This window comes from uncultured Parabacteroides sp. (genome assembly GCF_905196875.1).
Classification (GTDB): Bacteria; Bacteroidota; Bacteroidia; order Bacteroidales; family Tannerellaceae; genus Parabacteroides.
Genome location: NZ_CAJJWO010000013.1, coordinates 1 through 88,536, shown reverse-complemented (window position 1 = coordinate 88,536; position 88,536 = coordinate 1). Strand labels below are relative to the sequence as shown.

The 88,536-nt window shown below is 42.8% G+C and carries 52 protein-coding genes; 39 read left to right on the top strand and 13 right to left on the bottom strand.

Going from position 1 to position 88,536, the window contains the following annotated elements:
- The first annotated feature begins 264 nt into the window (after positions 1-264).
- The 6 genes from QZ076_RS07045 (at position 265) to QZ076_RS07020 (ending at position 9,607) form a co-directional block, all read left to right on the top strand.
- Complete coding sequence (locus QZ076_RS07045) at positions 265-837, top strand: sigma-70 family RNA polymerase sigma factor (protein WP_293711732.1); 573 nt, start codon at positions 265-267, stop codon at positions 835-837.
- Positions 838-921: 84 nt separating this feature from the next.
- On the top strand, positions 922-1,935 hold the full coding sequence (locus tag QZ076_RS07040) for a FecR domain-containing protein (RefSeq protein WP_293711729.1): 1,014 nt from the start codon (positions 922-924) through the stop codon (positions 1,933-1,935).
- Positions 1,936-2,092: 157 nt separating this feature from the next.
- Positions 2,093-5,461, top strand: coding sequence for a TonB-dependent receptor (locus QZ076_RS07035; protein ID WP_293711726.1), 3,369 nt, complete (start codon positions 2,093-2,095; stop codon positions 5,459-5,461).
- 24 nt (positions 5,462-5,485) lie between these two features.
- Positions 5,486-7,021: a RagB/SusD family nutrient uptake outer membrane protein gene (locus QZ076_RS07030; RefSeq protein WP_293711723.1), complete on the top strand. Its 1,536-nt coding sequence runs from the start codon at positions 5,486-5,488 to the stop codon at positions 7,019-7,021.
- A gap of 167 nt (positions 7,022-7,188) precedes the next feature.
- Positions 7,189-8,997 carry a DUF6259 domain-containing protein gene (locus tag QZ076_RS07025; protein WP_293711721.1) on the top strand — a complete coding sequence of 603 codons (1,809 nt, stop codon included), beginning with the start codon at positions 7,189-7,191 and terminating at the stop codon, positions 8,995-8,997.
- Between the two features lie 82 nt (positions 8,998-9,079).
- Entirely contained in the window at positions 9,080-9,607 is a 528-nt protein-coding gene (locus QZ076_RS07020) for a 3'-5' exonuclease (RefSeq protein ID WP_293711718.1), read from the top strand.
- Between the two features lie 146 nt (positions 9,608-9,753).
- On the opposite strand, the gene QZ076_RS07015 is transcribed toward QZ076_RS07020, so the two are convergent.
- Both QZ076_RS07015 and nhaC read right to left on the bottom strand, forming a co-directional pair.
- Positions 9,754-10,944, bottom strand: a complete 1,191-nt coding sequence (locus QZ076_RS07015) for a dicarboxylate/amino acid:cation symporter (RefSeq protein ID WP_293711715.1) — start codon at positions 10,942-10,944, stop codon at positions 9,754-9,756.
- The gene (gene nhaC, locus QZ076_RS07010) at positions 10,913-12,379 is read right to left on the bottom strand and encodes a Na+/H+ antiporter NhaC (RefSeq protein ID WP_293711712.1); all 1,467 of its coding nucleotides are present in this window, start codon (positions 12,377-12,379) and stop codon (positions 10,913-10,915) included. Before nhaC ends, QZ076_RS07015 begins: the two co-directional genes overlap by 32 nt.
- A gap of 226 nt (positions 12,380-12,605) precedes the next feature.
- Here nhaC and QZ076_RS07005 point away from each other — a divergent pair, with 226 nt between their 5' ends.
- The 8 genes from QZ076_RS07005 (at position 12,606) to QZ076_RS06970 (ending at position 32,068) form a co-directional block, all read left to right on the top strand.
- On the top strand, positions 12,606-13,604 hold the full coding sequence (locus tag QZ076_RS07005) for a FecR family protein (protein WP_293711709.1): 999 nt from the start codon (positions 12,606-12,608) through the stop codon (positions 13,602-13,604).
- Between the two features lie 122 nt (positions 13,605-13,726).
- The gene (locus tag QZ076_RS07000; protein ID WP_293711706.1) at positions 13,727-17,152 is read left to right on the top strand and encodes a TonB-dependent receptor; all 3,426 of its coding nucleotides are present in this window, start codon (positions 13,727-13,729) and stop codon (positions 17,150-17,152) included.
- Positions 17,153-17,166: 14 nt separating this feature from the next.
- Entirely contained in the window at positions 17,167-18,783 is a 1,617-nt protein-coding gene (locus tag QZ076_RS06995; RefSeq protein ID WP_293711703.1) for a RagB/SusD family nutrient uptake outer membrane protein, read from the top strand.
- A gap of 364 nt (positions 18,784-19,147) precedes the next feature.
- Positions 19,148-19,708 carry an RNA polymerase sigma-70 factor gene (locus QZ076_RS06990; protein WP_293711700.1) on the top strand — a complete coding sequence of 187 codons (561 nt, stop codon included), beginning with the start codon at positions 19,148-19,150 and terminating at the stop codon, positions 19,706-19,708.
- Positions 19,709-19,886: 178 nt separating this feature from the next.
- Positions 19,887-22,772: a hypothetical protein gene (locus QZ076_RS06985; RefSeq protein WP_293711697.1), complete on the top strand. Its 2,886-nt coding sequence runs from the start codon at positions 19,887-19,889 to the stop codon at positions 22,770-22,772.
- A gap of 6 nt (positions 22,773-22,778) precedes the next feature.
- Positions 22,779-26,240 carry an SUMF1/EgtB/PvdO family nonheme iron enzyme gene (locus QZ076_RS06980; RefSeq protein ID WP_293711694.1) on the top strand — a complete coding sequence of 1,154 codons (3,462 nt, stop codon included), beginning with the start codon at positions 22,779-22,781 and terminating at the stop codon, positions 26,238-26,240.
- 588 nt (positions 26,241-26,828) lie between these two features.
- Positions 26,829-30,002, top strand: coding sequence for a TonB-dependent receptor (locus tag QZ076_RS06975; RefSeq protein WP_293711735.1), 3,174 nt, complete (start codon positions 26,829-26,831; stop codon positions 30,000-30,002).
- A gap of 14 nt (positions 30,003-30,016) precedes the next feature.
- The gene (locus tag QZ076_RS06970) at positions 30,017-32,068 is read left to right on the top strand and encodes a RagB/SusD family nutrient uptake outer membrane protein (RefSeq protein WP_293711691.1); all 2,052 of its coding nucleotides are present in this window, start codon (positions 30,017-30,019) and stop codon (positions 32,066-32,068) included.
- 145 nt (positions 32,069-32,213) lie between these two features.
- Here the strand turns inward: QZ076_RS06970 and QZ076_RS06965 are convergent, their stop codons facing one another.
- From QZ076_RS06965 to QZ076_RS06945, 5 genes are all read right to left on the bottom strand, one after another.
- The gene (locus QZ076_RS06965; RefSeq protein ID WP_293711688.1) at positions 32,214-32,915 is read right to left on the bottom strand and encodes an NAD-dependent deacylase; all 702 of its coding nucleotides are present in this window, start codon (positions 32,913-32,915) and stop codon (positions 32,214-32,216) included.
- A gap of 175 nt (positions 32,916-33,090) precedes the next feature.
- Entirely contained in the window at positions 33,091-37,536 is a 4,446-nt protein-coding gene (locus QZ076_RS06960; protein ID WP_293711685.1) for a hypothetical protein, read from the bottom strand.
- A 35-nt stretch (positions 37,537-37,571) separates the two neighbouring features.
- The gene (locus QZ076_RS06955; RefSeq protein ID WP_293711682.1) at positions 37,572-38,405 is read right to left on the bottom strand and encodes a DUF6261 family protein; all 834 of its coding nucleotides are present in this window, start codon (positions 38,403-38,405) and stop codon (positions 37,572-37,574) included.
- A 12-nt stretch (positions 38,406-38,417) separates the two neighbouring features.
- A complete protein-coding gene (locus QZ076_RS06950) occupies positions 38,418-39,257 on the bottom strand; it encodes a hypothetical protein (protein WP_293711679.1) in 840 nt (279 codons plus the stop codon).
- A 115-nt stretch (positions 39,258-39,372) separates the two neighbouring features.
- On the bottom strand, positions 39,373-41,373 hold the full coding sequence (locus QZ076_RS06945) for a hypothetical protein (RefSeq protein ID WP_293711676.1): 2,001 nt from the start codon (positions 41,371-41,373) through the stop codon (positions 39,373-39,375).
- 482 nt (positions 41,374-41,855) lie between these two features.
- On the opposite strand from QZ076_RS06945, the gene QZ076_RS06940 reads away from it, so the two are divergent.
- The 5 genes from QZ076_RS06940 to QZ076_RS06920 all read left to right on the top strand — a co-directional run bounded on the left by QZ076_RS06940 (position 41,856) and on the right by QZ076_RS06920 (position 45,641).
- On the top strand, positions 41,856-42,314 hold the full coding sequence (locus QZ076_RS06940) for a DUF417 family protein (protein WP_293711673.1): 459 nt from the start codon (positions 41,856-41,858) through the stop codon (positions 42,312-42,314).
- A gap of 5 nt (positions 42,315-42,319) precedes the next feature.
- Entirely contained in the window at positions 42,320-43,402 is a 1,083-nt protein-coding gene (gene msrB, locus QZ076_RS06935) for a peptide-methionine (R)-S-oxide reductase MsrB (RefSeq protein WP_293711670.1), read from the top strand.
- 52 nt (positions 43,403-43,454) lie between these two features.
- A complete protein-coding gene (locus tag QZ076_RS06930; RefSeq protein ID WP_293711667.1) occupies positions 43,455-44,690 on the top strand; it encodes a spondin domain-containing protein in 1,236 nt (411 codons plus the stop codon).
- Positions 44,691-44,770: 80 nt separating this feature from the next.
- On the top strand, positions 44,771-45,355 hold the full coding sequence (locus QZ076_RS06925; protein WP_293711664.1) for a sigma-70 family RNA polymerase sigma factor: 585 nt from the start codon (positions 44,771-44,773) through the stop codon (positions 45,353-45,355).
- Positions 45,356-45,362: 7 nt separating this feature from the next.
- Entirely contained in the window at positions 45,363-45,641 is a 279-nt protein-coding gene (locus QZ076_RS06920; protein WP_293711662.1) for a hypothetical protein, read from the top strand.
- A gap of 35 nt (positions 45,642-45,676) precedes the next feature.
- Here the strand turns inward: QZ076_RS06920 and QZ076_RS06915 are convergent, their stop codons facing one another.
- The 3 genes from QZ076_RS06915 to QZ076_RS06905 form a co-directional block, all read right to left on the bottom strand.
- Positions 45,677-46,957: a serpin family protein gene (locus tag QZ076_RS06915; protein WP_293711659.1), complete on the bottom strand. Its 1,281-nt coding sequence runs from the start codon at positions 46,955-46,957 to the stop codon at positions 45,677-45,679.
- Between the two features lie 126 nt (positions 46,958-47,083).
- Entirely contained in the window at positions 47,084-48,553 is a 1,470-nt protein-coding gene (locus QZ076_RS06910) for a glycoside hydrolase family 125 protein (protein WP_293711656.1), read from the bottom strand.
- Positions 48,554-48,579: 26 nt separating this feature from the next.
- Entirely contained in the window at positions 48,580-49,764 is a 1,185-nt protein-coding gene (locus QZ076_RS06905; RefSeq protein ID WP_293711653.1) for a glycoside hydrolase family 76 protein, read from the bottom strand.
- A gap of 352 nt (positions 49,765-50,116) precedes the next feature.
- On the opposite strand from QZ076_RS06905, the gene QZ076_RS06900 reads away from it, so the two are divergent.
- The 9 genes from QZ076_RS06900 to QZ076_RS06860 all read left to right on the top strand — a co-directional run bounded on the left by QZ076_RS06900 (position 50,117) and on the right by QZ076_RS06860 (position 60,942).
- The gene (locus QZ076_RS06900) at positions 50,117-54,019 is read left to right on the top strand and encodes a DUF6383 domain-containing protein (protein WP_293711650.1); all 3,903 of its coding nucleotides are present in this window, start codon (positions 50,117-50,119) and stop codon (positions 54,017-54,019) included.
- Positions 54,020-54,484: 465 nt separating this feature from the next.
- Positions 54,485-55,129 (top strand): DUF1062 domain-containing protein, encoded by a 645-nt coding sequence (locus tag QZ076_RS06895; RefSeq protein ID WP_365324878.1) that lies wholly within the window; start codon positions 54,485-54,487, stop codon positions 55,127-55,129.
- Positions 55,130-55,246: 117 nt separating this feature from the next.
- The gene (locus QZ076_RS06890; RefSeq protein ID WP_293711644.1) at positions 55,247-55,834 is read left to right on the top strand and encodes an FKBP-type peptidyl-prolyl cis-trans isomerase; all 588 of its coding nucleotides are present in this window, start codon (positions 55,247-55,249) and stop codon (positions 55,832-55,834) included.
- A 13-nt stretch (positions 55,835-55,847) separates the two neighbouring features.
- A complete protein-coding gene (locus QZ076_RS06885; RefSeq protein ID WP_293711641.1) occupies positions 55,848-56,564 on the top strand; it encodes an FKBP-type peptidyl-prolyl cis-trans isomerase in 717 nt (238 codons plus the stop codon).
- Positions 56,565-56,734: 170 nt separating this feature from the next.
- Positions 56,735-57,202 carry an Lrp/AsnC ligand binding domain-containing protein gene (locus QZ076_RS06880; RefSeq protein ID WP_028728227.1) on the top strand — a complete coding sequence of 156 codons (468 nt, stop codon included), beginning with the start codon at positions 56,735-56,737 and terminating at the stop codon, positions 57,200-57,202.
- A gap of 109 nt (positions 57,203-57,311) precedes the next feature.
- Positions 57,312-58,688, top strand: a complete 1,377-nt coding sequence (locus tag QZ076_RS06875; RefSeq protein WP_293711638.1) for a S8 family serine peptidase — start codon at positions 57,312-57,314, stop codon at positions 58,686-58,688.
- Positions 58,669-60,012 carry an exodeoxyribonuclease VII large subunit gene (gene xseA, locus QZ076_RS06870; protein ID WP_293711635.1) on the top strand — a complete coding sequence of 448 codons (1,344 nt, stop codon included), beginning with the start codon at positions 58,669-58,671 and terminating at the stop codon, positions 60,010-60,012. Before QZ076_RS06875 ends, xseA begins: the two co-directional genes overlap by 20 nt.
- Before the next feature lie 13 nt (positions 60,013-60,025).
- Positions 60,026-60,223 (top strand): exodeoxyribonuclease VII small subunit, encoded by a 198-nt coding sequence (xseB, locus tag QZ076_RS06865; protein WP_046145623.1) that lies wholly within the window; start codon positions 60,026-60,028, stop codon positions 60,221-60,223.
- Positions 60,223-60,942 (top strand): 2-C-methyl-D-erythritol 4-phosphate cytidylyltransferase, encoded by a 720-nt coding sequence (locus QZ076_RS06860; protein ID WP_293711632.1) that lies wholly within the window; start codon positions 60,223-60,225, stop codon positions 60,940-60,942. The genes xseB and QZ076_RS06860 overlap by 1 nt, the downstream gene beginning before the upstream one ends.
- 2 nt (positions 60,943-60,944) lie before the next feature.
- Here the strand turns inward: QZ076_RS06860 and QZ076_RS06855 are convergent, their stop codons facing one another.
- Entirely contained in the window at positions 60,945-61,529 is a 585-nt protein-coding gene (locus tag QZ076_RS06855) for an RNA polymerase sigma-70 factor (RefSeq protein WP_195372395.1), read from the bottom strand.
- Between the two features lie 94 nt (positions 61,530-61,623).
- Between QZ076_RS06855 and QZ076_RS06850 the strand changes: the two genes are divergently transcribed.
- The 5 genes from QZ076_RS06850 (at position 61,624) to QZ076_RS06830 (ending at position 72,666) form a co-directional block, all read left to right on the top strand.
- The gene (locus tag QZ076_RS06850) at positions 61,624-62,544 is read left to right on the top strand and encodes a FecR family protein (RefSeq protein ID WP_293711630.1); all 921 of its coding nucleotides are present in this window, start codon (positions 61,624-61,626) and stop codon (positions 62,542-62,544) included.
- Between the two features lie 233 nt (positions 62,545-62,777).
- Positions 62,778-66,140: a TonB-dependent receptor gene (locus QZ076_RS06845; RefSeq protein WP_293711628.1), complete on the top strand. Its 3,363-nt coding sequence runs from the start codon at positions 62,778-62,780 to the stop codon at positions 66,138-66,140.
- 22 nt (positions 66,141-66,162) lie between these two features.
- The gene (locus tag QZ076_RS06840; protein ID WP_293711626.1) at positions 66,163-67,719 is read left to right on the top strand and encodes a RagB/SusD family nutrient uptake outer membrane protein; all 1,557 of its coding nucleotides are present in this window, start codon (positions 66,163-66,165) and stop codon (positions 67,717-67,719) included.
- Positions 67,720-67,807: 88 nt separating this feature from the next.
- The gene (locus QZ076_RS06835; protein ID WP_293711624.1) at positions 67,808-70,114 is read left to right on the top strand and encodes a glycoside hydrolase family 3 N-terminal domain-containing protein; all 2,307 of its coding nucleotides are present in this window, start codon (positions 67,808-67,810) and stop codon (positions 70,112-70,114) included.
- Between the two features lie 17 nt (positions 70,115-70,131).
- Positions 70,132-72,666: an alpha-L-arabinofuranosidase C-terminal domain-containing protein gene (locus tag QZ076_RS06830; RefSeq protein ID WP_293711622.1), complete on the top strand. Its 2,535-nt coding sequence runs from the start codon at positions 70,132-70,134 to the stop codon at positions 72,664-72,666.
- 114 nt (positions 72,667-72,780) lie between these two features.
- Here QZ076_RS06830 and QZ076_RS06825 read toward each other — a convergent pair whose 3' ends face one another.
- Together QZ076_RS06825 and QZ076_RS06820 are read right to left on the bottom strand one after the other, a co-directional pair.
- Positions 72,781-74,859 carry a hypothetical protein gene (locus QZ076_RS06825; RefSeq protein WP_293711619.1) on the bottom strand — a complete coding sequence of 693 codons (2,079 nt, stop codon included), beginning with the start codon at positions 74,857-74,859 and terminating at the stop codon, positions 72,781-72,783.
- 130 nt (positions 74,860-74,989) lie between these two features.
- On the bottom strand, positions 74,990-76,081 hold the full coding sequence (locus tag QZ076_RS06820; protein ID WP_293711616.1) for a LacI family DNA-binding transcriptional regulator: 1,092 nt from the start codon (positions 76,079-76,081) through the stop codon (positions 74,990-74,992).
- A 515-nt stretch (positions 76,082-76,596) separates the two neighbouring features.
- Here QZ076_RS06820 and QZ076_RS06815 point away from each other — a divergent pair.
- From QZ076_RS06815 to QZ076_RS06790, 6 genes are all read left to right on the top strand, one after another.
- Positions 76,597-78,078, top strand: a complete 1,482-nt coding sequence (locus QZ076_RS06815) for a hypothetical protein (protein ID WP_293711613.1) — start codon at positions 76,597-76,599, stop codon at positions 78,076-78,078.
- A 339-nt stretch (positions 78,079-78,417) separates the two neighbouring features.
- Positions 78,418-81,618, top strand: coding sequence for a TonB-dependent receptor (locus tag QZ076_RS06810; protein ID WP_293711610.1), 3,201 nt, complete (start codon positions 78,418-78,420; stop codon positions 81,616-81,618).
- A gap of 26 nt (positions 81,619-81,644) precedes the next feature.
- On the top strand, positions 81,645-83,363 hold the full coding sequence (locus QZ076_RS06805; protein ID WP_293711607.1) for a RagB/SusD family nutrient uptake outer membrane protein: 1,719 nt from the start codon (positions 81,645-81,647) through the stop codon (positions 83,361-83,363).
- 129 nt (positions 83,364-83,492) lie between these two features.
- Positions 83,493-85,667, top strand: a complete 2,175-nt coding sequence (locus QZ076_RS06800; RefSeq protein ID WP_293711604.1) for a GH32 C-terminal domain-containing protein — start codon at positions 83,493-83,495, stop codon at positions 85,665-85,667.
- Positions 85,668-85,680: 13 nt separating this feature from the next.
- The gene (locus QZ076_RS06795; RefSeq protein WP_293711601.1) at positions 85,681-87,213 is read left to right on the top strand and encodes a glycoside hydrolase family 32 protein; all 1,533 of its coding nucleotides are present in this window, start codon (positions 85,681-85,683) and stop codon (positions 87,211-87,213) included.
- 9 nt (positions 87,214-87,222) lie between these two features.
- Entirely contained in the window at positions 87,223-88,386 is a 1,164-nt protein-coding gene (locus QZ076_RS06790) for an MFS transporter (protein WP_293711599.1), read from the top strand.
- Positions 88,387-88,536 lie beyond the last annotated feature (150 nt).

Below are 88,536 nucleotides of genomic sequence, written 5' to 3'. Positions count from 1 at the left end.
TAAAGGATATGGTAGCCCGGTACGAAGAATGGGAGAAAGACTATATGGTCGTTCCCCGACCAAAGTAATACCTTGCGTTTTTCAATATATGTAAATTTAGAAAGACTCCCGGTTGTTTTAGGAAGCATGTGTTCCTGCTAGCCGGGAGTTTTCCGGTTTGTATAAAAAAGGTATAATCTTATCGAGAATGAAATAAATCGGTTTGCAGATGAATAACATTTTTTATTTTCTATATTTGTGACTTGAAAAAGGAAACAGGAAAGCATGTTGGAGGAGAGACGATTATTGAAAGAGTTAACCGAAGGATCAGAGTTAAGTTTTAATACTCTGTATAATCTTTGGGCTTCCAGGCTTTATTGTTTTGCGTTTTCTTATTTGAAATCAGACAGTGCAGCGAAAGATGTGGTACAGGAAACGTTTGTGAAAATTTGGACGAATCGAGCCGGTATAAATCCGGATACATCATTCAAGGCCTATTTGTTTACTATCTCCTATCATTTTTTATTGAAAGAACTTCGTCGTCAATTGAATCATCCGCAAATGGAACATTATCTGGACTTTAAAAAAGATATTATTTCGACAGATGATATAGAAGCGAAATATGATTTTGATCTTTTTTTGAAAGAATTGGAAATCGCCAAACTAAAATTGACGCCCCGGCAAAGAGAAATATTCGTTTTGAATAAGGAATATGGTCTATCTATTGCAGAAATAGCCTCTCGGCTATCTATAACAGAGCAAGTTGTACGCAACCAACTTTCTGCAGCTTTGAAACTTCTACGTAGTGAGCTATCGAATAATTCTTATCTGTTTATACTATTTACGATCTGTTTTTAAAAGATGTTTTATAGCATATAAAAAAGGATGTTATAAATTCAGTGTTTAGAGATATAACCCATAAACAAACGAAATCCTTGCTTTATGGGTACATCAATAAATAGAAAACTGAAAGACTGGTTTGCGAAATATCAGGTTGAACAAATCAGCCGGGAGGAGTTTCGTGAACTGAGACAAGAGGTTAATAACTATACTGATGAGGAACTTTTTCCTGTTTTATTGGACAGTTGGAACAATTCAAAGTATAATAAAACTTTATCACCGGAGGATGCGCAAGATATATTACTTCGTATTCGTAGGGATATAGCAACATCTCCGGCCTCGGTAAAGAAAATAAGAACGTTTAATTTGAGACAGATCGCTGCGACCGTCGCATTGTTTGTTCTGGGTAGTTTATCTCTATATTTATATATAGATAACCGGAATATAACCCTGTTGGCTGACCGGATAATGGAGGTAAAAGTAGGAAAAGGGGAACGAGTCTCAATCACTTTACCGGATGGGACAGCCGTAAAACTTAATTCTGAATCGCTGCTTTCTTATAAGCAAGATTTTGGTAAAAAAGACCGACGGGTCTCTCTCTCTGGTGAGGGGTATTTTGAAGTCCGAAAAGATACACAAAAGAAGTTTGTAGTCAATACTGAGTTCATGGAGGTTGAGGTCACGGGAACATCATTTAATGTATATGCCTATTCTGATAAAGAAATGATGGAAATGGCATTGGTACAGGGGAGTGTAATCGTATCTTCGGTTCATCCTCCTTTTGAAAAAATAAATGTCGTTCCTAATGAGAAAGTTATTTATGATAAGAAAACTGGGAAGATGAAAAAAATTACATCCTCGAATATACTGGAAACAGCTTGGGTTAGTAAAGAGTTGGTGTTCAGATCCGAGCCTCTGGAGGAAGTATTGAAAAGGGTAGGACGTAAATATGGAGTATTCTTTGATATAGCAGATTCTTCTTTTATAAAAGAGACTTACACTGGTGTGTTTGATAAAGAAGAAATAGAAGACGTGATGAATATCTTGAGAATTCATTATGAGTTTGATTATAGGATAAAAGGTGATGAAATTCAAATTTTTGCGAATCGGAAATAAATTATTAATCTTAAAAATGACAATGATGGTAACATGAAAGAAAAAAAATATCCGGAAAGCGGGCAGGCTCTCCGGATAGATCGTCGAATTCAGTTCGAAAAGCTATGCGACAACATAGCAGTATAAATAACTAAAAGTCAACTTTAAATTTTTTATTATGAATGTAATTCAAAACTTGTTTAAGTTAAAGTGTAAAAGTACAAAATTTTGTAGAATCAATCTGTTTATTCTACTATGTTTTATCTTTTTAACTTCAATATCTGCTTATGCACAAACGGGGGACGTTAATTTGGAACTCAAAAATGTGACATTAGCACGTTTTCTTCAGGAAATAGAAAAGCAGTCAACTTATCGTTTTTCTTATAAAGATACAGATCTGGCGGAAAAAGAGCCTGTGACCGTTTCTGCGAAGAATCAATCTATTAAAAATTTGTTGACTGATATTTTAACTAAGCGTAATTTAGAATATCGGGTTTCTGGTAATAAAATTTTGGTGACGATATCCTCTGTACAGTCACAAAAATCAAATGTAAAAAGAAAGATTAGCGGAGTTGTTATAGATGAAAAAGGAGAACCTGTTATTGGTGCTAACGTTTCGGAAAAAGGAACAACCAATGGTACTATAACAGATATAGAAGGGCAATTTTCTTTAGAAGTAGGCGACAATAGTAATTTACTTGTATCTTATATAGGCTATAATAGCCAGGATTTGTCTGTGAGAGGAAAAGAAGTATTGAATGTTACATTAAAGGAAGATTCTCAAAAATTGGATGAGGTTGTTGTTGTTGGTTATGGCACTCAGAAAAAAGTTAATTTGACTGGGTCTGTAGCGAGTGTCAATGTCGAAGAAAAGCTACAGGGACGACCGATCTCTAATATTTCGAGTGGTCTTTCTGGATTAGTAGCCGGTTTGGATGTCAGACAATCTTCCGGGCAACCAGGAAAAGATGATGCTAGCATCAATATTCGTGGGGTAGGAACTTTGAATAACTCTTCTCCCATGATCTTGATTGATGGAATTATTGGTAGTTTAAATGATGTAAATCCGAGTGATATAGAATCTGTTTCTGTATTGAAAGATGCATCTTCGGCTTCTATATATGGTTCCCGTGCGGCAAATGGTGTTATACTTATTACTACAAAAAAAGGGAATAGAGGACGAATTAAAGTTTCGTACAGCGGTCTGTTTTCAAGGCAAGAGGCTACAAATCTATTCGATGTAGTCAGTGATTATCCGACAACGGCCAGATTGACAAATGAGGGGTACAATAATGTATCTCCAGGAAGTATACCTGTTATTCCTGAATCTACAATTGAAGAGTGGGAAGTTCATCGGAATGATCCGATCTTGTATCCGAATACAAATTGGCTGAAAGCTATTTATAATCCTACTTGGCGAAAAGAAAATAATGTGTCTATCAGTGGAGGTAGCGATGCTTTCCTGTTCAATGTCGGACTGGGTTTTTTGAATAATGAGGGTATTTTAAAAGGTACCGGTTATGATCGTTATAATATCAAAGTTAATCTTGAATCGCAAATAAATAAATGGATCAAAGTCGGTTTAAATTCTAATATCCAATATAATGTATTGCGTGAAGCGTATGAAAGCGGTTATATTATGGCCTGTTTATCAAATTCTTCCCCCAGCACTTTACCTGTTCATCCGGATGGAAGATTTGGAGCAACAATGGCTCAGGGAGAGGATAATCAGGGTAATAATATGTTGGCATTCAATGACGGACGTTCCATAAAAACGGATGGTAGTAAATATATGGGTAAAATTTATATTATATATGAACCGATAAAAAATCTTGTTTTTGAAGGGAATTATGCATTGAATAATAACGCGGCTTTTACTAAAACGCAATTGCATTATACTCCAATGTGGAATTTTCAGACAGAATCAATTATTAGAAGTCCTTTCCCTGAGAATATACTTAATCAGATTACCAGTAAAGATCTGTGGCAATCGTTTTATGCTTCCGCTAAATATGATTTTACTTTAGGAGATAAACATAATTTTAAAGTGTTGACAGGCTTTAATACTGAAAAGTTTCGCCAAGATTATTCTTTGATTGGAAAAGGTGGAATGCCTGACTTTGACGAATTTCAGATTAATTTATCAACATCTTCTCCTTGGGCGAACGGTTGGGCGGAAGAATGGTCTTTGGTTTCTTGGTTTGCCCGTTTGAATTATGATTATATGGGTAAGTATCTGTTGGAAGTTAATGTGCGAAGTGATGGCTCTTCCCGATTTTCAGAAGATTATCGCTGGGGAACGTTTCCGTCTTTTTCTTTGGGCTGGAGAATCTCTGAAGAAAACTTCTTGAAAGATAATGTTAGTTTTATTGATAACCTGAAATTTCGCGTATCTTATGGCGCTTTGGGTAATAATAATATAGGTAATAACTATACATTTGCCAATGTTTATGCAATGGGAAATGGAGAGTCTTATGTCTTTGGACAGAATTTGGCTCAGGGGGCGGCTCCCTCCGGTGTCCCTAACAAATCTATTACATGGGAGAAAACAAAAATTACAAACTTAGGTATTGATTTTGGTTTTCTGAAAGATTTTGATGTAACATTTGATGTTTTTAAACGTAATACGGAAGGAATTTTGATAACTGCTCCTCTTCCCGGAGTGTTAGGTGGACTAGGAGCTCCTTATCAGAATCTGGCAAATGTGAAGAATAAAGGTTGGGAGTTATCATTGAATTATAATAAGAATATAAACCGTAAAGTTTCAGTGGGAGCAAACTTTAATATATCTCATGTTTCGAATGTTGTTTCTAAATATAGAGGTGGGGAACCCATTATCGGCGATAATACAATTATTGGTGATGGTTATGAATATGGAGCTTATTACGGTTTTGTCTGTGATGGTATATTTCGAACTCAAGTTGATATAGATAATCATGCTAAACAGAAATATGGGAACGAATTGGGAGACTTGATTTATCGTGATTTGGATAATAATGGAATAGTAGATGAAGATGACCGTACAGTAATAGGAAAGTCGACTCCGGATTATGTTTTGGGTTTGAATCTAACTGCTACTTATCGGAATTTTGATTTTTCAGCCTTATTTCAGTCTTTGTTAGGATATCAAGTATGGGGACAAGATTATTGGGATAATCCAAATGTCGGAAGAGGCCGTTCTTATCGGAGTAAATGGTTGGGACGTTGGACTCCTGAGAATATAAATGCTGAATTACCTCGTCTGACTGCAGATTACCAAGGAAATACAATAGCTTCTGATTTCTGGTTGCAAAATGCAAACTATGTGCGGTTGAAGAATGTACAGGTTGGATATACATTCCCTAAATATGCTTTGTTTCAGAAATGGGGTGTTGAACATTTGCGTTTGTTTGTGAGTGGAGAAAATTTGTTGACTTTTACAAAATATGATGGGTTGGACCCTGAAACAGCATCAACAAGTGCTCAACGTTATGATACGGAAGTCCGTATGGCTAACAACCATCCTAATGTAAGGCAATTTACTTTTGGTTTGAACCTGGTATTTTAATTAATTTGCTTAATAGAGAAAGTTATGAAAAAGATATTATTGTTTTTATCACTATTAGCAGGGTTATTTGTTTCCTGTGATGATTATCTGACTAAATACCCTTTGAATTATGTTGACGAATCGAATTTTTGGAAAACTAAGGAACATGCAATTCAGGGGGTAACGGCTGTATATGCTTCTTTACAATCTGTATATGGAAATTATGTATTGAATGATATGTATACTCCAATAGCGGATGAAACCTCCAACGGGGATATGAATCTTGGTCTTCACACAGCCCGGAATGGTTCGTTTAAAGATAAATGGGAGATATTGTACCGCGGGATCAACAGAGCAAATGTGGCGATGGAGAAAGTGGTTGATATCAATATGGATCAGGCATTGAAAGATCGTCTGATCGGTGAATGTAAATTTCTACGTGCGCTATATTACTTCAATTTGATTGATTTTTGGGGAGATGTCCCTTTGTATTTGGAAGAAATAACGGTGCAGAACGCAGTTAAAGGACGTACGCCAGTAGAAGAGGTCAGAAATGCGATTATTAAAGATCTGGATGATGCAATAAAGGTCTTGGATGTAAAATATGAAACATCTGATGCTGGACGCGCGACGAAAGGTGCTGCTATTGCTTTGAAAGGCAAGGTTTATCTGTATGCCGGAGAATATCAGAAAGCAGTTGAAACTCTGGAAGATTTAGTAAATAATCCGGATACATATCAGTATGGTATATTGGATAATTATGCAGATGTGTTTGATTATCATAATAAGAATAATAAGGAAGTTGTATTTGATGTACAATATTTAGGTCCAAAAACCGGAGAGGGCGGTTCTTTGGATTATTTATTAGGAAATTTGTCCTGTAATGGAACAGGAAGTACCAATACATCATGCCCTACAGTTGAACTTCTAGATTCGTATCTTTGTACGAATGGTTTACCTATAACTGATCCGGCTTCGGGATACGATTCAAACAATCGTTATCAGAATCGGGATAAGCGTATGGATATTACGGTGATGCGTCCCGGCACGAAGTTTAAAGGACTAGATTATGTTTTCCCGTTACAGGCAGGAGACTTTGTGAAAGGTAGAACGCGTACCGGCTTGATGTGGAGAAAGTATGTGGTAGAAGATGAGGGGTCAGCCTGGGGGGATGATAATCAGAATTATATAGTTATCAGATATGCTGATGTATTATTGATGTATGCGGAAGCAAAGAATGAAATATTGGGTGAACCGGATGCAAGTATTTATAATATACTGGATCAGATTCGAGAAAGAGCAGGTGTAAAAGGTCTTTCCCTTTTGTCTAAATCAAAAGAAGAAATGCGACAACTGATTAGAAATGAGAGAATGATTGAGTTGGCTGGTGAAGGAATTTATTATTCTGATATCCGTCGTTGGAAAGTTGCTGCATCCATGCTGAATGGGCGTGCATTTAAAAATCTGTTAGGAGAAGTTTATATGACCAGGGTCTTTGATGAGAAAAAGCATTATTTGTGGCCTATCCCTCAGACAGAAATGGAAATGAATAAGGCACTGATACAAAATCCGGGTTTTTAATGTTGAATGGAGTTTTATATAGAACATAGAAAATGTATCTGAGATTATCAATATTGATAATAGTCTTATGCGCTTGTATCCAGTGTCATAATAAACCGTATGATTGTTTTACTCTGGATTGCAATGAACATGGTTCTATTGTCAGTTTTACGGAAAATGTCTCAAATATGAAATGGAGACCTTCTTCTTTCCCTTTATACGATATTGGGAGAGAGGAAGGAATTTCTCCTTCATTGGCGGTTGAGCGTATAGATGAATGTAGTTATCGGTTATCATTAGTCCTTAGAAATAATGGAAATGATTCTGTTTCGGTAGAGCCACGGTTCCCTGTAATAAAGGATTGGAATGTGGAAGGAGGAAATTCAGATGAAATTTACCAGCTGTTTCCTCGTCAGGGAGAGATGGCCAATAATACGGATAGTATTTCTTATTCTGAGATTTATAGTGGTAATTTCCCTTTCCAGTTTATGGATATTTATCGGATGGGTCATGGAGGTCTGATGTTACAGACATTGGATATTTCAAATTATCCGAAAAAGTATTTTTTAGAAAGGAATAAAAATGTTTTGAGTATGGGTGTGATATATCGGGCAAAGATATTAGCTCCTGGTGAATCATGGACGTTGCCTCCGGCGGAACTGAAAGTACATAAAGGTGATTGGCATGAGGCTTTTAATGAATATAGAAATTGGTTATCTGCTACTTTAAAGCCAGTGACAGTCCGGAAGGATTGGTTTCGTGATGTGTATAATTTTCGTCAGACATTCCTTTATAATAATAGCGGGGAAATAGGTGCACACGATCTGAAAACGGGTAAGGTGGATTTAATTTCAAAAGTAACCGAATCGCTTGAAGCTTTTGGCGGAGTAGATTATCTTCATTTGTTTGATTGGGGACAAACTCCGGATCAGGGCCGTTGCGGTGATTACGCTCCATGGTGCTATTTGAATAAAGCTGAATTACAAGCACAGATAAAGCAAGTAAAAGCTTTGGGTATACCGGTTGGACTTTATCATGAAGGCTATTTGTTGTCGCCAGAGTCTGAGGTCTGTAAAGAATATGGTGTAGATTGGCAAATGCTGGATACACATTTGAGAAGGTATGCCCGTTTTGGTGATGGATATTATTATCCTTGTCCGTTGGTCGGGGAATGGAGGGAATATATCGCTAACACTGTAAAAAGATCCTCGGAAGAGTTGGAGGCCAATGGTGTTTATATCGATCAGTTTGGATTCGGCTGGCAATATGGTTGTTATAATCCGACCCATGGGCATGATGTTCTTCATACTTCTGTGAATAGTGAGATGCAGGTGTATGCGGAAGCTGGATTAATGAACCATATCAAGAGTAAAATTTCAGAAGATGTAGTTACATATACGGAAGAATGCTCGACAGATATTTCAACCCAGTATCAGGATGGTAGTTTTACCTATGCGATATGTCAGGGGCGTGATTCTGCAAGGCATAATCCTTCTGTTGTTAATTTGGCAAGGTTTGCATTTCCAGATTATAAATTGTTTGAGATTTTACATATTGATGATCCTATTGGACATGATACAATAGGTATAAAACATGTATTTTTTAATGGAGAAGGTATTTGGCTTTCCGGTCCGTTAAGTGATCCGAAGTGGTTCCCGGAAGACGTGAGACAAACAATAAGGAAATGTTATTCAATACTTAAAGCTCACAAAGATGCTTTTCGGTCAATGCAACCAATACCTTTGGTTGATACGACACAGCCGGATTTCATATATGCAAATTATTTTCCTACGGAAAAAAAACGTGTCTGGACGTTGTTCAATGCTTCAGATCATCTTTATGAAGGAGAGGTTTTAGAAGTGGAAACGGTGGAAGGTGGTCAATTTTATGATGCATGGAATGAGCAAGTCATTGAACCGGTGGTGAAGGATGGTAAAGCTATTATTCGGATAAAGTTGTATCCCAAAGATGTAGGTTGTGTTGTTCAAATATTGTAATTAAAAAGGTCGTATTCCATTTAGGAATACGGCTTTTTCTTTATGGAATACTTACCTTTGCATACATTTTAGTGAATTTAATATGGAACGCTTCGCCGCAATAGATTTTGAGACTGCCAATGGGAAACGTAGTAGCGTATGTAGTGTCGGGGTTGTTATTGTTGAAGACAATCAAGTTATCGATCAGGTATACAGCCTGATCCGCCCTTATCCGAATTACTATACACAGTGGACTACTGCAGTACATGGACTTACGCCAGCCGATACGAATGATGCCCCCGATTTTGAAGAAGTATGGGCAAAGATCGCCCCTAAAATAGTCGATCTGCCCCTGGTGGCCCATAACAGCCCTTTCGATGAAGGATGTCTGAAAGCCGTACATGAAACGTATGAACTCGCCTATCCGAAATATCAGTTCTATTGCACCTGCCGCCTGTCGCGGAAGATGTATCCGTTTCTGGTGAATCATCAGCTGCATACGGTGGCCGCCCATTGCGGGTACGATCTCAAGAACCATCACCATGCGATGGCGGATGCTTATGCATGTGCACATATCGCTATCACTATGATGCGGGAGAAGAATGTAAATACTTTGCAGGAACTATTATAACGACTTTTCAAAAACACCTGGGTGTAAATTAGTTTAGACCTAGGTATAAATCGATTTAGAGGTAGGTGTAAATTAAATTATACCTACCTCTGTTTATTTTATCATCAGGAAGACTCCCGGATATTATAAGGATGTTTGAAATGAATCTATTCGATCGTTTGGACAGACGGTTGTTGTTTCCCCGCAATCTTATCTACCACTATGGCGATAGCTCCGTCGCCGGTTACGTTGCAGGCCGTACCGAAACTGTCCATCGCGATATATAAGGCAATCATCAACGCCTGCAACGTCTCGTTGAAACCCAGCATACTTTGCAGTAACCCCAGTGCGGCCATGATTGCTCCCCCCGGAACTCCCGGAGCAGCTACCATCGTAATTCCCAGCATCATAATAAAACCGGCAAGAGCGGAAAAAGTAACCGGCTCTCCTGCCATATACATGATAGCCATGGCACAGGCTGTTATTTTCATCGTACTGCCGGAAAGATGAATAGTCGCACATAGTGGGACAACAAAAATAGCGATCGTTTCCCGGACACCATTTTTGACTGTTTGTGCCAGTGTAACCGGGATCGTGGCGGCTGACGATTGTGTGCCTAACGCGGTAGCATAAGCAGGCAGCATATTTTTTAATAGGCGGAATGGGTTCTTGCCGCTGACAGTTCCTGCAATGGTAAACTGGATAATTAAAAGTAGCACATGCAGTATGAATATCACGACAATCACTTTCAGGAACATCGTTATAATACTCATCACTTGTCCGCTGACTGTCATATTCAAGAAGATACCGAAAATATGCAGGGGAAGCAAAGGGATAATAACCGCTTCGATCAGAATGATAATGATCTTCTGGAAGTCGTTGAATGCCTCACGCAAAGCATTCCCGTTGATATAAGAAAGTCCCAGCCCGATCGTAAATGATAGTAGCAAGGCGGTCATTACATCCATTAAAGGTGGCATACCTACTGTGAAATAAGGAGTCAGCATAAAATCTTCCGGATTCTCCATTGCTGTAAGCTCCGTATTGACCGGTAAGATATGTGGGAGTATCGCCGAACTGCTGAAGAACGTGAAGAATCCTGAGAATATCGTCGATCCATATGCTATCAGTGCCGTAATGGCTAGTAGTTTCCCTGCTCCTTTCCCCAAGTCTCCTATGGCTGGTGTTACCAGTCCCAGAATGATAAGGGGGATGGAGAACGAAAGGAAATTCCCGAATAACGAGTTGAAGGTTACAAAGATACGCGCGATACCATTCGGCAGAAACTGACCGAACAACACACCGGCAGCGATGGCAATGACTACTTTAGTCAGTAGCGATACTTTCAGTTTTTTCATTTATCCGTTTGATTTTATACCCGATGGCGGCAACTGTGATGCTCATTAACGGGCTGATTAGATTAAAGAAACAATAAGGTAAATATGTAAGAGTGGCTACACCCAAAATGGTAGCCTGCGTCATACCGCAAGTGTTCCAAGGGATAAGGACGGAAGTCACCGTTACCGAGTCTTCCGTGGTACGGCTTAACAGGCGGCTTTCATATCCCTTTTTTTGATAAATATCCTTGAACATGTTCCCCGTAAGGATAATCGAAATATATTGGTCGGCCGTACAGATATTCAAAAACAGTCCGGAAGCAACTGTTGAAGCAACCAACCCGACTGTCCGTTTCATAAAGCGGATAAATACGGAAGTAATGCTTCCCAGCATTCCGCTGGCCGTCATAGCTCCTCCGAAACACATCGCGCAAATAATCAGCCAGATCGTATTCATCATGCCGCTCATACCACGAGTGGATACCAGATCGTTCAATTCCGGATTCCCTGTTTGTATTTGTGTACTTCCGTAGAAGGTCATGATCAACCCCTTAAATTGTGATTGCATATCCTGTATCGGTAGACCTGATATCTCCTGCAACAGATGAGGTTGAAAGAATAATGCGAACACGCCTGCCAGAGCCGTTGAAATAAACAAGGTGATGATAGAAGGTATACGTTTGGCAATCAGGATGCCGGTTATGACTGGAACGATCAATAGCCATAGGGAGATATCGAATGTTTCCTTTAATGAAGCTGAATATCTGGCAATCTGGTCCGTCGCGGTTGCTTCATGTGTCAATCCGGCTACGGTAAAGATAATCAGTGTGATCAGTATGGACGGCACTGTCGTGATCATCATATATTTAATATGTTTGAATAACGGAGTATCGGTCACTGACGAAGCCAAAATTGTTGTATCTGAAAGCGGAGATATTTTATCTCCGAAATAGGCCCCGGAGACAATTGCTCCTGCAATCCATCCATCTTCAAACCCTTGCGCCTGTCCGATCCCTAAAAGAGCGATACCGATGGTTGCTATTGTTGTCCATGAACTTCCCGTCATAACGGAGACGATCGCGCAAATAATACAAGTCGACGCCAGAAAGAAACTCGGATGAATGATCTGCATGCCATAATAGATCAATGTCGGAACCACTCCACTTATCATCCAGCTGCCCGATAATGCTCCGATAATCAGCAGAATGATCAAAGCCGTAGCCACCCCTGTGATATTATTGATCATCGCCAGTTCGATCGTTTTCCACCGCACTTTACTATATCCCATAGCGATCAAACAACAAACGGCTGTAGCCGTGAGTAAAACGACCTGGCTTCCTCCGCTCAGAGCATCACTGCCGAAGGTACGGATAGTGACAAACAGGAGCGCAACCAATACAAGTATGGGTACTAGTGAGAGTAAGGGCGAAGGTATCTTAGTAGGAGTATGATCCATTATAAATAAGTGCTTATGAATTTTGAATGCAAAAATACGGAAAAATAATGTACATATAATGCTCGGCTTTTCATTTTATAATGGCTTTTGAAGACTTTGCTAGTATTAACATTCAGATAAATATTCAGGATTTATATAAAAAATATAAACACTGATATACCCGCCTTGCTCTTTTTTGCGCCTTTAATTAATGAGTGGGTAAACTCCTGCTTTTTAATTGAAGAAAATGGATCAAATAGATAATTATATACAATCTTTTCTGAACGGCTCTTTGGATGCTGAGGGACATGCTGCGTTACGGCGATGGATTAAGGCAACGCCGGAGAATAGAACATATTTTCATGATACTGTAAGTATTTGGAAAGCTACCGGTGTAATGGCTAATGCGGATGACTTTGATCTGGAGAAAGCAATCGGCAAGTTTAATAAAGAAGCCAAGCCTGCGAAACAGATGGATTATTACCGTCGTGTATTGAGAATGTCAGCTGCTGCAATCATTATTCTGTTATGTGGGATTTCTTCGTTATTTTTTTTATGGCAATCGGAGAGAACTGCTTCGGAGATGGTCGGTGAATATAAAGAATATGTCGTAGAAGTTCCGGACGGAGCAAAATCTAAAATAACATTTCCGGATGGTTCTGTTGTCTGGCTGAATGCCGGGAGTAAGGTGAAGTATGACTCGAATTTTGCAAAGGAATCAAGAAATGTGGAGTTGTTGGGTGAAGGCTATTTTGAAGTAAGCAAAAATAAAGAATTACCCTTTGTGGTGAATACCGGGAAATTAACAGTGAAGGTTCTCGGTACTAAATTCAATCTAAAATCTTATGAAGAAGACTCAGAGGTGAAAGTAACCCTCAAAGAGGGAGCGGTAAAGGTTGGAGATTTTCCGACCGATGCCGCCCCGGTCGTGCTGAAGCCCAACCAGCGCTTTACTTATAAGAAAATAAACCAGTCAATGCAGGTCGATTCTGTAGATGCCAGCCATATTGAAAACTGGCGTAATGGAGCAATGACGTTTGAAAGAGTTTCTCTGGGAGATATTACGAAAGAATTGAAACGCCAATATGATATACCTATTCAGATAGAAAACGAATCTCTGAGAAATATCGTTTACTATTCGGATTTTCAGGAGAATGTAACCATTGAAAAGGTGTTGGAAATATTGTCCTCCGGTAATAAATTCAGATATGAGGTAAAACCGGGGTTGATCAGAATTTATAATTAACATAGGTCTAATTTAAAGTAAATGTGAATGAAAGAAGAGTGAATGTAACCGTTGGCTGAAAAAGTAGAAAACAGCCATTATTTGTCGAGTATTTTAAAAGTTAAATCTTAAACAAGTGAAGTATGAAAAAAACATTTAGAAAATCTGTTCAGGACTTATTGGCTACAAGAGCTGGACGCCTGGCTAATCTGGCCGGTGTATTTCTTGTTGCCGGAACGCTTACATTGAGCGCAAGTACGTATGCGACTGAACATATGCTTTCCTTAAATCTCAAGAATGCCACGATCCGCGAAGCTATTGAATCGATTAAGAGTCAAAGCGAATTTTCATTCAGTCTGGATGTCAAAGATCTGAATCTGGACGAAAAGGTGTCCGTATCATTGGACAACAAATCTATCAATGAAGTATTGGCTGTCTTGTTTAACGGACGGAATGTTCGTTATGAAATCAACGATCGCCATATTGTAATTACCCGTATAGGGCAAACCGGACCTGTTGCAGGTGTGCAACAGCAGACAAAGAAGGTTACAGGAACGATTCTTGATCCGAACAACGAACCGATCATCGGTGCGAATGTGGTTGTCAAGGGGACGACGATCGGTACTGTGACGGATGTGGACGGCAAGTTTGAACTGGATATTCCGGCAGGCGCAACTTTGCAGATTTCTTATATCGGATATATTGAACAAGATATTGCGGTAGGAAATAAATCTATCTTGTCTGTTATAATGAAAGAGGATTCGCAGGCCCTTGACGAAGTAGTGGTGGTAGGTTTCGGTACACAGAAGAAATTGAACCTGACCGGAGCTGTAGCTGCTGTTAGTGGTGAAGAAATGACTAAACGTCCGGTAGTGAACCCGAGTACGATGCTTCAGGGACAAATCCCGGGTGTGCGTGTAACACAGGGATTAGGACAGCCTGGTAGCGAGAGTGTGTCGATCCGTGTTCGTGGTCAAGGTACATTTTCTTCTGCAGGTTCCGACCCGTTAATTTTGATTAATGGGGTACCTGGAGATTTAAACAGTCTCGATCCTAGTGTCATTGAATCTGTTTCCGTTTTGAAGGATGCCGCATCTGCCTCTATTTATGGAGCCCGTGCCGCAAATGGTGTTATCCTGGTAACGACTAAACAGGGTGCCGGCGATCAGAAAACTAAGATTGCTTATCACGGCAATTTAGGTATTCATACACCGACACGTATGTTTGACCTTGTCACTAATTCTGCCGAGTATATGGAATTGGCGAATCTGGCTAAAACAAATTCCGGTTTAGGAGATAAATATCCGCAGGAAGAAATTGATAAATATCGTGCATCGAATGGAGCGGATCCTCAATATCCGAGCTTCGACTGGATCGATTACATGTTTAATCCGGCATTGGTGCAGAACCATAACTTATCGTTGGCCGGTTCTTCTGAAAAGTCTACCTATAATGTGTCATTGAACTATGTGAATCAGGAAGGTACATTGCGTGGTTTTAATTATAAGAAATATAACATGACTATCGACCTGACTTCCCAGGTGACTAATTGGATGCGTGTAGGTACTTATGCCAGCATGATGCATGGAAATAAAATGCAGACACGCCAAAGTCAGGATGACGCACTGCTCTCTACTTTGTCTCAGGCTCCGACTTATATGCCTTGGTTGCCGGATGACGGTTCCGGCGTTACAAGATGGACAAATTCGGCTTATGATTATGAATCGCATAATAAGAATATGCCGGGTATCATCGGAACCGGAACAAACAAACCTAATCTGGATTTTGATATTAATGCTCAGATTTGGGCTGAGATCAAGTTATACAAAGGACTTACCTGGTATACAAAAGGGGCAGCCCGTCTGTATTCCAATAAATGGAAAGACTGGAGAGGAAAACCTGAACCTCTTTATATGTACCATACCGGTGAAGAGAAAGGTCAGTTGGATAAAGGTGGTATCGGTCTGGAAGAAGAAGACGAACGTCTGTTCTATACCAACCTGTATACTTATTTGAAGTATGATTATACCTCTCCGAATAAAGATCATAGCTTTTCAGTAATGGCAGGTTATAGCCAGGAAAATGAAAAATATCAGTCTATTAAGGCTTATCGTCGTGATTATCCGTTCAATTTGCCAACTCTGGATGCCGGTGGTAAAACCGGTATGACCAATGGTGGTGATTCGGATAAAGGAAGTGAACGTGAATGGGCTTTGATGTCAGGTTTTGCACGTATCAATTATAACTATAAAGATCGTTATCTGGCAGAAGTGAATGCCCGTTATGATGGTTCTTCCAGAATTGCAAAAGATGGTCGCTGGGGATTATTTCCATCATTCTCTTTAGGCTGGCGTTTAACGGAAGAGGAATTTATTAAAAATGCAGATCTTTCCTGGTTGTCAAATGCCAAGGTCAGAGGTTCATGGGGACAGCTGGGTAACCAGAACATCGGTTATTATCCGTATCAGGCAATGATTGCAGGTGTCGATGCTTATCCTTTCGACAAAAAGAATGAATCGTTGGCTTATTCCCAGAAGGTGTATGCTAATCAGAATATTAAATGGGAAACTACTACTATTACTGATATAGGTGCTGATTTTCAGTTTTTACACCGTTTGAATGTAACATTCGACTGGTATAATAAAGTGACTAAGGATATTCTTCGCGGCTCACAGGTTTCTTATCTGTTAGGATTAGATGCTCCGACTGTAAACAATGGTACTTTGGAAAATAAAGGTATTGAATTGGCTGTAAACTGGAATGATGTAATCCAGAGTGGAACATTCAAAGGACTTGAATATAATGTCGGTTTCTATGTAGATCGTTCACGTAATAAATTGATCGATTTCGGTGATGTAGAATATAGTAATCATGGTATTCTTCAGGAAGGCTTACCTTATGGACAGTATTATATGCTGGAATGTATCGGAATCTTTGCTGATGAAAACGAAGTAAAGAGTTCGCCGAAACAGTTTACTGACGATACACAACCCGGTGACTTGAAATATCGTGATGTAGACGGTAATGGTAAGATTGACAACAATGACCGTGTGGCTATGGATGGTCGTTTCCCTGGCTTTGAATATTCAGTAAATGCGAGTGCTTCATGGAAAGGTTTTGATATTTCTCTGTTGGGACAGGGTGTTGCCGATAAGAAATATTATATCACAGACTGGGGAGTAGTACCTTTCAGACAGGGTTCAGCTCCAACCCGTGACTATCTGGCCGGTATGTGGACTCCTGAAAATCCGAATGGTGCGAAGCATCCGAAACTGTATTGGGATAATTTGGGTGGTGGAAAGAATACACGCGATAATACCTATTTCCTTCGCAATGCCTCCTATTTCCGTCTGAAAAACCTGACTGTTGGATATACGATTCCTAAGCAGTTTACAGATAAGATCAATATGTCCAGACTGAGAGTTTATTTCTCTGCCGACAATCTGGTTACTTTCACGAAGTTCGATGGATTGGATCCGGAACGTAGTAATAGCAGTAGTGGTGACGGACGTGCCGCTCAATATCCGCAAAACCGGATTGTGTCATTTGGTTTGAATGTTGAATTTTAATATGGATAGATAATATGAAACGATTAATAAATATATCATTAGCTGCCTTATTGTTGTTGGGTACGACTGCATGTGAAGATTTTTTGCAAAAAGATCCTCCTTCATCACCATCACAATCTATTTTCTGGCAATCGAAAGCTGAATTTGAATATGGCCTTGCTGCTTGCTACTCTGTCGTTTATGAATGGCCACAGTCTTTGGGTGAAATTCAGGCTTGTTTTGACAACTTGACCGATAACTCTTTGTGTCAGCATGATGAAACGACTTACGGTAAAACCAAGACAATGGCTCAGGGGGACATTACTCCTTTCTCTGATGGCTTTGTTTCAGATGTCTATAAAATATGCTATAAAGGAATAGGACGTGTACATCAGGTAATGACGCAATTGGAGGGCTATAAAGGTCCTGATATGTCTACCGAGGATCGTCAATTTATACTTGGACAATGCAAAGCTTTGAGAGGATATTATTATTATTGGTTGTACCAGTGCTATAAAGAAGTCCCTCTGGTAACTGAACTTCTTACGACTGATAATATGTATTTGCCGAAGGCTTCACGTGCCGATATTTATGCTCAGATAACAAAAGATTTCGATGAGGCGATCAGTGAATTACCTGATCTACCTTATTCGGATGGAAAGGTATCGGGCCGTATTACTCCGGCTGCCGTAAAGGTTCTTAAGGCTCGTTTGATGATAATGAATGCCTATGATGATAATGGTAATGCTGATGCAGCAAAGATGAAAGAAGTGGTTCCTTTGCTGGAAAGTATCAAAGGATACAGTTTGGCTGATAATTTCCGTGATAATTTTATTTCGTCGAAACAGCTGGCTAGTCCGGAAATCATTTTCTCTGTCAGATATTTATCTCCGAACAGAAATAATGATATAGACTTGTATTTCGGAGCATGGGCAACGAATATTGTTATGCGTAACCTGGTAGATGAATATGAATGTACGGATGGTTTGGAGTGGGGCAAATCTCCATTAACAGTGCCGGTTGACGAGTCGTTGATCAATACCAGCGATGGTTCATTGAAAGAAAAACAAAAGGCTGAACGCGAAAAGTTGTTCCAGAACCGTGATCCTCGTTTAGCTCAGACGATTGCCCATTCGGGTGTTCTTAACTTTCCGGAAAAAGATGATTTCCCCGATGAGGTTATAGCTTCCAACAGTCCTTCCGGATTTAGTATAATGAAATTGATCCAGCCATCAAAGACTTCTCCAGGTTATGATACAAATACCGATCCGGATGTCGTTCTGGTTCGTTATGCACATGTATTGTTGATGATCGCAGAGGCTGAGAATGAAGCCAATGGTCCGACAGAAAAAGCTTATAGCGCTATCAACCAGGTAAGAGACCGTTCAAAAATGCCTCCTTTGCCTGCTGGTTTAACAAAAGACCAGATGCGTGAACGTGTTCGTCATGAATGGCGTGTCGAAACAGCTTTTGAAGGATTACGTTATTTCCATATGAAACAATGGAAAACTTTACCCAAAGTGAACGATATGGTAGACCCGATGTATCAGACGAAATCAGTATTTAAACCTGAATTCTATTTCTGGCCATTGCCACAAGGTGAAATAGATAAGGCTGGTGGAGTTCTTGTTCAGGATCCTGCTTATAATTAATTGAAAATTTGAATTAAAAGGAGAGAAAAGCCCGGGATAGTGAATTTGCTTAATATCTTGGGCTTTTCGCTGATTAATAAGGTAATACCGGCTGATTTTACTGACTAAAAAAAACGTTCCTTTTTTTTAGTCATCCTTCATGGCTTTTGCGAGAAATTTAATATTTCCATAAAAGTACTAATAATCCGCAATATAGCTTGCATTTCAATTTGTAAAAATAATAATACAACCTTAAAAATATGATGACTAAAAAAAAGGAACGTTTTAACTAGTCATTTTATGATTCATGTGCTTTTTAAGAATGTTTATATATGCTGTTTTCTAGAAAGTTATGCGTTTACGGTGATAATGCCTTGTTAAGAATATGAAGGATGTTTTTGATAAATTTGCCGGGTTACAGCAAGGAGACTATAAAACTTTCGAGAATTTGTTTCGAAAATATTATGTCGTTCTTTGTTATGAAGCACGTTCATATATTGTAGAAAAACATATCATAGAAGAGTTAGTAGGAGACGTTTTCCGATGGCTATGGGAAAACAGGGAAACTGTGATCATCACGACTTCGATTAGAGCTTATTTAATCAGAGCTGTTCATAATGCATGTTTATCTTATCTCCGTCAAAATCAACCGGAGCATATCGAATTAGATAATGTAGCGGAGAAGAATACTCTTTTCTCGTTAGATGAGTCTCCACTCGATTATGTGCTTTCTAAAGAATTGATAGAACGAGTAAACAAAGCGGTTAAAGAATTACCTCCCCAATATAAAAGAGTTTTTGAACTCAGTAGATATAAAAATCTGACTTATGCAGAGATCTCAGAGGAAATGGGTGTTTCTGTCAATGCAGTGAAATTATATCAGAAGAAAGCGTTGGCACAACTTCGGCTGGCTTTAAGAGAGTATTTGCCGGCTTCTCTTGATTAACCAAATTGGCATAATTTGTTATTGTTTGGTTCTGATTATATTCAATTTAGTAGATTATTTGCTTTTTTGTGAACGAAAAGTAATATAGTCTCAAAATATAAATGCATCTTTGTTGCGATAAGGAGTGATCGCCCTATCGGTTGTCAGCTTGTTAACGCAACAACAATATATTATACTTATGAAAAAAATTCTAGTACTTCTAACTCTGTTGGGATTGTTGTATCCCAGCCAATCGTTTGCGCAGAACAGTATCAGGCTGTATCCTTATCAGATGACACCGTCTCATCATCCCGATTACTCCCGTTATCATGTGAAATCGCCGGATGCCTCTTTCTTCAATAATAAAATTCAGTTTATCGCTCTCCGTGATCTTTCGGGTGATTATAAACAGAAGCTCGATCAGTGGGTCGATAAAGACAAACTAGGGGATATCCTGTGGGTGTCTTATCCGCTGGTCTTTCAGGATAATCTGAAGGAGGTTGTTGGTGAGATTAAAAAAAGAAACCTTTATCTGTTTGATCTCTGGGGATATATACCCGGTTCGGGCCCCGGTGGGTATTGGACACAGTTCGTTATTCCCGACGGAGTGCTCGACCTGTTTGAATCGGAGTTGGGCGACCGTTGGTTGGGGATGGACAATGGAGAACAAGATGGACGTTATGTAGGAAGCTTCGCTCCCCGGATGTACCCTTTGGGAGCCGACCGTAAACAACAATACTTTAATTTTCAACGTCATTTTCAGGAAATGGGTGATCAGTTGGGAAATAAAATGGCAACTCTTGTTTCTCTGAACTTTGGCCATTATTTCCTGAAAGAGGGTATTTATACCTTGATTGGTGCCGAGACAGCTCAGGGATTACCTAATTCGCAGATATATTATTCGTTTATTCGTGGAGCCGGCAAACAATATGGTGTTAATTGGTTCGGTAATGCTTCTGTATGGAATCGATGGGGATATAAAACTTATGATTCGAATGCTACAAATATAGATGAAGATTATGAAAGCGGAGGCCCCCTGAAAGGAACTTCTCTGGGATTGTTGAAACGACTGATCTATACCCATCTGATGTATGATTGTGTGGCTGTTGGCTTTGAAGGATCTATGCGGATTGATAATAAGGGATTGAGTCCGATCGGTAAGATACAACAAAGTGCTGTTAAATGGGTAGATAAATATGGTGATCCGGGTGTTATGTACATTCCGGTAGCTTTGATGACTGATTTCTTTTCCGGCTGGTCGTTTCCGCGTCATTTGTACTCCAGACAAGCTTATAAGGTATGGGGAAATCTTCCTTATGAATTGCCGGATTATCTGACTGATGCCATGCTTGATATTTTATACCCTGGTTATCAGGATGCCTCTTATTATAAAGATGAAAGGGGTTTTATTACTCCGAATCCTTATGGTGATATTGCCGATTGCTTGATGAGCGATGCCCCTTTGTGGGTATTGAAGCAATATCCGGTATTGGTCATTGCAGACGAACTCCGTCCGGGTAAAGAAATTAATGATAAACTGAACGCTTATGTCAATCAAGGCGGGCACCTGGTTATTACTGCCGGTTCTTTAAAGAACATGCCGGATGGAATAGCCGGTATCCAAGTCGGAGAAAAAACTATGGTATGTACTGCTCCGGTAGCATTTAAAGGACAAGTATTGACAGAGCGTGCTCCTTATACGCTGGCTGAATTGATCTACCCTGCATCAGCAACGGTATTGCAAAAGAGTAACGAACTTCCGGCTGCTATCGAGCTGAATGCCGGAAAAGGGAAGGTTACTGTTATCGCCTCTCTTTATGGTGTTGCAGAACAGCCGCAATGTGAATTACCTGTAAAAGTGATGGAAGAAAAGCCATTGGACAAACCGTATCCGATACTTAACCATACGAAAGCATTAATGGAAGATATTTTTGCTTCTATGCAACTGTTTGAAACCAATCCGGAATTAAGTCTTGTTACCTGTTCCAGAGGAAATGGTGAATACACTGTTCTGATCTCCAATGAGTCTTGGGAACCGAAAAGTTTTTCGATCGGAACGAAGACAGGAAAGATCTTATCCATTAAAGAATTGCCGACAGATTGTTCGGAAATGAAAGCGATAGGTTATACTCCGAAAGTTATGTTGAATACATCGTTTGGAAAGAACACCTCTAATACGATAGCCGGTGGAAATGTCCGTATTTTCCGTGTTCGTCTGAATGAGGAGGCAGAAGTGACAGTTATGCCGGAAAGTACCCCGGTTCCGAATACTAGCGGACGGGCACTTGTTTTACGTAATATCCTCGATATAAAAGAGGAAATCCTTTCACGCCCAACCTTCTTCGAACATTATGATCGTGTTGTGATCGACTGGCGTTATCTGCATAATAAAGAAAAAGAGGCATTGAAGTATGAGGCAGGTTGGCTGGGACGGCAGAAATTGAAAATAACCGTCGACTTGACTTCCGGTCTGAACCTGTATCCGGATTTGAGAATTGTAAACAACGATCCTTCATTCTATGAGAAGAGTATGGAAATCATGAAAGGCATTATAGATAAAATGGAGATATTAAGTGCTGATGAATTGTTGATATCTACTCAGCGAACCATAGAGAATAATTACACGATGGAACAGTTCTATGCCTCTTTGAAAGAGTCTTTCCGGATTTTATCCGATTATGCAGCAAAGAAAAATATTCGTTTGTTGTTGAGACAATCAGTTTCCCGCACACCTGATACAATAGAAGGCCTTCAGAAACTGGTGGAAGAGGTGAATCGTCGGAACTTTACGCTGGTACCTGCACTGTCATTGCTATTGAATGATGAAACGGATCTGGATGCTGATCTCGCCCGTTTGAAGCAGATGGAAATTAAAGATATTCTTATTTCGGCTCCGGAAAAAGATATTCACGATCAATTATGGAACCCAAATACTCCGATATATAAATCCGGCAAAGCAACGATCATCCGTAAGATACTAGCTGCATTTCCGCAGGTAAATTACATTATGGATGGTCTGTATACTTCACAGGATGAAGAATATATGGATGCGAAAGAAATGGACGAGTTTATAACTAAATACTAATCATTTATGTGGAAAAAATTATTAATTACAGGCTGTGTAACCTTCAGCTTGCTGAGTGGGGGAGCTCTATCGGCACAACCTAGTTGTGAGACAAAACAGGAGGTTACCTCCGAGCAACTTGACAAGACACAAAAAGGGCTGGTTGCTATGATGAAAGAGTTGAAAAACGACTCTTATTTTCAGACAGAACTGGATAAAGCCGCCTCTCTGTCTACGCCATCCAAACAAATGGAAGCATATAAAAATCTTGCTTCCCGTTTGCTTTCTGTTCTGGAGATACAGGCTGAACTCGAATGGATGAAGCCGGAAGCTATTCAGGAAGCTTTGGATATCATGAAAAAAAGCTCTGGTTTTGATTCTGCACTGGCAGATAAACGTTTTAATGAATTGAAATCATTGCTTGCCGGAGGCTTCGACGGAGTATATTCTTGTGATCAGCAGGCTATTGATAATGCCAACAAAGCGTTGGTATTGAAACGTAAGTTATTGCTGATGAGTCCGGATGTGAATGTGGACAAGATGTTGACGGTTAAATTCGATCTGACTGGAAGAGCGAATTATGTAGGAGCCGGAAGTTTAGGAATTCAGCCGAATAACTGGTCGAACCTTAGTTCTGCCAGTCGTAACAATTTTAAAGCACAACTGATCGAATTGTCAGGTCTGAAAAGTGGCGACTTGACTGAAAAGGTACTTTATAAACCGGCAGTGGATGGCTCTTCGGTTACTGATTTGGTCTTGAACTGGGATGGGCAAAGGGTGATGTTTACTGCTTTGGATTCGACCCGTAGATGGCAGGTTCATGAATTGAACCTCGATAAAGGGGATACCCGGCAAGTAACCAATATCCCTGAACCGGATCTGGAGTTCTTCGATGGAACTTATCTGCCGGATGGGCGTATGCTGGCAATTTCTAATATCGGTTATCAGGGTGTACCTTGTGTAAACGGTAGCGATGCGGTAGGTAATATGGTGTTATATGATCCCAATAACGGTGATTTGCGTCGTTTAACATTCGATCAGGATGCAAACTGGCATCCAATCGTAATGGCGAATGGTAAAGTAATGTATGTCCGTTGGGAATACACCGACCTGACGCACTATTTTTCCCGCATCGTGATGCATATGAATCCTGACGGAACAGAACAGAAATCGCTTTACGGTAGTGGTTCCATGTTCCCGAACAGTATTTTCGACGTGCAACCGCTACCGAAGAAAACGAACCGCTTTGTGGGGGTTATCTCCGGTCATCACGGTGTAGCACGCTCTGGTCGTTTGATGATCTTCGATCCCGCAAAGAGTCGTAAAGAAGAAAAGGGGATGATACAGGAATTGCCGTTCCGTGGCCGTCCGATCATTCCGGAGATAAAAGACGAGTTGGTAAACGGCGTATGGCCGCAGTTCATTAAACCCTATCCGTTGACCGACGAAACCTATCTGGTGACAGCAAAACTATCTCCGTATAGCCGCTGGGGTATCTATCTGGTAGATATCTACGATAACCTGACATTGATAGCTAATGCCGACGATGCCGGTATGATATACTCTGTTCCGGTAAAGAGCACCCCAGTTCCTCCTGTCATTCCCGATCGTATCAAACCGAATGAAAAGGAAGCTACCATATTCATCCAGGATATTTATGAAGGAGAAGGATTGCGGGGTGTGCCGCGCGGGGAAGTGAAATCTTTCCGTGTCTATGCCTACGAATATGCTTATCGCAGAACGCTTTCCGATCATTATAACAATGGTGTTCAGGCAGGATGGGATCTGAAACGCCTGCTGGGGACTGTTCCGGTGGAGGAAGACGGTTCTGCTATCTTTAAAATTCCTGCCAATACCCCCGTGTCTCTTCAACCGCTCGACGCGGACGGACGTGCCGTGCAATGGATGCGTAGCTGGGTAACCGGTATGCCGGGCGAAATCGTTTCGTGTGTAGGTTGTCACGAAGACCAGAATACGATCCCGGTTCCTAAAAGAACATTAGCTTCGACCCGTAAACCGCATGAATTGAAGATTGCCGAAGGTGGTGTCCGCTCTTACACCTTCAAATACGAAATACAGCCCATTCTAGACCGTGCTTGTGTGGCTTGCCACGACGGAAGCAAAGCCGGGCGTCCCAACTTTAAGGATACCACCTCGGTAGGTATTACCGACTGGAGCGGTACGCGCTATTTCCAGAAGAGCTATCTGGCTTTCCATCCTTACGTAAACCGTCAGGGGCCGGAAGCCGATATGTATGTTATGAGTCCTTACGAGTATCATGCCTCCACTAGCGAGGTTGTCCGGATGCTTGAACGTGGTCACTATAATGTGAAACTAACCGACAATGAATGGGATCATCTGAACATGTGGATAGACATGAATGCTTCGGGACGTGGTGAGTTTGATGCAGATCCGCTGGATGGCTACGACCAGTATGCACGCCGTATCGAACTGACGAATAAATATGCCAACAACGCCGGTGCAGACTGGCGCAAAGAATTGGCCGATTATGCCGGTTACCTGAAAGGCAAAGGTGAGATCCGTCCGGAACTGCCGGCAAAGGTGGTGCCTGTCGTTCATAAAGATGTGAAACTGAAAGGCTGGCCATTGTCTGCCGACGATATTCAGAAGATTCTATCCAAAGAAACATCCCTGCGGAAAGAGATAGAGGTGGCCGATGGTGTGAAGATCGCTTTCGTTCGCGTCCCGGCCGGCAAGTTTGTGATGGGCTCCAATAAAGGTTATCCTGATCAGACTCCTGAATTTAAGGCAGAGGTAAAACAAGGTTTCTGGATGACAGAGAAAGAACTGACCAATGCGCAGTATAACGCTCTGGTACCGGATCACGACAGCCGTATCTATGCACAGCATTGGAAAGATCATACCACCCCCGGTTATCCGGCCAACAAGCCGAACCAGCCGGTTATCCGTGTCAGCTACGATGAGGCTATGCAATACTGTAATATGCTTTCGGAAAAGACCGGATTAAAAGTAACGCTTCCTACCGAAGTGCAGTGGGAGTGGGCTTGCCGTGGTGGTAGCGACCAACCTTTCTGGTATGGTGGAATGGATGCTAATTTTGGTCCGTATGAAAATCTGGCTGATGTACAGTTGGAAAAGATGGCCGTTACAGGTATTGATCCGCAACCGATGGAAAAAGATAATCCATGGTTCCCGTATTACAATTACATGCCGAAGATCGAAACCGTAAACGACGGTATGATGATTCCGACCGACGAGTATAACTATAAAGCAAACCCGTTCGGCTTGATCAATATGCACGGAAACTTGCAGGAATGGACTCGTTCGCTGTATGCTCCTTATCCTTACAGCGATAAATCGCAGGCAACAGTCAATACCAGACAGGTCGTAGCACGCGGAGGTTCCTGGGTAGATCGTCCGAAAGATGCCACCGCAACCGCCCGCCGGGTATATCTGCCTTGGCAGCGTGTTAATAATGTGGGGTTGCGTTTGATCATAGAAGACTGAAAATAAAGATATATCTTTTCGAAACAAAATAAGGGACTTCCATTGGCGGAGGTCCCTTATTTTGTTTTTAAAACAGCATGTGTTTCTTATATAGTAATTGTTTATTTCTTAATAAAAAAGATGTGTTATTTTATGTATAAATTACGTAGTTCTACTGGAACTAAGGTTGATAATATGTTGCAAATATATAAACAAATATAATACAAACAAATTTTAACCTGATTTTTTGCAAATTATTTAGTAGGTCCCGAAATCTATAATAAAAATACGATCTTATGGGCGAATATTTCATGAATTTAATTTTGAAATACTTGTTTTGATGTCTTGTAATTATTAGTTCCAGTAGAACTATGTTGCTTTTCGTTATTGTTTAATTTGTAAAATAAAACAATGACTGGTGGGTTTATAATAAAATCAAAGTTTGGTTTGATGATATTTTTAGATCTAGAATATAGGTAAATAAACAATTAATTATTTAAATTCATGAAAAAACTATTATGTTTATCGAATGCAAATAATGCTTTGCTCCTGAAAAATCCAAAACGAGCAGGTATTATCACCAGCATTTTTCTGGCTTTTTCTCCAGTCATGAGTGCTAACGAGAATCCAGTAGCGGAACCGGATATTGTGGTGCAAACTTCTCTACAATCTTCTACTGTAAAAGGTGTCGTAGAGGATGACATGGGACCAGTAGTGGGAGCAACAGTCATTGTTAAAGGAACTGCAAATGGTACGGTGACCGATATGGACGGTAATTTTTCATTGCCCGGAGTGACGAACGGTAGCATATTGGTAGTATCGTATGTCGGCTATCTCTCTCAAGAGGTTATTTATACCGGCCAATCTTCTCTCCGGATTCTGTTGAAAGAGGATTCAAAGCAACTGGAGGAAGTAGTAATTGTAGGGTATGGTTCGCAGAAAAAAGTTAATTTGACAGGATCTGTCAGTACGGTAGATTCTAAGGTTCTCGAATCTCGTCCGGTACAGAACGTGTCTCAGGCACTTCAAGGCGTGGTCCCTGGTCTGAATATGTCGGTAGGTAGTAGTGGAGGTATGCTCGACGGACAGCTGAATATTAATATCCGTGGTGGCGGTACGATTGGTCAGGGATCGAGTGGCAGTCCGTTGGTGCTGATCGATGGTATCGAAGGGAATATGAATACCGTGAATCCGAATGATATTGAAAATATCAGTGTCTTAAAGGATGCTGCATCGTCTTCCATTTATGGGGCGCGCGCTTCGTTCGGTGTAATCCTTATTACTACTAAGAGTGGTAAAGCCGGTAAGACCCGGGTAAATTATTCGGGTAATGTACGTTTCTCCGACGCCGTCCAGGTACCGGATATGGTCGATTCTTATTCATTTGCCCAATATTGGAACAGGGCAAATACGAATGGAGGAGGGAATCCGATCTTTAATGACGACGCTATGAAAAATATCAAAGATTATATGGACGGTAAATTCACCGACCCTACCAAACCCGAATACTACGGTACTGTTGCCGGAGCCGACGGTAAATGGCAAAACTATGGAGGCGCTTTTGCCAATACGGATTGGTTTGCTGAGTTCTATCGTGACTGGGTACCTTCTACGGAACATAATCTTAGCCTGAGTGGTGGTACGGAGAAACTGACTTATATGCTCAGCGGTAGTTTCCTTGACCAGACAGGCCTTTTAAAACATGGCGACGACAAGTTCAACCGCTATACAATGAATGCAAAGATTTCGGCAAAGTTAGCTGACTGGGTCACTGTAAACTACACTGGCAAATGGACACGTGAAGATTACCATCGTCCAACCTATCTGACAGGTTTGTTCTTCCATAATATTGCACGTCGCTGGCCGACTTGTCCGGCTGTCGATCCGAATGGACATTGGCAGCGCGATATGGAAATTATCCAGTTGGAAGAAGGAGGAAAACAAACCAGTCAGAAGAACTGGTATACCCAACAGTTACAGGCCATTTTTGAACCGATTAAAGATTGGCGTATCGTTGCTGAAGGCAGCATGCGTTCTTACTACCGTAAACAGACCTGGGCAGTATTACCTATTTATGCTTACGATGCTAAAAACGAACCATATCTTCTCTCCTGGAACGGTGGTGCAGCCGGTTACTCGGAAGTATCCGACGCACGTGAGGATGAAGACTACTTCTCTTCCAATATCTATTCGGATTATACCAAATCGCTGGGCGATCATAACTTTAAAATAATGGCTGGTTTCAATGCCGAGCTTTATCGTCCCAGCGGATTGAATGGCTTTGGTACGGACCTGATCTCACCGGATGTGCCATCACTTGGCTTGACGCAGGATAATAAGAAAGCAAGCTCCTGGGCTCGTGAACGCGCCATTGCCGGTTTCTTCGGACGTATCAACTACAATTATGCCGACCGTTATATGGCGGAAGCCAATCTACGTTACGACGGTTCTTCCCGTTTTATCGGCGATCAGCGCTGGGGGCTTTTCCCTTCCTTCTCGGCTGGTTGGAATATTGCTCGCGAAGCATTTTTCGAACCTCTGAACAGTGTTGTCGGTACCTTGAAGGTAAGAGCATCCTGGGGACAGCTTGGTAATAATAATACGGACAGCACCGATGCCTGGTATCCGTTCTATCAGAACATGCCCACCGGTACGGCTTCTTCCAGCTGGCTAATAAACGGCACTCAGCAGAATGTGGCCGGACTTCCGGGTATCGTCAGCAGTCTGATGACCTGGGAAACGATCGAATCATGGAATATCGGTCTCGACTGGGGGGTGTTCGACAACCGACTGACTGGTTCATTCGATTATTACAACCGGTATACATACGATATGATCGGGCCGGCTCCTTTGTTGCCTTCTGTTTTGGGAGCCAATGCTCCGCAGATCAATAACTGTGATATGAAGTCGTATGGATGGGAATTGGAGATGTCGTGGAGAGACCGCATTCAGAAGTTTGATTATGGCGTTCGCCTGGTAGTGTCCGACAATCAGCGTAAGATACTCCGGTATCCGAATGAAACAATGGCCCTGAATACTTATTATAAAGGACAGATCCTAGGAGATATCTGGGGATACCAGACGGTCGGAATCGCACAAAGCCAGGAAGAGATGGACAAACATCTTGCCAATGGCGGTACACCCAACTGGGGGACAAACTGGGGCCCGGGTGATATCATGTATGCCAATATCGATGGTAAAGACGGTGTAGATAACGGTGCCAACACGCTTGACAATCATGGCGATCTGAAGATCCTTGGAAACAATACGCCGCGTTATAACTTCGGTCTGACATTAGATGGAGCTTGGAAAGGACTCGATTTCTCTATTTTCCTGCAAGGCATCATGAAAAGAGATTATATGCTGGGCGGTCCGTATTTCTGGGGAGCAGACGGACAAGGTGGACAATGGCAGTCCTGCGCCTTCAGTGAACATCTGGATTATTGGCGTCCGGAAGGTGATCCTTTAGGAGCCAATACCGGAGCTTACTATCCCAAACCCTATTTCAATACCAACAAGAATCAACGTACTCAAACCCGTTATTTACAAAACGCAGCTTATATACGTTTAAAGAATATGCAGATCGGGTATTCCTTGCCGAGAATGTGGACTCAAAAGGTAGGAATGGAATCGGTACGTATCTACGTTTCGGGTGACAATTTGTTGACTCTATCCGATATCAGCGGCGTATTCGATCCCGAATTACTGGGCAGCGACTGGGGAGACGGTAAACTTTATCCTTTACAGCGGACTATTTCAATCGGTTTAAATGTAAACTTTTAATTCATTGAATGAATATGAGACTAAAAATAAAACATATATATGTCGGCGCATTGATCGGTATGGCCGGATTGACAACAACATCATGTAATGACTTTCTGGAACGTGCTCCGATCAGCCAGATAACTCCGGAGTCTTATTTTACGACAGTGGATCAGGTTGGTAATTATGTGCTTAATTATTATGATTCCCAACTAGAGAATTCTAACGGGAGCAAAATGTATCATCAAACATCCTGGAATTCCGGTGTACAACGTAATGATGCCAATACCGATAATTTGCTGGCAGACGAAAGCAATCTCGGTTATTTTGCCGGAGACTGGCAGGTTCCGACCGGTAAGAGCACACAAGGTTTGCTATCCCGCGCCCGTGTATGGAATTACCTGTTCGAACAGGTACTTCCCAAAGAAGAAGCGGGTACTATCCAGGGGGCAAGCGATTTGCTCAGTCATTATATCGGTGAAGCCTATTTTTTCCGGGCATTAAGTTATTACGTAGCCCTCGTGAAATACGGCGATTTTCCGATCGTAGAAGAAGTGCTGCCCGACCAGAGCGACATACTTGTCGAACACAGCAAACGAGCTCCCCGCAATGAAGTGGCTCGTTTTATCCTGAAAGATCTCGATGAAGCCATTTCCCGCCTCAAAGATCAGGGATTTCAGATGAACCAGCGTATCAATAAACAGACAGCATTGCTGCTAAAATCGAGAGTCGCTCTCTTTGAAGCTACTTTCGAAAAATACCACCAGGGCACAGGGCGTGTACCCGGCGATGCAAACTGGCCGGGAGCTAAGATGGATTATAACAACGGTAAATCGTTTGATATACCCGGCGAAATAGACTTTTTCCTGAGTCAGGCTATGGATGCAGCGGCAGCAGTTGCCGATCAGGCTACGCTGACGGATAACTCGCATGTGATGAATCCTGCTTACGGACAGGTATACGGCTGGAATCCCTATTTTGAAATGTTCAGCACACCGGATGCGTCGGGGATTAACGAAGTGTTGCTATGGAAACAGTATAATAAGGGCCTGAGTATCTCCCATTGTGTGCCTATCCGCTTGCAGGTAGGTGACCGTACCGGAATGACCCGTGCCCTGGTCAATACGTTCCTGATGAAGAACGGCCTGCCCATTTATGCCGCAGGTTCGGGTTATCATGGTGACGTGACGGTATCGCAGGAGAAAAAAGACCGCGACGAACGCCTGCAACTCTTTGTCTGGGGCGAAGAAGATGTACAGCGCAGTGATACGAAAGACCCTACTATTGCCGATACAGGAGTTGTAGTGCATATGAAAAATTTCCGGATTATTTCAGATGCCGAACAAAACCGGGATATCACCGGCTACCGTCCGCGTAAAGCATATACCTATGACTACGATCAGAACAAAAATGACGAGTTGCTGGGTAGTAACGGTTGTGTCATTTTCAGGGCTGCGGAAGCCTATCTGAACTATATGGAAGCATGTTACGAGAAAAACGGTTCGCTCGACGGCAAAGCGCAGGGATATTGGAAAGCCATCCGCAGCCGTGCAGGTGTTGACGAAGATTACTCAAAAACCATTGGTGCGACGAATCTGGGCAGTGAAAATGATTTGGCTGTTTATTCCGGGGACCGGATGGTGGATGCCACGCTTTACAATATCCGTCGCGAACGTCGTTGTGAATTTAATGGTGAAGGTATGCGTTGGGACGATCTGATCCGGTGGCGTGCGTGGGATCAATTGCTTACGAAGCCTTATATTATTGAAGGTGTTAACTTTTGGGACGCTGCGTATCTGAAATATACGAAAATGGTGGATGGCGTGGAAGTTTCGGCCGTTGTTGCCGACGGTACCACTGAGGCTAATGTTTCCGGAAAGGAAGATAGTAAATATTTGCGTCCATTGCGTAGGACCAGTATCAACAACCAACTCTACGACGGACTGACCTGGCGCAAAGCTTTCTATCTGAGTCCGATCGGTTTGCAAGATATGCAGCTTGCCGCTACCAATCCGGAAGATATTAACACCACGGTCATGTATCAGAACCCGTATTGGCCGATGGCACCAGGAAAGGCTTTAGAATAGATAAAACACATTTAATGATTACGTAAGTTAACATGATTGATGGTTAACGAGTTCAGAGGAAGAGTGTTCGAGAGAATACTCTTCCTTTTTTATGAAAAAAGAGGATTGCGGTTTTATTTTCCGAAAGAGCTTGTATATAATGCTTTCAAAAGGCACTATCGTTCAATAAGATATTTGCCAGTTGTTTAACACCTTCCGATGCTCCGGCTTTGATGAAATGGATATCATTCCGGTAAGTGTTCACCTCTTTCGGATCGATGAGGTAGATAGGCTGTCCGCGACGTACATAGTTTAGCAGTCCCGCTGCCGGATAAACATTGAGGGAAGTGCCGATCACCACAAACAGGTCACATGATTCCACCAGGCGGATAGCAGGATCAATCATCGGGACAGCTTCACCGAACCAGACGATGAAGGGACGGAGCTGTACACCATGTGGGTCTTTGTCACCGATATGGATATCCGGATTTTCGGGCGATAAATCGTAAGTCGTATTCAGATCGCGGACGGAGCATGCCTTCATGAGTTCTCCGTGCAGGTGGATCACATTACTGCTGCCCGCCTGTTCGTGCAGGTTGTCGATATTCTGGGTAATGATATGTACATCAAAATCCTTTTCCAGTTCAGCCAGTCCGGTATGTCCGGCATTCGGCCGGGTGTTCAGCAGCTCCCGGCGTCGCTGGTTATAGAAGTTGAGGACTAATTCCGGATTGGCGGCGAAACCTTCGGGAGTTGCCACGTCTTCTACCCGGTACTTTTCCCAGAGTCCGTCTGAATCGCGGAAGGTGGAGATACCGCTTTCGGCACTCATGCCGGCGCCAGTCAATACGACTAATTTTTTTTTCATAAGGCAGTTGTTTTAGAGCTTTACAAAGATACGTAATAATGTCGCATCGTTGGATTGTCTCAAGATGTTAATTGGAAAATTTTGATTTCTGAGGGTAAAACTAGTAAAACCGTTTCAGGATAGCCTGTGGTGAGTATCGGTGGCTATCCTGAAGAGAGGGGGAGTAACATTCGAATTACGGAACAAGAATTTTGACTGCCTTATTATTAAACCGTACAATGTAAACACCCGAAGAAAGAGACTGTCTTGTCTCTCCTATAGGAATTTTCATTACCTGTTTGATTTGTCCGTTCAAGTCGATAACTGTTGCCTGTGCCGGGATGTCTGTGTAGAAGCAGAGCATTTGCTTCTCTGTCCACACATGTGTGCCCGAAGTAATAACCGCATTGGCGACAGGGGGGATGTTGGGGACGATACCGTCAATGTTGATAGTAAGGTCTGTACGGACGTATTTAATGATATATTTACCGTCGGAGGTACGAGGTTCAATCGTTTCGCCCCGATCGGTGGTGATGACGGGGGTGGACTGGTCGTAACCGGGGCTGAGGGTCAGGTAGAAACTGAAGTTGCTCCATTCCTCTACTTGGTAACTCCCGGCTATAGGGTCGGTAGTGAGTCCTTTGACGGCTGGAATAGTGACAGTATAGAAGACTGATGGGGTTTCGGGAGTCGGGTCAGGAGTCGTATCCGGTGTCGACTTTATTTTCCAGGCGATACCAAAGGGGCTGAAGCTGGTCACATTAAACTTCAATCCGACATTTGTATTTTCCAGATTTCCCTTTGCAACGGTAAATGTTTCCGTCGTACCGTCTGTTTTTAGGTGAACGATGGTGAAGGTACAGTTTTTATCCGTACCCTCGGGATAAGGATAATAAAGCAATACCGCAGAGCCTTCTTTGGGCTGTATAGGAATCATTTTCCCATCATTCGTTACTTCTACCAGTGCGATGTCGGCATAGACCAGTTCATCGAAAGATGACGTTGTTTCTTGTATTGCCTTCTCGACATTATCCTGTTGTTTTTCTTCCAGATCGCTTTTTATGAGCTTAATCGTTGAATTGGGGTCGACAGTAGGTTTGTCCGCATCGGGAATAATGCCTGTCGGCTTATCTACACTGCTTGTCGGAGGGATTATCTTGACTTCTTCTTCTTCGATAGGAGCAGCTTCTTTCTTTTTGAAAGTGGCAGCGACTGTGACCGAAGTTGTTGAGTTCTCCACAATATATTCATCTGCAGAGCCGGTTAATCCCGTAAGTGAATAGTTTTCGAATTCATGTCCCGGTAGCGGATCGTTTACCAGTTTAATTGCTGCTCCATCAGGTAAGACGTCGGAAGCATCCAATAACTGCTCGTTCCAGTATGCGTAGATGGAACCGCCATTGTCTGGTTTGGTGATGGAAAATGAAACTGCATCCTTTACTCCGGTGAATGTGCTTAGTCCGTCTGCTTGTACGGATTTGAAAAGGATAAGACTTGTCGAGCCGTCGTTGCCTTGCTGGCGGGTTAGGGATGAGGTTTCACCGCCGGATGCTTTCGTGCTTAACGTATAGGCTTTTCCGGCCGGAAGGACGGTCGCGAAATTCTTTTGTGTTACCTTCATTTCTTTGGTATAGCTCTTGTCGGTGGCAGCAATGGCGATTTCGGTCGGAACTGTTTCAAATTGCCATTCCATCCAGTTTCCGCAGAGCGTTCCGGCATTGCTGATAGCTGATTTTGTGGCTGCAGACAGGCTCAGTGTGCCATCGCCTATTACGGAGAGAATCCCATTATTTATTAATGCGTTTGCATCGGAACTATTCATCGAGCAGGAGCCTTCGACGTTAATGGTCAGAGAAGAACCATTGTTAATAGTCAGAGGAGTGCCTGTAGATGGTGTGAGATGTACATTTTGGAATGTAAGTGCCGGCCCCGGTACCGATGTTGCAGAGGTGGATATTGTCAGCGTGTTATCCACTGACGTTTCGTCGGAACTTTCGATTGTCCCGTTGAAAGGTACATCCAGGTTGTTTTCGTCTTTGTAGCTCCATTGTCCGTCCTTGTTCGAGATGGAAATGGATGAACCATCGTTGGGAAGCTTTAGCGATTGTCCGGCTACCGCAGCCAGATAGGTTGATGCCGGTAGCTGAGGTTGTTTTGGAAAGCTCCCTTTTAATTGAGGAAGATTGGTGTCGCTGAATGTCCAGTTATCATTCCAGGCTGTTTCCAGTTGGGCACGATAGTTTTCCAGATAGACATCGGCTCCGTTTTTTTCATTCGGCTTTTTATCGGTGGAGGGGATGGCTATTGCATTTGAACCTGCCTGAAGAGTGATCATCGTGCTGGCGTAGTTCGTTTCTAGCTCGGTCTTGGCTGTTCCGCTATCTATGCGTCCCAGAGCTGTGCTGTGATTAGTGAAGATTGCAGCTTCTCCGTTCGTGAAAGGTTTGTTGAGAGCCAGACAATTAATCGTGTTGGATTTGTTTCCACAGATACCACCGGCAGCAGAAAGTGTTTGGCCTGTGTTAGTCGCTTTAACCGAACCTGTGGCAAAGCCGTTTTGCAACGTGGCGTTATAATTAAAACCGGCTAATCCGCCTGCGTAGGTTTGATGCTTGGAGTTTGTGCCGGTTGCATCTATATTTGATGTGGAGTAACAATTTGATATTGTCCCTCTATTTTCACCGGCAATACCTCCTGCATTAACTAATTTTCCTGTGACTTTTATATCCTCCGTCGAATAAACCTTATCCAGTGTACCGGCGTTTGGAATGTAACTACCGATAATTCCTCCGACGTAATAGTCGCGTGTATCGTCATTGATATCGATCTTTACGGAAGAGGCACAGTTGGTAATGCTTCCATTGGTACCAGCAGTGTTGGTGATACTTCCTGCGATACCTCCTGTACAGATGGAAACGCTTCCGTATTTGTTAGGGAAGGAGGAAGAAGTTAATGTAATGCTGCCTTTTACTGTCAGATTTCTGATCTGGCAGTTTGTGATATCTCCGAATAATCCTATATATCCTGTTGTTACTATTTTTGTTTCATCAGCCAGTTTAGTGATTATCATATTAGAGATCGTGTGTGAGTTTCCATCGAAGATCCCTTTGAACACTGATGTAGCGTATCCGATCGGTAACCATTCGAAATTGTAATCGGCGGTGAGGTTTATATCATTATCCAGTATGACAGTGTTACCTTTGAAACAGTAATCCTTCGGGAAGAGAGGATCAAATGGGGAGTTTCTGCTTACCCTTACCACATAATTGATCCAGGCTAATCCGAGTGCGGTTCTGACGTGATAGATATTGCCTTCGTTTTTTTCTTCGATCCAGATATCCAGATCCTGACTGTTGATTGTGCTTACATTGGCATTGTAAATCTGGAACCAGTTGTTAGCGGCCGAAAGGTAAGTGCTTTTAGATAGATTATCAGATGGCTGTGACAGACCGGTTGGCCATGTCGAGTAACTTCCATCTGCATTTTTTATTTTCAGGCGGGGAAGATTATCTCCCGATGTATCCCATGCATCGCCAAGAAAAGTAAGAGAGGTTTGAGTATAACAGTCGTGACCGTGCTTTTCTTGATTGTCGGAAGGGATAAATGTTGCGGGTGTATCTCCATTATAAACTTGCATCTTGGCGGTTGCGTAGCTTAAGGCATCAGTCTTTCCGTAGGAACCGACACGATAGTAGTTACCTCCTGCTGTGTATTTGATAGTCGGATTTAAAGCTAGACAGCTTGTCGAGCTTCCGTATGCTGCAATACCGGCGACTGTTTTTCCTTCTAAAGAGCCAGTGGCAAAACAGGTGGTTATAGAGTTGTTAGTTCCATTAGCGAATCCTACTATTCCACCGACTAGAGCTCCTGCGCCGGATATATCAATTGTAGAGTAGCAATTTTTAATTGTACCAGTATTGGAATATCCGGTTATACCTCCGATATTGTTTTCACCGTTATTTGTATCTGTTACTGTGATTGTTCCATTGCCGGTTGTATAGCAGTTATCTATGCTGCCGTTTGCTTTCAAGCAACCAGCTATGACTCCGACATAGTTGTTTGTTAGATTTATTTGTATTCCTGTCGTTGATAGTTCGACTCCAAGATTTTGTATTTTAGTTCCTTCTGCAAGTCCGAATAGTCCAATGGGAGTATAAGTATTTTGGGTTATTGTCAGTCCTTTTATCAGATAGCCGTTTCCGTTGAATGTGCCTTTGAAAGTAGTTCTGTTTGCGTTAAAAAGATCACCTTTTCCTATGGGTATCCAGCTTTTATCTGTTACCGGAAGAGTGGCATCTGCAAGATCGATGTCCTGATCTAATGTTACTGTACAATTTTCAAATCCTGTTGTGGCAGGAGCGTGGGTTAGGGTGGAAGATGTTTTTTTATTATTTGTCACCCACGCAATCCAAGCGAGTCCCAGGGGGGTATGAACTGTATAGTTTGCGTTGTCGATGGTTACATCTTCGTCTGATCCGCTGGAGCCGACAGTGGCTGTTTGTCCGTAGGCGGCCCAGTCTGCAAAAGGGCCGCCTGTATCCTGCGCAAAGATTATTCCGGGGAGGAACATAAGCAGCATGCTGCTTAAAAGCTTGGCGTAACATGAACGCCAAGCTTTTAAGATATTAGAGAATATTTTCATATAGATCATATTATAATCGTGAATGTTGTTGATACTTATTCAATAACCGGCCTGTCGTCGTCGTCACCTCCACCGGGGATATCCGGCTCTTCGGGTGTCGGATCGGGTGTCGGATCGGGCGTGGGATCGGTATCGTCGTTGCCGCGGGATGGACTGGAAGGGCCTCCTTTGGCTGCAATCAGGTCTTTGTATTTGCGGTAGATCTGGTTGACGATGTCGATGAAGTTATTGATTTCATCGGTCGGTTTGAGTACGGCATAGGCGTTGACGCGTTGAACGATGAGGTCGAGCATGTCGTCGGTTGCTTTGCGGGCTTTGGAGGTGTCGGTTTTTACACGACCGGCATACTCGTCGGTGCGCGAGGCGTCGAGGGCTTTATAATCCTCGTTCTGAGTTTTCAGTTGTGCAAAATAAACCGTTAGGTTCAACGTTGTAGCGGCCGCTTCCAGGTCGGGGCTTCCCAGGTCGGAGAGCAGACCGTCGATCATGGCTGTTTCTTCGCTGTAAGCTTTGTTGTAGAGGTTTTTGTAGGCCCGGAGCAGGGCATTCAGTTTTTTGGCTGCGGTTTGCATAGCAGCATCGGGGCAGGTCAGGTAGCTGGTTACCATCGAAGTGATAAACTGGTAAGTTTTATCGCGTTCCGCATCTTTGGCTACCAGCTCGTCGGTAGTTGCGCTTTTACTGATGCGATTGACGCATTTACCTTCACGGTCGATACATTGTTTGTAACCCGGAGCGAGATCCTCGAGATGCAGCTCTGCGATAGTAAAAGCCAGAATACGGTCGTAAATCTCGGTATTCATCGCTGTATGGGCAGAATTGCTTAGTTTTGTTCGGCTAATAGTTCCGATCTGTTTTGCTAATGGCATACTATTCGTTGTTTATATATTTGTAAAATAAGAAGATTTCGTTTGAATGTCTGGAATATTGCCGTAGACCTGCCGAGGTATGACTGAGGTCTTCGACATCCTTTCTGAGGCCTCCGGAGGTATCACGGAGGCTTCAGAGACTCTTTCGGAGGTCTCCGGAGCGATCACTAAAGCTTTCGACATTGTTTCGCAGGGGGTGGAAGGCATGGCTGAGGTCTTCGCGGTATCTCCGGAGGCCTCTGTCGGTATTTCAGGTTTCTTGGCGGCTTTCGCCGGTTGCCGGGAGGCGGTTATTCCGACGTTGCGTATCCAATTATCTATTGTTTCGCGCTCGCCGAGCGACAATTTGCGTTTGAAGCGCGAGCGGGTGGTGTAAAGACTCTTTTCGTCGATCTGCAGGATCTGTGCGATTTCCTTATTTTTTTTGTTCAGACGGATCAGAATGCAGAGTTTTTCTTCTCCTTCAGTGATGCCGGGAATCATCTCCCGGAGAGTTTGTATAAATTCCGGGTTGTGTTTTCTGAAAGAGAGGAAGAGGTGGAATACTTCTGTTTCTTGAGAGATATTTTTTGAAGTAATATTCTTTAAATGTAATTGTATATTCTCATTGACCTCTCTGATGCCATGCTGTACGTTTTCTATTTCCGTATGAAGGTGATGTATGCGTTTGTGGTAGTATTTGATACTTTTGACAAGCCAGTATAAAATAAAGATCGAAGCAAAGAGAAATATATACAGATGATCGGGGACATCTTTGTTTAAAACAAAATCATCCAGGATGAAGAGGATTGTGATGGTAATGATCCATCCCCCTGCGATCAGAAGTAGTGCTATTTTACGTGTGTTCGTCATGTTGATAGAATTTATGACGAAACTATGAAAATAGATCCCCTGATGAAAGAAACACCTATTGACAGTTTACTGTACAAAAATATGTACAGCCTTTAATTCGTTGGAATGTAGCAGATTAAAAATCTTTCAGATACTCTTCCAGTGAAATGTCTTTCTGTATCTCCATTTTTTTACGCAGGCGCGAACGTGAGGTGTGGACGCTCGCGCGGTTGTTTCCGAGTGCAAAAGCAATCTCGTCGGTGGTTAGTTGCAGGCGGATGAGCATGGCCAGCAGTTCTTCGCTGCGGGTAAGGCCGGGGCAGACTTTGCGCAGGCGGCTGAGGAATGCCGGATGAATAAGTCCGAACTGCCGACGGAAATCCTGTTCTTCTTCGGTGGTGAGGAGGCGGGGCGACAGGTTGTTGATAATTTCCTGCAGGCCGGTACGGGCATCGAGCTGTTCGAGTTCGTTGCGGAGTTCCTCATTTTTGCGGTTCAGTTCCTGGCGGTCGTTCAGCATTTGCCGGAGCAGACGTTCTTTTTCTTCAAGCAGGAGGCGGGCTTCGCGCTGGCGGATCAGGTCGAGTTCGTGTTGTTTGCAATCGGCTATATGTTGCAGTTTGAGTGTCCGTTGACGCATGATAAGGCAAATAGCGAAGACGCATCCCAGCAGAAGCAGGGAGATGATGATGACGATATTGTATTTGATTGTCTTTTTTTTCAGTTCGACTTCGGAGTGAAGCAGCTTGTTTTGCTGTTCCTTCTCCCGTGTTTCGTATTTGACGCGGAACTGGGAGATCAGCCCGGCATTGCGGCGTTCGGTGAAACGGCTGTTTGCCTGGTTTGCCAGTTGGTAGTAGCGGCTGGCTTCGGTATGATTGCCGGTGCGGCTGTAAAGTTCAGCCAGCGAGTAATAAATATGGCGTTGCTGGTTGAACAAGTTGTTGCGGGCGATGTAGTCGCAACAGATCGAATAGGTTTTGATGGCCAGCTGATCGTCACCCTTGTCTGCCAGAACGTCTCCCAAAAGACGGCAGGAGAGAACGGATAGGTTGTCGAGCGATTGTCCGGCCAGTTCGTCTATCATTTTGCGGGCACGCGGGAGGTAACCGGAGTCGCCTTTTGCCGCTGTGCCGATACTCAGTATGCAACAGTAATTATCATAGAAACGATGGTAGAACGTAGGTTGCGAACGGTCGGGCAGGCGTGTGCCGATACTGTCGATCAAGCTGGCGGCCGTAGGATAATCTTTTTGCAACAGGGCATAGTAGGCGGCCAGGTTGTCGACGCGGAGGAAGGCATCGGTGACGCCGCACGTATGGGCAGCCTGACGGGCTTTATCGAGATGGTTCTTTACTTCCTCTTCTATTCCCCATTCATCGAAGAGATGAACAGTGTTTACTTCGGCTGCACAGAGGCCGTATGGGTTCTGCTCGCCCTGACCGGAGACAATCAGACTGTCGTAGGCTGCCAGCGCCTGATCGAATACGCCTATCTGCTGGTATTGGTAGACGAGGTTGCCGAAAACGAAGGCCATCTTTGTCTTGTCGGGCAAGGTGCGGAGGATGGCGAGGCTGCGGTTGTTGCAGTCGATGGCTTTGCATATTTGTCCTATCTGGTTGTAGATAACGGACGATATACCATAGTCGACGTAGAGGCGGTCGGGACTTCTTCCCTCTTCCGGGCGCGCCAGGGTGCTGTCGATGAGGACGGCTGCCTGTTCGGGTTGGGTCGCTTCGTAAAGGGCGTAGGCGGTACATATTTCGATATCGCGCGGCGAATAGCGCACGATCCAGCAGTTGTCGTCGTGGCGTAGGCGGGTGAAGTACTTGGCACCGTCTTCGCGGCGGTTGGCAAAGATGTAGGAATACATGAGTTGCAACAGGGCATCGGCTTGTATATTGAAAACGGAATCTTCCTGACCGGCGACCGGGGAAAGTGTGATCAATTCTTTGTAACGGTCGATGGCGGCAGAGAAATCCTTGTTTTTCTGCAATTCTTTCGCTTCTTCAAACAGGGTTTGCTGCTCGGAGATACTCTTGCCTGTGGTTGCAGCAACAGGAAACGTCAGACTGCAGACGATTAACAGGAGGAGTAGTGGCACAATAATATTAATACAGTGTCTTTGCTTATTCATGAAAAAATGTTTGGACTGCAAATGTAATAAGTTTTGATTATCACGGCAAGAAAGGGGTAAGGTATTGCGGTTTTATTTTCCGAAAGAGCTTATATATAATGCCTTCAAAAGGCACTATCACTCAATAAGATATTTGCAAGTTGTTTTAACACCTTCCGATGTCGTAAGTCGTGTTGAAGTCGCGAACGGAACAGGCTTCCATCAACTACCCGTGCAGGTGGATCACATCACTGCTGCCGGCGCCGGTCAATATGACTAATTTTTTTTCATAAGGCAGTTGTTCGATGAATATGTAGGCAAAGATACGAAATCTGTGATGAGGTTATGTAAATAAAAGTGTTTTGTTCATTGCTTATAATTAGCGTTTTACATCTTGTCTTGAAGAAAAATGAAAAAAAGTGCTCTTATTCTTGTCAGTATTCCGGACAAAGGACGACTAAATTATCAAAGAACAAAAGTAGTCAGTATAAATAAAAAAGAATATGAAAACAATAATCAGTAAAATCAGCTCTCTTTTCCCTTGCTTCGCCAAGGCCGGACATTATGTGTCGCTTTCGGGTATCGTTGTAATAATGGTTTGGATCGGTGTCTTTAAATTTACTCCAACCGAAGCGGAAGGTATTAAGCCTCTGGTCGAAAACAATTTCTTGCTGTCATGGCTTTACGACGTGATGAGCGTGCAGCATGTGTCCAACTTGTTTGGTGTCCTAGAAATAGCAACAGGCTTGCTTTTACTGTTAAGTATAAAGATAGACGTTTTGAGAGTCTTTGCGGCATTAGGACTTATTGCTACATTCCTTATTACATTCACTTTTCTATTTACCACTCCCAACACCTGGAATGTGGTAGACGGAGTCCTTACTACAAACTTCTTTATATTGAAAGACATTCCGATGCTTGGACTGGGTATGATGTATTTAATTAAAAAAGAAAGAATATAAAGAGTATGAAAAAGATAAAGAACATAATTGTAATACTGATAGTTTTTACAGGCGGGCTGCTGAATGCCTGGAGTATGAATGTTACAAAAAAGACAGAAATGAAAGAGCAACATGAGATTTATTTCGCAGGCGGATGCTTCTGGGGCACCGAACATTTTATGAAACAAATTCAGGGTGTGGTATCCACCCAAGTCGGATACGCGAACGGAAATATCAAGAATCCCACTTACGAACAGATTTGTTCGGACGATACCGGATTTGCAGAAACAGTCAAGGTTAGTTACTTGCGGGAAAGTGCTGATTTGGCATTCCTCATTGACTTGTTTTTCAAAACGATCGACCCGACAAGCGTCAACCGGCAGGGGAACGACAGGGGTAGCCAATACCGTACCGGTATCTATTATACGGATAAAGCCGACTTCCCGATCATCCAAGCAACCGTAGCGAAGCTGGCAAGGAACTATTCCAAGCCTCTGGCTATCGAGGTAAAGCCGCTCTCCAACTTCTATAAGGCGGAAGAATATCATCAAGATTATCTGGACAAGCATCCGAACGGCTATTGCCACATCAGCCCGGAACTGTTCGATATGGCGAAAAAAGCGAGTTTGCAACAAACATCGGCTAAGGATGAAAGTGAAATGGCATACGAAAAGCCCGATGATGCCGCATTGCGTGCCACACTGACTGCCGAGCAATATGCCGTAACCCAACAGAATGCAACCGAAAGAGCTTTCAAAAACAAATATTGGAATGAAATGCATGAGGGCATTTATGTAGACATTACCACCGGCGAACCTTTATTCGTCTCGACCGATAAATTCGACTCCGGATGCGGCTGGCCTAGCTTTTCCAAGCCGATAGACAATACGCTGATAAAGGAGAATACGGACAAGTCTCATGGCATGACCCGGACAGAGGTGCGCAGCAAGACCGGCGACGCCCACTTGGGACATCTCTTCAACGACGGGCCGCGGGCTAAAGGCGGATTGCGTTACTGCATCAACAGCGCTTCCCTGCGCTTTATCCCGAAAGAAAAGATGGAAGCGGAAGGCTATGGGAAGTACCTGCATTTGCTAAATAAAAAATAAGAATATATATCATCAGAACATTAGTAATACAAACAATTAATAAGAACGCTTTATGAAAAAGAATTTAGTATCAGTAGCTGCTTTATCGGCTTTACTTTTAGTTGGAACAGTTTTGACATCGTGTGATAAGGATGAAGATACACCGATGCCTGTCCAGATGACGTCATCGTTTTCTATTGAGAATGTAGTATCTGCGAAAGACTTTGTAGAGAGTGGAACTTTTGTCGGCATAGGCGGTCCGGGTGTAGACGCTCCGGTTGTGCTTCCCGGTTCATCCATTAAGTTCAGCTTCTCTGCCGGAAAAGGCCAGTCGCTTATGTTTGCCACCATGTATGGCGCATCGAAAGACTGGTTTTTCGCCCCTGCCAACCCCGGCCTTCAGTTGTTTGATGCCAATGGCAAAGCGATGACAGGCGATGTTTCGTCGGAGATTAAATTATGGGACAACGGCAGTAAAGACAATGTTACCGGTGAAGCCGAAGACGGTAAAATTATGATGGTACCCGAAGTCGATGCTTCCGGGCTGATGAAGCTCGAATTGGCTTTCGACGAACCGTCGTCAGAGTTTACGCTTACTATAACAAACACGTCGGGCGGAACGGAAAACGAAACTCCTTTTTCTCCGGGCGTATGGGCTATCTCCAATGTCTTGGGAGGCAAGTTACTGAACGAAGCGCCTTTCTTCGTTGAAGGCGAAAAGACAAACGATGAGATTACCGCTATTGCTCAAATGGGTGATAACGCACCTTTATCCAAAAAGATCAGCGACAATACGGGTATTATTACCGGTATCTCCCCGGCAGTAGTTGTTGTCTATACCGGCGACGTTAATCCGATATTCGAACTGAACAAGAAAGATGCAGGCATGGGCTTGAAGAATCTGGCACAGATGGGGGATGGCTCGGTTTTGAAAGTAGCCCTCGAAAAAATGGATAATGTGAAGAAAGTGTACATTGCCGGCTCGGCAGCTATGGGGCCCGGTGGAAGTGCAGAGGTGCAACTCGAAAGTGTTGAAGGAGACAATATCGCTTACGCCTCTATGTTCGGTTACTCGAATGACTGGTTCTATGCCAACGAAGCAGCTGTACCGGCTACATTCAAAGGTGATGCAACCGGTAAAACCGCCCTTTTCGATGACGGTACGGCTGTCAGCCAATATCCTGGAGCAGGTAACAGGCAAGGATTATTTGTCGGCGGTTCGGAAGCGGAAGATATGGTAATCATGAAAGTGGGTGATAAATATCCTGTACCGGCAGTAAATGAGGTGGTAAAGATTACAATCCGGTAAAAAATCGTATATTGGGACGCTTTAATAATCGGGGTAGGAACGACTCTTGTCCCGATTGCCGGTATTTTTAAAATACATAAATGAAAACTATGCAGGAAAATAACTTAACACGCTGTTCTTGCGATTTGGAGAAATGGATAGATGAATATTCCCGGGCTTTGCTGGATCGTGCCTGTTATTTGCTGTCCGACAAGGAAGATGCAAAAGATGTCGTACAGGAGGTGTTTCTGGCAGCCTTTAAAAATAGTGCTTCGTTTAAGGGGAAGAGTTCGCCTCTGACCTGGCTGATGGGGATCCTTCATCACAAGATAGCGGATATCTACAAGAAACGCTACCGGGATGACTCCGTCCCCTTGCATTTCGAACAGGTATTTGATAAGCATGGCGAATGGAATGAGCACGATGTCCTCGACCCCTGGGAGATGGAAGAACATTCCACCGGCGCTTTACTGAATAACGAAGAATTTTGCGAAACATTATCCCGCTGTATAGAGCACCTGCCCCAACAATGGCGTATGCTGGTAAACTTATGCTATCTGCAAGGGCAAAAAGCGGCCAGGATTTGTGAAGAACTGAACCTCTCTTCCGCCAATTACTGGAAGCTGTTGCAACGAAGCCGCCTTCAGTTGAGAGAGTGTATAGATATTCATTGGTTTAAAATGTAAAGGTAAGATGTGGAAAGATTTTATACATATATTCGTTTTATCTTGTAAGCAAGCCACTTTCCTGATCGAAAAGCGGCTGCATGTGCCTTTATCCCGGCGGGAAAAACTACAACTCGGAATTCACCTTTCTATCTGCCGGCTTTGTCGTGAATACGACAAGAAAGCTGCTTTCCTGAACGGTATCATGAAAAAGATTCTCTCCCGAAAAGAATCCCGCAGCCAGTTCCATCCGGATGAACTCCGCGAGTTTAAGGATAAATTAAAGAACAAGATTAATAAGAAATAGCCTTGAGAAATATTCCCAAGGCTATGAAAAGGCGATCAGGGCTTTTCTACTTTTCCAGCGAAGAGGATGGCACCTGTGCTGTTTTCTTTGATGATGTATCCGAAAGGATGGTCGAAACATATTCTGTAAGGCCAGGGATTGAACTCTATCGGATCTCCCGTCGAGGTCTCCATACCGCCGATGGTGGCTGCGGCTGCTTCCGTTCCGATTTCGTTCACTTCGAGGTATGTTTTTTGGAGCAACATATTAATGTATAAAGCCTCGCTGCATGCCTTCGAGAAGTCGGCCTTGTCGGTAAACGCCTTTTTAATGCCTAATGCCTGCATCGGCTCGATCAGGTTGAGCGAGTTCTCTATCTTGAAGCGCGGCAGAAGGAGTTCGGGACTGTAGGCGATCGTATTTTCCATCCAGTTGTTCCACTTTTCCTGGTCGAGACCGGCGATGATGTCGTCGATATTCTTCTCTTCGGGGATGGAGGGCATAAAGACAACCATGCTCAACGCCTTGTTGCCGTAGGGTAATTCTACGGTGGTCACTTCCCTGTCACGGTAGACGTTGAAGTCGTTTTCCTGCTTCATCATATCGACTTTCGGAGTCTGGCCGTCCGAGGTGTAGAAGGTTTCTTCCTTTGTATCTTCTTTCTTGAACTCGTCCGTCCATTGCCCTTTGAAGTAGATGGCATTCAGCAGGTAGCAGACGGCACCGGGGGATACCTCGCGGATGATTTCAGGAATAAGCTGGTTGGTCTTTTCGCTACACCAACCGTTGATCTTGCCGACAAGTCCGTCGTCGAAAGCTTCGTTCCGGACTTCTGCGTCGTAGTAAGTCGTATTGAGCTTCACGAAGTCGGGCAGCAAGTTATAGCTCTTGTTCGCCCAAATGCTGTTGGCGCTGCTGAGTAGCGTCCTGCCATCCAGCTTGGGCAGTTCGGTTTGCATCGTTTGCACATATTCGTTGATTTCTTCGTTGGAGAAACCTTTGTAGCCAAGGACATCCCGGATTTCCTCATAGGTGTCGGTATCGGCTCCGTTAAGGAGCATACCCAGGCAGAAGCCGACGCTGAGAGGGGAGATACAGCTGTTTTCCTTAGAGGAACCGGCTATTTCTTTAAACAGTTTAAAGGCAAACTGTTGACTGATGGCGTTCACCTCTTCCGATTTGGTGGAAAGGGGAATGTCGTAACGTTCAGTGTCTGTTCCGAAAAGGGCGGAAGGGTCGTCTTTCGGATTGTCTTTCGGAGTATCTATCGATTCATCCGAACTGCATCCTGCCAGGCATACGGCAAACAGGATGAAACAGCATATCGCAGTTCTCATAAGCAATGATTTTATAGGTGCCGTAAAGATAGACGTTTTGTTATGGATATCCTACTTTGCCGGCAAATAAAAAGCCCCGGATCGAAATCCGAGGCTAATCTATTGCGGTATATTTACAGGATTTTTTTATCCCAAATTATTCAATATATCCTTCTTCCCTTCCTGTACCAATCGGTAAATCATTTCGCCGAACAAGGTGTTTACCCAGGCAAACCAGGAACGGGTGAAGTTCTTTGGATCGTCTTTGTGGAACGATTCGTGCATGAAACCGGTTTCGCCGTCGGTATCGCGCAGCATTTTTACGCAGTGACGTATCTCTTCGTTGTCGTTGGTCGTGTTGCAACGCATGATAATACTCATCGGCCAAATAAAGTCGAAACCGATGTGCGGGCCACCGATACCTTCGCCGGCTTTCCCTTTGAAGAAGTATGGGTTGGAAGAGCTGAGCACCAGTCTGCGGGTATTCTGGTATACCGGATCGTTTACGTCGATGCATCCCAGGTAAGGCATTGCCAGCAAGCTCGGAACATTGGCATCGTCCATGAAAACATGATTGTAGAAGCCGTCTGCTTCAAAAGCATATACTTTACCGAATTCAGGATGTTCTACGATTCCGTATTTTTCGATGGCGGCAGCCACTTCATCTGCTAATGAGTCGCACTGGCGGGCAAAGTCGTTGTCCTTTTTTATATCGCGCATCATTTCGGCCAGTTGGCGCAGGGAAGTGACGGCAAACATATTCGACGGGATCAGGAAGCCAAACAGGGAAGCATCATCCGAAGGACGGAAAGATGAAACGATCAGGCCGACGGGATTTACCGGGCTACCGTAACCGTCGTTCAGTAAGGTATCGCCCTGGCGATCGGTCTTACGTGAGAAACGGTAAGGGCCGAGGCCGTCTTTGCGCTGTTGTTCGATGAAAGTCTTATAGACGGATTTCATCGCTTTGTCCCAGTCTGCGTCGAAAGGCGAAGTGTCGCCGGTCTTTTTCCAGAAATGGTAAGCCAGACGGATCGGGTAACAAAGCGAGTCGATTTCCCATTTGCGTTCGTGAAGTTCCGGCTTCATGTCGGTACGGTCGCTTTCCCATTCGCTGCCTGTCGGGCCTTCGTTGAATCCGTTTGCATACGGGTCGATGTTGATACACCAGGTCTGACGGTTGATTACACCGGCCAGCATGGTTTTAACTCTCGGGTCTTCATTGGCGAATTTAATGTGAGGGAAAACCTGTGCCGACGAGTCGCGCAACCACATTGCGTGGATGTCGCCTGTCAGGACGAAGGTGTCGGGTTTACCGTTCAGCATCTTATGTTCACAGGTGGTATCTAGTGTGTTCGGGAAACAATTTTCGAACATCCAGGCCAGTTTCGGGTCTTTCAGTTGGGCTTTCGTTGCTTTGATAGCCTTTTCTACAGCTTCCGAAGTGAACTGGCGTTTTTCCGGTGCCGGACGAAGACATGTGTACTGTGAAGTTTCAGAAATAACCGGTGAACCAGTAGCGGCTGACTCGGCGATGTGGGCAAATGATTTTTGTCCTACCAGCAGGCCTGCCAGTGAGAGGCTCCCGGATTTCAGGAAGTTTCTACGTGTAGTCATGATGAGTTTACGTTTTTGTTTTATGATTATTGAATATTATTGATCTCAGCAAAAAGTTCAATCATGCAGGCGTTGTCCAGCAACCATTTGAACTTCTTATTCTTAGTGCCTGCCCAGTCGTTACCCAGGAAACCGTTTTCGTCACGGGTATAATTCCAGGCATAACGGGCATTGTCTGCCATCGTATTTACATATTCGTAATTATTGTCTACCTCTGCCAGAGCGATAAGTCCACGCAGGAGGATAACGTTGAACCACGGATTTGAGGGGTAAAAATAAGCATCTTTTCCATCAATACCAGTACGTTTGCTCAAAAAATGCTTGTAAGCGCCCTTTGCGGTATTTTGTGCATCTTGCAGGAATGTATCGTCTGAGGTGGTTTGATAGAGCAATACACCGGCCTGTATCATCTGTCCGCTGTTGTAGGTGAATTTAGCTTTTCCGATTGTTTTATCGAGGCTTATGTTGTCCCAGTAAACCGAGTCGGCAGGGTCGCATAAATTTGTTTTTGTCCAGTTGTAGGTTTTGATGGCCTGATCCAGATACTTCTGTTCTTTCGTCAGGTTATACAGTTTCATGCATAAAACGGCGGCCGGTGCATTGGAGCAGGTATTTTTGGATACTTTTTTCTGTTCGCACCAGTAGATGCCACCATCCAGCACATTGTCCCAACCGCTATAGATATATTCGTGCAACTCTTTCGCTTTCAGAAGGTACTGCTGGTCGTTGGTGAGTGCATACAGGTCGCAGAAGTCGATGGCTAGCCAATCGTTATCATCGTAGAAACGGTCGCTTTCGCCGTTGAACATGGGATAGCTCTGATAGCAATGCGGAGTACGTGTATTGTCCCAATAGAGATCCAGCCCCGGGATAATGCGTTTTTCCAGTATTTCCAGGTATTTGTTATCACCGGTAACATCATACAGGGCAATACATCCCGACAACATACCGGAGTAGGGCCAAAGGAAAGATACTTCCTGGTCCTTTTTCTGTTCGCTTCCTTCAGCGAGGTAAGTAACCTGGTTCTCAGGATTAACAGGGTAGGTTTCCGAAAGAAGACCGTACTTCTCGACATTGTACTTTGTCAGAATGTTGGTCAATAACGAGTCTGCGATAATTGCATCCCTGTTTGCGTGGAATTGTGGTTGCCTGGTACACGCACAAAAACATATTGCGAGTAGGCAACAAGTAAAAATTGGTCTAATTCTCATGGTCTATATATTTGAGCTGAAATTGAAAAGTACAAATGTAATATATTTTCTTTAGTTATTGAATAATAAAAGGAGGCGATTATCAAAATGTCACTAGTATAGCGACTAATCAGGATTAATATAGCGACTAAATTGAATTAGTATTGCGACTAATATTTTTTAACACATTAAAAAGAAAGCGATTGAGTAAAATAGTGAACAAATAGTAACCTTATCCGGCGGCGTTTTAGATCAAAACAAAATGACTAGAAAAAACGATCCTTTTTGCTAGTCATTTAATAAATGGCAACACTTGTGGTCGATATGGGTAGGCTTTTAAGTAACACTATTATTAATATTAAATTAAAGAATTATGAACAAAAAGTTTTCTACGTTAGTGGCTGTCCTTTTGGCAGCCGGTGCTTGGACGACGCTGGATGCTAAGGTGATTACAGTCACTGAGCCGGCTGTTGGTCAGGCTGTAGTAATTGGTAGTAATTTGGATGGGGCTAAAGAGGGTTCTGCCATTTATTTGACTGCCGAAGGATATGCGGCTGTAGTTGAAGGAGATGTGACTGCAGAAACTACTACTTGGGAACTGGAAGCTGTTCCTGCAGTTGAATCCAAATCTGAAGCTTCAGTAAAATATTATCTGAAAACAAAAAATTCAGATGGCGAAACGGTATATTTGCTTCAAGCACAGGGTGGAGAAGGAGAAGCTGAAGGTGCTTCATTAAAAAGTACACCCAGTTACACTTATTCAGTAGGGGCAGTAGCAGAAGGACAGGCAGCACTTGAAATTTATATTGTTGATGGTAGAATTCAAGTAATGGAAGGTGAGACTGCAAAGAACTTGAAGTTTGGTGAGAGTAAAATTGAGTCGGAAGAAATACAAACTAAAAGTGAGGAAACTGCATTGACTACTGTGGAATTCGGTGTTTACAGTGCTGACGTATTCCCCGGCACAGGTGATGTTGCAGTGGATGAAAGCGGTAAGGTAACAGATCTGAACAGTTTTGTTGAAAATGCAGCTGAAGCTACTGCTTCTTTCTACCTGCAAGTGGAAGGTGGATATTTGTATGTATCCGGTAGTGAAGTAAAAGTATCGGAAAAAGTGGCTGCTACTGCTGCTTATTCCTGGACATTGGATGCAAGCAAAAAGATGTACTCTGTTGCTCTGGATCGTGCTGATAGCGATGCTAAGTATTTGAGTGTAAAAGCTGAAACAAAAGCAGCTGCTAACTGGACATTGGTGAAGGCTGCTGTTGCTGCGGAAGTTACTGTAGCAGACGGTGGTTTGACTGTAGGTTCTGCAACAATCAGTAGTGTATCTGTTTCTGCTTTAGCTCCGGTTGCTACTAATTCTACCATTACGATAGATGGTCAGGATGTCGCTTTACAAACTTCTTTCAATAAAGATGAATATTATTTCATCTCTGGTAGTGATGCCGCTAAGGCTTGGAAAGGTGCTACAGATGGTACGGTTTCGGCTACGACGGCTGTGAATACAGACGAATATTTGTGGGCTGTGGAAGATGCTTCTGCTAACGGTGTAACAAGATACAAATTCAAAAACAAAGCAACTGGCAAGTATGCTATGTTGAATAAATCTATTGAATTTGTTTATACGGCTGCATATAATAGCGGTATGTATTTGTCTATTGCTAATGGTGCAAATCTGGATGCAGATCTTACAAATACAACAGCTGCTGCTTCTTTTGGTATCTACAAGTCAACAATTGAAAACGTTGATGCTAAAGAGCTTAACGACGTTCTGGGTAATGGCTTCGGTCTGAGTATCCTGAAAGTAAAAGATAGCAAAGACAAAGTGGAAGGCATGGATGCTTTTGATGGTAAGCTGACTGCTATTGTTACAAAGGGTTCAGATGCTGCAGATGTTAAAACTTTCCAATTGATAAATGGTGACAAATATGTTGCTCTTACGGTTGCCAATGAATGGGGAGTTGAAAATACAGGTGTAAACAAGAGAGGTGGTAAGTTCGTTCTTATCGATGGAAAAGAACTGGCTAAGAATACAGATAAATATTTGACCTATTTCACTATTAAACGTTATTCTGGTGTTGCTGACAATCTGATTGACCATGTTTCTGTTTCAGATAAGGCTGCCGCTGCTACTGACACAAGAAACCTGTACATCATGAAATTGGGTGAAGATTTGGTTCTGACAGGAACTGTAGGTACTATTGCCGGTGAAATCTATCCGTACATTACATTGGGTCTGAATAATGTAGCAAGTGTTAAACAATTCCTGGGTACGTTCTGGAATATCTCTTTTGCTGCAACAAACAGCGAAGTAACAGATGCCAACAAATATAAAGTAGGTCGTGCTTTTGCAATTGAGGATGATGCTCCTGAATACGTTTTGGCTAGCTCTGTAGAAGCTGGTTTCCCTGAAGCACAGTGGGCGGTAACTGCTGCCGATTTGAATACAAATAAGTTTACTTTGGCTAACCGCGAAACAAAAGCTGAAATTAAAGATATTGTATTGCGTGAAACAAGTGAAAAGAATGTATATGTTGTTGAGTCTGTAGAATCTGATAAAAATCTTGCAGCAGGCGATAAGATCAAAATGACTGCTTACGAAGATCCTACAATGTTTGATGGTTTTATGCATACAACTGAAAACGCATTGAGAAACCAGAAATATTACATGGGCCAGTACCATGCAATTGCAGGTAACAAGAATGTGTATTTCTCAGAAAACCATCAGAAGTCTCACCAGCTAGGTGTAGTAACCGATAAAGAAAATGCTACTCTTTGGAACCTGAGCTTCAGAATGAAGGATTATGACGGCGGAACAAAGAATGCTGTCGATACAGTATTTGTTGAAACTGTATTCGCAACGTTGATTGATGGTAAGATCGTTACTGATCCGGATAACAAGAAAGTTGAGAAATCTAAACTGGCTATCCTGCCGTATCAGTTCCAGAACAGAAGCAATAATGAATATGTTGTTTACAATGGTGAACATGGTTATAATTTCTATGTACTGAATCCTGATAAGAAGAAGGAAAATGCTCATAGCTTCGCATTGAAGAAACAGCCGAACGGAACTTATAATATCGTTCAGTTCTTTACTACTGATGATGAGGATACTCCTAAAGTTAATGAAACACATAACTTCAATCAGAAAATCTACGTGGCTAACAGTGAAGTTGATGGCTTTGGTGAATTGAGACAGATGGATACTTATGCTACTGATAATAACTCATTGATGGTTGTAGAAAAAGCAGATGCTCCTGAATATCACAAAATCGCTGTAGAATGGGGTGACACAATCAGTCTGTATCGCGAAGAAAACAATGCTCAGGTATTGTATGAAAAACATGATGACAAATCGGTTGTTGAAAAAGATACATTGAGCTTCCTGAACATTGATAATATCAATCAGTTTAGTGTAAATCCGGCTATTTTTGCTGATACAGCTTATATCAACCGTACTATCAATGGTGAAGCTAATACTTGCTACCAGTATTTACTGGCTGTAAACGTTGACAAAGAAAAGACTCACTATTGTCCTTACAACCCGGAACACAACACTGACGAATGGTTGGCTGCTAATGGTGGCCCTTGTGCAGACGCAAAAGAACACAGAGCTGTTAAGGGTCGCTTCCTGGTGAACCTGATCGACACTGCTAATGTTTATGGTGCTACTCATCTTCATAACAATCCGTATGTAAATGAGGTTGAAGCTGGTGAATCTCGTGCTAAACTATCATTCGTAGAAGGTATTCACGCTGATGATACACTTTATATTACTCGTAAGGGGGGTGAAGTTGTTAAGTTGGCTATGGATACAACAGACTTCAATGTGGCTAAGTTTGCTTTCCGTTATGTAGATAACGATGCTAAGACATTCAAGATCCAAACTCAATGGAAGAACTATTTCCCGACTGAAGATGCTGAAAAAGTTGAAAAAACAGCAAACAATGACGGTTACTTGAAATGGATCAATGGTACATTGGTTGTAGAAAACGGTTTCGCAAACGGTGATGTATTCGGTATCGAAGAAAACGTTAAACGTGATCCGGTTGCTAACGAAGACATTACAACCTCTTCAATTAGCATAGTAGCTAAAGAAGGTGCAGTAATCATCAACGGTGCAGCAGGTAAGAAAGTTACTATCAGTAACGTTCTTGGTCAGACAGTTGCTAACACAGTTCTTTCTTCTGATAAGGCTGAAATCGCTGCTCCTGCAGGTGTAGTTGTAGTAGCCGTAGAAGGTGAAGCTGCTGTAAAAGCAATCGTAAAATAATAGAAACTATTTATAATCAATAAATTTAAATTTGACTGCGCGGTGATATCGGACAAGAATCAACCAATTACCCCGTGAGGGCGAACAAGCGGTCGATATTAATACTAAAGTAATGAAATAAAGTTCTTCTGTTCAACCTCTGTGAAGAGCAAAAACAGACAAAAAAAGCAACCCCTGGGAGATTCATCTTTCAGGGGTTTGTGTTGTATGGGGAGAATAACTATCTTTGTCTCCCGATAACCATAATAGTCACATTTTGAAAGTAATTCTAAGACTTATACTGGCTTAATATTAGCCCCATAAACCGCGGGTTAATAGTTCTACGTTCGGGAAATCCTTCTCGAACAGGTTTTTCATATCATCATTTTTCTTCACAGTATCGTCCTTTGAGGCCGATAGCATCTGCTATTGTCGTTTATGATAACCTTTTGAGTTTCTCATAAGCAGTGATACTGTGCGGATATAATGAATTTTTCAAAATACATTAAGCACAGTATAGAAATGGAAAAAGAATATATATGGGAAATAAAGATCAAAAATACCCCAATCTTAAAACGAAAATGTAATCGCTGTAGTTCCGACAGATTTTATTGCAGCGGTAAATTCAGAATGAATTCCCAGAAAAAGAACACAGATGTATGGTTAATATATAGATGTATGGAATGCGACAGCACATACAACTTAACTATATTATCACGTACGAAATCCGAACTGATCCAAAAAGACCTGTTTCTTAAATTTGCAGAGAATGACGAAGCGGTAGCGTGGGAATATGCTTTTTCTGCTGAAACAGCAAGAAAGAACAGTGTCGAGTTGGATTATGGCAGTGTCGAATATGAAATACAACATGAGTCTATTTCGATTGATGATATTTTAAACAGTGATAACGACATTATATCATTCAAAATTCAAACTCCTTTTGATTTTGGACTGAAATTGTCATCTGTTATCCGGGCATGTCTGGGATTATCGGCAAATCGGTTAAATCAAATGATTGAAGCAAAAGCGATTTATGCACCGGAAGATTATCTGATAAAGAAACATAAAGTAAGGAATGGAGATGTAGTATCGGTTAGTAGAGGTAAGTTACAAAGTGTTTGCAAAGAATGAAAGACACACTGTTCTCCCATAACAGATGCAAAAGTAATAAAAAAGTACCTTCCGATGACGTTTGTGTACTTAAAAGCATTACTTTTGTAGTTTGTAATTAGTTGAAAACGAAAAAGAATGGATAAAGTAAGTTATGCACTTGGCTTAAGTATCGGAAATAATTTCCAGAACTCGGGCATTAATGATCTTCAGATTGAAGACTTTGTAAAGGGATTGAAAGATGTTTTGGGTAATCAGACTCCTGAACTCAGTTATGACGAAGCTAAGCAAGTGATCAACGATTACTTCATGAAGCTGCAGAAAGAAAAATTCGAAGTAAACAAAAAAGCCGGAGAAGAATTTCTGAATATAAACAAAGGTAAAGCAGGTGTTGTTACATTACCGAGCGGACTCCAATATCAGGTACTTCAAAAAGGAAACGGTGCGAAACCGACCGCATCCGATCAGGTGAAATGCCATTATCATGGTACATTAATCAATGGAGCAGTATTTGATAGCTCCGTACAGCGCGGTGAACCGGCAGTATTCGGTGTATCGCAGGTAATCCCGGGATGGGTAGAAGCATTACAACTGATGGAAGTGGGTTCTAAATGGAGATTGTTCATCCCGTCTGATCTGGCTTATGGCGAACATGGTGCGGGAGAAGCGATCGAACCGAACAGTGCATTGGTATTTGATGTTGAATTATTGGACATAGTAAAATAATTTATAGAGAAAAATGAAAAAGATTAGTGTTTTAGCCGCTACAGCTATTGTAGCATTGGGCGTTTCTGCCACATCTTGTGACTCAAAAAAGAGCGCGAACCTGAAAACCTCTGTGGATAGCGCGAGCTATGCAATTGGTGTTGCTAACGGTAGCATGTTCAAACAGAACCTGGACGGTATGCCTGGTGGTCCTGCTAATGTAGATGCTTTATTAGCTGGTTTCGAAGCTGCTATGAAGGGCGATTCTACCGGATTGAAAATGACTCCGGAACAGGCTCAGACTTACCTGAATACTTATTTCGTAGAAGCTCAGGCTCGTGATGCCAACAAGACGAAAGAAGAAGGCGAAAAGTTCCTTGCTGAAAACAAAGCTAAGGAAGGCGTTATTACTACTGAAAGTGGCTTGCAGTACAAAGTAGAAACAGAAGGTACAGGTGCGAAACCGACTGCTGAAGATCAGGTTAAAGTACACTACACTGGTACACTGTTGGACGGAACTAAGTTCGATAGCTCTGTTGACCGTGGCGAACCTGCTGTATTCGGTGTTGGCCAGGTGATCAAAGGATGGACTGAAATTCTGCAGATCATGCCGGTTGGTTCTAAGTATGTGATCTGGGTTCCTTCTGATCTAGCTTATGGCGAACACGGAACTCGTGGTATCAAACCGAACAGCGTATTGAAATTCGAAGTGGAATTGCTGGATATCGTTAAAGACGATCAGAAAAAGTAATTTCTCATTTTAGTAGATAAAGGAGCGGGCAATTTATGCTGAAAAGCATTAATTACCCGCTTTTATTATTTATTTGCTACTTTTTTCTTTCAGAATGATAGAATGTTGAAAATTATTATATACTTTTGATATATAAATAATTTAGAGCGTATAATAAAGCGATAGAAAACATGGAGAAAATAGACAAGCTGGATCGGCAGATATTGAACATTATTTCAAAGAATGCCAGGATTCCTTTTAAGGATGTAGCTGAAGAGTGTGGTGTGTCTCGTGCAGCCATTCATCAAAGGGTACAGCGCATGATTGATATGAATGTGATCGTTGGATCGGGTTATCATATTAATCCTAAAATTCTGGGATATAATACCTGCACGTATATCGGTGTTAAATTGGAACGTGGTTCTATGTATAAGGATGTGGTTCCTGAATTTGAAAAAATACCTGAAGTGGTTGAGTGTCATTTTACTACCGGTCCGTACACAATGCTGATCAAATTGTATGCCCGCGATAATGAGCACCTGATGGAACTTCTGAACTCGAAGATCCAGGAAATACCGGGTGTAACGGCTACAGAAACGCTGATCTCATTGCGCCAGAGCGTGAAACGTGAGATTCCTATCTGCAATGTCAACGAATAATTTGTAACATAATAGACAGCCCGGCCTCCTGAAGAGTTGCCGGGCTTTTTTATATCCATCGCAATTATTACCTTTGTAAAACCAATGTAGTATAGAGTTTATTAGTTCCATGAAAAGATATATAGGACTTATCATATTATTGAGTTGTTTTTCCTCGTGGCTTGTTGCCGGGGAAAGCTATTGCTTTCGCGTCTACCTGAAAGATAAAGGCGATTCCGGTTATACAATAGACCGGCCGGAGTCATTTCTTTCGAAGGAATCTATCCAACGTCGTGAGAAAACCGGTACGCCTGTATCGGTCACGGATCTTCCCATAGCACGTTCTTATCTGGATACATTGGCGTCGGCCGGGGCTGAACCGGTTGTCCAGAGTAAATGGTTTTCTACTGTGGTGGTGACGAGCCAGGACAGTACCGTTGCTGACCGGTTAAAGGAGCTGACTATTGTCGACTCCGTAAAATGGGTCTGGAAAGGCACCAATGTAGTTACAGCTGAACAGGAGGAGCAGGACGAGCGTTTCTTTCCGGCAGATACTCCGCTAAAAGACAGGTACGGATATGCCAGTGAACAGATTAAAATGCTTAACGGCATCAAATTGCATGAGGCCGGATTTCAAGGTGAAGGTATGCGGGTCGCCGTGATAGATGCCGGTTTTCAGAATGTAGACCGTATCAGTGTGTTCGATTCGCTGAGGCTGATGGGTACGCATAATGTGGTTTACCCGGGGCAGAGCGTATATAATGCCGACGATCATGGAACGAAAGTGCTGTCTTGCCTGGCTGCCGATATGCCGGGTATCATGGTGGGGACGGCTCCTAAGGCATCCTATCTCCTTATCAAAAGCGAAGACAGCGATTCCGAGTATCCTATCGAGGAAGATTATTGGGCGGCTGCGGTTGAGTATGCCGATAGTGTGGGAGTCGATGTGATCACTTCATCGCTCGGGTATTTTGCTTTTGATGCCGATGAATTATCGTATGACCAGTCTGCCCTTGACGGCAAGACAACATTGATCAGCCAGGCGGCTCATATGGCTGCCCAGAAAGGTATCCTGATGTTTTGCAGTGCAGGCAATGAGGGTAACGGGATTTGGGGAAAGATCACTTTCCCGTCCGATGCATCGGATGTGCTGACGGTGGGAGCGATCACAGAAGAAAAGAAGAAAAGTGTTTTCAGTTCTGTCGGTTTTACGGCCGACTACCGGGTGAAACCGGATGTGGTAGCGCTGGGTTCGGGTAGTTGTGTGATCGATCCGAAAGGGAATGTGCGTTATGCCAGCGGAACCTCTTTTGCCACGCCTATCCTGGCAGGTCTGGGAATATGCCTGTGGCAGGCGTTACCCAGATTAAGCAACAAAGATATTATAGATCTGCTGCATCAGGTATCGAGCCAATCCAAACGGCCGGATGCAGAACTGGGATATGGTATTCCCAATATGTACAAAGCTTATAAAAAAGGACTTCAATATGCCGGGGCTGAACATTAATCCGGAATACACTGGCAATAAACGCCGGGAGTTCTCTTTACTGGAATTGAATAATCTGGTGCGGGGAGCGATTAGTGACGCTTTTCCCGGTACTTGCTGGGTGCGCGCGGAAATGAGTGATGTGCGGACCAATGCAGCTTCCGGCCATTGTTATCTGGAATTTATAGAAAAGAATCCGGTAACCGGACAACTGGTTGCCAGGGCACGCGGCTCTATCTGGGCGAAAACGTTTCGGATGCTGAAGCCTTATTTCGAGATGGAGACGGGGCAACTGTTCGCTTCCGGATTGAAAGTGCTGGTTAAAGTTACCATCGAGTTTCATGAGTTATACGGATACAGCCTGACTGTGACGGATATCGATCCGGCTTATACGATGGGTGATATGCTCCGGCGCCGGATGGAGATCGTCCGCCAACTGAAGGAGGAAGGTGTGTTTACGCTTAACAAAGAGTTGCCTTTTCCTGAGTTGCCTAAACGTATTGCCGTTATCACTTCGCCTACTGCGGCAGGATATGAAGATTTTCTGAACCAGCTGGCACATAATAAGGCCGGTTATCCTTTTTATACAAAGCTTTTTCCTGCCCTGATGCAGGGAGAAAAAACGGAAGAGTCGGTTATTGCGGCACTTGACCGTATTTATCATCATATCGATTGTTTTGATGTGGTGGTGATTATTCGTGGGGGTGGAGCAACCTCCGACCTGAATAGTTTCGATTCGTATCTGCTGGCTGCTAATTGTGCCCAATTCCCTTTGCCGGTTATTACCGGTATCGGTCATGAACGGGATGATACGATCCTGGACATGGTGGCTCATACCCGGATGAAGACGCCGACGGCCGTGGCGGAATTCCTGATCGGTCGTATGGATGTAGTGGCGATGGAGTTGGAAGAACTTCAACAGGATGTCAGCGAACTGGCTACCGGGATCTTGCAGAAACAACGGAATTTCCTGCAACTGCTGGGTAATCGTCTTCCTGCAATCGCTATCAACCGGATCGAGCGTAACCGCTCGCTTTTACAGATGCTGGGTAATAAACTCCCGACCTCTGCTTCCGCCATGTTGTTGCGTCGTCGTTCCACGTTGGATACGTTGCAGTTGCAATTACAGAATCGTGCGACTTCCCGGATCACGGAGGGAACCCGTTTTATTCAGCTGACAGAACAGTTTATCAAGATGGCTTCTCCTGATTATGTACTGAAGCGTGGTTATAGCCTGGCCCTCAAAGACGGCAAAATAATTAAACATGCCACCGAACTTAGTTCCGGCGACGAACTGGTGACCCGGTTTGCGGATGGGGATGTGAAGAGTATCGTTAAAAAATAAATCATTCCGATATATGACAAAGAAAGAAGAAACGTACAACGAAGCGGTAGAGAAACTGCGTAAGATCGTAGCCGACATTGAGAACGGTGAACTGGATGTGGATGTCCTTTCCGAGAAAGTGAAGGAAGCGACTCGCCTGATCAAATTGTGCAAAGAGAAACTATATAAGGTAGACGAAGAGGTTAAAAAGGTATTGGAGGAGCTGGAGTAATGCGCAGATATGTATTGATCGTGGCCGGAGGGAAAGGACTTCGAATGGGCGGAGATCTGCCCAAGCAGTTTATCCCGTTGGAAGGAAAGCCTGTCCTGATGCATACGCTGGAGGCGTTCCATCGTTGGGATGCTTCGGCCGAACTGGTGCTGGTGCTTCCCGAAGATCATCAGCCGTATTGGAATATGCTTTGCCGGGAGATTGGCTGTAAAGTACCTCACCGGATCGCGAATGGCGGTGAGACGCGTTTTCATTCCGTTCGGAACGGATTGGAATTCCTCTCGGAAGAAATTGAAAATGCATCCGAAAGGAATGAAAAAGCCTTGATCGCCGTGCATGACGGTGTGCGTCCGTTTGTATCGTCTGAAGTTATCGAAACCTGCTTTAATGAAGCGGAGAAAAATGGTGCGGTTATTCCTGTAATGCCAATGATCGACTCCTTACGCGAAACAGACGAAAAAGGCTCTCATCCGGTAGACCGCAGTCGTTATTTTGCCGTACAGACGCCGCAAGTATTTTGTGCCGACTTGTTACTCAAAGCCTATGAACAGGATTTTACTTCTCTTTTTACGGATGATGCATCTGTTGTGGAAGCGATGGGGGAAGCCATTCACATGGTTACCGGAAACCGGGAAAATATAAAAATTACGACACCGTTTGATTTACTTATTGCTGAAGCTTTGATTATCCGAGCCAAAAGAAGTAATGGAGAGGTTTGATTTTAAAACAAATATCCGATAAGGAGCGGTAAGTAATCTTTCAGGTCTTTTTTGAGAAGTTCGATTGCTTTATTTTTATACCGTTCAACTGTCCGTGTCGAAATATCCATCGATTCGGCTATTTCTCCATAACTTTTATCTTCAAAGCGGTTTAGTATGAATACACGGCGATAGTCTTCCGGGAGTTTGTTTAGTGCTTTCGCCAATAATTCCTGTAATTCGGTCAGTGTATAAAAATCGTCATTATTTTCTGCGTATATAGGAATATTCTCCTGAATGACCTGTTCGAACGATTCTGTTGGCTGGCGGCGGAGAAAATTCAGGCAGTGATTTCGAACGCAAGTCAGTAAATAATTCCTGACAGAAGTTTGCACAGAAATATATTTCCTATTTTCCCAAATAGAAAAAAATACATCTTGAACGATGTCTTCCCGGGTTTCTCTTTCCTTGATAAAGCGCTTTGCATAGAGACATAATGCCGGGTAATAATATTCGAATAATTTACGAAAAGATCTCTCATCATCCTGGGTCGAAATGTTCCGAAATAAGAGCTCAATATCAACTGCGCCAGCGTGTTCCTTTTCCATGATTTGACAAATGTATTTCTTTTTTTGAAAAAAAACGGATTTTGCTGTCGTGATTTTTATTTTCATGTGTCTCTATTATACAAAGGCTCGGAAAATGGAAGATAATAAAAAAACGATAGAAGAAATAAAGGCATTGACTGAAGATATTTTGGAATATCAGTCAGTAGATGTGGAAAAAGGATATATGCGAATAGGAAAGCGGATGCAAAAAAAGCAAGGTCGCCGGATCTATATGCAGACCATTTCCCGCATAGCCGTTATTTTACTATTACCGTTGCTGATTTCTTCGATTGTTTTTTCTTATTTATATATGGATCAGAAAAAACAGCTGGCTCAGGTCACTTACAATCAGGTAAGTTCTGCTCCGGGTACAGTGACCCGGTTGGTTTTGCCGGATCAGTCCGTTGTATGGTTGAACTCCGGAAGTTCGTTGAGCTACCCTTCTGTCTTCAGTGGTAAGGAACGGGACGTGAAATTATCGGGCGAAGGATATTTTGAAGTACAATCGGACCGGGAACATCCGTTTTACGTTTCCACCGACGGAGGAGTGAAGGTGATGGCTTACGGTACGAAATTCAATATCAATGCGTATGAAGACGAATCCTGTATAGAGGCGGTCCTGGCTAAAGGTAAGATCGATGTAATCAGCCGGAATAAGACCGTTTCTTTGGAGCCGGAGAAGCAAGCGCTGTTTGATAAGGAAACAGGAAAGTTCACTGTCTCATCAGTGAACCTGGAAGAAAAAATAGGTTGGAAAGACGGACGGTTGGTCTTCAGAAATACCCCGTTGGATGTGGTATTGAAGAAATTGTCCAAACGATATAATGTCGATATCGTGTTGCATAAAACTAGTAACAAGGAATATAAATATCGTGCAGCATTCACGACAGAGACGGTAGAACAGATACTGAATTACCTGAAGCTGACAGCACCTATCGAATGGACCGTAAAAGGGCTGGAGCAAAATAACGATGCCACTTTTGCCAGGGGGCGGATCGATGTATATCAGAAATAAAAACAAATAAAATATAGTTGTACTTAAATCGAATATGCCTATGGTGTAATAAAGAAATGTGCCTTAAAAAAAGCAAGAATAAGCGCCAACCTATTCTTGCCCGTGTGAAACATCTTTTGACAGGCGCCAACCTGTCAAAAAAATAATAAATATAAATCATTTACAAAGTTATGAAGTTATTTAAATTACGCAAGGGTAACTATGCCCGATGTATGCTTAAATCTTTCCGTATTATGAAGTTAAGTGTCGTATTTTCTTTTTTGATGGCTGCCCAGCTATATGCCGGAGTATCCTATTCACAGACAACTTCGCTTTCGTTATCTTTGAAAAACGTAACGGTTGAACAAGCGCTTGACCAGATTGAAAAAGAAACAGGTTTCTCTTTCCTTTTCAGAGATAATACAGTGGATGTAAATCGTATTGTCAGTCTGAAGGTGAACGGAGGCGATATCAATCATATCTTATCCCAGATATTCAATAATACGAATGTCGAGTATAAAATTGTAGACAAACAGATTATTTTATCTAAAAAGGCAGCAGTCGTTTCGGTTCAGCAGCAAGACCGTACAATCACGGGTATTGTCACCGATAACCTCGGGGAACCTATTATCGGAGCTAATATTGCAATTAAGGGAACAACGATCGGAACGGTTACTGATATCGACGGTAATTTCTCGTTGGAGGTTCCTGCATCGGCTACTATAACGATCTCTTATATCGGTTATCTGACGAAAGAAATTCCGGTAGGGAACAATTCACGGATTGTAGTTAAGCTGGCGGAAGATACACAGAATCTGGACGAAGTCGTTGTTGTAGGTTACGGTGTTCAGAAGAAATCAGACTTGACAGGTTCGGTTGCCAACATTAAATCGGAGAAATTGATGGAACGTCCGGCAACAACTGTTGAACAGGCTTTGGCAGGACGCGTAGCCGGTGTGAATGTTTCGACCAACTCTGGACGTCCCGGCGGACGAACCAGTATCCAGATCCGTGGTTATAGTTCTATCAATGCAACCAGCAATCCTCTTTACGTTGTCGATGGTGTCGTATGGGAAGGCGGAGGTCTGGATGCGATCAATCCGAATGATATCCAGAGTGTCGATGTTTTGAAAGATGCTTCTTCTACGGCTATATACGGTACACGTGGTTCTAATGGTGTTATCATTATTACAACGAAGAAAGGTAAGCTGGGTCAAAAAGCAAGTATCGGCTATGATGCTAACGTATCGTTCAGTAAATTGGCCCGTAAGATCGATGTGCTTAATTCAGAAGAATTCATGCAGGTATGGGATACCGGTTACAAGAATGCAGAGAAGTTCGATCCGGCCGGTTGGAAATCAGGAAAATATAACTCGTTTAGTCCTGAATATGTTCGCGAACATTATAAGGTAGGCAATACTTATGGCAACCGCGAATTGTTCGATGCCAACGGCAAGCCTTTATATGACACGGACTGGCAGGATGAAGCAACCCGTTTGGCTGTAAGTCAGAACCATAACCTGTCGGTAACAGGTGGATCGGAAAAAACATCTTATGCTGCTTTCCTCAACTATACGGATGATGAAGGTATTCTGAAGTCGACTTATAAGAAACGTTTCTCCGGTCGTTTGAACCTGGATACTGAAATTACCGATTGGTTGAAGGTCGGAACAATGTTAAGTTATAGTGATATCCGCGAAAGTTTCCAGGATCAGGAACAGGGATCTGGTAATATTCCGAGAACCATGATTGAAACGACTCCGATCATTCCTACAAAATGGGCCGATGGAACTTTTGCCCGTCCTGCTGATTTTGCCGGAATGGAAGATGCCGATACTCCTGCCAGCCTGGCAAGCGAGTTGAAATGGTTGAACAAGAGTGCCTTATTCAATGGTAATGCTTATGCGAACATTACCTTTATGAAAGGTCTTGAATTCAGAACGACTATCGGTGCCTCTAATACAGACTGGCATGAATTTATTTTTGCTCCTACTACGATCAGCTTACGTACAGGTGTGGGTAAAAACAAAGCGAATGTAAACAGTGAACGCCGCCGTTTCTGGCAGTGGGAAAATCACTTGACTTACAATACGACAATCAACGATATCCACTCGATCAACGCGATGGTCGGTGCCGAGTATCAGAAATATCACAAACTGCGTACGGAACAAACCGGACAGGATCTGTCTGACGATTTCTTCAACTGGAATAATCTGGGACAGGCAAAATCACAATCGATTGCTTCCGAATTTATGGGGTGGCAGATGGAGTCTTATTTCGCCCGTATCAACTACAGTCTGAAAAACAAATATTTGTTGACTGTAACAGGACGTGTGGACGGTTCTTCCAAATTCGGTAAGAACAATAAATATGCATTCTTCCCATCAGCTGCATTAGGCTGGCGTGTCGTAGACGAAGCTTTCATGGAAAATACAAAAGACTGGTTATCTAATCTGAAACTGCGTTTAAGCTATGGTTTGACCGGTAACTCCGATATAGGCCAGTACCGTTCATTGTCGATGTTGGGATCAACTACTTATGTATTCGGAGGCGACAGAGCTCCCGGTATGATTATCGGTGAGTTGGCTAACCCGGATCTGAAATGGGAAAAGACAGAACAGTGGGACTTCGGTTTCGACTTCGGTGTACTTGACAACCGTCTCTCTCTGGAAGCCGACTTCTTCCTCAAGAAAACAAAGGATTTATTGTATGAAGCTCCGGTTCCTGCAACCAGCGGTAAACGTTCTATGATGTCTAATATCGGTAGCATGGAAAATAAAGGTATTGAGTTGACATTGAATACTGTCAATATCAAAACCAACGACTTCCAGTGGTCTTCTTCATTCAATATTTCATTCCTGAAGAACAAAATTACCCAGTTAGGCGTAAATAATGAAGACAAACTGGTCGATCCCGACTTCCTGGGTAAGAACGTTATTCTGCGTGTCGGAGAGCCTGTCGGATCATTCTGGGGTTATAAATTGCTGGGAACATGGGGCAGCAATGAAGCCGAAGAAGCCGCTAAATACGGAAAAAAACCGGGTGACCTGAAACATGAAGACCTGAACCATGATAATCAGATCAATGACGCCGATAAACAGATCATCGGTCGTGGAACTCCTGATTTCTATGGTACATTTAATAACTACCTGCAATATAAGAACTTCGACTTCTCTCTGGAATTGCAGTACTCTGTCGGTGCCGACGTATTGAACAATACTAATCACTCTTCGGAAGACCGTACCAGCATTGCCAACTCCAAAAAGACAGTGTTGAATGCCTGGACAGAAGAAAACCAGAATACACCGATCGCACAGACTCGTCTGGCCAGTGCGGGATATACAACGCTGATCGACTCTCATAAGGTTGAAAACGGTTCTTTCCTGCGTGGTAAGAATATCTCTATCGGTTACTCTCTGCCAACAGAACTGATCAGTAAGATCGGTTTCACTAAACTTCGTGTTTCTTTCTCTGCTCAGAACTTCTTCCTGATCACATCTTATTCCGGATACGATCCTGAAGTTTCTACCTGGGATACCGGATTCTCACAGAATATCCAGTTCTATGATTATCCTAAAGCAAGAAGCTACACCTTTGGTCTTAGTGCAAGTTTTTAATTTAATATAATCTATATTGATCATGAAAAGAACAGTAAAACAATTCTATATATTCGCTTTAAGCGGTTTGCTTTTAGCAGGAGTTACCTCCTGTGAGGATTTTCTGGAAGAAAATCCTAAAACTAACTTTAGTCAGGATAGTTATTTCCAGAACATCAACCAGGCGAAGACTGCGGTAGATGGTGCTTACGAACGTTTGAGAGCATTGCAGGCATATGACGGTTATGGCGAAGGCCCGTGGGTAACACTGGAGTTATTGTGCGGTCATGCAACCACTTTGGGACAAAGTACTTATAACAATGGTTATATCCGTCATACAACAGGAACGAACAGTCCTTCTTTCAAGAATATCTGGGAAGGTTTCTATGAAGGAATTGCCGACTGTAACATGTGTATCACCGGTATCCAGAAGGTTAGTGGCGACACTAAGAGCCTGCTGGGTGAAGTTCATACGTTGCGTGCCCTTTATTATTTCTATTTGGTACGTCTGTACGGTGATATCCCTCTGATCCTCGAACCGGTGACAGCCGACTCTGAACTCCTGTATCCGGAACGTGCCACAAAAGAGAAAGTGTTCGAATCGATCCTGAGCGATTTGAAACTAGCTGAACAATCCGGTCTTCCTGAAACCGACCGTACGGGCCGTGTTTCTTTAGGTTTGGTGAAAACGATCATGGCCGATGTTTATCAGTATATGGCAGGTGCTCCGTTGAATAAGGGTGCTGAGTATTATAAGCTGGCTTACGAGAAAGCAAAAGAGGTGCTCGACAAATCTTACTGTGTTTCTCCTGCCAGTGCCGATTATAATGCCAGTGCAGCAGGTTCCGCCTGGTATTCTTTGTTCGACTCTTATGAAAAACTGCATGATGATGAAAACAAGAACCGTGGTGAACTGATCTTCCAAATCCAGTATAAAGAAGGTATCACAACGAACCAGATCACTTCCATGATTGTACCGACTATGAAGCAGATCATCAAGATTTACGACGAGTTCGGTGCTTTGATGCCGACCTGGGATTTCTATAATTCCTACGAAAAAGGAGATAAACGTACTGAAGAAAAGGAAATGTTCTTTACTAAAGACGGACATCGTGATGATAAGACCAATATTATCGAATTCGGTTCACCGGCTTTATATAAGTATTATGATATCGAAGGTGCATTAAAGACCGGTCTGTGTGATATCAACTTTACTTTGTATCGTCTGCCGGAAGTTATGTTTATCTATGCAGAGTCTTATACTCAGGCAAACGGAGCTCCCGACCAGTTGTCTTATGATATGGTCAATGCTATCCGTAGCCGTGCTAACCTGGCCCCTGTTACCGGATTAAGCAAAGACGATTTCCTGCAGGTCGTATGGAAAGAACGTGCTCATGAGTTATGCTTCGAGAACAAAGATTATTTCGATATTCAGCGTACCCGTAAGGCATATAATGTGAAAGCTAACAGTTATGAGGCATACGATGGTTTTGCGAATGAAAGCGGCATTACTTTCGACGAGAAATATCTGTTGTGGCCCATCCCCTCGACAGAGACAGATGCGAATCCGAAATTATTGCCGAATAATCCCGGTTGGTAATCATTCAGTTTAAATGAGGAAAAGGGCAACGGTTTTGGGAATGATTTATCAAACAAGACTTTTGCCCTTTTTTTATAAAGAGAAATATATGATCAGAAAAAGTATATGTATTCTTTTTGCTGTCTTTTGCGGACATGCGGCTTATGCGCAGTTGTATAAAGATCCGAAAGCTCCGGTAAAAGACCGTGTTGAAGACCTGCTCGGGCGTATGACACTGGAAGAAAAGGTGGAACAAATGTCGATGACGGGACTGGGTGATTTCCCGCGCTCTTCGGGTGTGTATGGCGTTTGCGACAGTCCTTTCGAAAGTCTGGAAAAGATTGTAGAACAATCGGCACAAGCCAAAAAGCATGCTCGTGAAAATACTCGTTTGGGTATTCCTCCGATCCAGATCGCGGAATGTCTGCACGGACAATTGGCTTATGGGGCAACGATATTCCCGCAGGCCATTGCGCAAGGTAGCACCTGGAATCCGGAACTGATAGAAGAAATGGCCTCCGTCATCGCCTATGAAGCTTCTGCATCGGGAGTGGATCAGGTCTTGTCTCCGCTCTTCGACCTGATCCGTGACGCACGTTACGGGAGGAACGAGGAATGTTATGCTGAAGATCCTTACCTAGTCGGACAGATGGGATCGGCTTTTGTTATCGGTTTGCAGGGGAAACCGGAACAGACCCGTATCGGTATTCCTGCCGGTAAACTGATGTGTACAGCCAAGCATTTTGCCGGTTATAGCCAGCCGTGGGCCGGCATCAACCTGGCACCGGCATCATTGGGTGAACGGGAAATGCGCTCTCTCCATTTGCCTCCTTTCCAACAAGTAGTAAAAGAAGCAAATGTATATTCTGTTATGCCATCCTATAATGAAGTGGACGGTGTGCCGGCTCATGCCAATCATTTCTTATTGACGCAAGTTTTGCGGGATGAATGGGATTTCCAAGGATATGTCTTTTCGGATTACGGGGGCGTTTCTCAACTTTATAATTTCCACAAGATAGCCCGTGACAAAGCAGAAGCTGCTGAAATGGCCGTTACTGCCGGTGTCGACCTGGAAGCTGCCCGCCCGGATATCTATACCCATCTGGTTCAGCTTGTGAAAGACGGGAAAGTCCCGAAGTCGTTGATCGATAATTCGGTACGTCGTATCCTGACGGCAAAATTTAAAGCCGGTCTGTTTGAGAAACCTTATCCTGAAGTAGCGAATATAAAGGAAAGGGTTCACCTTCCGGCTCATGTAGAACTTGCGCAGAAGGTCGCTGAAGAATCCATTATTCTGTTGCAGAACGAGAACAAGACGCTCCCGTTGGAGATCAGCCGGCTGAAGGATATTGCTGTGGTTGGTCCGAACGCCGATCAGGTACAGTATGGGGACTATTCCTATACGCGTGATAATAAGTCGGGAGTTACCGTGCTGGAAGGAATCCGGCAGGCGGTAGGAGATCGGGTGAATGTGCATTATGCCAAAGGTTGCGATATCTCAGGATTGAGTAAAGAGGGTTTTCCGGAAGCTGTCAAGGTGGCCGAGAAGAGCGATGCCGTAGTTGTCGTATTAGGCGGAACCAGTGTGATTCTTTCGGGACTCGGCTGGGGAAGAGGACCGGGCGAGAACGAGGTAGGCGACCCGTTTACCTGCGGGGAAGGATATGACCTGACAGACATCAATCCGCTGGGCGTTCAGCGTGAGCTGGTACAGGCCTTGAAAGAAACCGGTAAACCGATCATCCTGGTATTGGTACATGGCCGTCCGTGGAGTATCTCCTGGGAAAAAGAAAATGTTCCGGCTATACTCGAAGCCTGGTATCCGGGTGAAAGAGGAGGTGCTGCTGTTGCCAATATCCTGTTCGGCAAGGTGAACCCTTCCGGTCGTTTAAATGCAACGATCCCCCAGTCGGTGGGACATATTCCTGTTTTCTATGATTATAAACCCTCCGCAAAAGGGATCAACCGTGAACCGGGGACAAAAGAAAAGGCTGGACGTGATTATGTGTTTTCATCTCCAGCTCCTTTATTTCCTTTCGGATTCGGTTTGTCTTACACTTCTTTCGAATATTCCGATATGCAGGTTTCCAAAAAGACTTTCGGAAAAGAAAACGTAGAGGTTTCTGTGCTCGTGAAGAACACCGGCAACCGGACAGGAAAGGAAGTCGTACAATTTTATGTCAATGATAAAGTGAGTAGCGTTACTACTCCGGTAATTGCATTGAAACGTTTCCAAAAAATAGAACTAAAACCTGGTGAATCTAAACGTGTTACATTCTCAATATCCTATATAGAACTCGGCTTGTGGAATTCCCGGATGGAATTCGTTACGGAGCCCGGTGAGTTTGAATTTATGTTTGCAAAATCGGCGGAAGATATACAATGCCGGCAAACCGTAGAATACATAGATAATTAATCTCAATTTTAAATACAATGGATAATAAATGGTATAAAAGATCAGGTTGGTTGGCAGGACTATCGTTGTGCTTGTCGATGGTAGCCTGTAACAAGTCGGACCAGATAATTGTGGATGTCTCCCAGGAAGGGGCCGAAGTGCCCTCTTCACTGTACGGTGTGTTTTTCGAAGAAATTACACATTCCGGGGATGGTGGTTTATATGCGGAAATGGTGCTTAACCGTGGGTTCGAAGACGGTAACCTGCCGTCAGGGACTGTTTACGAGGATGGATATGCCGTATCGAAAGATTTACCCTGCTATTCCAATGACTCGATCAATCATTTCAAGGTGAAATGGCAGGATGGAAAGGCTATGAATGGGTGGAAAGTCGTTTGTACGGCCGGCCAGCCTGTTTATAAGATCGTGGATAACCAACCCCTGCATCCGGCAACCCCGCATGCTTTACAGTTGGAACTGGGAAAGTCGGCAGGTGACGTACAGGTTATCAACAATGGGTACTGGGGTATGGCTCTCAGCAAAGGGAGTTCTTATAAGTTGGCTTTTTACCTGAAAGCGGATGCTGCCAGCGATGAAGAAGTGTCTGTCGCTTTAATCGATGAGAACAATCAGCCGGTTGCCTCACAGAGCTTTGAGATCACCCGTGATAACCAGTGGCACCGTTACGACGGAACACTTGTCTCTGCTTCGACAGGAAACAAATACCGTTTGGCGCTGACTTTCAAGAATAAAGGAAATATTTATCTGGATTATGTATCCCTGTTCCCGGAAGAGACATTTATGGATCGTCCGAACGGTATGCGTAAAGATGTGGCTGAAATGCTGGCCGATCTTCATCCTGCCTTTATCCGTTGGCCGGGTGGTTGTATTGTGGAAGGCCTGAACATGGCAAACCGTGTTAAATGGAAAGAAACGATCGGCGATCCTGTAACCCGACCGGGCGAATATAATCTCTGGGGATATCGCAGTACGTATGGTTTCGGTTATCATGAATTCCTGCAATTCTGCGAGGATGTGCATGCAGATGGTATGTTCGTTTGTAATGCAGGTATGGCCTGCCTGTTCCGTAACGGAGATTTCTGTGACGATAAACAGGTGGACGACCTGATCCGGGAAGCGTTGGATGCTATCGAGTATGCCATCGGCGATACGGATACTTATTGGGGAAAGAAAAGAGCAGAGAACGGTCACCCGGCGCCTTTCCCATTGAAATATGTCGAGATAGGCAACGAAAATATCGGCTCCCGTTATGCTGCCAATTACAAACGTTTCTATGCGGCTATCAAAGAGAAATATCCTCAGATTACACCGATCTGTGCCCTGATGTTCAGTCCTTATCTGCAAGAAGCCGGACCGATCGACATCATTGATCCGCATTATTATGAGACGGCTGACTGGTTCTATCGCAACGGCGACCTGTATGATAAACTTCCGGCCGATTATCCTTATAAGATTTATGTCGGTGAGTACGCCGCTACCGGACGTTCCAGCTTGTATTCTTCATTGGCTGAAGCTGCTTATCTGACGGGTGTGGAACGTAATGCTGATAAGGTACAGTTGGTATCTTACGCTCCTCTGCTGGAAAATGCGGACGGACATGGTCGCAACCACCTGATCATTTTGAAAAACGACTCGGTATATGGACGTACGAACTACCATATCCTGAAGATGTTTTCAGAGAACCGTCCGGATGTCAACCTGAAAACCCAGGTTTTTCCGGCTGAGACACAGCCTGTTTTCCGGACACAGGGAATTCTGGGTATCGGAACCTGCAACACCGTAGCCGAATTTAAAGACTTTAAGGTGACCCGTGACGGTGAAACGGTATATGCTACTGACTGGAGCGACTTGTCTTCTGCCTGGACTGCCTCACAAGGCGACTGGAGCCTTGATAACGGAGTCTTAAAACAGTCGAAAGTGGAGGGTGACTCTTACTTGTGGCTGAACGACAAAGAACTTGGCGACTGCACCATAGAACTGAAAGCCCAAAAGCTTGAAGGACGTGAAGGTTTCCGTATCTTCTTCGGCTCTAAAGGAGAAGAACAATATTTTATGGCGGATATCGGTAGCCATACGAACGAGTCTGTGATCTTCGGAGAAAGAAATGCTGCCGGCAATGTTTCTTTGTTCGACTATCGTAATGCAACCGGTGTAAATACCTATCGTTGGTATGATGTCAGAATCGAGATTAAAGGAAATCACTGGAAATGTTACCTGGATAATCAGTTGGAGTATGAATATACTTATCAGCCGGTAATCCGCCATTATGCGGTTTCCGGCTATGACAAGCAGACTAACGAGGTTGTTATCAAATTGGTGAATGGTGAGAATACGCCGTGGAATACTTCGATCAACCTGGCTAATATGAAATCGGTTCAGTCGGAAGGTACGCAGATCACTTTAAGTGCTGTGAATCCGGATGATGAGAATAGTTTTGCTGATCCGGAAAAAGTCGTTCCGGTGGAAACCGTCCTGAAAGGAATAAAACCTTCTTTCGAAATGGTTTGCCAGCCTAATTCATTTACAATCCTGCGAATTCCTTGCGAACGTTGATTACAATAAAAATACTCGTTGACGGAATTAAAGATGGTTCATTATATAAGAAAGATCTGAACTAAATTAATTCCGTCAAGAGTATATATTGAGATTATCGTAAGGTGGCAATGATTACTTTTGATATTTCAAGACAGCTATTTTTACGTTTTTAATACCTGTTTCTTCAGAGCGAAGGAGTAATTTCTCTACTTTCAAACCCGGCCGGAATGAAATCATGGTACGTTGACCGGCTATTTCCGTATCTATTTGTGAACCTCCGAATTTATCTTCATATTTGACAATCATACGAACTGTAAATGGTTTGTCGGTGTCGATCAGGTTCTCAATGGCATAATCACGCGCATGGTTTGGATAACCACCTTCGCGTAATGTCTTTTCTGCTTCTGAAAATCTCTGAAGATTACCTTTTCCATATTGGGCTTTCTTTGCCTTTGGACTCACCTGGATTTCACAGGCATGATCATTTTCGTCGGTACCGGTAAGTAAAGCTCCTAGTTTACCGGACAGGTCATCTCCTGGTTCTACATCGAATGTCAGCATAAATGAAGGGCTTTCAACAGGAAAGGAAGATGTTTTCGTTATTTCTTTAGCCAATGTCTTAGCCTTTTGAGTGGCAGGAATAATTTCCTCCATCCATTTTGTCCCGATACGGCCGTCAGGATAGTGGATCATTTCATGGATGTTTAATGTTCCACCCCAGTTTACCATAGGAATCCAGCCTGCCATCAGGAAGCGTCCGCCAGCTATTTCTGTGATAGCTGGAACGCACATTCCATTGTAAAAATCCAGTCCTTGTTTAACTACATCTGTATATTCATCCTCACCTGCATTGGACGGTTTTGACCATAAGCCCGTAAATCCACCGATTACATAATCAAAATTTCCCCAGCGGAAAAAGAATGTACAGTCACCTCCCGGAGGAAATCCAGGGTTGACAGACCACCAGCCTCCATTTATTGATTTAGACTCCCAGGTTCCTTTTGCTCCATAGTTGGCCAACATGCGTAAACGTCCTTCCGGATCAGTGTATACACTCGGGTTTTCACATGGATGGAATAATATATGTGTCTTTTTGAAATTACTTATGCCATCCTGACTGATAGAATAAGTCGAACCGGCTGGAAATCCGGATATCGTATTGTAACGGAAGGAACCTGTCGTACCGTGTTCATTATAATAATCCCATAACTGCGGTAAGGTTGTCTTTTCCTTTGGATAGATACGGGTAGTATGCAGACCGTAACTGATACAAAGTTTATTGTCGAAGATAAAAGGAGTGCCTGTACCTAATGTTTCCCACTGTTCTTCAATAGGTGTGGCTGCATCGTGTTCAGTCCATGTTTTGAAGTCGGTCGTTGAGATATGTTCGAAATAATGGGCTCCCCGGCCGAATTTACTGGCATGTCCGCGTCTGTCGTACAGATAAAATACATGGTAACGTCCCTGATAGAAGAACGTTGCTACATCGCCAACCCAGGTATTATGGCCTTCTGGTGTCCAATATTGGATTTCTTGTGAGACACGCGGTGTTTCTAAGTTTGTTTTTTGAGGATCAATCCCCGGAAAATATATTTCTGCCTTTGAAATAATAGAAGGGTTTATTTCCCAGCTCGTTTGTTTTCCCCATTGCGGATAACCTAATGGGAAATCGTTATCCAAGAGTTCATTGTCGATATACATAGTCCATCGAACCCCTGAAAAATGAAGAACGATTTCATGTTCGCCTTCTGGTTTATCCAGCATAGCTAATGGAATACCGACAGGCATATAACGGGCCTCTTCCGGCTGAACCGGTAAATGGAGCAGGAGAGAAGCCTCCAATACTGGAACAGAACCGTCTGACATAGGGTAAGCCGGATAGTTCTGTTGTTTGCGGTCCTCCGGATCATGCTGATATGTATTCACCTCCAGTACCCCGGGAATTGTAACTAAGGATTCTTTTGAAGTAACTTTTTTCAGGTTGACCTGTAGTTTAATAGTAAAGCTACTGCTATCGCCCGGTGATGTAAAGTTATCTTTTGATTTCTGTTGCGTGAGGATATTTAATGGGACATTCCGGGTTGTAAAACTCCAGGGGGAAGAATGAAGCTCAAGCTGAACAGGCTTTTGTGTTTCAGTACAACCCACACTGATAATACTACTGACGATTAGTATGATTACGGCAAACGAAGTAATAAGTTTTGTATTCATTTTCTCAGAATTTTAAGTGTAACGATTTTCTATCACAATCTTTTTGAAGACTGCGACTGTTAGGATTTAATAATTTGTAATCTCTGATACCTGATGAAATCTAAAGTGTCAGAGTTTCATTTGTATAATATTAGAGAAATTGACTGGATTCACGAATCACAATTTCTCCTGTCAGGTTCACTGTAACGGGAATGTGGTTATTATCTTTTAATCTCCGCATTAATAACTCGATGCTGATGTTGGCAATCTCCACACATGGTTGCCTGTAAGATGTCAGTGAATGTTTGAGATGTTTGGAATATTTCATATCATCATACGCGCACATCAGGATGTCCGATGATATTTTGATCCCTAATGCATCCAAAGAAGACATCAGCACTGCTGCTGTGGAATCATTTGCACATACAATACCGGTTTTCCCGGGGACGATCTCCATTTGTTTGACAAAATCGAGGTCTTCCGGATTCCCGCAAAAAATATTCTTTTCCGTAAAAGAATATTGATGTTTAAGAACCGTTTCACGGACGCCGGAAAGGCGTAAATCTACAGAACTGGCCGAATCAGGACGATAGAAAAAATGAAGATTGTTGCAACCCTGATCGATCAGATGTTTTGCCATGACACAACCGGCACTGAAATTATCCAGGCATACCACATCGAATTCACTTCGTTCGGGAAAAGTCAGAATATCCCTGTCAATAAGTATAAGTGGTATATTTGCTTCCCGTATGGCTGCACATATTTTTAAATTCAAGTTATATGCATCCGGCACTCTTTCCAGTGGGGAAAAGAAAATACCATCTACCTTTTTATTTATATAACTTTCACAACACGTTTCAATAAGCGTTTTTCTGATTTCCGCACTGCTTGCTGTTGCACCTTCCCAAAGGCAATTGAATCTACCGATTTCAGATTGTCTTAAAAGTTGGTCGTTAATAATGGAGAATATTTCCGACTCACCTGCTCCGGGTAGAAGTAAGCCAAATGTATAGGTCGTATTTTTACACTGGTATATAACGACTGTACCGAGTCCTTTCGTCTTTTTTATGAAACCTTCTTCTTGTAACTGATTATACACTTTAGCAATGGTCGGACGGGATACAGAATATTTTTGAGCGAGCGTTTGCTCCGTAGGTAACATAGACCCCGGAGGAAAAGCTTCTTTTAGTATTTGGTCTTTCAATGTATTGTAAATAACCTTGTAACTTATTTTAGATTCCATAAAGGTGATTTTTAAATGATGTGCAAATGTAATTATTATTTGCATATAGTTTGCATTTGTGAGTAACAAATGTGATATTTTTTTCTCGTTTTTGATTGGTAATGTAAAATCTTACATTTGCAGATGTAACTTGTTTTCTTTAAATGTTAATGAAAGAGATACTGATGTTTACATTTAAAGAATGTAATGTTTGTGTGATGTAAAATATTGATTCTAATCTTGTTGCAGTGTGTATGCGTTGATGTATAACTGTTTTGTGCTCTTGCTGTTTTTATCTCTATCCTGAGTCTTATATCTCTGTTTACTCTTGTTTTGGTAGGATATATGTGTGTAAATGTAATAAATATAATAAATTAAAATACGCTAAAATGTAAATTTTGTTTTGTTTGTTTTGATCTGATATCTATATTTGCAATGGGAGACAAGGGATGTTTTGTTAGCTAAATGTAATGCGACTATCATACTGCTTTGTAATTTATTTTATAACTAATGTATAAAAATTAAATCATGCTCAAATGAAAAAAAGACTTTTAGCAACTTTTCTATTAGTTACGATATCTTCTTTTGCACAAGTTGTAAAAGATTATAATCCGTCTATTCAGCGTACCACCCATATGCAATATTTTAAACCGGTAGAAGAACATCTGTTTTCCGGTGATTGTATGCCTTATTATCATAATGGAACATTCTACTTGTATTGGTTGCTGGACGAAGGACATCATGCTGGTCTCGGAGGCTTGGGAGGTCATCAGTGGGCATTGAGCACTACTACTGATTTGATAAACTGGAAACACTATCCGGTAGCTTTAGGAATTGAAAATGAAGAATGGGAAAAGTCTATCTGCACTGGTTCGGTCATTGCGGAAGGTGATAAATTCTATGCTTTTTATGCAACACGCGTGAAGGAAGACGGGAAAGTGCATGAACAATTGAGTTATGCAATAAGTACGGATGGAGGATATTCTTACCGGAAGCAGGAGCCCAATCCGTTTTATTATGCTCCGGAAGAGTGTATAAGCCGGGACTTTAGAGATCCGAAAGTGTTTAAGGATGAAAATGGCCTTTTCCATTTGTTCATCCCCGGTAACTTGAAAGAACCTTCTTTAGAGGGTTTTGGAGGGTATCTGGTGCATCTTACTTCAACTGACTTGAAAAACTGGAAGGAAGTGGAGTCACCGTTGAAGGGACAACGCGGAACTCCCGAATGTGCAGATTATTTTAAGTGGAACGATTGGTATTATTTATTATATAGTATTGGTGGCCACACTTATTATCTGATGTCCAAAGAAACGTATGGTCCCTGGATATATCCGGAATCACAGACTCTGATTGAATATTTCGGGAGTGTATATAAAACGGCAGGTTTTAAAGACGGACGTCGTATAGCAGTGGCCTATTCTCCTTGCCGTAAGGATGATAAAGATAACGGGGATAGAATTTGGGGCGGTACTATTTTACTCAGGGAAGTATATCAGGAACCGGATGGAACTTTGGCAACCAAGTTTTTAAAAGAAGTTTTACCGGCTATGTCTCCGATAGCTACTCCGGCTATAGAAATTTCTTCACCTGCCGATATTGTTTCCTTATCTAATGGAAACATAACAATGAATGCTTCGGGTGATATCGGCGTAGCTTCTCTTTCCGACCTTCCTGATAATTACCGTATTTCGATGAAGATAGAACCTAAAGGAAATTATGAAGAGTTAGGTTTGTTTTTGCGGGCAACAGACGGGCGGAAGAATGGGTACCGGTTAGAGTTGAATCCGGATAATCAAACAGTTTTAATGCATAACACTTCTATTCACGGAGTAAAAGGATTGAATAAGCCTATTTTGCTCGATGTGATTGTGAACGGAGAATTTTTTGATGTGTCTGTAAATAACAAGCGATGTGTGCTCAATCGTTTGCCAGAGCAACAGGGGAAAAACCTCTTCTTCTATGTAAAAAACGGCAATGCCGTTATCCGGGATATACAAATTCAGGAAATTAAAAATTAGTGTTTATGGTTTTAAATTAAAAGCATCCGCTTCATTTTATCCGGGTTGAATATACCCGGGAAATTTATTAGAATATAATGTATGAATATCAACCGGATTATCCGGTTGATAGGGCCCCCTTTATCTTTAAAAGGTGAGTTTTTGATTGGATATTTTTCTGTCAGGGGAAATGATAACCAGGTTTGATAAATGGTAAATGAATGACAAATTTATATGTATGAAGAATTTAAATAGTGGATAAATCTGATTTTGGAAAGTATGATGAATACTTGAAGAGCAATGTGAAAAGGCGAATATAAATAAGCACCTTAAGTTTAATAACAATTAAAAATCTATTTCATGAGTCAAACAACATTTCATGTGAAAAAAGCAATGTGTTACCTGACACTTGTGTTTTCCCTGTGTGCTATTACCGGACATGTATCTGCCGTGGATAAAGTAGATACTGTCAACCAGCAGAAAATAGTTGCGACAGGTACTGTTTTAGATGAAACCGGCGAACCTATGCCCGGTGTCTCTATTGTTGAAAAAGAAGGAGATCGTAATGGCACTATAACAGATGCCAACGGACATTTTTCATTAAATGTCGGAAGTCGAGGTAAGTTGATTTTGAGTTTTATCGGATTTAAGACGATGGAAATCGATGTTGCGACAGCAAAAGACATAACAATTAAATTAGTAGAAGATGCGCAAAAATTGGATGAGGTAGTTGTAACAGGATATACCAGCCAGCGCAAAGCAGATTTGACCGGTTCCGTGTCGGTTGTCAAAGTCGACCAGATTCGCTCAAATATCACAGGTAATGCTATGCGTGCCATTCAGGGAAAAGTGGCCGGTATGGCTGTGTCTACTAATGGGTCTCCCGATTCTAAGGCGACAATCCGTATACGTGGAGAAGGTACTCTGAATAACAACGATCCGTTGTATATTATTGATGGAACACCCACTACCCGTTCTATGGAAGAATTGGCTTCGATGGATATTGAATCGATCCAGGTGTTGAAAGATGCTTCTTCCGCTTCTATCTATGGTTCGCGTGCAGCCAATGGGGTTATTATTATTACCACCCGGAAAGGCAAGAAAGGAACAACAGTCGATTTCAAAGCTTCCTATACAGTGGCAAGTAGTAAGAAGCCTTATGAGCTGATGAATACCGAACAGCGGGGTATTGCTCAATACTGGGCGATCAAAAACGATAACCCGCAGGCAGATCCCAATCAGGTGGGTATCGGATATGTGAATGGTCATGGTGGTTTGTACCAATACCAGGATCATCAGGATTCGAATGGAAATTGGTTTTTGGATAATGTCTCCTGGAGAGAATACCTGGACCCGGTTGAAAAGACTATGCGTTCGGCAGATACGGATTGGCAAAAAGAAATTTTACGTACAGGACAAATTCAGCAGTATAATGTCACTTTATCATCCGGAACAGATAGTGGAAATGCTCTTTTTGCACTTGATTACTATGATAACAAAGGAACAATAAAAGGAAGTTATTTTAATCGTTTCAATGGTCGTGTAAATACCGATTACAGTTGGTTGGACGGACGCGTGAAAGTCGGAGAGAATTTTACTGTTTCCAAATGGAGGACAAGTTCGAATGTCGGGGATGGCAACCTGGGAGGTTGTAAATCCTTGATGTCTATTGTTCCGGTTCATACCGTCGATGGTGTTGGTTGGGGAGGTCCTATAGGCGGAATGAGTGACCGTCAGAATCCTGCTCGATTAATTGCGGATAATGACCAGAACTATCAGGATAACCTGCGTTTGTTCGGTAATGCCTTTATCAGCATTGAAATATTGAAAGGTTTGACTTTCCGCTCTTCTTTTGGTGCTGATTTCGTCGGTTACTGGAGAAAAGAAATGAACCTGACTTATAACTCCGGTTTTATGAGCGAAAATCGAAATAAGGTTACTCAAACTTCAGACTATAATTTCGACTGGAATAATAGTAATATTTTGCAGTATGTCTTTGATATAAATAAGCATGGTTTCGATATTATGCTGGGGCAGGAAACGGTAGACCATAGCTATCAGAAACATTGGGGAAGCAGACGCGTATTTGCCTTGGAAACACCCGATTATATGCAATTAGGTGCCGGTGAAGAAGACCGGGATAACGGAGGTTCTTCCAGTTATAATACATTGATATCCTGGTTTGGTAAACTCAACTATAATTATGGAAATCGCTACCTCGCTTCAGTTACTGTCCGCCGGGATGCTTCTTCTGTTTTCGGAGCGAATAACCGTTGGGCAACATTCCCTGCATTCTCATTGGGATGGGTGCTGAATAATGAAGCATTCCTGAAAGAAGCATTATCCGGTTTTTCTATTTTGAAATTGCGTTACGGCTGGGGACAAAATGGTAACTCACGTATAGATGACTATGCTGCTTACCTGATGTATGAGGCTCTTTATGACCATTATGCGGAAGATTGGAACTGGGGAACGGCTTATGACTTTACGGGACAAGGTGGTAATAATCTGCCTTCAGGTTTCCGCAGGACTCAAAGAGACAATCCTAATCTGAAATGGGAAACAACCGCACAGCATAACTTTGGATTGGATTTTGGTTTCTTTGATTCAAAGTTCGGAGGATCGTTTGATTATTATATAAAGAAGACATCCGATATCCTGATGAAGCCGGGTACTGTTGCTACTTTAGGAGAAGGTGCACAGATGTGGTTGAATGGCGCTGATATTGATAATAAAGGGTTTGAATTAACATTGAATTATACGGATAAATTGGGTGATGTAGGCTTTGATGTCAGTGGAGTATTCTCGCATAACAAACAGAAAATAATCCATGTTCCCGATGAAGTAATAAATAATTTTGCCGGTAACGGTACGAATGAGAATATTCTTGGCCGCCCCAAATCTTCTATGTATGGTTATATTGCAGACGGTCTTTTCCAGTCTCAGGCTGAGGTTGATGAACATGCAACGCAGGTAGGTGCTGCTCCCGGTCGTATTCGATACAGAGACATCAATAAAGACGGAAAGATCGATAGTGAAGACCGGGCATGGTTAGGAGATCAGAATCCGGCTCTTGAATATGGTATCAACATTGCTTTGAACTGGAAAAACTTTGACTTTTCCATTTTCTTCAATGGTGTATTTGGAAAAAAACTGGATGTAAGTGGATGGAAACAGTGGACTGATATCTATGCATTAAGTACTTCCGGAGAGAATTACGGCATACGCATGTTAGATGCCTGGACTCCAACGAATACCGGTTCTACTATCCCGGCAATGTCAATAAATAACTATAATGACGAAGGGCGGTTTTCTACCTATTATGTGGAAAGTGGTTCTTATATGAAAATCCGGAATATGGAATTAGGCTATACTATACCTAAGAGTATATTGGCAAAAGTAAAGATGAGCAGAGCGAGACTTTCATTGAGAGCCGACAACGTGCTTACCTTGAAGAAAACCTGGGGCGATAATGCTTATACCGGCCTTGATCCGGAAACTCCCGGCAATGGATATCCGTTACCATTTTCTATGACATTCGGGGTAAATGTTTCTTTTTAATAACTTCTAATAAAATACAATGAAATATGAAAGCGATAACAATAGCCATATTCGGTTTATCTCTACTCTTCTGTATCTCATGTGATTCCATGCTCGATACAAAACCGCAGGGAGTAGTCTCCGATGAAGATTTAAATACCCCGGAGAGGGTAGAGCAGATGGTGAATGCTGCTTACTCTTTTTGCGGACAAAATCACTTCAATAAACAAATGGGAATGCCTTATGAGGAAGGTTCTGTACGTGGTGGGGAAGCCTATAAAGGGGGTTCCGGAACGAACGACAATGCAGAGAGAAACCGTTGGGAAACATTCACATATATGCAAGCAACTAATGTAGGAGACCTGGATAACCTTTGGTGGGTTCATTATGTAGCGATAGGCAGGATACATGATGCTCTGCGAAGAGTAAAAGCACTGACACCGGAAGAATACCCGTTGAAAGATCAGCGGATCGCCGAGTTACGTTTCTTACGGGCACATATTTATATGTACATGAAGCAATGTTTCAAATTCTTCCCTTATATCGATGAGGATACTCCGCAGGATATGTATGACAAAGTAAGCAACGATGAGTTGACCGATCAGGAACTTTGGGGTAAATTGATAGAGGATCTTCGTTATGGTGTAAATACTCTACCGGAAAAACAAGATGAAGTAGGACGTCCGAATAAATTCGCAGCAAAAGCTTATTTGGCGAAAGTATTGATTTTTGCAGCCTATGAACAGGATGATAAGCATAATGTAGTGAATATTAATCGGGAGAAACTAACGGAAGTTGCAAGTCTGTGTAAAGATATCATAGATAATTCCGGCAAGAGTTTGGCATCTGATTTTGCAGAAAATTTCTTGTGTGAGTTCGAAAATGGCTCCGAATCCATATGGGCAATTCAATATACTGCAGATACTCCTCAGGGGAGATTGAATTCCTGGTTGGTATCTCCTGTTAATTCAGATTATGGCTGTTGTGGATTCCTACAACCATCTGTAAATATGATGAACAGGTATAAAACAGTGAACGGGGTACCCGATTTTGAAAAGTTCAACGAAGGCGAAGCGTTGGATAATAAAGAAGCTTTTGCGAAGACACCGATGGATCCGCGTTTGATGCATACGGCTTGTGTTCCGGAAATGCCCTGGAAATACGAACCTTCTTATGTGATGCAGGAAAACTGGACACGTACGCCCGAGGTGTATGGTTATTCCATGAGTCAGAAATTACTTGTTTTACCGACATGCGATTGTTTTAAAAAGACCAATCCGTTTATGGGAGCCGGTTTAAACTGGGACGTGCTTCGTTTGGATGAAGTGATGCTGTGGAGAGCGGAAGCGCTGATACAGTTAGGAGAGGGAATGGATGAGGCTCTTAGCCTGATAAATCAGATCCGTCTACGTGCTGCTGCCAGTACAGGCAGATTGAAGTTTGAAGACGGTACTCCTACCGGTAAGTTCGATGTTCAACCTTATCGACCGGGAGTGAATTGCCCGGCATGGACAAAAGACTTTGCGATGCAGGCTCTTCGCTGGGAGCGTCACCTTGAATTTTCAACTGAAGGTAAGTGGTTCTTCGATCTTGTACGCTGGGGTATTGCCGCAGAATACATGAATGAATATTTTGAAGTGGAGAAAACTCGCCGTTCTTATTTGAAGGATGCAAAGTTTACAAAGAACCGGGATGAGTATTTCCCGATCCCTCAGACACAGATCAGTTATGTGAAAGGATTATACAAGCAGAATACCGGATGGTAATACACCCGGTGACTGGAGGAGCTGTACTCAGTATCCTGAGTATGGCTCCTCTCTGTAAATCGAGCCTGTATGCCTGAAAGGTTGAAGGCTGGAAACAAAATATAAAATATCCATAAAAATAGAAGTTATATGAATAGATTGCTTACATGGGGATTTATAGTGATGTTGTTAGCCACATCCTGTCGTTCGGAAAGTATTTTCGACGATGCTGTCGCTGTATGGTCATTCTCCGACCTGAATGATCAGGCGGGAGAAAACAGCATGTTGAAATCTCATGGCGAAGTTCCGATTGTGAACCTGAAAGGGAATAAAGCAGCACAGTTTGACGGCTCTGCATGGCTGGATGCCGGCCAGGGAGCTGGTAACGAGCTGAATCTGACAGGGAAAGAGGTGACGCTTTATACCCGCGTGAAGGCTTCTGTCGTAAATGGATATTCTCCGGTTATCACCAAGGCTGGCAACGATCAAAACCTGGCTTATAGTATTGCCCTTAATCCGATAGATAAAGATATTTACATTGAAGTAAAAATGGGTAGCGACGAAATTGCCGGAACTCATTTATTAAAACATAAATTACCTGAAGACGAAATAAATGGCTGGCAGGACATTCTTTTTCGTTTTAATGGAAAAAGATCCGAATTGTATGTGAACGGAATATTACGGGATGACGAAGTTACCGTCGGACAAATACGTGATTGGAACTGTCGTCCGCTACTTATCGGTGCACAGTATAAACAACCTGACGGATACGCGGAAGCTGCAAAAAATGAAGTGGAAGCAACGTTTAAGGGATTGATCGACCTTGTTGCATTATGGGATAAGTGGTTGCCAGACCCGGAAGTCATGGCATTGTCTAATGTAACGATACTGAAAGACGGCCGACCAGAATACTACAAAGAAAAATATCGCCCCCAATTTCATTTCTCTGCTAAAAAGAACTGGTTGAATGATCCGAACGGCTTAGTCTTTTACGACGGCGTTTATCATTTGTTTTTCCAGTATATGCCTCCGCATCGCCCGGGTGCGTACAAAGATTGGGGACATGCGATCAGTAAAGATCTGGTACATTGGGAGCAGATAACAGATCATATCACACCTCATAAAGTGTGGTCGGGATGTTGGTCGGGATCGGCAGTGGTCGATATAAACAATGTCGTAGGTTTCCAGACAGGAGATAAAAAAGCAATTATTGCTTTTATCACTAATGGTGGGCATCCGGATGCCGGCCTTGGCCCTTTATGTACGCAATGTATCGCTTACAGTAATGATGGCGGTATGACCTTTACTTATTATGACCAGAATCCGGTGATCCGGCATATTAAATATGCCAACCGTGATCCGAAAGTGGTATGGGATGAAGAATCACAACAATGGATCATGTCTTTGTTCATGGATGAGGGATATGAATTTGCCCTGTTCGGTTCGGAAGATCTGAAAGAATGGAAATACCTGAGTACTTCTTCCATTGAGGGAGTAAGAGAATGTCCCGGGTTTGAAGCCCTGCCGGTTGACGGTGATTCGGACAATAAGAAATGGTTGTTTTTTGGAGCCAATGGCGACTATGTGATCGGTTCTTTCAACGGTAAAGATTTTAAGGCCGAAACAAAAGTGTTACGGGGGGATTACGGTACCAATTATTATGCAGCGCAGACATGGAACAATGTGTCTGACGGCAGATGTGTTACCATTGCCTGGATGCCAACTCTAAAATATCCGGGAATGCCTTTTGAGCAACAGATGAATTTCCCGACTGAAATAACTTTACGAACGACTTCTACCGGATTTAAAGCTTTCCGTATGCCTGTCCGGGAGATACAAAACCTCTATGATAAAGAATATACATGGGAAAATCAAACGATAAACGGAGAAGAAAAGCTGGATAAGTTGAATAATGACCTTTATGACATGGAACTTGAACTTGATGTAACCCGATCGTCTTCCTTCGAAATAGCATTGCGTAATGTGATGTTAACATACGATGCCGTAAAGAAAACACTCTCTTGTGGCGGAACTCCCATGCGCAACGGCATTATTCCCGATAACTGGGTTTCCGGGAATAAATCGGAAATCAATGATACGAACAATCTGGGAAGGGCTTTCTTACCAGCCCGCGATGGTAAGATCCGTCTGCGTATCTTACTAGACCGTAATTCGGTGGAGATATTCGGTAATGATGGCGAAGTCGTGATGAGCTCCTGCTTTATGCCGGAAGATAATAATAAAACGTATGCGATCCGTTCTCAGGGGGAACTTCTGGTGGTGAAAGCAAAAGTCTATTCTTTAAAATCGGCCTGGAATATTTAAATGCGATACTAAAATGAAACAGTTTGCTTTTTTGATTATAGGAATAATAACCGGACTTCTGTCCTCTTGTGGGGAGGGAAACGTTCCTGGCGGTGAGGAGATACATTTTTCACGGGAACAGAACTGGACGGGAGAACCGGCCGGTTTGGTGTATCATAACGGAAAATACCATCTGTTTTATCAATGTAACCCGTCGGATGTTGTTTCAGGGAATATCAGTTGGGGACATGCCGTCAGTACAGACCTGGTCCGTTGGGAGGAATGCCCGATCGCAATAGCGGCAGATGAGAACGGCCAGGTTTATTCCGGCAGTGTCATTGTCGACAAGGATAATACTTCCGGATTAGGCTCTGCGGATCACCCGGTCTTTATCGCCTATTACACTCGTTATAAACCGGAACAAGGTACAGACAGCAATTCTTCCCCTTATTCGATAGGAATGGCATACAGCAGAGATGAGGGGATGACCTGGACGAACACTGCTATGGAGTGGGATGATGGTGCCGATAATAAGCGTTACCCCAATGTTTGCTGGAATAAACAGATAGACGCATGGGTAATGACTGTTTCTACAGGGCGTACAATCCGGTTTTATTTTTCGCCGGATGCTATCCATTGGAAAAGCCTGAATGAGTTTGGCGGGGAAATGGAGATAACGGGTAGTTGGGAAAACTCAACGCTTAGCCCGCTTAAGATAGAGGATTCGGATGAAACGAAGTGGGTACTGTTTGTCAATGTAAACGAAGGAGTGTCGGATGGGGCTCCGGGCACGCGCTATTTTATTGGTGATTTCAATAACTCCGGTTTCCATATGATACAATCGAAGGAGCTTTGGGTCGATTATGGGAAAGATAATTATGGTGGCATCTTATGCAATAATCTGCCGGATGACCGTACCATCATGGTCGGTTGGATGAATTGTTGGTTATATGCTAACCTGACCCCACAAACCGGGAAGCGTGGAAGTATGACATTCCCCCGTGAATTGACATTGGCTTATGAGGGTAACAATTATACGCTTTGCTCAAAGCCGGTGCGTGAACTGACCGGTTTATACGGCAAGACCCGGAAAATTGAAAATACGGAAATAGCAGGTATTCAAACTATTTTCAACAAAAGATCAGTCTCCCGATATCCTTTTGGTATTCATTTGGTTTTCGATGCCTCCGATCGTTATGCGATGTGGCATCCCCGTGAGTATGGCATTCGTTTGAGAACAGCTTCCGGCGGAGAAATAACCTTTGCTTATCGGGCTGAGATGAATTACTACTATGTGGATCGTTCCCGATTGTCGGATACTTCTTTTTCGGAAGATTATGCAAGCCGGTTAGGGGCAGCTTACCGGGTAAATCCTCCGGACGATGAATGGTATATTCTTGTCGATCGGGGCTCGGCTGAATGGTTTGCAGGAGATAATAAAGTTGCTATGACCTCTCTCTGTTTTACGGATGAGGCTATAGAATCAATTGATTGTTATACGGAGTCAGGACATATTAATCTGAAAGAAGCTTCTTTGATAAGTATTGAAAAGAAAACAAATAAATAAACAAATACCATGAAAAATGAAAATGTGATAGCAAGAATTATCCCGGTGATGCTGGTCTTCTTTACGATGGGTTTTATAGATCTTATTGGGATAGCTACGAATTATGTAAAGAGTGATTTTGACCTTTCCGATACGGCAGCCAATGCCTTTTCGGTGATGGTGTTTCTGTGGTTCCTGATCTTTTCTGTTCCTACAGGAATACTTATGAATAAAATCGGCCGGAAAAAGACGGTACTGCTGAGCCTGATAGTCACCTTTGTTGCTTTATGTGTTCCTTTTATCGCTTACAGCAGCGTTTCCATGCTGTTATGTTTTTCTCTTCTCGGCCTGGGGAATACATTGATGCAAGTATCATTAAACCCTTTGCTAACCAATATCGTAAGCGGGAATAAACTACCCAGCTTCCTGACATTGGGACAATTCGTAAAGGCTATAGCTTCTTTTGCTGCTCCGATTATTGCAGCCCAGGCGTTGATTCATTATGGCAATTGGAAACTGCTTTTCCCGCTCTTTGCCGTTATCACCCTGATTGCTATCTTTTACCTTTACTTTACCGAAATCAAAGAACATGCCATCGAAGGTAAGCCTTCCTCTTTTAAAGAGTGTATCGGAATGCTGGGGGATCGCATCATTCTGATCCTGTTTTTGGGTATATTGGTTCATGTAGGGATCGATGTAGGAGTGAATATTACAGCTCCGAAACTACTGATTGAACGAACCGGTATGGAGCTGGCTGAAGCTGGTTATGCAACCAGTTTATATTTCCTGTTCCGTACTTGCGGATGTTTTGCGGGAACTTTCATCCTGGCCAGGTTCTCTTCGAGAAATTTCTTTATCATTAGTGTCTGTCTGATGCTTTTAGGTATTCTTGGCCTTTACTTCAGCTTTAATGCGATGACGATTTATATATGTGTGGCATTTATCGGCTTAGGAAATTCGAATGTATTTCCGATCATCTTCTCACGTGCCTTAATGTATAAGCCGGCACGCAGCAATGAGATTTCTGGGTTGATGATCATGGGAATAGCCGGAGGTGCTGTTTTTCCATTGCTGATGGGGCTTGCTTCCGATAATCTCGGCGGACAGGTCGGAGCTGTCGTTGTGTTAACGGTTTGTGTGGCTTACCTTGTATTTCTTATGTTGAAGTTTAAATCTATACATGAAAAGATATAATCCTGTCGAAATATAGATATTGGACGAACATTCATGCCAAAATACGTAACTTTGCTGTTAATTCGCTGTGTCCTACAATTCTATAATAAAATTTAAAGATAGGGTTTTCCTGAATATACATTTAATGATTAGTAATTAAAGAAATAAAAT

Bases quoted from the DNA above. Each gene is read 5' to 3' on its own strand.
- QZ076_RS06875 (WP_293711638.1), top strand. From the start codon at position 57,312: ATGAAAAGATATATAGGACTTATCATATTATTGAGTTGTTTTTCCTCG.
- QZ076_RS07005 (WP_293711709.1), top strand. From the start codon at position 12,606: ATGGATCAAATAGATAATTATATACAATCTTTTCTGAACGGCTCTTTG.
- QZ076_RS07020 (WP_293711718.1), top strand. From the start codon at position 9,080: ATGGAACGCTTCGCCGCAATAGATTTTGAGACTGCCAATGGGAAACGT.
- QZ076_RS06980 (WP_293711694.1), top strand. From the start codon at position 22,779: ATGTGGAAAAAATTATTAATTACAGGCTGTGTAACCTTCAGCTTGCTG.
- QZ076_RS06920 (WP_293711662.1), top strand. From the start codon at position 45,363: ATGTGGAAAGATTTTATACATATATTCGTTTTATCTTGTAAGCAAGCC.
- xseB (WP_046145623.1), top strand. From the start codon at position 60,026: ATGACAAAGAAAGAAGAAACGTACAACGAAGCGGTAGAGAAACTGCGT.
- QZ076_RS07035 (WP_293711726.1), top strand. From the start codon at position 2,093: ATGAATGTAATTCAAAACTTGTTTAAGTTAAAGTGTAAAAGTACAAAA.
- QZ076_RS06825 (WP_293711619.1), bottom strand. From the start codon at position 74,859: ATGAATACAAAACTTATTACTTCGTTTGCCGTAATCATACTAATCGTC.
- QZ076_RS06975 (WP_293711735.1), top strand. From the start codon at position 26,829: ATGAGTGCTAACGAGAATCCAGTAGCGGAACCGGATATTGTGGTGCAA.
- QZ076_RS06995 (WP_293711703.1), top strand. From the start codon at position 17,167: ATGAAACGATTAATAAATATATCATTAGCTGCCTTATTGTTGTTGGGT.
- QZ076_RS06800 (WP_293711604.1), top strand. From the start codon at position 83,493: ATGAATAGATTGCTTACATGGGGATTTATAGTGATGTTGTTAGCCACA.
- QZ076_RS06955 (WP_293711682.1), bottom strand. From the start codon at position 38,405: ATGCCATTAGCAAAACAGATCGGAACTATTAGCCGAACAAAACTAAGC.
- QZ076_RS06790 (WP_293711599.1), top strand. From the start codon at position 87,223: ATGAAAAATGAAAATGTGATAGCAAGAATTATCCCGGTGATGCTGGTC.
- QZ076_RS06795 (WP_293711601.1), top strand. From the start codon at position 85,681: ATGAAACAGTTTGCTTTTTTGATTATAGGAATAATAACCGGACTTCTG.
- msrB (WP_293711670.1), top strand. From the start codon at position 42,320: ATGAAAAAGATAAAGAACATAATTGTAATACTGATAGTTTTTACAGGC.
- QZ076_RS06950 (WP_293711679.1), bottom strand. From the start codon at position 39,257: ATGACGAACACACGTAAAATAGCACTACTTCTGATCGCAGGGGGATGG.
- QZ076_RS06985 (WP_293711697.1), top strand. From the start codon at position 19,887: ATGAAAAAAATTCTAGTACTTCTAACTCTGTTGGGATTGTTGTATCCC.
- QZ076_RS06990 (WP_293711700.1), top strand. From the start codon at position 19,148: ATGAAGGATGTTTTTGATAAATTTGCCGGGTTACAGCAAGGAGACTAT.
- QZ076_RS06895 (WP_365324878.1), top strand. From the start codon at position 54,485: ATGAATTTTTCAAAATACATTAAGCACAGTATAGAAATGGAAAAAGAA.
- xseA (WP_293711635.1), top strand. From the start codon at position 58,669: ATGCCGGGGCTGAACATTAATCCGGAATACACTGGCAATAAACGCCGG.
- QZ076_RS07000 (WP_293711706.1), top strand. From the start codon at position 13,727: ATGAAAAAAACATTTAGAAAATCTGTTCAGGACTTATTGGCTACAAGA.
- QZ076_RS06965 (WP_293711688.1), bottom strand. From the start codon at position 32,915: ATGAAAAAAAAATTAGTCGTATTGACTGGCGCCGGCATGAGTGCCGAA.
- QZ076_RS06880 (WP_028728227.1), top strand. From the start codon at position 56,735: ATGGAGAAAATAGACAAGCTGGATCGGCAGATATTGAACATTATTTCA.
- QZ076_RS06850 (WP_293711630.1), top strand. From the start codon at position 61,624: ATGGAAGATAATAAAAAAACGATAGAAGAAATAAAGGCATTGACTGAA.
- QZ076_RS06915 (WP_293711659.1), bottom strand. From the start codon at position 46,957: ATGAGAACTGCGATATGCTGTTTCATCCTGTTTGCCGTATGCCTGGCA.
- QZ076_RS06960 (WP_293711685.1), bottom strand. From the start codon at position 37,536: ATGAAAATATTCTCTAATATCTTAAAAGCTTGGCGTTCATGTTACGCC.
- QZ076_RS07030 (WP_293711723.1), top strand. From the start codon at position 5,486: ATGAAAAAGATATTATTGTTTTTATCACTATTAGCAGGGTTATTTGTT.
- QZ076_RS06925 (WP_293711664.1), top strand. From the start codon at position 44,771: ATGAAAACTATGCAGGAAAATAACTTAACACGCTGTTCTTGCGATTTG.
- QZ076_RS06815 (WP_293711613.1), top strand. From the start codon at position 76,597: ATGAAAAAAAGACTTTTAGCAACTTTTCTATTAGTTACGATATCTTCT.
- QZ076_RS06890 (WP_293711644.1), top strand. From the start codon at position 55,247: ATGGATAAAGTAAGTTATGCACTTGGCTTAAGTATCGGAAATAATTTC.
- QZ076_RS06845 (WP_293711628.1), top strand. From the start codon at position 62,778: ATGAAGTTAAGTGTCGTATTTTCTTTTTTGATGGCTGCCCAGCTATAT.
- QZ076_RS07015 (WP_293711715.1), bottom strand. From the start codon at position 10,944: ATGAAAAAACTGAAAGTATCGCTACTGACTAAAGTAGTCATTGCCATC.
- QZ076_RS06885 (WP_293711641.1), top strand. From the start codon at position 55,848: ATGAAAAAGATTAGTGTTTTAGCCGCTACAGCTATTGTAGCATTGGGC.
- QZ076_RS07040 (WP_293711729.1), top strand. From the start codon at position 922: ATGGGTACATCAATAAATAGAAAACTGAAAGACTGGTTTGCGAAATAT.
- QZ076_RS06970 (WP_293711691.1), top strand. From the start codon at position 30,017: ATGAGACTAAAAATAAAACATATATATGTCGGCGCATTGATCGGTATG.
- nhaC (WP_293711712.1), bottom strand. From the start codon at position 12,379: ATGGATCATACTCCTACTAAGATACCTTCGCCCTTACTCTCACTAGTA.
- QZ076_RS06820 (WP_293711616.1), bottom strand. From the start codon at position 76,081: ATGGAATCTAAAATAAGTTACAAGGTTATTTACAATACATTGAAAGAC.
- QZ076_RS06910 (WP_293711656.1), bottom strand. From the start codon at position 48,553: ATGACTACACGTAGAAACTTCCTGAAATCCGGGAGCCTCTCACTGGCA.
- QZ076_RS06940 (WP_293711673.1), top strand. From the start codon at position 41,856: ATGAAAACAATAATCAGTAAAATCAGCTCTCTTTTCCCTTGCTTCGCC.
- QZ076_RS07025 (WP_293711721.1), top strand. From the start codon at position 7,189: ATGAAATGGAGACCTTCTTCTTTCCCTTTATACGATATTGGGAGAGAG.
- QZ076_RS06945 (WP_293711676.1), bottom strand. From the start codon at position 41,373: ATGAATAAGCAAAGACACTGTATTAATATTATTGTGCCACTACTCCTC.
- QZ076_RS06860 (WP_293711632.1), top strand. From the start codon at position 60,223: ATGCGCAGATATGTATTGATCGTGGCCGGAGGGAAAGGACTTCGAATG.
- QZ076_RS06900 (WP_293711650.1), top strand. From the start codon at position 50,117: ATGAACAAAAAGTTTTCTACGTTAGTGGCTGTCCTTTTGGCAGCCGGT.
- QZ076_RS06905 (WP_293711653.1), bottom strand. From the start codon at position 49,764: ATGAGAATTAGACCAATTTTTACTTGTTGCCTACTCGCAATATGTTTT.
- QZ076_RS07045 (WP_293711732.1), top strand. From the start codon at position 265: ATGTTGGAGGAGAGACGATTATTGAAAGAGTTAACCGAAGGATCAGAG.
- QZ076_RS06805 (WP_293711607.1), top strand. From the start codon at position 81,645: ATGAAAGCGATAACAATAGCCATATTCGGTTTATCTCTACTCTTCTGT.
- QZ076_RS06830 (WP_293711622.1), top strand. From the start codon at position 70,132: ATGGATAATAAATGGTATAAAAGATCAGGTTGGTTGGCAGGACTATCG.
- QZ076_RS06855 (WP_195372395.1), bottom strand. From the start codon at position 61,529: ATGGAAAAGGAACACGCTGGCGCAGTTGATATTGAGCTCTTATTTCGG.
- QZ076_RS06835 (WP_293711624.1), top strand. From the start codon at position 67,808: ATGATCAGAAAAAGTATATGTATTCTTTTTGCTGTCTTTTGCGGACAT.
- QZ076_RS06930 (WP_293711667.1), top strand. From the start codon at position 43,455: ATGAAAAAGAATTTAGTATCAGTAGCTGCTTTATCGGCTTTACTTTTA.
- QZ076_RS06810 (WP_293711610.1), top strand. From the start codon at position 78,418: ATGAGTCAAACAACATTTCATGTGAAAAAAGCAATGTGTTACCTGACA.
- QZ076_RS06840 (WP_293711626.1), top strand. From the start codon at position 66,163: ATGAAAAGAACAGTAAAACAATTCTATATATTCGCTTTAAGCGGTTTG.